Source organism: Erwinia sp. 009765445, from assembly GCF_058137865.1.
Genome location: NZ_JBYUWC010000014.1, coordinates 57,672 through 146,778 on the forward strand (window position 1 = coordinate 57,672; position 89,107 = coordinate 146,778).

The following is an 89,107-nucleotide window of genomic DNA, read 5'->3' on the forward strand; positions in this document are numbered from 1 at the left end:
ACCGATTCCGGATCTGCGGAAGTGGTTGAAGCTGTTGAGGCATTTATATTACTTCCCGGCAGGCTGACAGCCAGAGGCCGATTTTCAATGCCGGATTTGTCACCTCCCGTCAGCGGGTAGCAGAGAGGCTAAGGCGAGTTCTGGTCAGGAATTGATAAAGATTGTTATGGATATAATTGTATGAGTAAGCGCAAGAGAACAGGTTTGGCGGGCATTAGAAATTGGTTGTTAAGGGCCATATTCAGCGTTCTGGGACTCTGGGTGGCAGGAATTCTGCTTTTTTCCTTTTTGCCGGTCCCTTTTTCGGCGGTGATGGTCGAGCGCCAGCTGGGGGCCTGGTTTAGCGGCGATTTCAGCTACGTGGCCCATTCGGATTGGGTGGGGATGGACGATATTGCTCCCTGGATGCCTCTTGCGGTAATGGCTTCAGAAGATCAAAAGTTCCCAACCCATTGGGGATTTGACGTCCAGGCCATCCAGTCTGTGCTGGATAACGATGGTGGTAAAATACGCGGTGCCTCGACGTTGTCGCAGCAGACCGCCAAAAACATGTTCTTATGGGATGGCCGCAGCTGGATACGTAAAGGGCTTGAGGCGGGTCTGACTGTGGGGATTGAAACGGTGTGGACCAAGCGCCGGATCCTGACGGTCTACCTGAATGTGGCAGAATTTGGTGAGGGAGTGTTCGGAGTGGAAGAGGCTTCCCAACGCTATTTTCACAAGTCAGCCAGCCGTCTGACCATGTCTGAAGCCGCGCTACTGGCAGCGGTGTTGCCCAACCCGATCCGCTTCAGGGCTGATGCACCTTCTGGTTATATTCGCCAGCGACAGCAGTGGATCTTAAGGCAAATGCGTCAGCTTGGCGGCGAGGGATTTCTGAGGGAATATAAGCTGCAATAACGGGATGGCAGGCCAGGAGAGATTAGCAGGGCTTCTGGCCTTAATTTTATTAATCTTCATCAAAGCCGGCGTTAAACAGCTCAATAACCGCCGTTAAGGCTTTTTCTTCTTCCGGCCCGGTAGCTTCAATTTCAATGTGGCCGCCCTTGGCTGAGTCGAGCATCAGCAGAGCGATCACGCTGCTGGCCTCCGCCTCGGTACCGCTTTCATTGCGTAACAGCACTTCCGCATCAAAGCTCTGCACCAGTTCAAAAAGCTTCATTGCCGGGCGGGCATGCATTCCCAGCTTATTTTTAATCTCAACGGTTTGCCTGACTGTCATGATTTGCGTTTTTCCAGCGTACGATGGCGGGACTGAACGTTTTTACCGCGCGAACGAAAATACTCGGCCAGCTGTTCGGCGATATAAACAGAGCGATGCTTACCACCGGTACAGCCTATGGCGACGGTGAGATAGCTGCGGTTATTGGTTTCCAGCATTGGCAGCCACAATTCGAGGTAGCTGCGGGTCTGATAGATAAAATTGTGTACTTCGGTATGACGGTCGAGGAAGGCCGCGACTGGCCGATCAAGACCGGTCATTGGGCGCAGCTTCGGGTCCCAGTGTGGGTTCGGCAGAAAACGAACGTCGAATACATAGTCTGCATCGATGGGAATACCGTGCTTGAAGCCGAAGGACTCAAAGACCATAGTCAGCTCACGTTCACGCTTGCCTAACAGGCGCGTGCGCAGCATTTCAGCCAGCTCGTGGACGGACATCTCGGAAGTATCAACAATCAGATCGGCCCTGGAGCGCAGAGGCTCCAGCAGGTCATTTTCTTCATCAATGGCGCTTTCCAGCGACAGATTTTTACTTGAAAGAGGGTGCAGACGACGGGTGTCGCTGTAGCGGCGGATCAACGTATTGCGATCGGCATCCAGGAACAGCAGCTGCGGAGAAAAACTGTCGGGCAGGCTGGTCAGGGCTTTTTCGAACACTTCCGGCGATTCCGGCATATTCCTGACGTCAATACTGACCGCCGCAGACATATTGCGATCGGACAGGGAATTTGCCAGTTCGGGCAGCAGCACCACGGGAAGGTTATCCACGCAGTAAAAGCCCATATCTTCAAGTGCCCGTAATGCCACGGACTTACCAGAACCGGAACGACCGCTGACGATCATCAGCACCATGACTTAATCTCCTGATTTTTCCTGCTCTGTCGGGCTTTCCGCCATGATTTCAAACAGCTCTTCATCGCTTTGTGCAGCCCGCAGCCGACGGCAGACGGTTTTATCAGCAAGGCGTTTTGCTACCAGTGACAGGGTATGCAGATGCGTCTTGCACTGGTCTGCGGGGACCAGCAACGCAAACAGCAGGTCCACCGGCTGATTATCAATGGCATCGAAGGCGATGGGCTGGTCGAGGCGGATAAAAACGCCCACCGCGCGCAGCGTATCTTCAACCAGCTTACCGTGGGGGATGGCGATACCGTTGCCGATACCGGTACTGCCCATCCGCTCGCGGGTCAGGATCGCTTCGAAGATAGTCTGGTGCGGGAGGTTCAGCTGTTTGGCTGCCAACTCGCTAATAATTTCCAGCGCCCGCTTTTTACTCTGGCAATGTACGCCGCTGCGGGTGCAGGACAGACTCAGTACCGAGCTCAGTTCCAGTGTTAAGTCATTGTTCATCATAGTTTCACTTACGTGTTCACTTCCGCCTGGTAAGATGGCTGACTTCTGTGGTTCCGGTTCAACCCGGTCAGCTGCACATGCCTTATTGATTAACGGCCCGTACCCCAGTAACAGAGTACGAGCCGGAACCTCTTACGTCACCTTCAATCTCACATGAGGGTGACGCAAAAATAATCAATGCCTGGGTGAAATTTAGTGCTGCTTCAGCTTGTCTTTGTGTTTATTAAGTTGGCGTGTCAGCTTGTCTATCAGGCCGTCAATCGCCGCGTACATATCTTTCTCTTCCGAGGTGGCATGCAACTCACCGCCGTTCACATGCAGGGTTGCGTCGGCAACCTGAGTGACTTTTTCAACCTTGAGAACAATATAAACCTGATTAATCCGGTCAAAATATTGCTCCAGTTTGGCGAACTTAGCCGTGACAAATTCACGTAATGGCTTAGTGATCTCTACGTTTAGCCCAGTAATATTGAGTTGCATACGGTCTTCCTTATCTGTTCGTTCAGACCAGCTGTTTGCGCTGGTTTGAGGGCGGGATGGATAAAGACTCTCGGTACTTTGCGACGGTGCGGCGTGCCACCATGATCCCCTGATCGGAGAGCAGGGTGGTCAGCTTGCTGTCACTAAGAGGTTTGGCGGGATTCTCCGCCGAGATTAATTTTTTCACCAGTGCACGGATGGCAGTGGAGGAAGCCTCGCCGCCGCCTTCGGTATTGACGTGGCTGGAGAAAAAATACTTCAATTCAAAAATGCCGCGCGGGCTGTGCAGGTATTTTTGCGTGGTGACGCGGGAGATTGTTGACTCATGCATATCCACGGCGGTGGCAATGTCTGCCAGCACCATTGGTCGCATAAACTCTTCTCCCTGCTCAAAGAATGCCTGCTGCTGATCGACGATGCAGCGTGTCACCTTCAGCAGTGTATCGTTGCGGCTTTCCAGGCTTTTAATCAGCCATTTCGCTTCCTGCAGGTTGCTGCGGATAAACTGGTTATCGCTGTCATTGCGGGTGGAGCCCCCCAGCGAAGCGTAGTGCTGGTTGATCTTCAGCCGGGGAACACTGTCGGCGTTGAGATCGACCGTCCAGCGTGTACCGATCTTGCGCACCAGCACGTCAGGAATAACATACTCAGGTTCAGTGGTGTTGATCGACTGCCCCGGACGGGGATCCAGTGACTGGATCAGCTGCATAGCGTTTTTCAGCACGTCCTCTTTCAGACGGGTTACACGCATTAAGCTGCGGAAATCGTGGTTGGCCAGCAAATCCAGATGCTCGCTGACAATCAGGCGAGCCTCTTTGAGGAAGGGCAGTTCCGGCGCGAATTGAGAAAGCTGTACCAGCAGGCAGTCCCGCAGGTCGCGGGCGCAGACGCCGACCGGATCAAAACGCTGTACGCGCTTCAATACAGCTTCTATTTCATCCAGCGACAGCTCATCGTTACCGATGCTCTCCAGAATCTCATCCAGTGACACGGTCAGATAGCCGGTATCATCCACGGCATCAACAATGGAGGTGGCAATGGCGCGGTCAGTGTCGGTAAACGGCGTCAGTTCGACCTGCCACATCAGATAATCCTGCAGCGTCTGAGTGGTTTCTCCCTGATAAACGGGAAGTTCGTCATCGTGATAATCGGTACCGGTTCCTGACGGAGTTCCTGCGGTGTAGATCTCATCCCAGGTTGCATCCAGCGGCAGCTCTTCCGGCATATCCTTTTGTTCTAACGCCTCACGGGTATCAAGCGCTTCTTTTTCCTGATACTCCCGCGAGTCCACTTCCTCATGAATATCGGTTTGTTCAAGCAACGGGTTGCTTTCCAGCGCCAGCTGAATTTCCTGCTGTAGTTCAAGCGTAGAGAGTTGCAGCAGACGAATGGCCTGCTGCAATTGTGGCGTCATGGCAAGCTGTTGGCTAAGCCTGAGTTGCAAACCTTGCTTCATATTCAGGATACAAATTCCTCAAAAATCTTACCTGGTTTGAACACCTTATCAGAGTCTGAACTCTTCGCCCAAGTAGACTCGCTTAACTTGTTCATCTTCCAGAATTTGCTCCGGCGAACCGTGAGCAATCAGATGCCCCTGGCTGACAATGTAAGCCCGCTCACAAACCGCCAGCGTTTCACGCACGTTGTGGTCGGTGATCAATACGCCCAGCCCGCTGTCGCGCAGGTGTTCAATAATCTTTTTGATATCGATAACGGAAATCGGATCAACACCGGCAAAGGGTTCATCCAGCAGGATAAATTTCGGATTGGCTGCCAGTGCACGGGCGATCTCCACGCGGCGACGTTCACCGCCCGATAGCGCCTGACCCATGCTGTTGCGCAGGTGTTCGATGTGGAACTCATTCATCAGCTCGTTAGCGCGATCCTCACGCTGTTCCGTGGTCAGATCGTCACGGATCTGCAGAACGGCCATCAGGTTATCGTAAACGCTCAGGCGACGAAAAATAGAGGCTTCCTGCGGCAGATAGCCAATACCCCGGCGGGCGCGGGCATGCAGTGGCAGAATACTGATGTCATCATCATCAATGATGATGCGGCCTGCATCACGAGGCACTATGCCCACGACCATGTAGAAGGTGGTGGTTTTACCCGCCCCGTTAGGGCCCAGCAGGCCAACAATCTCGCCGGATTTCACCTGCAAGCTGACATCTTCGACTACGCGGCGGCCCTTATAGGCCTTCGCCAGGTTTTCTGCAATTAAAGTCGCCATAACTGATTATTTACTCTTATTCTGTCCGGTTGACTGGGTGCCTTTGTCCTGCAGCTGCGAAGGAACCAGTACGGTGGTGACTCGCTTGCCGGTATTGCCATAGGCCTGCATTTTCTGCTCTTTCACCAGATAGGTGATGCGGTCGCCCTTCACATTGCTGTCCAGCTGCTCAAGATAGGCATTGCCAGTCAGCTCAACAAAATCTTTCGCCAGCTCATAGTGCATCTTAAGAGCATGGCCTTTCACCGGCTTACCGTTGTCCTGCATCTGGTAGAATGTGGCAGGGGTGCCGTAAGCATCAACAATTGTTTTATTACTGTCGCCGCCGGGGCGGGTTACCACCACTTTATCGGCGGTGATTTTGATCGAACCCTGAGTAACGATGACGTTGCCAGTGAAGGTCGCCACGTTGCCCTGCATATCCAGAGCCTGATTTTCAGAGTCCACGTTGACCGGTTTGTCCGAGTCGCCCGTCAGGGCGAAGGCTGGCAGGCTGGCAGCCAGCAGCAGGCCGAGCGTCAGAAACTTAAGGTTGTTTCGCATTTTGAATTTCATAGGAGGTTTTGACCTTTTCAATCAACTCGGCAGTTTTCTTCCGTAAATTCCCACGCATCTTCATGCCGGTAGAGTTAAAGCTACTGCCATAAAGTGTCACCTGGTCGTCTGAAGTGACATCCTGTGTGACGAGGTTTACTACGGCGTTATCGGTTTTAATTCTTTGAAGTTGAGCATCCTGCGTCAGGCTGTTGACCTCCACATGGCCGTACAGGTACAGCATGCGATCGTTCGTCAGCTTAGCTTTGTCCGCCCGCACCGACCAGGTGGGAATTTTATTCTCATCGTAGGTGGTCATGATCGGGTTATCGAACCAGCTCACCGCATCGGCGGAAAAATAGGTCACCTTATCGGAAACGAGTTTGTAACTCAGGGCACCCTGCGGGTTATACACCACCGTATTGGAAGACTGGCTGGTGTAGGTGGGTTCCTGAGCGTTTCCTGCCGCCGGGGTGCTATTGTCGTCATTGCCGGCCAGGTTCCAGCCGATAAGCACAATGGCGGCCAGGGCCAGCAACAGCGTAATCCAACGCCTTGTTTTACTCATACAGACTGCCCTTTGGCCTCATCAAACTTATCCTGTGCGATCAAAATCAGGTCGCAAATTTCGCGTACCGCTCCGCGGCCGCCTGCAATCCGGGTTACATAGTCAGCGCGAGGGATCAGCACCGGATGGGCGTCCGCCACGGTGACGCTCAGTCCAACCTCTGCCATGACCGGCCAGTCGATCAGATCATCGCCAATATAAGCGACCTGGTCCGGCTGAAGCGACAGTTTATCCAGAAGTTCGCGGAAGGCCAAAATCTTATCAGACTGGTCCTGGTAAAGATGTGTAATGCCCAGTGTTGCGCAGCGGTCCTCCAGCAGCTTTGCTTTGCGGCCGGTGATAATAGCGACTTCCACGTCTGAGGTCAGCAGGCAGCGTATCCCATAGCCATCACGGACGTTAAAGGCCTTGAGCTCTTCACCATTATTCCCCTGATAAATCACGCCATCGGACATCACGCCGTCAACATCACAAATCAGTAGCTTTATCTGGCGCGCGCGCGTCATAACATCCTGGCTAACCTTGCCATAACAAGTTTCAATCATGCTTGCGGCTGTGCTCATTCATCTTATCCCTTGTTAAACCACACCGGCACGCAGCATGTCGTGCATGTGCACCACGCCCAGCAGCAGATCGCCGTCGGCTACCATTACGGCAGTAATATTCCTGCTCTGCATCAGATTCAGAGCATCCACCGCTAAGGTATTGGGACGCACCCGAATCCCGCCAGAGGTCATCACGCTGGCGATGCTGGCGTGCTGAATATCAATCCCCATATCGAAGACCCGACGCAGGTCACCATCGGTGAAGATACCTTCAATTTTCATCAAATCGTTGCAGATAACCGTCATACCCATATTTTTACGGGTGATTTCCAGCAGAGCATCACGCAGTGAAGCATCACGGCTGACGTGAGGAATTTCATCTCCGCTGTGCATAATATCATTGACGGTCAGCAGCAGCTTACGACCCAGTGCGCCGCCCGGATGGGACAGGGCAAAGTCTTCAGCGGTGAATCCGCGGGCTTTCAGCAGGGCCACTGCCAGTGCATCGCCCATCACCAGCGTGGCGGTGGTGCTGGAGGTCGGCGCCAGGCCCAGCGGGCAGGCTTCCTGCGGTACTTTAACACACAGATGGATATCGGCAGCACGACCCATTGCGCTCTCCGGGCGACTGGTCATGCAAATCAGCGAAACATGCAGGCGTTTCAGCACCGGAATCAGTGCCAGAATCTCGGAAGATTCGCCGGAGTTGGAGATAGCTATCACGATATCCCCCGCGCCGACCATACCCAGGTCACCGTGGCTGGCTTCCGCCGGGTGAACAAAAAATGCCGGGGTACCGGTGCTGGCGAAGGTCGCTGCCATTTTTTTGCCAATGTGGCCCGACTTGCCCATGCCCATCACCACCACTTTACCCATGCAGCTGTAAATGCGCTTACAGGCCTCGGTAAAGTCGTCGTTAATATACTGGTCGAGCTGCTCGAGGCCCTGACGTTCAATAGCCAGAACATCTTTTCCCGCCTGCTGAAAATCGAAGCCGGGTTCGGGGGTACGAGGTGTCATAATTTCCAATCCTTTTACCAGAGGGTGGTCGAGGGCAGCCAGTACAGCACCGCAACCCAGGCTACAAAGCCGCACAGCAGCAGGGTGCCCGCCACTCGCCCGATACAACGACTGCGCTGCAGGCAGATAAGCGTAAACAGTGCGCTGACGCCCAGCATGACCCAGTAGTCACGGGCGAAGGCGTGCATATCAACACTGCCAGGGTGGATTAGCGCCGGAACGCCAAGTACGATGGCAATATTGTAGATGTTAGATCCAATCAGGTTGCCGACGGCGATATCATCTTCACCTTTTAGCGCTCCGGCAATCACCGTGGCCAGTTCAGGCAGGCTGGTGCCCACCGAGATAATTGTCAGGCCGATAACCAGTTCGCTGATGCCAAAGAAGTCCGCAATTACCGTGGCATTGTCGATCACCATCCGGGTCGACATCGGCAGAATAATCAGCGCAACGGCCAGCCATAAAAATGCCACGGTGTTGCCCGCATCGTCCCGTGGCAGCTCAGCCAGCTGTTCGCGGGTCAGAGAATCGTTGTTATCGCGTTCCGCCTTACGGGCGATTTTTGTGATAAACAGCAGATAAGCCGCCGCAATGGCGATCAGCGCCAGCCCGTCGCCGCGGCTGAGAGTATTATCAAACAGCATCACGCCGCACAAGAGAGTGACCAGTAACATCAGAGGAAGTTCGCGACGGATTAAATTCGAATGAACGGTAAGGGGATGAAGCAGAGCTGCGCCACCAAGGATTAACAGGATATTGGTGATATTCGACCCCAACGCAGTACCGACGGCGATATCCATCTGGCCGTGGGTGGCTGCCGAGAAAGAGACAATCAGTTCCGGGAGCGAGGTGCCTATACCCACAACCGTCATACCAATGATCAGCGGGGGAACTCCCATCGCGCGGCTGAGAATGGCTGCGCTGAAAACCAGACGATCTGCACCATATACCAGCAGGACCAAACCGATAATCAATAGTGCTATAGCTACGAGCATGAAATGTCCTTTGATCGGGTATAATCGTCGGCTCGTCTTGCGCGACGTGTAAAGCAAGGGCTAAAGATAATCCGCTGATTTTGACGGTCTGAAAGCAAAAAGTAAAACTTATGCCAACTTTAGCCACGTCTTCGAGGTAAGTTTCTGTAAAAGTGTTCTGTCTGATGGGTTATACGCTACCATCGGAGGTAAATTATATGCCTGAAAAAGAGGATAAGAGGTAACTATGAGCCAGACGGAAACGAATTTGGTGGATGTCCGGGGTGTCAGCTTTGCCCGCGGGAATCGGCCGGTTTTCGATAACATCTCGCTTACGGTGCCCAGAGGGAAAGTCACAGCCATTATGGGTCCTTCAGGCATTGGTAAAACCACATTATTACGCTTGATTGGAGGCCAGTTGCGCCCTGACAGGGGTGAAATCTGGTTTAATGGCGAAAATATTCCCAGCCTGTCGCGTTCCAGGCTGTATGAAGCTCGCAAAAAAATGAGCATGCTTTTTCAGTCAGGTGCGCTGTTTACTGACCTCAATGTCTTTGATAACGTCGCCTGGCCGCTGCGCGAGCATACGCAACTGCCACCCCAACTGTTACACAGTACGGTGATGATGAAGCTGGAGGCGGTGGGATTACGCGGCGCAGCGTTGCTGAAACCGTCTGAGCTGTCTGGTGGTATGGCTCGCCGCGCTGCGTTGGCAAGGGCAATCGCCTTAGAGCCTGACCTGATCATGTTCGATGAACCGTTTGTCGGCCAGGACCCGATCACTATGGGGGTGCTGGTTAAACTCATTGATGAGCTGAATCACTCTCTCGGCATGACCTGCATTGTGGTTTCACACGATGTGCCTGAAGTGCTGAGTATCGCTGACTATGCGTATATTATTGCTGGTCAGAAAGTGATAGCCCAGGGAACGGCGACAGCGCTGCGTGAGGATGAGGATGCCCGCGTGCGCCAGTTTATTGATGGCATTGCGGACGGCCCGGTGCCGTTTCGCTTCCCCGCAGGGGATTATCTGCAAGACTTAACCGGCTCAGGGAGTTAACAAACTGATGTTTTTACGAGCACTGGCGTCCATGGGGCGTCAGGGAATCAATACCTGCGCTACGTTTGGCCGTGCCGGGCTGATGCTCTTTCATGCACTGGTCGGCGTGCCGCGTTTTCGCAAGCATGCGCCGCTGGTGGTGAAACAGCTGTACAGCATCGGCGTTATGTCGCTATTGATCATTATGGTTTCCGGGTTATTTATCGGCATGGTACTGGGGCTGCAGGGCTATCTGGTACTGAACACCTATGGCGCTGACAGCAGCCTGGGCATGCTGGTGGCGCTTTCACTGCTGCGTGAGCTGGGTCCGGTGGTCACCGCGCTGCTGTTCGCTGGCCGGGCAGGATCGGCGTTGACCGCTGAGATCGGCCTGATGAAGGCGACAGAGCAGCTCTCCAGCATGGAGATGATGGCTGTCGATCCGCTGCGCAGAATTATCTCTCCACGCTTTTGGGCCGGTTTTATCAGCATGCCTCTGCTGACGCTGATCTTTGTGGCCGTTGGCATTATGGGCGGGGCAATTGTTGGGGTGAGCTGGAAGGGCATCGATACCGGTTTCTTCTGGTCTGCAATGCAGAATGCGGTCGATGTGCGCACTGATATCGTCAACTGCGTAATTAAAAGTGCCGTTTTCGCCTTCACGGTGACCTGGATTGCCCTCTTTAATGGCTATGACGCGATTCCGACGTCGGAAGGTATCAGCCGGGCCACGACACGTACTGTGGTACATGCTTCTCTGGCGGTACTCGGTTTAGATTTTGTGCTGACAGCACTGATGTTTGGGAACTGATGCAATGCAAACGAAAAAAAGCGAAATTTGGGTAGGAGTCTTTTTACTGTTGGCGCTGTGCGCTGCACTGTTCCTCTGCCTGCGGGTGGCCGATCTGAAGTCTCTGGGCAGTGAACCGACCTGGCGGCTCACTGCCACTTTCGACAATATTGGCGGACTGAAAACCGGCTCGCCGGTCAAGATTGGCGGCGTGGTGATTGGCCGTGTTACCGACATTGAGCTGGACAGCAAAACGTATTCCCCACGAGTCTCGATGGACATCAATGATAAGTATAATCAGCTGCCAGACACCAGTTCCCTGGCGGTGAGAACTTCAGGACTGCTGGGTGAGCAGTACCTGGCGCTGAACGTTGGCTTTGACGATCCGGAGATGGGAACGTCTATGCTTAAGGACGGCAGTACCATACAGGACACCAAGTCCGCTATGGTACTGGAAGATTTGATCGGCCAGTTCCTGTACAAAAGCGGCAACGGTAATGACAATAAAAATGCTCAATCGGCGGCACCGGAAGCAAACGGGCAACCCGCGCCGGCAGCTCACGACTAATCCACAAGAGGGTAAGTAATGTTTAAACGTTTCCTGATGATGGCAATGCTGATAATTGCTCCGCTAGCGGCCAACGCAGCCGCCGATAAAACCAATCCGTATCAGATGATGAACGAGGCGGCGGCTAAAACTTTCACCCGTCTGAAAAACGAGCAGCCAAAGATCAAGCAGGATCCAAACTACCTGCGCCAGATTGTCCGCGAGGAACTGCTGCCGTATGTACAGATCAAATATGCGGGCGCTTTAGTGCTGGGTCGATACTATCGTGAAGCGACACCTGCGCAGCGTGAGGCATACTTTAACGCCTTTGGCGACTACCTGGCACAAGCTTACGGCCAGGCGTTGGCGCTATACCACGGCCAGACCTACCAGATTGCTCCTGAGCAGCCGTATGCCGATGCCAATATCATCGCCATTCGTGTGAGCATCATCGATCCGAACGGTCGTCCTCCCGTCCGGCTGGACTTTCAGTGGCGCAAAAACAGCCGCAGCGGTGACTGGCAGGCCTATGACATGATTGCTGAGGGCGTCAGCATGATCACTACCAAACAGAATGAGTGGGCCGATGTGCTGCGTCAGAAAGGCGTTGATGGCCTGACTGAACTGCTGAAGTCTTACGCCAGTCAGCCCATCACGCTGGACAAGCAGCAGTAATGAGCGAGCAACTGAACTGGCGTGTAGAGGCTAACCAGCTGCACCTTTCCGGAGAGCTGGAGAGAGAAACGTTACTGGCGTTATGGGAGCAGCGTGGATCCGTGATGGAACAGATCGATACTATTGATGTTTCCGCGCTGGAAAGGGTGGATTCAGCCGGCCTGGCTTTGCTGGTTCACCTGCGGCAGATTGCCCTGCAACAGGGGAAAAACCTGCAGTTTACCGGGATCACCGAGAAACTGCGCACGCTGATTTCTCTGTATAACCTGCAGCAAATCATTGTCTCCCGCACCTGATAAGCGTGTGGCAGGCTGACTAAAAAAAGCCCCTGCTTCGGCCGGGGCTTTTTTTGCTTGTTTAAGATAGCGGCACTTTCCACTAAGATGTGTGCCTGTTAATCCTCAACTGAATTTAGATGCCTCATGGAAACTAGTGAAATTCAATCCGTGCTGATGGGCGCGTTACCTCTGCAGGAAGTCCACGTGACTGGCGATGGCAGCCACTTCCAGGTTATCGCCGTTGGCGAGCTGTTTGGTGAGCTGAGCCGTGTGAAGAAGCAGCAGACGGTCTATGCACCGCTGATGGCCTATATTGCTGATAACCGCATCCACGCGGTATCAATCAAAACTTATACCCCCGAAGAGTGGGCGCGGGACCGTAAGCTTAACGGTTTTTAAGCTGTTCGCTGTTCATCGCGGCCTGGCCGCAGTGAAGCGGGCAGGAATTTATGTCTGATTAAAGAGAGCTGGTGCAATGGATAAATTTCGTGTGCAGGGTCCAACCCGTTTAAGCGGGGAAGTTACAATTTCCGGCGCTAAAAACGCTGCGCTGCCGATCCTGTTCGCTGCTCTGCTGGCGGAAGAACCTGTAGAGATTCAGAATGTCCCGAAACTCAAGGACATCGATACCACCATGAAGTTGCTCAGCCAACTGGGCGTAAAGGCAGAACGTAACGGTTCTGTGCATCTGGATGCCAGTGACGTCAATATTTACTGTGCGCCTTATGAGCTGGTGAAAACCATGCGTGCTTCCATTTGGGCGCTTGGCCCGCTGGTGGCTCGTTTTGGCCAGGGCCAGGTTTCGCTGCCGGGCGGCTGTGCAATTGGCGCCCGTCCGGTTGATTTGCATATCACCGGGCTGGAGCAGTTGGGTGCAGAAATCAAACTGGAAGAGGGCTACGTTAAAGCTTCCGTAGATGGTCGTCTGAAGGGCGCGCATATCGTGATGGATAAGGTCAGCGTTGGCGCGACCGTTACCATCATGAGCGCAGCGACACTGGCAACCGGTATCACCGTGATTGAAAATGCCGCGCGTGAGCCTGAGATTGTGGATACGGCGAATTTCCTGAATACGCTGGGTGCGAAAATCTGCGGAGCGGGCAGCGATCGCATCACCATCGAAGGCGTTGAGCGCCTGGGTGGCGGCGTGTACCGCGTACTGCCTGATCGTATTGAAACCGGCACCTTCCTGATTGCAGCCGCGATTTCAGGCGGCAAAGTGCTGTGTAAGGCTACCCAGCCCGATACGCTGGATGCCGTTCTGTCGAAGCTGCGTGAAGCAGGTGCAGATATCGAGCTGGGGCCGGACTGGATCAGCCTGGATATGCACGGTAAACGTCCGAAGGCAGTTAACTTCCGTACTGCGCCTCACCCTGGCTTCCCGACAGATATGCAGGCGCAGTTCAGCCTGCTGAACCTGGTGGCCGAAGGGACCGGTGTGATTACCGAAACCATCTTCGAAAACCGTTTCATGCATATTCCTGAGTTAATCCGCATGGGCGCTCATGCCGAGATCGAGAGCAACACTGCGATCTGCCATGGCGTGGAGAAACTGTCTGGTGCACAGGTGATGGCAACCGATCTGCGTGCTTCGGCCAGTCTGGTGCTGGCAGGATGTATCGCTGAAGGCACGACAATTGTCGATCGTATCTACCATATCGACCGTGGTTATGAGCACATCGAAGACAAACTTAAGGCACTGGGTGCCAACATTGAGCGAGTCAGCGGCGAGGCGTAACTTCCTCGGGCAGTAAGAAAGGCCGGCAGAGTCGACTCTGCCGGCCTTTTTTTAAGCTCTAATGAGCTTCTTACGGTCTATCAGGCTGTGATTAACAGGATCGAAATACCGGCTTGGCCAGATTTCTGAAGGGTGAACCATCAATGCGTCAGCGATGAGCCACTCCCCCTTTGGCCAGGGCCGGAACAGTGCGTTAGCCAGGGTTGAAGAGCTCAATCCTGCCTCACGCGACACGGCAGCAAGTGTCGTGCCCTGTTTACGCAAGCCTGCAATAATATCGGCATTATGCCAATCGTTTTTCTTTTTATGCATGTGCTGGTCCTCCATGGTGCACGGAGCTGTTTATAACAATTTGTGGCTACATTACTCCAATAATTTCCCGTAATTTCTCAAAGTAGTGCGAATTTTTGCGTTGTATTACACAAAAAGTTGAAAAACACTGAGCGTATTTTCATCGTGAAAGGGGAAGGGAGAGGGAAAAGCAAAATAAAGCGCGGAGAATCCGCGCCAGGTAAAATCAGAATTCGCGTTGAACTGACATGTGTGCCAGAGCTTCCAGCGCGCTGCGCCAGGGAGATTCTGGTAAGGCTTTCAGAGCCGCGATGGCTTTATCGGCTTCCTGCTCTGCGGCCTGACGGGTCCATTCCAGCGAGCCACACTGATGCATCGCTTCAAGAACAGGTTCCAGCAGATGGCGACCATTTCCCTGCTCAATCGCACCACGGATCATCGCTGACTGTTCAGCTGTGCCGTTACGCATAGCGTGCAGCAGCGGTAACGTTGGCTTTCCTTCGCTCAGGTCATCGCCAACGTTTTTGCCCAGGGTTTTGCCATCGGCGCTGTAGTCCAGCAAATCATCGATTAACTGGAATGCGGTGCCAATAAATCGGCCATAGTCCTGCAACGCCTTTTCCTGCTCTGGCGTAGCTGAGGCGAGGATAGCGGATGATTGTGCCGCAGCTTCAAACAGACGCGCCGTCTTGCTGTAAATCACCCGCATATAGCTTTCTTCGGTGATATCTGGATCGTTACAGTTCATCAACTGCAACACTTCTCCTTCCGCAATCACATTTACCGCTTCAGACATCAGCGCCAGCACGCGCAGCGAGCCAAGGCTGGTCATCATCTGGAAGGCGCGGGTATAAATGAAATCGCCGACCAGCACGCTGGCGGCATTGCCGAAGGCGGCATTAGCAGTGGCTTTGCCCCGTCGCATATCGGATTCATCAACCACATCGTCATGAAGCAGGGTGGCCGTATGGATGAATTCGATCAGGGCTGCGACGGTAACATGTTGTTTACCAGAGTAGTTTACCGCACGGGCAGCCAGCACGGCGATCATCGGACGGATGCGTTTGCCCCCGCCGCTAATGATGTAGTAACCCAACTGATTGATGAGGGAAACCTCAGAGTTCAGCTGTTCCAGGATCGTTGCATTGACGTCCGCCATATCCTGCGCGGTGAGTTCGTTTATCTGTTCTAAGTTCATCAGTCTGTTCAGCTATTGCTCAGTATGCTGCTATGATAAGCGTCTTTACCCGTGCCTGCGGCATGTAATGTATAACAGATTGTACTTGAAAAACGCGACCGTGAAACGTTTGCATTCGCTTTGCGTTTTTTTTCTGCAATACCCCGCAACAGACACTTGTCATTGCCTGGGATTTTGCGTAGAATTCGCGCCCTATTGTGAATATTTATAGCGCAGCCTGAAACCAAGACGGCAAGCGCGAGAGCGGAGTTTTATATGTACGCGGTTTTCCAAAGTGGTGGTAAACAACACCGAGTAAGCGAAGGTCAGACCGTTCGCCTGGAAAAGCTGGACATCGCAACCGGCGAAACGATTGAATTCGACCAGGTTCTGATGATTGCCAACGGTGAAGAAGTGACTATCGGCGCGCCTTTAGTTTCAGGTGGCGTGATCAAAGCAGAAATCGTTGCTCACGGTCGTGGCGAGAAAATTAAGATTGTTAAGTTTCGTCGTCGTAAACACTACCGTAAGCAGCAGGGTCACCGTCAGTGGTTCACTGATGTGAAGATCACTGGCATCAGCGCCTAAGAGGAGATCTGACAAATGGCACACAAAAAAGCTGGCGGCTCCACTCGAAATGGTCGCGATTCCAATGCAAAACGTCTCGGCGTTAAGCGTTTCGGCGGCGAAGCCGTACTGGCAGGTAGCATCATCGTTCGACAGCGTGGCACCAAGTTCCACGCGGGTACCAACGTAGGCTGCGGCCGTGACCACACTCTGTTTGCAACTGCAGACGGCAAGGTCAAATTCGAAGTTAAAGGCCCGAACAACCGTAAATACATCAGCATCGTTGCTGAGTAAGGTTTTCGTGCCTGAAGGCGGTACCTGATACCGCTTTCAGCAGCGAATCAAAAAGCCCCGCTATGATTGCGGGGCTTTTTACATTCTGCATTTCAATCCACAAGCAGAGTCTGTGCCTGTGGGTTCACAGCAAAAGTCTTTTTGCTGTACACTTTATATTCAGCTGCACGATGTCCTGAGGTGAATCCTCCCGGACCAATGTCACTCAACGGTGCGGGCGAATGATTTACGGAGAAGTAACATGAAGTTTGTTGATGAAGCGACAATCCTCGTTTCTGCGGGCGATGGCGGCAATGGCTGCGTCAGCTTCCGCCGTGAGAAATATATTCCCAGAGGCGGACCGGATGGCGGCGACGGTGGTGATGGCGGCGATGTTTACATGCAGGCCGATGAAAACCTGAATACCCTGATCGACTACCGCTTTGAAAAATCTTTCCGTGCCGAGCGTGGACAAAACGGCCAGAGCCGTGATTGTACCGGTAAGCGCGGGCAGGATATCGTAATTAAAGTGCCGGTCGGCACCCGAATTATCGATCAGGGCACCGGAGAAACGCTGGGTGACATGATGACCCACGGTCAGGTGCAGATGGTCGCTAAAGGCGGCTGGCACGGCCTGGGCAACACCCGCTTCAAATCTTCCGTTAACCGTACTCCGCGCCAGAAAACCATGGGTACGCCGGGTGAAAAACGCGATTTGCAACTGGAGCTGATGCTGCTGGCTGACGTCGGGATGCTGGGGCTGCCTAACGCCGGGAAATCGACCTTTATCCGCGCCGTTTCTGCTGCCAAGCCAAAAGTGGCTGACTATCCGTTTACCACACTGGTGCCAAGCCTTGGCGTGGTACGAATGGACAGCGAGCAGAGCTTCGTGGTGGCCGACATCCCCGGTCTGATCGAAGGCGCTTCTGATGGTGCGGGTCTGGGTATTCGCTTCCTTAAACATCTCGAACGCTGCCGCGTACTGTTGCACACTATCGATCTGGCTCCCATTGATGAGTCCGATCCGGTAGAAAATGCCCGTATCATTCTCGGCGAGCTGGAAAAGTACAGCGAGAAGCTGTTCAACAAGCCGCGCTGGCTGGTGTTCAACAAAGTTGACCTGCTGGATCAGGAAGAGGCGGAATCCCGTGCCAAAGCCATTGCGGAAGCGCTGGGCTGGACGGATAAATACTATCTGATCTCTGCCGCCAATCGCGTTGGCGTGACGCCACTGTGCTGGGATGTAATGTCCTTCATTAACGCCAATCCGAAAGAGGCGGAAGAAGAACAGAAGCAGCCTGAGAAAGTGGAGTTCATGTGGGATGACTACCATCGCCAGCAGCTGGAAGAAGCTGCCGAGCCGGTGGAAGAAGATGATGACTGGGATGACGACTGGGATGATGAAGACGACGAAGGCGTCGAAATTATCTATCAACGTTAATCTTCTGAAGGGACACATTGGTGTCCCTTTTTACTTTTGTGTCTGCGTGACCCCGCCACTGATCAAGCCTCTTTCCGAAGCAAATACCGCTTTCAAACAATAAAGATAATCATTATCATTCTCTCTTCTACGGATCAGCCCGGCTGCTCCCCTTTCGCTGAAAGAGCCAATCAAAATGAGACTTGCTGTTTTACGCTTATCTTCGCTGTTGCTGTGCGCCCTGATCCTCTCCCCACCCGGCCGTGCTGCCGATGGCTGGCCACGTTCGGTGCCTGGCCATGAGGGGCCGCTGGTTCTGCAACATCAGCCTCAACGTATCGTATCAACCAGCGTCACGCTGACCGGTTCGCTACTGGCGATTGGTGCGCCGGTTGTTGCCAGCGCCGCCACCATGCCGGGGCAGCGCTTCGCCGATAAGCAGGGTTTCTTCCGCCAATGGGGGGATATTGCCGTGCAGCAAGGCGTGAAGCGGCTCTATTCCGGTGAACCGAATCTGGAGACTATTGCGGCTGAAAAACCCGATCTGATTGTGGTCAGCGCCACCGGCAATGATTCCGCCATCGCGTTTTACGATCGTCTTTCGGTTATCGCACCGACGCTGGTCATCAACTATGACGACAAGAGCTGGCAGCAGGTTGAGCGGGAGCTTGCTCAGGCCACGGGCAATGAAGCCGGAGCTGAGCGTTCCATTCAGTCTTACGCGCAGCGCGAGGCGGAAGTGAAAGCGAAGCTGGCACTGCCGCCACAGCCGGTCTCCGCGCTGGTTTATAATCCTCATGCTCATATTGTTAACCTGTGGACCGGGGAATCAGCGCAGGGCAAGATGCTGGTGTCGCTGGGTTTTACGCTGGCCACACCGCCTGAAACGATTCTACGCGGAAGCCAGCGCCTGAAGCGTAAAGACATTATCCCACTCAGCGGCGAGACGCTGGCTACCGGAATCACCGGAAGGTCGGTGCTGATGTTCGCTACCGATGATTCGGGCAACGCGGCATTACTGTCCGAACCTCTGGTTGCGGGATCTGGGGCGATTCGCGCCGGTCACGTCTGGACTCTGGGTTACGACAGCTTCCGTCTTGATTACTACAGTGCCAATCATCTGCTGACCCGCCTTGAGCAGCTGTTCAGTAAATCCTGATTACTGGCCCGGCAGTTGCTTAAGCTGACGGGCACTTTTCTCTTCTCTCCGCCGGATCTGATTGATTAATCATCTGTCGTAACCACTACAAATAAAAGGCATTTCAATGAGAATACGATGAATAATCGAATTGATAATTGTTTTTATTTGCAATAATGTATTTCCGCCCATTTACTTTATAACTTGCCCCGAAAATACGGGTGGGGCGGATCTGCAGGGAATCAGACCTTTGAAAAAATTATCGCGTTTATCTTTAGCTATCTTTATTGAACTTGGGATGGTGACAACGGTGATGGCTGCCGATGCTGACACTGCGGGTACGCTGGTGGTGACTGCCGCACAGCAGAATCTTCAGGCTCCGGGCGTTTCGACCATCACCGCTGACGAAATCAAAAAACGTCCTCCTGCCCGTGATCTGTCTGAAATTATTCGCACCATGCCGGGCGTTAACCTGACCGGCAACTCGACCAGCGGGCAGCGTGGCAATAACCGTCAGATCGACATTCGCGGAATGGGGCCGGAAAACACCCTGATCCTGATTGATGGTATGCCGGTCTCCAGCCGTAACTCTGTCCGTCTGGGCTGGCGTGGTGAGCGTGATACCCGTGGTGATACTGACTGGGTGCCGCCAGAGATGGTTGATCATATTGAAGTGATTAGGGGACCTGCTGCGGCCCGTTATGGCAACGGTGCTGCGGGTGGCGTGGTGAACATCATCACCAAACAGACCACCAATGAATGGCACGGTTCGTGGAATACCTACCTGAACATGCCGGAGCATAAAGAAGAAGGGGCGACCAAACGCACCAACTTCTCGCTCAACGGGCCACTAGGAGACGCTTTCAGCTTTCAGCTGTATGGCAACCTCAGCAAAACTCAGGCTGATGCGCAATACATCAACGAAGGGCATCAGTCGCTGAGAACGGGAACTTATGCTGATACCGTTCCCGCCGGGCGTGAAGGTGTGGAGAATAAGGATATTCACGGCAAACTGCGCTGGGAATTTGCTCCGCGCCAGGCGCTGGAATTCACTGCGGGTTACAGCCGTCAGGGCAATCTCTATGCAGGCGATACGCAAAATACCAACACCAGTACGTTGGTGAAAGATAGCTACGGGAAAGAGACTAACCGTCTGTACCGTCAGAACTTTGCCGTTAACTGGACCGGTGTCTGGGATAACGGAGTCAGTACCCGCAGCTATGCGCAGTATGAAAAAACCCGTAATACACGAATGGATGAAGGGTTGGCCGGGGGAACCGAAGGTATCTTCTCCGATGACGGCTTTTCCACTATCCAGCTTGATGATGTTTTGCTGCACAGCGAAATCAGTGTGCCTTTTGAATTGCTGGTCAATCAGACTGCGACCTTTGGTACCGAATGGAACCAGCAGCGCATGAAGGATGGCGCTTCCAATACTCAGGCCCTGTCCGGCGGTGGTATTGACGGAATCGACACCACCAACCGTAGCCCGTACTCCTCGGCAGAAATTTTCTCGCTGTTTGCGGAAGACAATATGGAGCTGACCGACAGCACCATGCTGGTTCCGGGTCTGCGCTTCGACCATCACAGCATTGTGGGCAACAACTGGAGCCCCTCTCTGAACCTGTCGCAGGTGCTGGCCGATGATTTCACTCTCAAGCTGGGGATTGCCAGAGCCTATAAAGCGCCAAGCCTGTACCAGACCAACCCGAACTACGTGCTGTACAGCAAGGGCCAGGGATGCGCGGCCAGTGCCGCAGGATGCTATCTGATTGGCAATGAAGATCTTAAACCTGAGACCTCCATTAACAAGGAGGTGGGCATTGAATATAAACATGATGACTATCAGGCTGGCCTGACCTGGTTCCGCAATGATTACCGTAACAAAATTGAGTCTGGCTATCTGCCGACCGGCGTTTCAACCACCGGCACCACGGATATCTATAAATGGGAAAACGTGCCGAAAGCCGTGGTTGAAGGACTGGAAGGGACGGTGAATTTCCCGGTGACGAAGGCCGTAACCTGGAATAACAACCTGACTTATATGCTGCAGAGTAAGAATAAAACCACCGGCGACCGTTTGTCAGTGATCCCGCAATACACACTGAACTCCACGCTGGCATGGCAGGCAACAGAGGATTTATCGTTGCAAACCACCTTCACCTGGTACGGCTGTCAGACGCCGAAGAAGTATAACTACAAGGGAGAGGCGGTGACCGGTACGGAGAAATCAACGGTCAGCCCTTATTCCATTCTGGGCCTGAGTGGTACCTATGATGTCAATAAATATGCCAGCGTCACGCTGGGGGTGGATAATCTGTTTGATAAGCGTCACTTCCGTGAGGGTAATGCGCAGACGACCGGCAATGCCACGACCAATGCTTACATGTACGGGGCTGGTGCGAACACTTACAACGAAGCCGGACGCACCTGGTATGTGAGTGTGAATACACATTTCTGATGGCAACAGCGGCGGGCGAATGGACTCGCCCGGTCAGTTCAGTTTGGCTGGCAGCCAGCAGATGGCATTCAGCCCACTTCGGTCCTGTCGGTTGGTTAAGCGCAGTTCGCCATGGTGGATTTGAGTAATTCGCTGAACGATATTCAGGCCCAAACCGCTGCCGCCATAACGTTGATCCATGCGGCGGAAAGCTTTGGTCAGATCCTGCGATGCAGAAGGATCGATACCGGGGCCTTCATCCCGGACGGTAAAGCTGCTGCCGTTCTCTTCTTTCTGCACGATCAGGGTGATATGGCTGCCTTCGGGGCTGTATCTGGAGGCGTTCTCCAGCAGATTGCGCAGCATAAGACGCAGCAGAACTGCATCACCCTGAACCTCCAGCGTATCGTCACCCGCCAGCTCAAGGGTCTGATTACGTAGCGTCAGCATTTCGACCATCTCCAGCTGCAGCGGTTCGAACACCTGATTCCAGTTCACCACCTGATAGTGTCCGCTTGCCAGCGCCTGACCGGCACGCGACAGCATCAGCAACTGCTCGATGACGTGCATCAACTGGTCAATGCGCTGAACCAGCATCGGCCCCTGAGAGACTCCCTGTTGCTCAAGCAGTTCGAGGTGCAGACGCAACCCGGCGAGTGGCGTTCGCAATTCGTGCGCGGCATCTGCAGTGAACAGTCTTTCCTGCTGTAGCGTGTGATCCAGCCTGCTTAACAGCTGATTCATTGCGCCGGTGACGGCAGCGATCTCGTCCATATCGGAGAAATGCGGCAGGGGAGAGAGGTTATCCGCTGAACGTTCTGAAAGGCTTTTCTGTAACGAGCGCAGAGGACGAATAATCCAGCTGATTGCCCAGAACGACAGCAGCAGGGTAAAGCAGACCATCACGATGGATGGCAGCAGCAGTGAGGCAATCGCTTCGCGAATTTCGCCTTCAACACGTTCATTACGGGCATGAGCGGACAGTGTTTCGTTGACCAGAAAACCAATCTGCTCGCGACTTTCATGCCACAGCCAGGCGGCGCTCATCAGCTGACAGGTCAGAAGAATAAGCGCCAGCATAATCAGCAAACGCCGACGCATACTGTTCAAGATCGTTCTTCCAGACGGTAGCCCACGCCACGCACGGTTTTGATCCGATCTTTGCCCAGCTTACGGCGCAGATTATGAATATGGACTTCCAGCGTGTTGGAGCCGGTATCGTCCTGCCAGCTGTAAAGATCCTGTTGCAGTGTTTCCCGGTGCACCGTCTGGCCAATACGCATCAACAGGCGCGTAAGCAGAGCAAACTCTTTCGGTGTGATTTCTACCGGCTGATCGTCAAGGGAGACCTGCTGCGAGGAGAGATTCAGGGAGATGTCGTCATGCTGCAGCAGATTATCGCTACGTCCCTGATAACGCCTGATCAAAGCCCGTACGCGAGCCTTCAGCTCAACCAGAGCAAAAGGCTTCACAAGATAATCATCGGCCCCGGCATCCAGTCCTTCCACCCGATCCTCCAGTGCGTCACGGGCCGTGAGGATTAGCACGGGCAAATCGATATGCTCTTTACGCCACTGACGCAGCAGATCCCCGCCGTCACGATCGGGCAAGCCCAGATCCAGCACGATCAGACTGTATTGCCCGCTCTGCAGCAGGGCACAGGCTTCTGACCCTTTTGTGGCCGAGTCCACGGCGTAACCCTCACTGGTCAGCGCCTGAACCAGTCCGCCCAGCAGAAGGGCATCATCTTCAACAATCAGTAGTTTCATTATCTTTAGTTGTTTTGGTAAACATCCTTATAGAGTCGGCTTTCAAAGCGCACCAGAGGAATTCTGCGCTGTTTCTGATCCTGCGGCGGTACGGCATAGCCAGAAAGAAACTGGACGAAGGCCACGCGCTGACCGCTGGCAGTAGTCATAAAACCGGCGAGGTTATACACGCCCTGCAGCGATCCGGTTTTGGCCGAAACCTTGCCGTCAACGCCTGCTTCATGAAGACCACCGCGATAGCGTAGCGTTCCGTCATAGCCAGCTAGTGGCAACATGGAAATAAAGTTCAGCTGTTGATCATTTTGTGCAATATATTGCAACACCTGCATCATAGTAGCAGGGGAAATCAGATCGTGGCGCGACAGCCCGGATCCATCCATCTGAATGCTGTTGCCGAGATCGATATTGGCTTTCTGCCGCAGGATTTGACGCACGGCATCGGAACCGGCACGCCATGTACCCGGCACGCCGAAGCGTTCATGGCCAATGGTACGGAAAACGGTATCGGCGATCATGTTGTCCGACTTTTTCAGCATAATTTTCAGCAGGTCATGCAATGGAGCAGACTGAGTTTCTGCCAGCGCGGTGGCTGGTTGCGTAGGTTGTGTCTGGCGAAGCAGGTGACCTGAATAATCGATCCCCGCCTCCTGCAGTTCAGCTTTCAGCAGCGCACCGGCATAACTGGCACCATCCTGAATGGCAAAGGCCAGCGGCAGCGGTTCAGCGCGCTGGGTCATGCAACCTGTCAGCGTAAAGCGGTTCAACTCGCCCGGCACCACGTCCAGTTCACAGTATTGAGCATCAGACGAGCCACGAGCCAGCGTACGCACTTCGCTGAACATATTGACCGGATAGTAAGATGCCACGCGGATAAAGGCTTTATCGCCTGGATTCGGCGCGCTATAGAGCGAGACCGAGAAGCAATTACGATCAACGATTGCCGCGCCCGGAGGTGCACTGAAGCACTGTGTCAGATCGTTCCACGGCCAGCCCGGGGCCTTATCGTGACTGGCAAACACGGAAGTATCGATAACCAGGTTGCCCTGAATATGCTGCACGCCCTGTTTTTTCAGCGTCGCCACCATGTTGCGCAGATCCTGTCGGGTCAACGTGGGATCGCCGCCAAACCGCGCCACAAGATCACCCTTCAGCGTACCGCCGCTGAGGGTTCCTTTACTTTCCAACTGGGTATGAAAACGGAAGTCCGGCCCCAGCTGCAAAAGAGCGGCCAGTGCGGTAAGCAGTTTCATGGTACTGGCAGGAAGCGCCATCTGTTTACTGTGGTAGTCAATAGAAGGCGCGCTTGCGCCTGTTTTCTGTACAATCAGCGCCAGATTCGCGCCATCAGGTAAATACTGGGTGTAGTCTTCAACCGGGGTAGCGTGGGCATTCAGCATAAATGCGCAGGTTAAGCCGGTAACAATTCGTGAAAATCGCATAATCTCGCGTTTACTGACAGGTGATGTTGTCATACTACGGTGCATCAAGGTGGAAAGTAAACGATGACCCATAAGGAACTCTGCGGTAAAATACGTATCAAAATGCAAACCTCCAGCCCCTGGGGCATACCTCCGGGGCTGGTTTCTTTCGTTTGTAATTCAGTGGCAAGCGCCGCAGAACGCTTTTTCTGCATCAACCTGTCAGGATGACGAAATTTTGTACAGGACAGATTTTACGAGGTATTGAGATGAATCAGATTCCGATGACGTTAAGGGGCGCAGAAAGACTGCGCGAAGAGCTCGAAGAGCTGAAAACCATTAAACGCCCCAGAATTATTGCCTCAATTGCTGAAGCGCGTGAGCACGGCGACTTAAAAGAAAACGCAGAGTATCACGCTGCGCGCGAAGAGCAGGGCTTCTGTGAAGGACGAATCCAGGAAATCGAAGCCAAGCTGTCAAATGCTCAGGTGATCGACGTGACTAAAATGAACGCTAACGGTCGTATCATTTTCGGTTCTACCGTCACCGTGCTGAATCTGGATACGGACGAAGAGTCGACCTATCGCATCGTGGGTGATGACGAAGCCGACTTTAAGCAGAATCTGATCTCAGTGAACTCGCCAATGGCCCGTGGCCTGATCGGTAAAGAAGTGGATGATGTTACCGTGATTAAAACGCCGGGCGGCGATGTGGAATATGAAATTCTGAAAATTGAATACCTCTGACGGGTGTTGCTTCAACCTTACAGAGTGTAAAGAAAGGAAAAAGGCCGCATAGCGGCCTTTTATCAACATCAGGAGCGTGGCACCTTCTCTGGCTAAGTTGCCGGTATGTGCCAGATCTTCAACGTGGAAGAGCGATCTTACGTTCCTTCGTTGGACGGTACAGCACCAGCGTCTTGCCGATGACCTGCACATTTGCAGCCTTGGTTTCACGCACGATAGCTTCGACAACCAGGGTTTTCGTCTCACGGTCTTCCGTGGCGATTTTCACCTTGATGAGCTCGTGGTGCTCCAGTGCCTGTTCAATTTCGGCCAGCACCCCTTCGGTCAGGCCGTTGTTGCCCAGCATAACCACTGGCTTCAGCGGATGGGCCAGCCCTTTCAGGTGCTGTTTTTGTTTGGTACTCAGATTCATCGTATTTTTTACTTACATTGGGATTGAAAACGGGTCATTCTACCGCCATCTCTGGTGTATCACCAAATCGGCATGCTGATTTGCGCGGTTTATTTATCGCATACTTTGAATCATAGTTGGAAATTGTATGACTGGTAAAAAGCGTTCGGCCAGTTCCAGCCGCTGGCTGCAGGAACACTTTAGCGATAAATATGTGCTACAGGCACAGAAAAAAGGGCTGCGCTCGCGCGCCTGGTTTAAACTTGATGAAATACAGCAAGGTGACAAGCTGTTTAAGCCGGGGATGACGGTAGTCGACCTTGGCGCAGCACCGGGTGGCTGGTCTCAGTATGTTGTTACTCAGATTGGCAATAAAGGTCGCGTGATCGCCTGTGATATCCTGCCGATGGATCCTATCGTTGGTGTCGATTTCCTTCAGGGAGATTTTCGTGATGAACTGGTGCTGAAAGCCTTGATGGACCGCGTTGGTGATGCAAAAGTACAGGTTGTCATGTCCGATATGGCGCCCAACATGACCGGCACGCCTGCGGTAGACATTCCAAGATCAATGTATCTGGTTGAGCTTGCGCTAGAAATGTGTCGGGATGTTCTGGCACCTGGCGGTAGTTTTTTAGTGAAAGTGTTTCAGGGAGATGGCTTTGAAGATTACCTCCGGGAAATTCGCTCCCTGTTTACGAAAGTGAAAATTCGTAAGCCGGACGCTTCACGTTCTCGTTCGCGTGAAGTGTACATTGTAGCGACAGGGCGCAAACTATAGTACCCTACGCTGTCTGTTAACACAGTTGTAATAAGAGGTTAATCCCTTGAGTGACATGGCGAAAAACCTGATTCTCTGGTTAGTCATCGCAGTCGTGCTGATGTCTGTCTTCCAGAGCTTTGGGCCCAGCGAGTCGAATGGCCGTAGGGTTGACTACTCAACCTTCCTGTCGGAAGTGAACCAGGATCAGGTCCGCGAGGCACGTATTAACGGGCGTGAGATCAACGTTGTCAGAAAAGACAGCAACAAATACACAACCTACATCCCCGTCAACGATCCTAAGTTGCTCGATAACCTGTTGACTAAAAACGTGAAAGTAGTTGGCGAACCGCCTGAAGAACCGAGCCTGCTGGCGTCGATCTTCATCTCCTGGTTTCCTATGCTGTTACTTATTGGTGTCTGGATTTTCTTCATGCGCCAGATGCAGGGCGGGGGCGGCAAAGGCGCGATGTCCTTTGGTAAAAGCAAAGCTCGCATGCTGACAGAAGATCAGATCAAAACCACCTTTGCTGACGTGGCCGGTTGCGACGAAGCGAAAGAGGAAGTGGGTGAGCTGGTTGAATACCTGCGCGAGCCAAGCCGCTTCCAGAAACTGGGTGGTAAAATTCCGAAAGGCGTACTGATGGTCGGTCCTCCGGGTACCGGTAAAACGCTGCTGGCGAAAGCCATCGCAGGCGAAGCAAAAGTGCCTTTCTTCACCATCTCCGGTTCCGACTTCGTGGAAATGTTCGTTGGTGTGGGTGCATCCCGCGTCCGTGACATGTTCGAGCAGGCTAAAAAAGCGGCTCCCTGCATCATCTTTATCGATGAGATCGATGCGGTAGGCCGTCAGCGTGGCGCTGGCTTAGGCGGTGGTCACGATGAGCGTGAGCAGACCCTTAACCAGATGCTGGTTGAGATGGACGGCTTTGAAGGCAATGAAGGTATCATCGTGATTGCCGCAACTAACCGTCCGGACGTTCTTGACCCTGCGCTGCTGCGTCCGGGCCGTTTCGACCGTCAGGTTGTGGTCGGTCTGCCAGATGTCCGTGGTCGTGAGCAAATTCTGAAAGTGCATATGCGTCGTGTGCCGCTGGCAACCGATATTGATGCAGCAATCATTGCACGTGGTACTCCGGGCTTCTCCGGTGCTGACCTGGCGAACCTGGTGAACGAAGCGGCACTGTTTGCTGCTCGTGGCAACAAACGTGTCGTGTCGATGGTTGAGTTCGAGAAAGCGAAAGACAAAATCATGATGGGTGCAGAACGTCGCTCCATGGTGATGACCGAATCGCAGAAAGAGTCCACCGCGTACCATGAAGCAGGCCACGCCATTATTGGTCGTCTGGTTCCGGAACACGATCCGGTGCACAAAGTAACGATTATTCCTCGCGGCCGTGCCCTGGGCGTGACGTTCTTCCTGCCGGAAGGTGATGCAATCAGCGCCAGCCGTCAGAAACTGGAAAGTCAGATCTCCACCCTTTACGGCGGTCGTCTGGCTGAAGAGATCATTTACGGCGTTGAGCATGTTTCTACTGGTGCCTCAAATGACATCAAAGTAGCGACCTCAATAGCACGTAACATGGTGACGCAATGGGGCTTCTCAGAGAAACTTGGCCCGCTGCTGTATGCGGAAGAAGAGGGCGAGGTATTCCTCGGCCGCTCCGTAGCAAAAGCGAAGCACATGTCTGATGAAACTGCCCGCATCATCGATCAGGAAGTGAAGTCATTAGTGGAAGGTAACTACCAGCGTGCACGTCGCATCCTGAACGAAAATATGGACATCCTTCACGCAATGAAAGACGCGCTGATGAAGTATGAAACCATTGATGCGCCGCAGATCGATGACCTGATGGCACGCCGTGAAGTGCGTCCGCCAGCAGGTTGGGAAGATCCGGGCACCAACAATTCTGACAGCAACGGTACGCCAAAGGCACCGCGTCCGGTTGATGAACCGCGCACGCCAAACCCTGGTAATACCATGTCTGAGCAACTGGGCGACAAATAAGCCGTCCTGCTATCGCTCCCCTGAACCCCGGCGCTGACCGGGGTTTTTTATATCCCCACAATGCAAAACCCGTCAGGAGAACCGCAGAGATGAAGCTTTACGCCAGAGATTCCGTGCTTGATTTATCACATCCCCACGTAATGGGGATTCTGAATGTGACGCCGGATTCCTTTTCAGATGGCGGTAAGCATAACGATCTGATTCAGGCTCTCACTCACGCTAATGAGATGATCAATGCCGGTGCTACCATCATTGATATCGGCGGAGAATCAACCCGTCCGGGTGCTGATGAGGTCAGCGTGGAGCAGGAGCTCGAGCGGGTGATCCCTGTGGTGGAGGCGATTTCTCAGCGTTTTGAAGTGTGGATTTCGGTCGACACCTCAAAACCTGAGGTGATCCATGAATCGGCGAATGCCGGTGCGCATCTGATCAATGATATTCGCTCTCTGCAGGTGCCTGGTGCTCTGGAAGCCGCTGCGGGCACCGGCCTGCCAGTCTGCCTTATGCACATGCAAGGAGAGCCGCGTACCATGCAGCAGTCGCCAAAATATAAGCACTTCCTGCAGGACGTGGACGCCTTTTTTGTTGAGCAGATTGCCCGCTGCGAAGCTGCCGGGATTAAAAAAGAGCAGTTGCTGCTCGACCCGGGATTCGGTTTCGGTAAGAATCTCGCTCATAATTACCAGCTGCTGGCCCATCTGGCCGATTTCCACCACTTTGGTCTGCCGCTGCTGGTGGGGATGTCACGCAAAAGTATGATTGGCCAGCTGCTGAACGTCGGGCCGTCGCAGCGCCTGACCGGCAGTCTCGCTTGTGCGGTGATCGCCGCCATGCAGGGCGCGCATATCCTGCGCGTTCATGATGTTAAAGAAACCGTCGAGGCGATGCGCGTCGTCGAAGCAACACTGTCAGCGAAGGAAGAGTAACGCTATGAGCAACCGTAAATATTTTGGTACCGATGGCATCCGCGGCAAAGTAGGCGAATCGCCAATTACCCCTGACTTCGTGCTGAAGCTGGGCTGGGCGGCGGGTAAGGTACTGGCAAGAAACGGCTCAAAGAAAATTATCATTGGTAAGGACACGCGCATTTCAGGATACATGCTGGAATCGGCGCTGGAAGCTGGTCTGGCCGCTGCCGGATTATCAGCCGCTTTTACCGGTCCGATGCCGACTCCGGCCATTGCCTATCTGACCCGTACCTTCCGTGCTGAAGCGGGGATAGTTATCTCTGCCTCGCATAACCCGTTTGACGACAACGGCATCAAATTCTTCTCTGTAGAAGGCACCAAGTTGCCTGACGATGTGGAAGAAGCCATTGAAGCGGAGATGGAAAAGCCGATTACCTGCGTGGAATCTGCTGAACTGGGCCGCGCCAGCCGTATTGTTGATGCTGCTGGCCGCTACATTGAATTTTGTAAAGGGACGTTCCCCAGTGAGCTGAGCCTGAACGGCCTGAAAATTGTGGTCGACTGTGCCAACGGCGCAACCTACCACATCGCGCCAAATGTTCTGCGCGAGTTAGGCGCAACTGTCATCACTCTCGGCGTGCAGCCAGATGGTATGAACATCAACAAAGAGTGTGGTGCCACGGACGTTCGTCAGCTTCAGGAACGTGTTCTGGCGGAGAAAGCTGATATTGGTCTGGCCTACGACGGTGACGGCGATCGTATCATGATGGTGGACCACCTCGGCTACAAGGTGGATGGCGATCAGATCCTCTACATCATTGCTCGCGAAGGTCTGCGTCAGGGCCAGCTGCGCGGTGGCGTGGTCGGAACGCTGATGAGCAATATGGGTCTTGAACTGGCTCTGAAACAGTTGGGCATTCCTTTCGCCCGTGCCAAAGTTGGTGACCGCTACGTACTGGAGAAGCTGCAGGAAAAGGGCTGGCGTCTGGGGGCGGAAAACTCCGGCCATGTGATCCTGCTCGATAAAACCACCACTGGTGACGGCATTGTTGCCGGTTTGCAGGTACTCACTGCTATGGTGCGCAATCACATGAGTCTGCACGATCTTTGTAGCGGTATGAAACTGCTGCCGCAGATCCTGGTTAACGTTCGTTACAGCGGTGAAACCGATCCGTTGAAAGACGATCAGGTGAAAACGGTCACGGCAGAAGTGGAAAAAGAGCTGCATGGCCGTGGCCGGGTATTGTTACGCAAATCCGGTACTGAACCGCTGATCCGCGTGATGGTGGAAGGCGAAGACGAAGAACAGGTCACTTCGCTGGCGCACCGCATTGCCGATGCGGTGAAGGCGGTTTAAGCGATCCCAGAACAGAACAATAATGGGTGATGTGCGGCTCTGGTGAGTTAAGCGGATGGACGATCATCACACCGTGTGTGCAGGGATGCACTTAACTGATCGTTCTGATTGTCTGATTTAACGACGTTTTTTGGGGCTTCGCAGTGGCTTTTGCCGTTTTTTTCCGCAATCAGTAACGGGGCGGTAAATTGCCCTTGCGTGGACAGGCTGCTTTGGTTAGTATTCACACCCGCTTCTGATGGGTAGTGACGACGCTATCTCTGTAACTGGCTTGAAGCTTTTGATGTGCGGTTACCGCGCAAGGAACAGGTTGAATTATGTACGAAGCTCTTTTGGTAGTTTTCCTTATTGTGGCAATCGGCCTTGTGGGTCTGATCATGCTGCAGCAAGGTAAAGGCGCTGATATGGGCGCGTCATTTGGTGCTGGCTCCTCGGCAACGCTGTTTGGTTCTAACGGTTCAGGTAATTTCATGACCCGTATGACTGCAGTGCTGGCGACGTTGTTCTTCATCATCAGCTTGATCCTGGGCAACCTGAACAGCAACAAGACCCAGAAAGGAAGTGAGTGGGAAAACCTGACTCAGCCTGCGCAGTCTCAGCAGCAGAGCCAGCCAGCTAAACCGGCTACGCCGGGCAGCGATATCCCGCAGTAAGCAGTAAAAAGTCGTAGTGTTTCATTGTTTCAGAAATAAAAAAGTCGCATCTTTAGTGCCGTGGTGGTGGAATTGGTAGACACGCTACCTTGAGGTGGTAGTGCCCGCATGGGCTTACGGGTTCAAGTCCCGTCCTCGGTACCAAATCTCAGTTTTGCTTGCATTTTATGCAAGATCGGCGTAGTATTTGCCACGTTTTCGGACGCGGGGTGGAGCAGCCTGGTAGCTCGTCGGGCTCATAACCCGAAGGTCGTCGGTTCAAATCCGGCCCCCGCAACCACTTTCCCTTAGAGTTCTTTTTCAAATATACTGTATGCATCGACGGCGCATTATCAGCAGATTTTGAAAAAAATTCTTATGGATTGTGCCGAACCGCCATTTATGGCGTACAGGGTCCAGTCGCATAAAGCCCCGATTTTTCGGGGTTTTTTGTTATCAGGAAACAGCATGCTGGGCTATTAAGCCCTTTTTTTATGTCTTGGGGGTGGGCTTGTCCACATTAGAGCAAAAATTAACAGAGCTGATTTCAGCACCGGTAGAAGCGCTAGGCTACGAACTGGTTGGTATTGAGTTTGTACGCGGTCGCACATCCACGTTGCGCATCTATATTGATAGTGAAGATGGCATCACTGTTGACGATTGTGCTGATGTCAGCCACCAGGTAAGCGCAGTGTTTGACGTTGAAGATCCAATCACTGTGGCTTATAACCTTGAAGTCTCCTCACCAGGCCTTGAGCGCCCACTCTTCACCGCAGAGCATTACGCACGATTTACCGGCGAAGAAGTGAGTCTGGTGCTGCGTATGGCCGTACAGAACCGCCGCAAATGGCAGGGAATCATTAAATCTGTAGAAGGTGAGATGATCACTGTTGCCGTTGAGGGTAACAACGAAGTGTTCGCGCTGAGCAACATCCAGAAGGCGAACCTGGTTCCCCACTTTTAAAAGTCCGGATTGAGGCATACCAGGATGAACAAAGAAATCTTAGCTGTAGTCGAGGCCGTATCTAACGAGAAATCCCTCCCACGCGAGAAGATTTTCGAGGCGCTGGAGAGCGCACTGGCAACGGCTACCAAGAAAAAGTACGAGCAGGAAATCGACGTCCGTGTCAGCATCGACCGTAAAAGCGGTGACTTTGATACGTTCCGCCGTTGGGTCATTGTGGATGAAGTCACAATGCCAACTCGCGAGATCACTCTGGATGCTGCGCAGTTCGAAGACGCATCGCTGAATCTGGGTGAATTCGTTGAAGATCAAATCGAATCCGTGACCTTTGACCGTATCACTACTCAGACGGCAAAACAGGTTATCGTTCAAAAAGTGCGTGAAGCTGAACGTGCGATGGTCGTTGACCAGTTCCGTGAGCAGGAAGGTGAGATCATCACCGGTGTCGTGAAGAAAGTGAACCGCGACAATATCTCTCTGGATCTGGGCAACAACGCCGAGGCTGTCATCATTCGTGAAGATATGCTGCCGCGTGAAAACTTCCGTCCGGGTGACCGTATTCGCGGCGTTCTGTACGCCGTTCGCCCTGAAGCACGCGGTGCTCAACTGTTTGTCAGCCGTTCCCGGCCGGAAATGCTGATCGAACTGTTCCGCATTGAAGTGCCGGAAATCGGCGAAGAAGTAATTGAAATTAAAGCCGCTGCGCGCGATCCTGGCTCCCGTGCCAAGATTGCAGTGAAAACCAACGACAAGCGTATCGACCCGGTCGGTGCTTGCGTGGGTATGCGTGGTGCGCGTGTTCAGGCGGTATCCAGCGAGCTGGGTGGCGAGCGTATTGACATCGTGCTGTGGGATGATAATCCAGCGCAGTTCGTGATCAATGCCATGGCCCCGGCGGATGTCGCCTCTATCGTGGTTGATGAAGATAATCACACCATGGATATCGCTGTTGAAGCCGGAAATCTGGCTCAGGCGATCGGCCGTAATGGCCAAAACGTGCGTCTGGCTTCACAGCTGAGCGGCTGGGAGCTGAACGTCATGACAGTCGACGATCTGCAGGCTAAACACCAGGCTGAAGCCCATGCTGCCATCGGCGTCTTTACCAAACATCTCGACATTGACGAAGACTTTGCCACCGTACTGGTTGAAGAGGGCTTCTCTTCGCTGGAAGAGCTGGCTTACGTTCCGATCAACGAGCTGCTGGAAATCGACGGTCTGGATGAAGAAACAGTAGAAGCGCTGCGCGATCGTGCGAAAAATGCGTTAACCACCCTTGCTCTGGAAAAAGCAGAGAGTCAGGGCGTAAACCCGCCAGCAGAAGATTTGCTGAATCTGGAAGGTCTGGATCGTGACCTGGCGTTTAAGCTGGCTGCGATTGGCGTTTGCACGCTGGAAGATCTTGCCGAGCAGGGTGTTGACGACCTGACAGATATTGAAGGCCTTAACGACGAACAGGCCGGTGAGCTGATTATGGCTGCCCGAAATATCTGCTGGTTCGGCGACGACGCGTAATAAACTGTAGCAGGAAGGAACAGCATGACAGATGTAACCGTAAAATCGCTGGCCGCAGAGATTCAGACCCCGGTAGAACGCCTGGTACAGCAATTTGCTGATGCAGGGATCCGCAAGTCTGAAACTGACTCTGTGACGCAGCAGGAAAAAGAGACGCTCCTTACCCATTTGAATCGCGATCAAAACGGCGGTTCTGGTAAACTGACTCTGCAGCGCAAAACGCGCAGCACCTTGAATATTCCTGGCACCGGGGGTAAAAGTAAATCGGTGCAAATTGAAGTCCGCAAAAAACGCACCTATGTAAAAGGCGATCCTGCAGAAGCTGAACAGGCTGAAGCAGAAGCGCAGGCACAGCGTGAAGCGGAAGAACTGGCTCGTCGCGAGGCTGAAGAAAAAGCCCAGCGCGAAGCTCAAGAGAAAGCGAAGCGTGAAGCCGAGGAGCAGGCTAAACGTGAGGCAGCTGATAAAGCCAAACGTGAAGCAGCGGAAAAAGATAAAGTGAGCAATCAACATACCGACGAAATGACCCGGGCAACTCAATCCGATAAAGCCCGCCGGGAAGCTGAAGCTGCAGAGCTGAAGCGTAAAGCCGAAGAAGAAGCGCGTCGTAAGATCGAAGAAGAAGCGAAGCGCGTAGCGGAAGAAGCTCGTAAAATGGCGGAAGAGAAAGGCTCTGAGTGGGCGGAAGCGGAGAAAGAAGTGGAAGATACTTCTGACTACCACGTGACCACCTCCACGCATGCTCGTGCTGCTGAAGACGAAAACGATGCGCAGGTCGAAGGCGATCGTCGTTCCCGTGCAGCTCGCCCGGCTAAAGCCCCACAGCGTAAGAAAGGTAACAAGCATTCTGAAGCAAAAACCGACCGTGAAGAAGCGCGTGCGCAATTCCGGGGCGGTAAAGGCGGCAAGCGTAAGCCAAGCACACTGCAGCAGGGCTTTAACAAGCCAGCGCAGGCTGTTAACCGTGACGTGATCATCGGTGAGACCATCACCGTTGCTGAACTCGCTAACAAAATGGCAGTGAAAGGTTCCCAGGTCATCAAAGTGATGATGAAAATGGGCGCCATGGCCACCATCAACCAGGTTATCGATCAGGAAACTGCCCAGTTGGTCGCGGAAGAGATGGGTCACAAAGTGACTCTGCGCCGTGAGAACGAGCTGGAAGAAGCGGTAATGAGCGATCGTGATACCGATGCAGCAATGGAATCCCGTGCGCCGGTCGTGACCATCATGGGCCACGTTGACCACGGTAAAACCTCTCTGCTGGATTACATTCGCTCCACCAAAGTCGCCTCTGGCGAAGCGGGCGGTATTACTCAGCACATCGGTGCTTACCACGTTGAAACTGACAACGGTATGGTCACCTTCCTGGATACCCCGGGCCACGCCGCGTTTACCGCAATGCGTGCTCGTGGTGCTCAGGCAACGGATATCGTTATCCTGGTTGTGGCTGCCGATGACGGCGTGATGCCACAGACTATCGAAGCTATCCAGCATGCTAAAGCGGCGAAAGTGCCGGTTGTGGTTGCTGTGAACAAGGTTGATAAGCCAGAAGCCGATCCGGACCGTGTTAAGAACGAACTCACCCAGTACGGGATCATCCCGGAAGAGTGGGGCGGCGAGAACATGTTTGTTAACGTGTCTGCCAAAGCTGGTACCGGTATTGATGACCTGCTGAACGCCATCCTGCTGCAGGCTGAAGTTCTGGAACTGACTGCAGTGCGTCAGGGTATGGCAAGCGGCGTGGTAATCGAATCCTTCCTGGATAAAGGTCGTGGTCCGGTTGCTACCGTACTGGTACGTGAAGGTACGCTGAACAAAGGTGATATCGTACTTTGCGGCTTTGAATACGGCCGTGTGCGTGCGATGCGTGATGAGCTGGGTCGTGAAGTGCTGGAAGCGGGTCCTTCCATTCCAGTGGAAATCCTCGGCCTGTCAGGTGTGCCTGCTGCCGGTGATGAAGCGACCGTGGTTCGTGACGAGAAGAAAGCCCGTGAAGTTGCACTGTATCGTCAGGGTAAATTCCGTGAAGTTAAGCTGGCTCGTCAGCAGAAATCTAAGCTGGAAAACATGTTTGCCAACATGACCGAAGGCGAAGTTTCCGAACTGAACATCGTGCTGAAAGCCGACGTACAGGGTTCTGTCGAAGCGATTTCCGACTCTCTGATGAAGCTGTCTACCGACGAAGTAAAAGTCAAAATCGTGGGCTCTGGTGTAGGTGGTATCACCGAAACCGACGCTACGCTGGCTGCAGCTTCCAACGCGATTCTGGTTGGCTTCAACGTGCGTGCTGATGCTTCTGCCCGCCGCGTGATTGATTCAGAAAGCCTGGATCTGCGTTACTACTCCGTCATCTATAATCTGATTGACGAAGTTAAGCAGGCGATGAGCGGTATGCTGGCGCCTGAGTACAAGCATCAGATCACCGGTCTGGCTGAAGTGCGTGACGTGTTCAAATCACCGAAATTTGGCGCTATCGCAGGCTGTATGGTGACGGAAGGCAACATCAAACGTCACAACCCAATCCGCGTACTGCGCGACAACGTGGTTATCTATGAAGGAGAGCTGGAATCCCTGCGCCGCTTCAAGGATGACGTTAACGAAGTCCGTAACGGTATGGAATGTGGTATTGGCGTGAAGAACTACAACGATGTGCGTGTTGGCGACATGATCGAAGTGTTCGAGATTATCGAGATCCAGCGTACCATCGCTTAACGGTCGCCTGAAAAAGTGACTTATTTGGGAGGCCACTGCGCCTCCCGAATTATTTGGAGAGAATTATTATGGCGAAAGAATTTGGTCGCCCACAGCGTGTCTCCCAGGAACTGCAGAAAGAGATCGCGATTATTTTACAGCGTGAGATCAAAGACCCCCGTCTGGGTATGATGGTTACCGTCTCCGGCGTTGATGTCTCACGTGACCTGGCCTATGCCAAAGTGTTTGTTACCTTTCTCAATGATAAAGACGAAGACGCTATCAAAGCTGGCTTGCGCGCGCTGGGTGATGCCTCTGGCTACATCCGTACGCTGCTGGGCAAAGCGATGCGTCTGCGTATCGTGCCAGAGCTGACCTTCTTTTACGATAACTCGCTGGTTGAAGGGATGCGTATGTCTAACCTTGTCACTAACGTGGTCAGAAACGATGCTGAGCGTCGTGGTCCCACGGAAGAAGACAAGGAGGACTGATGAGCCGTCCTCGTCGTCGCGGACGCGACGTCCACGGTGTGCTGCTGCTGGATAAACCTCAGGGACTCTCTTCCAACGATGCGCTGCAGAAGGTCAAACGGCTGTTCATGGCGAATCGTGCGGGACATACGGGGGCGCTCGATCCTCTGGCGACCGGCATGCTGCCGATTTGCTTGGGTGAAGCCACCAAGTTCTCACAGTACCTGCTGGACTCCGACAAGCGCTACCGTGTGATTGCCCGTCTGGGGCAGCGCACCGATACTTCTGATGCCGATGGCCAGATTATCAGCGAGCGACCAGTCAGTTTCACGCAGGAACAGCTTGAAGATGCACTCGACAGCTTCCGTGGGGAAACCCGGCAGGTGCCGTCGATGTATTCGGCGCTCAAGTATCAGGGGCGCAAGCTGTATGAATACGCCCGTGAAGGGATCGAAGTCCCGCGCGAAGCGCGCAGCATCGTGGTTTACGAGCTGAAGTTTATCCGCTGGGAAGAGAATGAACTGGAGCTGGAAATCCATTGCTCTAAAGGCACCTATATCCGTACCATTACGGACGATCTGGGCGAAATGCTGGGTTGCGGTGCGCATGTGATTTATCTGCGCCGTCTGCAGGTAGCCACTTATCCCATTGCCAGCATGGTGACTCTTGAGCAGCTTGCCGCGTTGAACGAAGAAGCGTTAAGAACGGAGCGCTCGCCAGCAGATTTACTCGACCCATTGTTGATGCCGATGGACAGCCCGGCAGCCGCTTACCCGGAAGTGAATCTGCTGAGCGTGGTAGCTGCTTACTTCAGGCAGGGCCAGCCGGTGCAGGCTGCGAATGTCCCGGCTGAAGGCCTGGTGCGCGTCACCGAAGGGGCTGAGCGGAAGTTTATCGGGATGGCAGAGATTGCCGAAGATGGCCGGGTCGCACCGCGTCGTCTGGTTGTAGAATATTCCGACTAGTCATTTGCGTAAGCGAGTGGCTAAGAGTAGAATAGTGCGGCTTTACCATTGGGTTGCTGAATTAGAGATCGGCACCTGTACATTTATCATTTAATTTGGAGTTGTATCATGTCTCTAAGTGTTGAAACTAAAGCGCAGATCGTTTCTGAATACGGCCGTGACGCTAACGACAGTGGTTCTACCGAAGTTCAGGTTGCTCTGCTGACCGCACAGATTAACCATCTGCAGGGTCACTTCTCTGAGCACAAAAAAGACCACCACAGCCGTCGCGGTCTGCTGCGTATGGTTTCCCAGCGTCGTAAGCTGCTGGATTACCTGAAGCGTAAAGATGTTGCACGTTACACCAGCCTGATCGAGCGTCTGGGTCTGCGTCGCTAAGTCTTAAGAATCTGCCCGCCATTCAGTGCATTCTGAGATTAAAAACGGCAAAAAGGCAGATTCGTGCGAGTTTCGCTAAAAAGGGGCCTTTATGGCCCCCTTTTTTCAGGCAAGCGGCAGCAATTCAGGCCAAACTATTGTATTGTTGCTGAGTGTGATCTTCAGTTGCAGAGATTCGCGCGGCTAATGAGAGGCTTTGTCCCGGACGGGGATTAAGGGTTGTCATTAGTCGCGAGGATGCAGATGAGGATTTAAAAATCCACGGCAGGGTCAGTGCCTTGCCATGACGTTAAGGACAAAATTTTGCTGAACCCGATCGTACGCAAATTCCAATATGGTCAGCATACCGTTACCCTTGAGACCGGTATGATGGCTCGCCAGGCAACGGCAGCCGTAATGGTTAGCATGGACGACACAGCCGTGTTCGTGACCGTTGTAGGCCAGAAAAAATCCAAGCCAGGTCAGGACTTTTTCCCGCTGACCGTTAACTATCAGGAGCGTACCTACGCTGCTGGTCGTATCCCGGGCAGCTTTTTCCGTCGTGAAGGCCGTCCGAGTGAAGGCGAGACCCTGACCTCACGTCTGATTGACCGTCCAATCCGCCCACTGTTCCCTGAAGGGTTTGTTAACGAAGTCCAGGTCATTGCGACTGTGGTTTCCGTTAACCCACAGGTTAACCCGGACATCGTCGCAATGATCGGTGCCTCTGCGGCTCTGAGCCTGTCCGGTCTGCCTTTCAATGGTCCTATAGGTGCGGCGCGCGTTGGCTACCTCAACGATCAGTACGTTCTTAACCCAACTGCCGATGAGCTGAAAGAGAGCAAACTGGATCTGGTGGTTGCCGGTACTCAGGGCGCGGTACTGATGGTTGAATCAGAAGCTGAGCTGCTGAGCGAAGACCAGATGCTGGGTGCCGTGGTCTTTGGCCACGACCAGCAGCAGATCGTAATCGATAACATCAATGCTCTGGTTGCCGAAGCGGGTAAACCGCGTTGGGACTGGCAGCCTGAAGCTGTAAACGAAGCGCTATATTCACGTATCGCTGCGCTGGCTGAAGCTCGTCTGAGCGACGCTTACCGCATCACCGATAAACAAGAGCGTTATGCTCAGGTTGACGTGATCAAATCTGAAGCCAAAGCAGCCCTGCTGGCTGAAGATGAAAGCCTGGACGAAGGCGAGATCAGCGACATCCTGCACGCGCTGGAAAAAGATGTTGTGCGTAGCCGCATCCTGCGTGGCGAGCCGCGTATCGATGGTCGCGAAAAAGACATGATCCGTGGTCTGGACGTGCGCACTGGCGTTCTGCCACGTACTCACGGCTCCGCGCTGTTTACCCGTGGTGAAACTCAGGCGCTGGTAACCGCGACTCTGGGTACAGCCCGTGATGCGCAGAATCTGGATGAGCTGATGGGCGAACGTACCGACAGCTTCCTGTTCCACTACAACTTCCCTCCATACTCCGTCGGTGAGACCGGTATGGTGGGTTCGCCTAAGCGTCGTGAAATTGGTCACGGCCGTCTGGCGAAACGCGGCGTGCTGGCCGTCATGCCGAAAGGCGATGCGTTCCCATACACCGTGCGTGTGGTGTCTGAAATCACCGAATCCAATGGTTCCTCTTCTATGGCTTCCGTCTGCGGTGCTTCTCTGGCGCTGATGGACGCAGGCGTACCGATCAAAGCGGCCGTAGCCGGTATCGCGATGGGTCTGGTAAAAGAAGGCGATAACTTTGTGGTGCTCTCAGACATCCTGGGCGACGAAGACCACCTGGGCGACATGGACTTCAAAGTAGCCGGTAGCCGTGAAGGTATCACCGCGCTGCAGATGGACATTAAAATCGAAGGTATCACCCGCGAAATCATGCAGGTGGCTCTGAACCAGGCTAAGGGTGCGCGTCTGCACATTCTGGGCGTAATGGAACAGGCTATCAGCACCCCACGTGGTGATATTTCTGAATTTGCTCCGCGCATTCACACTATCAAGATCAGCCCGGACAAAATCAAAGACGTTATCGGTAAAGGCGGTTCTGTTATTCGCGCGCTGACCGAAGAAACCGGCACCACCATCGAAATTGAAGATGACGGTACGGTGAAAATTGCTGCGACCGACGGTGATAAAGCGAAATACGCTATCCGTCGTATCGAAGAGATCACTGCAGAAATCGAAGTGGGCCGTATCTACAACGGTAAAGTGACCCGCATCGTTGACTTCGGTGCCTTCGTGGCAATCGGCGGCGGTAAAGAAGGTCTGGTGCACATTTCTCAAATCGCTGACAAGCGCGTAGAGAAAGTGACCGACTATCTGCAGATGGGCCAGGAAGTGCCTGTGAAGGTACTGGAAGTTGATCGCCAGGGGCGCGTGCGTCTGAGCATCAAAGAAGCGACCGAGCAGGCTGCAGAGCCTGAAGTGGCAGCTGCGCCGAACCCAGAAGCAGAATAAGTCAGACCATTGAGCTCTCCATGCACTGTCATGGAGAGCTGTTTCATCGCGAGGGCAGGACGACACCTTGTGCACGGCAGGCGGATGAATGGATTTCATCCTATTGTTTGTATTCGGGAGTGGGAAATGAAGCCTTTTTTGCGCTGGTGTTTCGTTGCGACAGCTATAACGCTGGCAGGATGCAGCAACTCGGATTGGCGTAAGAACGAGGTTCTGGCTGTTCCGCTGCAGCCGACGTTGCAACAGGAAGTCATCCTGGCGCGCATGGAACAAATTCTTGCCAGTCGGGCCCTGACCGATGATGAACGCGCACAGCTGTTATATGAGCGCGGAGTGTTGTATGATAGTTTAGGTTTGAGAGCACTGGCGCGAAATGATTTTTCACAAGCGCTGTCTGTCAGACCAGATATGCCTGAAGTATTCAATTACTTAGGCATATATCTGACGCAGGCAGGTAATTTTGATGCTGCCTATGAAGCGTTCGATTCTGTACTTGAGCTTGATCCAACTTACAATTATGCGCATTTAAATCGCGGTATCGCCCTGTACTACGGCGGAAGGTTTAAATTAGCGCAAGATGATCTGCTGGCGTTTTATCAAGACGATCCTAACGATCCTTTCCGTAGCTTGTGGCTGTATCTCGATGAACGAGAGATGAACGCCGACAAGGCCAAAGTAGCGCTTCAACAGCGTTATGATAAAGCGGTCAGAGACCAATGGGGATGGAATATTGTCGAGTTCTACCTGGGCAACATCAGCGAAAGCAAGCTGATGGACCGTCTCAAGGCGGACGCAACGGATAACACCTCGCTCGCTGAACATCTCAGTGAAACCAACTTCTATTTAGGTAAGCACTACCTAAGTCTGGGGGAGAAGGACAACGCAGAAGCGTTGTTCAAGCTGACGGTTGCCAACAATGTACACAACTTTGTTGAGCACCGATATGCATTGTTGGAGCTGGCGCTACTCGGCCAGACACAAGACGATTTATCAGAATCTGACCAGCAATAGCTGACGAACTTTTATTGCCCGAATTTTCGAAATGTCATCATCTTCGCGGATGAGGGCTTTTTTGTTCGTCGAAACCACTAATTTGAGCCGGTTCACACTTTTTGATGAAAATGACTGAATATTTTCACGACGAGTTATGTAGACTGGCCGCCGCAATCTAAGAGGCACGTGTACTACATGACTAATACTGAAACCACTTTTGCTGACCTTGGTCTGAATGAAGCTATCCTTGAATCACTGAACGGCATGGGCTACGTCAAGCCATCTCCGATCCAGGCAGAGTGTATTCCTCACCTGCTGGCGGGCCGCGACGTGCTGGGTATGGCACAGACCGGGAGCGGTAAAACTGCAGCGTTCTCGCTGCCCCTGCTGAATAACATTGATAGCAACCTGAAAGCACCACAGATCCTGGTGCTGGCACCAACCCGTGAGTTGGCGGTTCAGGTTGCCGAAGCCGTAACCGAATTCTCTAAACACATGCGCGGTCTTAACGTAGTGGCCCTTTACGGCGGCCAGCGTTACGACGTACAGCTGCGCGCACTGCGTCAGGGTCCACAGGTTGTTGTGGGTACGCCTGGTCGCCTGCTTGACCACCTGAAACGCGGCACGTTAGACCTCTCTAACCTGCGCGGTCTGGTGCTGGACGAAGCTGATGAAATGCTGCGTATGGGCTTCATCGAAGACGTTGAAACCATCATGGCTCAGATCCCGGACGGTCATCAGACCGCACTGTTCTCTGCCACTATGCCAGAAGCGATTCGTCGTATTACCAAACGCTTTATGAAAGATCCTCAGGAAGTGCGTATTCAGTCAAGCCTGACTACCCGTCCTGATATCAGCCAGAGCTACTGGACTGCTTACGGTCGTAAGACTGATGCACTGGTTCGTTTCCTGGAAGCGGAAGATTTTGATGCGGCGATTATCTTCGTTCGTACCAAAAATGCGACCCTGGAAGTGGCTGAAGCGCTGGAGCGCAGCGGTTACAACAGTGCTGCCCTGAACGGTGACATGAATCAGGCGCTGCGTGAGCAGACTCTGGAGCGCCTGAAAGATGGCCGCCTGGATATTCTGATCGCCACTGACGTTGCGGCCCGTGGTCTGGACGTTGAGCGCATCAGCCTGGTGGTAAACTTCGACATTCCTATGGATGCTGAATCTTACGTTCACCGTATCGGCCGTACCGGTCGTGCTGGTCGTGCCGGTCGCGCACTGCTGTTCGTTGAGAACCGCGAGCGTCGCCTGCTGCGTAACATCGAACGCACCATGAAGCTGACGATTCCAGAAGTTGAACTGCCAAACGCAGAACTGCTGGGTCAGCGTCGTCTGGCTAAGTTCGCGGCTAAAGTTCAGCAGCAGCTGGAAAGCAGCGATCTGGACCAGTACCGCGCACTGCTGAGCAAAATGCAGCCGGAAGAAGAGCTGGATATGGAAACGCTGGCTGCAGCTCTGCTGAAAATGGCACAGGGCGAACGTCCTCTGATCGTTCCGGCCGATCCGGCTCCACGTCCACGCCGCGAGTTCAAAGAGCGTGACGACCGCCGTGGTGACCGTCCGGACCGTGGTCCTCGCGAAAGCCGTGATGGCGATCGTCCACGTCGTGAGCGTCGTGACGTTGGCGATATGGAAGTTTACCGCATTGAAGTGGGTCGCGATGACGGCGTTGAAGTTCGCCACATTGTCGGTGCAATTGCTAATGAAGGTGATATCAGCAGCCGTTACATCGGTAACATCAAGCTTTTCGGGACTCACTCCACCATCGAACTGCCAAAAGGCATGCCGGGTGACATTCTGCAGCACTTCACCCGCACGCGCATTCTGAACAAGCCGATGAATATGCAGTTGATTGGTGATGCGCAGCCTCGCAGCAACGATCGTGGCGGCGAACGTCGTAGTGGTCCTGGTGCTGGTCGCGGTGGTTTCGGCGGCGGTCGTGAAGGTGGCCGTTCTGAAGGCGGGCGTCGTTTCAGCAATGACCGTGGCGGCGAGCGTCGTAGCGGTGGTTTCAGCCGTGACGGTGGCAACCGTGGCCCACGTCGTGAAGACGGTGCCGCACCAACCCGTCGTCGTGATGTATAACCACTGACTGATGCATAAAAAAACCAGCCTTCGGGCTGGTTTTTTTATTCCTGCAATTTGCGTCAGAGCGAGTTATTCGCTTCCATCGCCAGAGCAAACGAGTGTTGGCGGGCCTGCTGATCGAAGATCTGTCCGTTGACCATAATTTCGTCTGCCTGAGTTTCACGGATCAGCGAGGCCAGGCCGTGACGGACCTTATCCAGATCGCCCACCAGAGACATGCTCAGCGCCTGCTGAACGCCATACTGTTCGGATGGCGACCAGAAGTTATCCATATTTTCCACCGGAGCCGGTAGCGGGCCTGGCTTGCCGCGACGCAGATTCACAAACTGCTGCTGCATTGAGGTGAACAGGAATTTTGCATCCCGCTCGCTGTCGGCGGCCACCACGTTCACGCAGACCATTGCATACGGCTTTTCGAGTCTGGCTGACGGCTTAAAGTTCTCACGGTACAGATGCAGGGCCTGGAACAACATATCCGGTGCGAAATGCGAGGCAAAGGCAAACGGCAGGCCGAGCTGTGCAGAAAGCTGAGCGCTGTACAGACTGGAACCCAGTAGCCAGACAGGAATTTTCAACCCCAGTCCTGGCACCGGCTGGACAGCAGGCTGCGAGCCTTCTCCGGCATCAAACCAGTCAATCATCTCCTGCACATCTGCCGGAAAATTGTCGATATGTCCGCCCATATGGCGACGTAATGCCATCATCGTGCGCTGATCGGAACCCGGTGCGCGACCCAGACCCATATCGATACGCCCCGGGTAAAGAGATTCCAGCGTGCCGAACTGCTCGGCAATCACCAGCGGAGAGTGGTTTGGCAGCATCACGCCACCGGAACCCAGGCGCAGGGTAGTGGTATTGGCAGCCAGATAGCCGATCAGCACCGAGGTCGCCGCGCTGGCAATCCCGGTCATATTATGGTGCTCAGCCAGCCAGTAGCGGTTAAAGCCGAGTTTCTCAGATTGCTGTGCCAGCGCCAGTGAAGCGTGGAAAGCCTCACGCGCGCTGGCACCCTGTGGAATAGGGGCCAGATCGAGGACCGACAGAGGGACGTTTTTTTTATCAGACATAATCGCTCACTTATTCGGAAGGAATTCGCGCCAGTACAACTACACAGCCTAAGCGATTACAGGTTAACAAGATTGGCAATTTACAGCACTTTTTGATTTTAAATTTATCACGGCAGGGTCAGGCAGAAAGCGGGCCGCAGCCCGCTTCAGCTTCAGTTTCAGTCGACCAGCTCCAGTCCGGGGACCTGACGCCAGTAGCCATTGCACTGCTGATGGGCGATAAGAGGAAGGGGGGCTTTACCCGTTTCATTATCGCGGAAGGCATCAATCAGCGGCAGGGTCTCGGTACCCTGCGGCGAGAAGCGAACGATATCCACCAGCCCCTGCATGGAGATCAGGTCGTTACCCAGGTTATAGCAGTAGCCGCTCATGGTCTGAATACCGTTCAGCACGAACACCTGCTGATCTTCCTGCGAGCGCAGGCTTCTGCCGTGCGGAAAGTTAATGCAGCAGGTCTGGCAGTCATCCTTACCGCGATTCTCTGCCCTTGCGGTAAAGCAACGGGCCGAGAGCGCCAGCGGCAGATAGCCGTAACTCAGTACTTCCACCTCAAACTGCCCGCGAATTTTCAGCTCATCACACTGGGTTAGCATATTGGAGAGCCAGTCGCGCGACAGCTCAACCGGCATACACCAGCGCACCATGCCCATTTTCAGCAGCATTTTCAGCGTGACGGCGTTATAACAGTTCAGCGCATGACCGGCGACAAATGGCAGCCCTGCTTCGGCCGCCATATTGATGGTCCCCATATCATTGGCTTCAATCAGGAACTCCCCGTTATTGACATAGCGTTTCAGCTCGGTCAGCTCGGAAGGTGACTGCACCAGCGCCAGGGTGCTCAGCACCACCTGCTTGCCTGCGGCAGCCAGATCTTTCGCCATCGCCATCCAGTCTGCGACTTTAGTGGCGCGGCGTTTGCTGCAAACTGCTTCACCCAGATAGATAATGTCAGCGTGGCTGCCTGCCGCCGCCTGGTAAAATTCCTGCAGGGTCTCTTTTGGCCAGTACCAGAGCACCGGGCCTACTGAATATTTCATCGTCATTCCTACTGCCATTCACGGTGGTACGCACCCAGCGTGGTCTGCGTGCCTTCACTCAGTGCGCTCAGCGCGTTCATCCAACTTTGTTGGGCAACAAACTCGCCAGGATTAGCCATACAGCGGTCAATAGCCTGGCGCCAGATGCGGGCAACCTGGCCCACATAGGCCGGGCTGCGCTGGCGGCCTTCAATTTTCACTGAGGCGATGTTTGCCGCCAGTAATTCTGGCAGCAGCTCCAGCGTATTCAGGCTGGTTGGTTCTTCCAGCGCGTGGTAACGCTGATCTTCCACTTTATAACGGCCCTTGCACAGCGTCGGATAACCCGCGTTCTCATTGGCGTCATAGCGATCGATCAGCACCTCGTTCAGCCGCGATTCCAGGCCGTTTCCGGTCTGCTGCCAGCGCACGAAACGGGCTGGGGAGCAGGCACCCACGGTATTGGGGGATTCACCGGTCAGATAAGAGGAGAGGTAGCAGCGGCCTTCGGCCATGATACACAGACTGCCGAAAGCAAAGACTTCCAGCGGCACGGTGGAGGCGCGGGAAAGCTGTTTTACCTGATGGATCGACAGCACGCGCGGCAGGACCACCCGGGCAACATCAAAATTACGTTGGTAAAACTTCACCGCTTCGGCATTGGTCGCCGATGCCTGCACGGAGACGTGGCGCTCGATATGCGGATAGCGGTTTGCCGCGTATTCCAGCATCGCAATATCGGCCAGGATTAGCGCATCAACACCAGCCGCAGCGGCCATATCTACTGCCCGCTCCCAGCGCTGGTAGCCATCCGGGTGGGCAAAAGTGTTGATCGCAACATGCAGTTTACGTCTATGCTGATGAACGTAGCGGGCCGCTTCTTCCAGCCGTTTTTCGGTAAAATTCAGACCGGCAAAGTGGCGGGCGTTGGTGTCATCTTTCAGACCGATATACACAGCGTCTGCACCATTTTCGATTGCCGCCTTAAGCGCAGGCAGGTTGCCTGCAGGACAAAGCAGTTCCATATAACGATTTCCGGATAAACAGGGAATGGTCGAGTGTAGACAGGCTGGCGATGACAATTTTTGATTTAAGGCAGCTAATGGCGTATTGATGGGGAACGAATTCGCTGACAAAACGCCAGGGTTTGCACATTTTGTTGATCCAGACGCCTGATGTGATTTATCGATATGGCAAAATAGCCGAAATTTATTCGTAAGGAGTAAGAATAGTGTTGAACCTGTTACGTGCCCGGTTAGTCCGTAAAGGCCCGCAATATTTGCGTTTCCCACTGCAGTTTGCTCCCTTTGCCGTCAAAAAACATGTCCTGCAACAGCTACTGAGCTGGCAATTTCATCATGCTTTGGCTGAAGGTGAGTTAAACTTTCTGCAGGGTCGCTGGTTAGGCATTGAGATCCGGGACCTGGGGCTGCGCTGGTCAACGACCATTGAGCAGGGAAAATTACGGGTGGAAGATCGTGCTGAGGCGGATGTCTGGTTCCGCGGTGATGCTAACGATCTTCTGCTGGTGGCTGCCCGCAGGCTCGATCCCGATACCCTGTTCTTCCAGCGTCGTCTGGTAATCGAAGGTGACACGGAACTGGGGCTTGAAGTGAAAAATCTGATGGATGCCATTGAGCTTGAATTTATACCGACGCCGCTGCGCATCGGACTTATGCAACTGGCTGACCTCGTTGAGGCAGGACTGACTGAGGACGCGACTTCCCCGAGGGATCGCGCAGGTGCATCATGTTAATTCGGACGGAAATCGGGGTGGATGCCGCCAGCATCGACGGCTTGCTGCGTCGCAGCTTTGAGACGTCAGCAGAGGCAGAACTGGTTCAGCAGCTGCGTGAAGACGGGTTGCTGACGCTGGGCGTGGTCGCCACCGATGATGAAGGTCAAGTGCTGGGCTATGCCGCATTCAGTCCTGTAACCCTGAACGGTAAAGATAATCAATGGGTTGGTCTTGCGCCGCTGGCCGTGGATGAGAGCTTTCGCGGGCAAGAGCTGGGTAAGCAGCTGATCTATGAAGGCCTGGATACGCTGAACGAGTTTGGCTATGCTGCTGTGGTGGTGCTGGGCGATCCTGCTTACTACGGCCGCTACGGTTTCGAACCGGCTGCCCGCCATCAGCTTCGTTGCCGCTGGCCGGGTACGGAAGCTGCCTTTCAGGTCTATAAACTGGCAGACGATGCGTTTGCCGGCACTGAAGGCCACATCGAGTATTCAGCGCCTTTTAACCGTTTTTAAGTGCGCTGAGCCACAGGCTGAGCGAGACGGGCTGGTGGGCAACCAGCCTGATCTTATCATGGCGCTTTAGCTGCTTGACCTGATACTCCAGCTTCGATGCGCTGGAGCGATCGCCAGCCTCACAGTGAAACAATAACTCCAGCGGACCCTTGCCGCGCAGGGCTTTGGCCCCTTTTCCAGCCTGATGCTGGGCGAAGCGTCGTGCCACATCATTGGTAATACCGGTATAAAGCACGCCACGGGCAGTGCGCAAAATATAAAGACGCCAGGGCGTCGCGTCGCTGTTGTTCATCCATCCTGCCTGCGTCGATTAAGTCTTTGCAATTGTACCAGCAGAGAGCCCGTCCCTTTACATTTTGTCCAACTGCCGGAAAATGGCTAAACCAGTTTGTTCCAGGGAGGTTCCCATGTCCGATTCTCAGCCACTTCAGGTTATCTCGCGCTATCTGCAAAAGCAGCATGTTCTCTCGATATGCGGCGGTGATCCGGTGTGGTGCGCCAACTGCTACTACATCTTTGATCCAACGAAAACGGCTTTCTGGATTATGACTGAGCAGGACACGCGGCACGGCATCAATTTTGTCAGCCATACGCAGGTCGCCGGCACCGTGAATGGGCAGCCTAAAACCGTGCTGCTGATCAAAGGAGTGCAGTATTCCGGCAGGGTCAGATTGCTGGAAGGAGAGGAGAAAGCTGAGGTGCGTAAGGCCTACGTGAAGCGTTTTCCGGTGGCGCTGAAGGTGTCCGCGCCGTTGTGGGAGATCCAGTTGGATGAGCTGAAGATGACCGATAATGCGCTGGGCTTTGGCAAAAAGCTGCACTGGAAGCGTGAAGAGTAAACGCAGAAGTGGCGATAAAGAGAAGCGGCCAGGCGAACCTGGCCGTGGGCATCAGACAATTTCAAGAATACGCAGAGATTCTCGGTTAAAGGCGGGCAGATCCTCCGGTGTTCTGCTGGTCACCAGCCTGTCGTTATCCACTACCACTTCTTTGTCGTAAAAGTCCGCACCGGCATTTTTCAGGTCAATGGCGATAGGCTTGACCGCAGTCATTTTACGGCCGCGCACCGCATTGGCGCTGATTAACAGCTGCGGGCCATGGCAGATGGCAAACACTGGCTTGCCCAGTGCGACGAAGTTTTTGGTGAAATCCACAAAGCGATCGTCACCGCGCAGGCTGTCTGGTGAGTGGCCGCCGGGGAGCAGCAGGGCGTCAAACTCGGCCGCATGAACATCATCGATATCCCTGTCGATTTTCACTTTCGCCTTTCCCTGTTTACCGGTGACGGTGATACCGGCTTTTTTCTCGATAGTCACCACTTCGTGACCCGCTTTTCGGTAAGCTTCAGCAGGAGAAGTAAATTCTGAGTCTTCAAATTCATCGGTAATCAGGACCGCAATCTTCTTGCTCATCTTTTCCTCCATTTAATATGTCGTGTAACTGGTTTAAGTGTGGTTGGTGATCCTGGAAAATCAAGTTTTCCTGATGGGATGAACTGTATCTTGCTGATTATGCTTAACGTTCATCCGCATGATGATCACCTGGTGCCTTCGTATTTAAAAAATGGCTGACTGCTGAATCGGAATCCAGATCAATTTGTGACGATTTTTTTGTGGATATGATGCTCAGGTCGGGCGTTGCCCGCAGTTATCCGGAGCCTTTAGCATGTCACAACTCTCTTCATCCCGTGTTGGCAGCCCTGCATTTGCCTGGTGGAAACCGCTGTTGTTTCTGCTGGTGGTGGTTTTTGGCCTGTGGTACGTCAAATGGCACCCCTATTACCTGAAGGCTTTCACCGCAGCCGATACTCACAGCATCGGCAAATCAATCCTGGCTGATACCAGCGGCCATCCTCTGCAGGCGGCCTGGGACTATGCGCTGATCTATTTCCTGGCGGTGTGGAAAGCGGCGGTACTTGGCGTGGTGCTGGGTTCGCTGGTGCAGGTGCTGATCCCAAAAAAATGGCTGCAACGCACGCTTGGGCAGCCACGTTTTAAGGGAACGCTGATTGGTGCACTGTTCTCATTGCCGGGCATGATGTGTACCTGCTGCGCGGCACCCGTTGCCGCCGGAATGAGAAAGTCTTCGGCCACGGTGGGCGCGACTCTGGCATTCTGGCTGGGGAACCCGGTGCTGAATCCGGCCACGCTGATTTTTATGGGCTTTGTGCTTGGCTGGCAGTTTGCTGCCATCCGGTTGGTGGCTGGCGTGCTGATGGTGCTGGGGATTGCGCTGCTGGTGCAGAAGCTGACGCCGGAGCAGCCTGTGGCAAACGTATTGCCAATCAGAACGCCAGAGGATAAACCGTTCCTGCGCCGCTGGTTTAGTGCGCTTTGGACGCTGTTCTGGAACACCATTCCGCTTTATATCGTGGCCGTGCTGTTGCTTGGCGCAGCCCGCGTCTGGCTGTTTCCGCATGCCGATGGCCTGGTCAGCAATTCGCTGTTCTGGGTGATTGCAATGGCCGTCGCGGGTTGCCTGTTTGTGATCCCTACGGCCGCTGAGATCCCCATTGTTCAGACGATGATGATGGCTGGAATGGGCGTGGCACCGGGACTGGCGTTGCTGATGACGCTGCCCGCGGTCAGCGTGCCTTCACTACTGATGCTGCACGGTGCGCTTCCGGCCCGCTCGCTGTGGCTGACCGGTGCGCTGGTGACGCTGAGTGGGGTGATTGTGGGTGCTGCAGGACTGCTGCTAACGTAAATAATGAATAACCTGGTTACTGCTGCCGCGCCACAGCAGCGCCGGATCTCTTAATTCCTGCTCGAACTTGCCGTCGACCAGCACGTTAATCTGCTCCACCACGCGCTGCTGCTCCTGGCTCAGTTCCCCCAGCAGGTAGCCCGTCCACAGCCAGATATCTTTCCCCACGCAGTCACGGCGCACACGCTTAACCAGCCTCAGAACATCCGCCACGTTGGCCGGATGCAGCGGATCGCCACCTGACAGCGACAGCCCCCGGCGGGGAATGCGCGTATCGTTAAGGTCGGCGATCAGCTGCTCTTCCTGCTGCACGGTGAAAGGGCAGCCTGAGTTCAGTCGCCAGGTGCTCTTGTTATAGCACCCGACGCACTGATGCTCGCAGCCTGCCACAAACAGCGTACATCGGGTACCCGGCCCGTTAACGATATCGACCGGATAATACTGATGAATATTCATCCCAGTAGCCCGGTCGCCATATGCTTGACGCGCCGCTTCACCTCTTCCTGCTTACCGGCGTTGAACGGACGGGCATCCGGACTGCCCAGATAGCCGCAAACCCGGCGGGTAACCGACACCCGCGAAGGCTCATGATTGCCGCATTTCGGGCAGGTGAAGCCTTTGCTGGTACAGGAGAACTCGCCGGTGTAGCCGCACTCGTAGCACTCATCAATCGGCGTATTGGTGCCGTAATAAGGCACGCGGCTGTAGCTGTAATCCCAGACATCTTCAAGCGCTTTCAGGTTGTGCTGGATGTTGGGGTATTCGCCGTAACAGATGAAGCCGCCGTTGGCGATCGGAGGATAGGCTGCCTCGAAGTCGATTTTGTCGTACGGGTTGACCTTCTTCTCCACGTCGAGGTGGAAGCTGTTGGTGTAGTAGCCTTTATCGGTGACGCCGTTGATTACGCCAAACTCGGCGGCATCCAGCCGGCAGAAGCGGTCACAGAGGTTTTCGCTCGGCGTGCTGTAGAGACTGAAGCCGTAACCGGTCTCCTCTTTCCACTCATCCACCGCCTGGCGCAGGCGTCCGACAATTGCCACCGCTTTTTCGCGCAGCTGTTCATCGTCATACAGATGTGTTTTGCTGCCGGTCAGGGCATTGATCGTTTCATGAATGCCGATATAACCCAGTGAAATGGACGCGCGGCCATGCTTAAAGATCTCCGCCACGTTATCGTCCGCTTTCAGCCGAACGCCACAGGCTCCTTCCATATAGAGGATCGGCGCAACGCGGGCCTTGATATTTTCCAGGCGGGCGATGCGGGTCATCAGCGCCTTCTTCGCCAGCAGCAGACGCTGGTCGAGCAGGTTCCAGAACGCTGCCTCATTTCCCCCGGCATCCAGCGCGATACGCGGCAGGTTAAGGCTGATTACGCCGATGTTGTTGCGGCCTTCGTGAACCAGCTTACCGTCTTCCTCCCACGTGCCAAGGAAGCTGCGGCAACCCATTGGCGTCTTGAATGAACCGGTGACTTTCACCACCTGCTCATAATTGAGGATATCGGGATACATCCTTTTGCTGGCGCACTCTAACGCCAGCTGCTTGATGTCGTAGTTGCTGTCGGCAGGTGAGCGGTTCAGCCCTTCTTTGATGGCGAAAACCAGCTTCGGGAATACCGCTGTTTTATGATTTTTTCCCAGACCGGCAATGCGGTTGCGCAGGATGGATTGCTGCACCAGGCGGGCAGGCCAGCTGGTTCCCAGTCCGAAACCAAAGGTGACGAACGGCGTCTGACCATTAGCGGTATGCAGCGTGTTGACTTCATACTCCAGCGACTGGAAGGCATCAAAGCACTCTTTTTCGGTACTGGCGTGGGCATAAGCTTCCGCATCGGCAATCTGCCATTTCAGCGCGGTTTTACGGTGTTTCTCCAGGCTCGCTTCAACAAACGGGGCCAGCACTTCATCGATACGGTTGATGGTGGTGCCACCGTATATGTGGCTGGCGACCTGAGCGATAATCTGTGCGGTGACGGCAGTCGCTGTCGAGATGGATTTCGGCGGCTCGATCTCCGCGTTACCCATCTTAAAGCCCTGGGTCAGCATCCCTTTCAGGTCGATCAGCATGCAGTTAAACATCGGGAAGAACGGCGAGTAATCGAGGTCGTGGTAATGGATCTCACCCCGCTCATGCGCCCTCACCACATCGCGCGGTAAAATGTGCTGGGTGGCGTAGTGCCTGGCGACAATGCCCGCCAGCAGGTCGCGCTGGGTTGGGATCACCTTGCTGTCTTTGTTGGCGTTCTCATTCAGCAGGGCCGGGTTGGTCTGCTCCACCAGCCCACGGATCTCTTTATTCAGCTTGCCACGCAGCTCACGGGCCACGTCGCGGTCGTGGCGGTATTCGATATAGGTACGGGCCAGTTCAGGATAGCGTCCGGCCATCAGGGCGTTTTCCACTGCTTTCTGCACATCGTGGATGTCGACGCGCTCCTGCATTTGCAGCTGCTGGCAAATCTGACTGGTCACCAGCGTGCAGTAATTGTCGTCCTCAATTTCTGCCGCGCGGGCTGCGCCTTTAATCGCATCAAGAATACGCGCTTCATCGAATGCGACCCTGCAGCCGTCCCGCTTAATTACCATCGATACCATCACCGTTCCCCCGCCGCTGTAACTATATGTAGAATGTGACAGGCATAGTAAACGCTATATATGGTGTTTTCGCCTGATATAACTGCGAGTTTCTTGATGTGGAACAAAGATTGAAAAATGGTGGCGTAAAGTTAAACACTTAGCCCTGGAGGAAATTTACCAGGCTTAAACCGGGCAATAATCTGAACGTAACACGATCGGCTCAGCCTGCCGGAGAGACCTTTTTGGCGGCCAATCGGTGTCACAAGGTTGCATTCATAGCCCCGGAATTCATATTATTGCCTGTTATGCGGAGCACTTATGCCTTTGCCCAGTCCATTCCGGGATACAGTCTGATGCCTTCTGTGACGTACAATGAAAAACAGGTTAGCCGTTGGATCGGTGCGCGCACCGTCGCCAGAGCAGAAGGGCTGGTCGATAAGGTGCAGAATATCCAATGGCAAAACAACCTGTTAACGGGTGAAGTCCCCGGAAGAAAAATCGAGCCCTTCCAGGTGATGGTGCATTTCAGCCTGCCACAGGGCAAGCTGCATGCCAGCGGGGAGTGTACCTGCCCGGTCAAAAACAACTGTCGCCATGTGGCGGCAGTGATGCTGGCTAATTTGCGCCAGCAGCCTCATGCTGCCCGACTGGAGCCGGTTCCGGAAAATATCTCTGTCGAACCGGTGCCTACATTACGGCTTGAGTCCCGCGCGAAGTTTGTCAGCGGTTTTGGTCGCTATGGCCACCGTCAAAAGCGGCTGGACTTCGCTGCCGTCCATTTCGATTATGCCGGAGTGCGGGTTGCGGCAGGAAGCAGCGGCGACAGCTTCACCGATCTTCACGGCGCACTGTTCCATGTTGAGCGACAGAAAGAGCACGAGCAGAACTGGCTGCGTGAGATCAACGCTGCCGGATTGCTGACTATCCCTGCAGGTCATATCTACACCCCGGCATCGGCTCCGCTACCGCCTTCTATTTTTGCTCCTGAATCGCCGACCCAGTGGCGCGATTTTATCCGCGTGAAGCTGCCTGAGCTGCGACGGCGCGGCTGGAAAGTCAGCATGGACGATGACTTCACCTGGAACGTCACCGACATTGAAAGCATCGACGGCCGTGCAGTGCAGGGCGGAGATGGCTGGTTCAACCTTGAAATGGAAGTCAGTATTGGCCGCCGTCAGGTCAGCCTGCAACCGCTGCTGGCCGGGCTGTTCCAGAAAGACCGGCGCTGGCTGTCCGGCGATCTCTCCAGCATCCCGGATAATGAAGTCGTGGAGCTGCGCAGCGATCGCAATGAGCGGCTGCATATCACTGCCGATCGCCTGAAACCGGTCGTGGGAAGCCTGGCCGATGTGTTTGCTCAAAGTGTCAGCGCACCTTTGCGGATTGCGCCTTATGAAGCGGGCAGGCTGACGGCATTGAGCGACACCGGTCGCTGGCAGTTTCAGGGCGAGAGCGGCGTATACCAGCTTGCCGAGCGGCTGCGCTCCAGCGAAGGCATCCAGCCTGTCGAACCGCCAGCCGGATTGCAGGCCCAACTGCGTGACTACCAGCAGCAGGGGCTGAACTGGATGCAGTTCCTCCGGGCACAAGATCTCTCCGGCGTGCTGGCTGATGACATGGGGCTGGGGAAAACTATCCAGACTCTGGCGCACTTGCTGCTGGAGAAAGAAGACGGCAGGCTTACCCGTCCGGCGCTGATAGTGGTGCCAACCACGCTGGTCTATAACTGGACTCAGGAAGCGAGCCGGTTTGCCCCGGGTCTGAAAGTGCTGGCCCTGACCGGCCCGCAACGCAAAGATTTCTATGACGATATCGGCCAGTATGATGTGGTGCTGACCACTTATTCCCTGCTGTGGCGCGACCAGCCGCAGCTGCTGGGCTACAGCTATCACCTGTTGATCCTCGACGAGGCGCAGTATGTTAAAAACAGCGCTTCCCGCGCCGCCTCCGTGATCCGCTCACTCAAAGCCCGTCACCGCCTGTGCCTGACCGGAACGCCGCTGGAAAACCACCTCGGCGAGCTGTGGTCGCAGTTTGACTTCCTGCTGCCGGGCTTCCTGGGCAGTGAGAAACAGTTCACTCAGGAGTGGCGTATTCCGATTGAACGCAACGGCGACCGTGTCCGCCGTGAGCTGCTGGCCCGCCGCGTACGGCCTTTTATGCTGCGGCGGCGTAAGCAGGAAGTGGCAAAAGAGCTGCCGCCGAAGAACACCATTGTCCGCTCGGTGGCGCTGGAAGGCTCCCAACGGGAGCTGTACGAATCGGTCCGCAGTGCCATGCAGGATCGCGTGCGGCTGGCGGTGGAGCAGCAGGGGGCCGGGCGCAGCCATCTGCTGGTGCTGGATGCGTTGCTGAAGCTGCGGCAAATCTGCTGCGATCCCCGGCTGGTAAAAACCGACAAAGCGGCCAAAGTGAAACATTCTGCCAAGCTGGCTCTGCTGCGGGAAATGCTCAGTGATTTGCTGGCAGAAGATCGTCATATCCTGATCTTCTCCCAGTTCACCACCATGCTGACGTTGATTGCCAAAGAGCTGCAAAAGGCGCGTATCCCGTTTGTCACTCTGACCGGCAGCACTCGCGACCGTACCGAGCCGGTGCGACGTTTTCAGAATGGCGAGGTGCCGGTATTCCTGATCAGCCTGAAAGCGGGCGGGGTTGGCCTGAACCTGACGGCGGCGGACACGGTGATCCACTACGATCCCTGGTGGAACCCGGCAGCCGAAAATCAGGCCACGGACCGCGCTTACCGACTTGGGCAGGATAAGCCGGTCATTGTGTATAAACTGATTGCGGCTGGCAGCATTGAAGAGAAGATTGTCGCGCTGCAGGAGCAGAAGGCTGAGCTGGCAGGCGGCATTCTGGAGGATGAACTGAGTGAACCCACCCAGTTCAGCAGCGATGATCTGGCCGCACTGTTCGGTCCGATGTGACACCCCTCAGCGTTTCTGGTACCACCACACTGCTTCCCAGGGCCGCAGCATCACTTCTCCCGGCGTTACGTGCGTGTCGGGGTAGTTACTGATCAGCACCTCCCAGTGGCCGCTGTAAGCGGGCGGATGCCACACCTGGGTCTCCGGGCTGAAATTGGTCGCCACCACTAACGTTTCATTCTCATAGCGGCGGCAGTAGCACCACAGATAAGCGTGATCCGGTAGCAGGTCGAGATAATCTCCCCACGTCAATATTGGATAGCTTTTACGCAGCTGGATCAGTTGCTGATAGGTGTAAAACACCGAATTCAGATCGGCCAGTGCGGCGTCAGCATTAATCGTCTCCATGTTGTCACACATCCCAATCCACGGCGTGCCAGTAGTGAAACCGCCGTTCTCTCCGGCATTCCAAGGGATCGGTGTGCGGCCATTATCGCGGGACTTACTGGCGAGGATCGCCAGCAGATTGTCGCTGTCCCGCCCCTGCGAGCGCAGCTCGGCATACATGTTGTGGCTTTCGATATCCCGGTAGTCGAGGATACGGGTGAAGTGCGGGTTGGTCATTCCCAGCTCCTCTCCCTGGAAAATGTAAGGTGTGCCCTGCATGCCGTGCAGCACCATCGCCAGCATTTTCGCTGACTGCACCCGGTACTGGCCTTCATCTCCCCAACGTGAAACCACTCTTGGCTGATCGTGATTACACCAGAACAGCGCGTTCCAGGCCTGGTTATGCATTCCCTGCTGCCAGTGGGTGAAAATTGCCTTCTGAGCCACCAGATCCAGTGGCGTCAGCGTCCATTTCTGGCCGTTATAAAAATCCACCTCAACATGATCGAAGCTGAACACCATCGACAGCTCTTCGCCCTCCAGTGCGCCGTAGCGCTGGCAATGTTCCAGCGTGGCGGAGGACATTTCTCCCACTGTCATCAGCTCGCGCGGACGGAAAACATCGCGGCTCATCTCCTGCATATATTCGTGGATGCGTGGACCGTCAGTATACAGCCGCAGTCCGTCGCCACCGGGATCGTCCGGGAAATCCTGATGCTTGGAGACCAGGTTCACTACGTCCAGCCGCAGGCCGTCGATGCCGCGATCCGCCCAGAAGTTGACGATCTGCTTCAGCTCGGCGCGCAGGTTCTCGTTTTCCCAGTTCAGCTCCGCCTGTTCCTGCGCCCACAGGTGCATATAGTACTGCCCGCTCTCCGGATGCCAGCGCCAGGCGCTGCCGCCAAACTTCGACAGCCAGTTATTTGGCGGTTCACCGGGCGTTCCGTCACGCCAGATGTAGTAGGAGCGATAGGGGCTTTCGCGATCCAGCGCCTCGTGGAACCAGTGGTGCTGGGTAGAGCTGTGGTTAAACACCATGTCGAGAATTAACCGCATCCCACGCCGGTGAGTCTCTTCCACCAGATTATCGAAGTCGTTCAGCGTGCCAAAGATGGGATCGATGGCGATGTAGTTCGCCACGTCGTAGCCATTATCCACCTGCGGAGAAATATAGAAAGGCGTCAGCCAGATAGCATCTATCCCCAGCTCTTTTAAGTAGTCGAGGCGCTGGATCACTCCGGCAAGATCGCCCGTTCCACTGCCGGTCGTGTCCTGAAAGCTCTTGGGATAAATTTGATAGATAACGCCGTTCTGCCACCACGGTGGAATTTTAGTCATTGCTCAATCCTGATTCTCAGGTGAAAAGGTCCGTGCGCTGCGATAAGACTCTGACTTTTTTCTTCTTCCCTAAGGTTAGCTATTAACTGGAAAGGTGAAATACCCTGGGTGGCCCGGAAAGCGAAAAAAATTGTCAATGCGGAAAGGTCATGTCAGTGCAGGCCTGCCGTTCAGAGGAGGTCGGTGAAAAAAGTGAATGGAATCCTTACGATAAACTCGTCACAAATTATTACCCTGCGGACGTGGATGGCTGGATGCAACTTGATGTGTCTTACGAATTATGTTTTATGAGTATTTTGCCATTTTTGGCCGTCACGCTTCTGGAGAGTCACCCGTGTCCGATTCACTGCGCTTTTCTCTGCTTGCCACCACCCTGTTCGCTTCTTTTTACAGCTTTGCCACTCCGGCGGGTAATCTGCCGCTGATGCCCTGGCCGCAGCAGGTTGAACAACCTGCCAGCGGAGGCAGCCTGGTGCTGAATAATCGTTTTTCTGTTCAGGTGGAAGGGGACGATCTGCCAGAGGCGTTGCAGCGCTGGCGGCAGCGGATTGGCCTGCAAACCGGCTGGCAGATGATGCCGCAGACCACCGTGCCGGAGCAGCCAACCCTGCTGATTAAGATTGCGAAAAAGGTGGATGCTATCCCGCAGCCGGACAGCGATGAAAGCTACAGCCTGAATGTTGGCAGCCGTGGCATTGAACTGGATGCGGCCACACGGTTTGGCGCGATGCGGGGGATGGAAACGCTATTGCAACTGGTGGAGAACACCGGTAAAGACAGTGAGATCCCTTATGTTGAGATCCACGACAGCCCCCGCTTTCCGTGGCGTGGGATCCTGATCGACTCCGTGCGTCACTTTATGCCGCTCGATACGATCAGACGACAGATCGACGGGATCGCCGCCGCGCGCATGAATGTTTTCCACTGGCATCTGACCGACGATCAGGGCTGGCGCTTTGCCTCCAGCCACTTCCCGCAGCTGCAGGAGAAGGCCAGTGACGGCCTGTTTTATACTCGCGAACAGATGAAAGGGATTGTGCAGTACGCAGCCGATCGCGGCGTGCGCGTGGTGCCGGAGATCGATTTTCCCGGTCACGCAACGGCGCTGGCTGTCGCCATGCCTGAGCTTATCAGCGCGCCCGGGCCTTATCAGATCGAGAGAGGGTGGGGAGTGTTCAAACCGTTGCTCGATCCCAGCAATGAAAAGGCCTACGAGTTTATCGACACGCTGATCGGCGAGGTGACCGAAATCTTCCCGGATCCGTGGATCCATATTGGTGGTGATGAAGTGGATGCCACACAGTGGAAGGCGTCGCAGAAGATCCAGCAGTTTATGCAGCAGAAAGGGCTGAAGGATGAATATGCGTTGCAGGCTTACTTCAACCAGCGGCTGGAGAAGATCCTTGAAAAGCATCAGCGCAAAATGGTCGGCTGGGATGAAATTACTCATCCGGATCTGCCGCACAATATCCTGATCCAGTCCTGGCAGGGTCAGGATGTGCTGGGCGAAGTGACCAAAGATAATTATCGCGGCATTCTCTCGGCCGGTTTTTATCTCGATCAGGTTCAGCCTTCTTCCTATCACTACCGCAATGAAGTTTATCCTGTCGGCCTGAACGGTGAAGACCTGCTGAAAGAGGGCGAGGTGGCTCAGAGCTGGCAGTTCACCATGCCGCGCCTGAAAGGCAACGCGGTGAAGGGCAGCTTTACGCTGATTAACCGTAATAACCACTGGCGCGGCTTTATTGACTTTGCCGGAAAATCACGGCGGATGGTGCATGACATCAGCTGGCTGGCACCAAACCGCATCACCTTCAGCGTGGATACCTGGATGGGCAAGTTCAGCCCGGTGATCACGCTCACGGGTGAGGAGCTGACGGGCTACATGCTGGTGGGCAACGTTCGCTATCCGGCCAGCGGCAGCAAGCTGCAGGGCGTACCGGTGGGCATTCAGCCCAGCGTGCCGGACGAAAAACAGATGAAGGATAACCTGCTGGGCGGCGAAGCGGCTCTGTGGGCGGAAATCGTTAACCCGCAGGTGATTGATGTCCGCTTGTGGCCACGCGCTTTTGTGGTGGCCGAGCGTCTGTGGTCGGCGAAGGATGTGACCGATAAGGGCAATATGTACCGGCGTCTGGCTGCGGTGGATCGCTGGTCGACCGTCTCTGTTGGTCTGCAGCAGCATGCCCAGACGCAAACGCAAATGATCCGTCTGGCAAACAGCAGCGACATTGTGCCACTGCAAATCTTCGCTGAAGCGCTGGAACCGGCACAGTATTACACCCGGCAACACCTTAAATTCCAGGCCGGACATTACGATCTGAATGAGCCGCTGAATCGCCTGGCTGATGTGTTGCCTGCCGAGAGCGATAAAGTGCGTGAGCTGAGTCAGCAGGTGGATGCGCTGATTACCCACCACAAAGATCGCCAGGCGTTGCAGGCTGTCCGGCATCAGCTGATGCTGTGGCAGCAAAACATCCCGGCAGTGATGCCGTTGCTGGAGCAAAGCTATCAGCTGAAGCCGCTGGTGTCGGTGGCTGAGCAGGTTCGGGAAATCAGCACCATCGGGCTTTCGCTGGTGGATGCGATAGAAAACGACCGGGCATTTGGCTCACATGACGTGGCGAGAATGCAGGAGAAGCTGGATAAGGCGGCGGTAACGCAGGATGAGGTGGTGATTGCACTGGTCTCACCGGTGGAGAAACTGCTGCGGTCAGGACAGTAGTGATAGCCTCTCCCGCAGGCGGGAGAGGAACCGGCCTTAGCGACGAACGGCAATCGCTTCGATTTCGATTTTCACATCTTTCGGCAGGCGCGCCACTTCCACGCAGGAGCGCGCAGGGAAGCTGGCGTTGTGCTCGGTAAAGAATGCTTCATAAGCGGCGTTCACCGTGGCGAAATCGTTCAGGTCCTTCACGAACACGGTGGTTTTGGCGATATCGCCCACTTTCAGTCCGGCTGCTTCCACAATCGCTTTCACGTTGGCGAGAGACTGACGGGCCTGGGCGGTCACATCTTCGGCCACTGCGCCTGTTTTAGGATCGACCGGGATCTGGCCGGAAGTGATGATCATGCTGCCAAGATCGACGCCCTGTACGTAAGGACCGATGGCGGCTGGTGCGTTTTCGGTGCTGATTTCGCGATACATAATTTCTCCATGTTAACGGGGTGCAACGGCCCATTATAGGCCGCTGAGTCCTGATTACCAGCTTGCCAGTACCACGTGATGGGCAAACTCTTTCTCACAGTATTTGCACTTTAAGTGCACGTCATTATTACGCTTTTTCACCGCGAAGCTGGAGTTCACCGGCTCGCTGCGGCTGATGCAGTTGCTGTTTGGACATGTCAGCACGCGCTCGATATTGTCCGGCAGCGTCGGGGCAATTTTGCCCACCACATCGTAATTATCAATGCGGTTAACCGTGGCGTGCGGGGCATAGACCGCCAGCTGATTGATCTGATCGTCAGTCAGAAAGGTGTTTTCAATCTTGATCAGATCCTTGCGTCCCAGCTCGCCGGAAGGCAGGTTCAGGCCGATGGTGATGCGCTGATCGGTTTCCGTCAGGCGAAACAGCGACAGCAGCTTAAAGCCAATCTGTGCCGGGATGTGGTCGATAACCGTGCCGCGTTTAATCGCTTCTACCTGCAGTTTATTGTCTTGAGTCATCGTCAGTTCCTCTACAGATCCATTTCGCTGAGTACCAGTGCCAGAATTGCCTGGCGCGCATAGATGCCGTTACCGGCCTGCTGGAAGTACCAGGCGTACGGCGTTTTATCGACGTCGGGGGTGATTTCATCGATACGTGGCAGCGGGTGCAGCACCTTCATGGTTTCGCGGGCACCCTCAAGGTCGGCCGCTCGCAGAATAAATTGCGCCTTCACATTGGCGTATTCGGACGGGTCCAGACGCTCTTTCTGTACGCGGGTCATGTACAGAATATCCACCTGTGGGATCACCTCTTCGATGCTGTCGTGACGGCTCCAGGCAATGCCTTTTTCGTCCAGCATATCGGTGATGTAGGCAGGCATTGCAAGCGCATCCGGAGCGATAAACATAAAGCGGTTGCCGTCGAACTTCGCCAGCGCCTGCGCCAGAGAGTGCACGGTACGGCCATATTTCAGATCACCGACCATGGCGATATTCAGGTTGCTCAGGCGGCCCTGGGTTTCGCGGAAGGTGAACAGATCGAGCAGGGTCTGAGTGGGATGCTGGTTAGCCCCGTCACCGGCGTTAAAGATTGGCACATCGGTGGAGAATTCCGTCGCCAGTCGCGCAGCTCCTTCCTGTGGATGGCGCATGACGATGGCATCCACATAGGTGCTGATCACCGAGATGGTGTCTGCCAGCGTTTCGCCTTTCTTGCCCAGAGAAGTGTTGCTGCCGTCTGCAAAACCCACCACGGAAGCCCCGAGGCGATGCATCGCCGTTTCGAAGGACAGTCGGGTTCGCGTTGAGGCTTCAAAGAAGCAGCTGGCCACCACGATGTGTTTTAACAGCTCCGGCTGCGGATTGGCTTTCAGGCTGGCGGCAGTGTTCAGCACCAGCTCCAGCTCCGCACGATCGAGATCGTTAATCGAAATAATATGTTTTTTATACAGCGGGTTCGCCATCTTCTCTCTCCTCAGCCCCGTGACTTGCAAACGGACAAAAAAAAAGCCCCTCATTGAGGGGCTTTTTTTTATGATCGGTGACGCCAGGTAAGGAAAAACGGTGCTGCCCGCCTGCGTTGAGGCGCGTCTGGACGACAATGTCAGCAGTGTTTAACAACATACTTCCTCCCGGCAAACGGGGGGGATTATACGCATTTACTGGCCTGCGGCAAGGAAAAATCACCCGCAGAGTAATCGTTTGCCGGCCGTTAATCAGACAGCTTTGCCAGCGTTGCCACCATCACCGCTTTAATGGTGTGCATGCGGTTTTCAGCCTGATCGAACACCACGCTGTGTGTGGATTCGAACACTTCATCCGTCACTTCCATGCCGCCATGCAGATCGTATTGTTCGGCCATCTGATGGCCCAGCGTGGTCTGCTCGTCATGGAATGCCGGCAGGCAGTGCAGGAATTTAACCTGCGGGTTGCCGGTCAGTTCAAGCATCGCGCTGTTCACCTGGTAAGGACGCAGCAGGGCAATACGTTCCTGCCAGACTTCCTTCGGTTCGCCCATCGACACCCAGACATCGGTATAAATGAAATCAGCCCCGTTCACGCCTTCGGCAATATCTTCGGTCAGGGTAATTTTGCCACCGGTTTTCTCCGCCGCCAGACGACATTCGGCAACCAGCTCCGCGTCCGGCCAGCAGCCTTTCGGCGCAACCAGGCGCAGATCGAGGCCAACCAGCGCGGCGGCTTCCATCATAGTGTTGCCCATGTTGTTGTGCGCGTCGCCCACATAGGCAAACGTCATCTCGCTGAAGGCTTTCTCCGGCAGATGCTCCTGCATGGTCAGCAGATCGGCCAGCAGCTGGGTAGGGTGAAACTCATTGGTCAGGCCGTTCCACACCGGTACACCGGCGTGTTCCGCCAGTGACTCAACCAGCACCTGCCCGTGACCGCGATACTGAATACCGTCATACATCCGGCCCAGCACCCGCGCGGTATCTTTCATCGACTCTTTATGGCCAATCTGGCTGCCGCTCGGGCCGAGATAGGTGACGTTAGCGCCCTGATCGTATGCGGCAACTTCGAAAGAGCATCGGGTACGGGTCGAGTCTTTTTCGAAGATGAGCGCGATGTTCTTGCCTTTCAGGTGCTGAATTTCCTCGCCATTTTTTTTATTAGTCTTGAGCGTGGCGGCCAGCGCCAGCAAAGCAGTGATTTCTGCGGGGGTAAAATCGATCAGCCTGAGAAAGTGGCGTTGATGTAACTGACTCATAAAGCACTCCGGGTGGGTTATTTTTGAATTAAAATTCAATTTAACCGTATGAATATGCATTTTCAACCCCGACGCACAGAAACTTTTGTATAAAGGTAGTGACGGGAAGGGCACTGTGGGAAAATAGCGTCCAGAGATGCCACACACAGAGGAACGGATCATGGCAAATGAAGCATTGCTGGAAGAGCAGCGTGAAGAGACGCGGCTGATTATTGAAGAGCTGTTGGATGATGGCAGTGACCCGGACGCGCTCTATACCATCGAACACCACCTCTCCTGCGACAGTTTCGACGCGCTGGAAAAGGCGGCGGTAGAAGCGTTCAAAATGGGTTACGAAGTGACCGAGCCGGAAGAGCTGGAGCTGGAAGATGGCAGCAAAGTGATGTGCTGCGACATTCTTAGCGAAGCGGCGCTGAACGCCGAGCTGATCGACGCGCAGGTTGAGCAACTGGTCGATCTGGCTGGCAAGTTCAACGTCGATTACGACGGTTGGGGTACTTATTTCGAAGATCCGGATGCCGAAGATGAAGACGAAGACGGCGAGTACATCGACGAAGAGGATGATGGCACCCGCCATTAATCGTTGCTGAGCGACCCAGGGGGCGGAATTTTTCCGCCCGTGTCGGTGGAAATCCTTCCGTCCGGCTCCTTATTTGCCCAAAATTTTACTCTTTTTTCCTCTTTCTACGGATTGCCTGACCGCATGAATACCGATCTTCTTCTCGCACCCGTTCACTCTTTTCTGCATTGCCGCACGCCTCAGGCGTGGATCGACGAGGCCCGCAAGCCGGAAAATCTGCCATTGCTGCTGACGGATCATCTGGTCTGTGAGCTGAAAGCGGCCCAGACCGCCATGTGGCTGATCCGCAAATACGTGGCGGAGAAAGAGAGCGGTGATGCGTTGCTGGCGTGGCTGAAGCCGTGGGTGCAGTTTATTCACAGCAAGAATGCCGACCTGACTTTTCTGGAGCAGCATAAAGGGCTGTCGAAAGCGGTGATCGGCCGGGCTGATGTGGAGTATGGCGACGCGCTGGTGGATAAAATGGTGCTGCTGATCAAAGAAGAGCTGCACCACTTTTATCAGGTGCTGGAGATTATGCAGGCGCGTAACATCCCCTATATCAAAATTACCGCCAGTCGTTATGCCAAAGGGCTGCTGCGTGAGGTGACTACCCACGAGCCGCAAACGCTGGTGGATAAGCTGATTTGTGGTGCCTACATTGAGGCTCGCTCCTGTGAGCGTTTTGCCAGCCTGGCGCCTTGTCTGGATGACGAACTGGCCTCCTTTTACCTTTCGCTGCTGCGTTCCGAGGCCCGCCACTATCAGGATTATCTGGCTCTGGCCGCACAGGTTGCTCCGGGGGATATTGCCCATCGGGTGAGGAAAATTGGTGAGACGGAAGCGAAGTTGATCTCTGAGCCGGATAATGAGCTGCGCTTTCACAGCGGTGTTCCGGCGTGGTGAGTTCTTCTTAATTTTTCTGTTTTAGTGTTATTAAAAAGAGTAACACTTCACCTTCCAGTTAACATTAATTCTATTTTCTAAACGCACATTATTTAATTTGCGCAGCGGATCACAATTGTCAAATATGGCTTTTGTGCCTGAATCTGCATTGTGTATATTTCTGACTGAACATCAGGATTGTTACCTCGGGCAAAACCTGATCCACAAAACTTAGTTATCTGACTGAGTTTTTGGATCGGTTTTTTTTGTATTAAAAAAAGTCCCGTTCCGCTATGCCATTAAAGAGTCCCGTAGACAATCTTCTTTAAGAATTATGCTCTGCACTCCTGACGTGCATTGCTGCTTTTTTTACAGGGAATACTCAATGAAAAATAGGATCGTTTTATTTATTACGTTCTCAATATTTCTCTCAGGAATGCCCGCCTGGGCGGTTAATTTATCCACTGGCAAATCTCAGGAAGTTAATGCGTTTTTTAATAATACGCATCTGGATCTGAGCCTGCGTAATCACTGGAAATACCTGAAGGAAAATGAGGCGCAGCCCACCACGGTGCATAATGCCTGGGGCCAGGCGGCGAATGTGAATCTGCAATCCGGTTATCTGTGGAATGTGATTGGCTTTGATGCCACCTACACTCGGGCAGTCCGGTTGGGGGCGAGTGATTATTTCTCCACTCGTGGCCTGCTGTATAACCAGGGCGAGGGCATGGACAAAAAGAATGCCCATGGCTTCAGCAAATTCGGCCAGCGCTACGTCAAAGTGAAGCTGGGGGATCAAACGCTGGGCATGCAGGCGAAAGCAGGCTGGCAGGAGCTGAAAAACTTCGGTGTTCTGACCCTGACTAACCGTTTATCGCGTAACAGTTACTCCGGCTACAGTGGCACCTTTAACTGGCAGGATCTCCGGCTGGATGCGGCTTATGTGACGCGGGCCATCCGCCATGACTCGCCGGAAAATCTGCATCTGCAGACGAATGACAAGCGGAACATTGAGTCAATTTTCACCAGTGGCGTGTTCTACAAAGGCCTGGACGGTCAGTTCGTTTACGGCTATGGCGAGGCAAAGGATTATCTCCGTCGGCAGCTGATTGAAACGGGTTACCAACTGGCCCCGGAATGGCGTATATCTTCACAGATCCATGGCAGCCAGGCGCTGGAAAAGTATAAATCCATGGCGGCCAGTAAAAGAGAGTTCGATCATGATGCCTGGCATTACGTGGGGGAAGCCCGCTGGCAGAATAATGGCTGGACGCAGCGAATGGCGCTGGCCTGGACTTCGGCTGCAAAGAAAAATGCCGTAGGCTATTATGCCAGACCCATTACCAAAAATACCCGGGGACGGTTTAATGCCATGACCTCGGCCGGTAAAGATTATATGCGTGACAAAGAACTGGCGCTCGTCTCTTATACCGAATATGAAATTACCAAAGGGCTGGCCAGCGGAATTCAGCTCAATTATGGGCAGTTTAATTATAAAAATAATACAGTTCGCTCCGGAGAAGTGACCTGGCTTAATCGCTGGCAGCCTTCCCATCCCAGCCTGAAAAATCTTTCTGTTGCTGCTCAGCTTGGCTATGGCTGGTCTTATAAAAATAATAAGGAAACGCCGCTGCTGAATGCAGAGGGGAAATATATGCGATCGCCCAGCCTTTCCTCCGAGGTGACCATTGATTATAAATTTGGTTTGTTCAATTAAAAAGTAACCCCTGGCCGGGGTGGGACCGCTTGTTATCGGGCCGACTGGTGGCCTGCGCCAGGTGCAGAACGGTTTATAGCGTCCGCAACATGGTCACTTCGCAATCCACGTGCCCGGTGCAGCCCATCGGGCCGTCGATATGTTCAAAGCCCAGATGCTCATACAGACGAATGGCGCGGGTCAGTGAGGCGGTCGTTTCAAGGTAGCAGCGTTTGAAGCCACGCTCGCGGGCGAAGTCCATCGCCTGCATTGCCAGCTCTCTCGCCATTCCCATGCCACGGATGGCAGGCATAAAGTACATCTTCTGCAGCTCACAGATATCCTCTTCGCTGCACAGTAGCGGGGCCACGCCGCCGCCGCCAACGATCACCCCATCCAGTTCCACCACCCAGTAAGCGCTGTCTGGCTCGCTGTAGAGTTCGAACAGATGATCGAGGTTGGGATCGGCTACGGTAAAGCCTTTATCCGCAGTCAGGCCAAACTCAGCGGAAACCTCGCGGATCACTCTGGCGATATGCGGGTTATCAGCGGATTGTACCGGGCGTACCCGCAAAGATGTTTCTGTGATGTTTGTCATAGCTGTGCCGTTTTAGTCTGCCTGGAAAGCAGTGTAATAACATTGTGCGCGTGGGGATGCAATCTTCCACTGTTCAGGCCATTAACTATTGCAATCCGGTGATAAAAAAAGGCCCGGCGAGAAGCTCTCAGCCGGGCCTTGTTGCGTGGTGATGACTGCTTACAGTGCTTTGATCACCGCCTGCTGTTCAATCAGTTTCACTTTTGCCTGTTCGAACCCGGCCATGCGCTCACGCTCTTTCGCCACTACGGCTTCTGGCGCGCGGGAAACAAAACCTTCGTTAGACAGCTTGCTTTCGATCTTACCGATTTCCACTTCCAGCTTCGCCACTTCCTTCGCCAGACGCTCCAGCTCGGCAGACTTATCCACCAGGTCGGCCATCGGGATCAGCAGCTCGGCACCGTCGATAATCTTGGTGACGGAAACCGGACCTTTGTCGTCCGCAGCCAGACAGGTGATGCTCTCCAGGCGGGCCAGCGATTTGAGGAAGCTGTGGTTGTCGTTCACACGACGCACCACTTCCGAACTTGCGCCACGCAGCAGCACATCCAGCGGTTTGGCAGGAGAAAGGTTCATCTCCGCGCGGATGTTACGCACGGCAACGATAGCCTGCTTCAGCCACTCGGTATCGCTGAGCGCTGCTTCATCCACTTTCGCGGTTTCATAAGCTGGCATCGGCTGCAGCATGATGGTGTCGTCAGTGATGCCTTTTAACACTTTAACGCGCTGCCAGATGGTTTCCGTGATAAACGGAATGATCGGATGCGCCAGGCGCAGCAGAGCTTCCAGCACTTCAACCAGCGTGTTGCGAGTGCCGCGCAGCTCCGCTTCGGATCCGCCGTTCATCACCGGCTTGGCCAGCTCCAGGTACCAGTCGCAGAACTGATTCCAGGTGAACTCATACAGAATGTTGGCGGCAATATCGAAACGATAGCTGTCCAGCGCTTCACGCCAGGCTTTCACCGTCTGGTTGAACTCGGCACGGATCCAGCGATCGGCCAGTGACAGCACCATTTCGCCGCCGTTCTGTCCGCAATCCTGGTCTTCGGTGTTCATCAGCACAAAGCGGCTGGCGTTCCACAGCTTGTTACAGAAGTTGCGGTAACCTTCCAGGCGCTTCATGTCCCAGTTGATGTCGCGGCCGGTCGAGGCCAGTGCCGCCAGCGTAAAGCGCAGCGCATCGGTGCCGTGCGGCTCAATACCGTTCGGGAACTGTTTCTCGGTACGCTTGCGGATTTTCTCCGCCAGCTGTGGTTGCATCATGTTGCCGGTGCGTTTCTCCAGCAGGTCTTCCAGTGAGATGCCGTCCACCATATCCAGCGGATCGATGACGTTACCTTTCGATTTCGACATCTTCTGGCCTTCCTCATCGCGGATCAGGCCGGTCATATAGACGGTCTTGAACGGCACCTGAGGCTTGCCGTCTTCATCCTTGATGAAGTGCATGGTCAGCATGATCATGCGGGCAATCCAGAAGAAGATGATGTCGAAGCCACTCACCAGCACGCTGGTCGGGTGGAAGGTGCTCAGATCCGGCGTTTTTTCTGGCCAGCCCAGCGTGGAGAAAGTCCACAGACCTGAGGAGAACCAGGTGTCCAGCACGTCTTCGTCCTGGTTCAGCACCACACCGGCAGCCAGGTTATTCTCGGCACGCACTTCTTCTTCGGTACGGCCAACGTAGACGTTGCCTTCGGCATCGTACCAGGCCGGGATACGGTGACCCCACCACAGCTGGCGGGAAATACACCAGTCCTGAATATCACGCATCCAGGAGAAGTACATGTTTTCGTACTGCTTCGGCACAAACTGGATATCGCCCTGCTCAACGGCTTCCACCGCCACTTTGGCCAGCGGAGCGGTACGCACGTACCACTGGTCGGTCAGCATTGGCTCGATAACCACACCGCCACGGTCGCCGTAAGGCACGGTCAGGTCGTGTGGCTTCACTTCTTCCAGCAGGCCCAGCGCATCGACTGCAGCCACGATAGCTTTACGCGCAGCGAAGCGCTCCAGATTCTGGAACTCCGCCGGGATTGCCGCATCGTAAACGTCAGACTCTTCGCCGTTGCAGTCATAAACCTGCGCCAGGTCGCGGATGTCACCGTCGAAGGTCAGAATATTGATCATCGGCAATTTGTGACGACGGCCGACTTCATAGTCGTTGAAGTCATGCGCCGGAGTGATTTTCACGCAGCCGGTGCCTTTCTCCATATCCGCGTGTTCGTCGCCGACGATCGGAATGCGGCGGTCAACAAATGGCAGAACAACGAACTTGCCAATCAGGTCTTTGTAACGCGGATCTTCCGGGTTGACGGCCACGCCGGTATCACCGAGCACGGTTTCCGGACGGGTGGTCGCCACCACCAGGTAATCTTTGCCATCGGCAGTTTTAGCGCTGTCGGCCAGCGGATAGCGGATGTGCCACATTGAGCCTTTGGACTCGCGGTTTTCCACTTCCAGATCGGAGATGGCGGTGCGCAGTTTAGGATCCCAGTTCACCAGGCGCTTGCCACGGTAAATCAGGTTCTCTTTGTACAGGCGCACAAACACTTCTTTTACCGCATTGGAGAGGCCTTCATCCATGGTGAAGCGCTCACGCTCCCAGTCCACGGAGTTGCCCAGACGACGCATCTGGCGGGTAATGGTGCCGCCGGATTCCGCCTTCCATTGCCAGATTTTTTCGATAAACGCATCGCGGCCGTAGTCCTTGCGTGTTTTGCCTTCTTCGGCGGCAATTTTGCGTTCGACCACCATCTGGGTGGCGATACCCGCATGGTCAGTTCCCGCCTGCCACAGGGTGTTTTTTCCCTGCATGCGCTGGTAACGGATCATGGTGTCCATGATGGTCTGCTGGAAGGCGTGACCCATATGCAAGCTGCCGGTGACGTTCGGCGGCGGGATCATGATGCAGAAGCTTTCCTGGCTGGTGTCGCCATTTGGCTTGAAGTAGCCCTGCTGCTCCCAGTGCTCGTAAAGCGGCTGCTCGATATCTTGCGGGTTATATGTCTTTTCCATGTCTGCTATGTCGTTGGGGGCGTCGGCGTTGCCGTATTCAAGTGGAATCCAACGCTGCGATACGCTTTATAGCGGTCGCGCGCCAGCTGTTTCAAAGATTCTTCATAAGGCACGAAGTCTATCACTTCATGGAAAGCGGTGGCAAAATCTGCAAACTGCGGCAGCAGGCTGATCAGCAAATCTCGCGGAGCATTGCCCCTGCGCTGCGGCCAGGCCAGCTCGACCGGCGCACCGTATTTTGGCCCTTCGCCTGCCAGATTGTGCGGCACAAAAGCACTGGCAGGCCGCTGCCATAAGGCTTCATCCAGGCGGACAGCCTGCGCTTCATCTTCGCAGGCTATCAGCACTCGCTTCCCCTCGCGCCAGCGCGCTTCTGCCAGGTCGCACACCAGCGCCTCAAGGGCGCTGATGCCGTCAACCGGAGTGTCGGTTTCCAGCAGATAGAAGGTGGCGTTTTTCATCGGTTAATCGTCGCCGTTCAGACCGGCACGGTTCAGCAGGAACTGTGACAGCAGGGCAACCGGACGCCCGGTGGCGCCTTTGGCCTTGCCGGAACGCCAGGCGGTACCGGCAATATCCAGATGCGCCCAGTTATACTTACGGGCAAAGCGCGCCAGGAAGCAGGCTGCGGTAATCGCACCGCCAGGACGGCCGCCAATGTTCGCCATATCGGCAAAATTAGAGTCCAGCTGCTCCTGATACTCATCCGCCATCGGCAGACGCCACGCGCGGTCACCCGCCTGCTCAGACGCGCCAATCAGCTCGTGCGCCAGTGGGTTATGGTTCGACATCAGTCCGCTGATGTGATGGCCCAGCGCAATCACGCAGGCACCGGTCAGGGTGGCGATATCGATCACCACGTCCGGATCGAAACGCTCCACGTAGGTCAGGGCATCACACAGCACCAGACGGCCTTCCGCATCGGTATTCAGCACTTCAACGGTCTGTCCGGACATGGTGGTCAGCACATCGCCTGGACGGTAAGCGCGGCCACCCGGCATGTTCTCACAACCCGCCAGCACGCCAACCACGTTCAGTGGCAGGTTCAGCTCGGCGACCATGCGCATCACGCCATAGACAGAAGCAGCACCGCACATATCGTATTTCATCTCGTCCATGGCTTCGCCAGGCTTGAGAGAGATACCACCGGTGTCAAAAGTGACGCCCTTACCGACCAGCACAATAGGCTTGCTCCCGGCGTCCGGGTCACCTTTATATTCAATCACCGACATCAGCGATTCGTTCTGCGATCCCTGGCCGACGGCCAGGTAGGCATTCATGCCCAGCTCTTTCATCTGCTGCTCGCCAATCACGCGGGTGGTGATGTTCTTGCTGTAGGCATCCGCCAGCTGACGAGCCTGGGAAGCCAGATAGGCGGCGTTACAGATGTTTGGTGGCATATTGCCCAAATCTTTCGCGGCTTTGACCCCTGCGGCCACGGCCAGACCGTGCTGGATAGCACGTTCACCGCTGGTCAGTTCACGGCGGGTCGGCACGTTGAACACCATCTTACGCAGCGGACGGCGCGGTTCGATTTTGTTGCTTTTCAGCTGATCGAAGCTGTAAAGGGTCTCTTTTGAGGTTTCCACTGCCTGGCGAACTTTCCAGTAAGTGTTACGACCTTTTACATGCAGTTCGGTCAGGAAGCAGACGGCTTCCATTGAGCCGGTATCATTAAGGGTGTTGATGGTTTTTTGGATGACCTGCTTATACTGACGTTCATCCAGCTCACGCTCTTTTCCGCATCCGATGAGCAAAATACGCTCAGAGAGGATATTTGGCACATGATGCAGCAGCAAAGTCTGCCCGACCTTGCCTTCCAGTTCGCCGCGGCGCAGCAGGGCGCTGATGTAGCCATCGCTGATTTTATCCAGCTGTTCAGCAATCGGTGACAGCCTGCGCGGTTCAAACACGCCAACCACGATACAGGCACTGCGCTGTTTTTCCGGGCTACCGCTTTTTACACTGAACTCCATGCACTCTCCTGAATCTTAAAGACAACGGCGCTTGCTGCGGCTAGAATGTAGCGCTTATTGACCGCATAATGCCGGGGCAACACGCCGTTAGCGTAATGATAACGGGCGTCAGATTTCGTTTTGGTGATGTCCTGAAACAGGGATTAAAAATTTTTTTGCATCACCAGAACGCGATTGTTGTCATACTAGTTTAGCTATGACGAGGGCCATTGATGAGAAAAAATGGCGTATAAGCGATGAAACTAGCGATTTTCCTGCAAAAAGACAAGTTTTCACAGGCGTACTCAGCGTGATCATCATTAGATATCTGGTTAGGGAAACGCTCAAAAGCCAGCTGGCAATCCTCTTTATCCTGCTACTGATCTTCTTTTGTCAGAAGTTAGTCAGGATTTTAGGTGCCGCGGCGGATGGCGAAATTCCAACAAATTTAGTACTGACATTATTGGGCCTGGGCATTTCAGAGATGGCGCAGCTAATTCTGCCACTCAGCCTGTTTTTAGCGATTTTGATGACCCTCGGCCGCCTGTACACCGAGAGTGAAATCACCGTGATGCATGCCTGCGGCTTAAGTAAAGCCGTACTGGTGAAAGCGGCGATGGTGCTGATGCTGTTTACTGCCGTGGTGGCGGCGGCTAACGTCGCCTGGCTGGGGCCGTGGTCGGCGCGTTACCAGAACGAGGTGACGAAAAACGCCAAGGCCAATCCGGGCGCAGCGGCGCTGGCGGCGGGGCAGTTCCAGCAGTCTGGCGACGGTCAGTCGGTGATGTTTATTGAAAACGTTAAGGGCAACAATTTCGGCAATGTCTTCCTGGCGCAGCTGCGGCCGAAGGGCAATGCCCGCCCGTCGGTGGTGCTGGCAGATAAAGGCCATATGACCCAGCGTGCGGACGGTTCTCAGATCGTGACCCTGGATAAGGGAACTCGCTTTGAGGGGACGGCAATGCTGCGCGACTTCCGCATTACCGACTTCGAGAACTATCAGGCGATTATCGGCCATCAGGAAGTGGTGCTGGATCCGAACGACGCCGAGCAAATGAATTTCAGTTCACTGATGCACTCCAAAAAGCCGGACTTTGCCAGCGAGTTGCACTGGCGCTTTACGCTGGTGTTCTCAGTGCTGGTGATGGCGCTGATGGTCGTGCCGCTGAGCGTGGTCAACCCACGTCAGGGCCGCGTGCTGTCGATGCTGCCCGCTATGCTGCTTTATCTGGTCTTCTTCCTGCTGCAAAGCTCGCTGCGCTCCAGTGGTTCGAAAGGTCGCCTCGATCCGGCTATCTGGATGTGGGTGGTGAACATTGGGTATCTGGCGCTGGCGGTGATACTTAACCTGTGGGATACGGTGCCGGTGAGGCGTATTCGCGCCCGCTTTACACGCGGAGGATCCGTCTGATGTTTGGCGTACTCGACAGATACATCGGTAAAACTATCTTTAACACCATCATGGCGACGCTGTTCATGCTGGTGTCGCTGTCCGGCATTATCAAGTTTGTCGACCAGCTGCGTAAAACCGGCCAGGGTGAATACACCGCGCTGGGTGCCGGGTTGTACACCATCCTTAGCGTGCCAAAAGATATCGAGATCTTCTTCCCGATGGCGGCGCTGTTAGGCGCTCTGCTGGGGCTGGGTGCTCTGGCGCAGCGCAGCGAGCTGGTGGTGATGCAGGCTTCCGGCTTCACCCGTATGCAGATTGCTGCCTCGGTGATGAAAACCGCGATCCCGCTGGTGCTACTGACTATGGCCATCGGCGAGTTTGTGGCGCCGCAGGGCGAGCAGATGGCGCGTAACTATCGTGCCCAGCAGCTGGTTGGCGGTTCGCTGCTCTCTACACAGAACGGCTTGTGGGCGAAGGACGGCGATAACTTTATCTTTATCGAGCGGCTGAAAGACAACAGCGAGCTGGGCGGTATCAGCATCTACAGCTTCAATAAAGAGCGCCGTTTACAGTCCGTGCGTTATGCTGCTTCGGCTACCTACAATGCTGAAAAGAAAGAGTGGGATTTGTCAGAAGTGGATCAGTCTGACCTGACCGACCCCAAACAGGTTTCTGGCAGCCAGATGCTGACCGGCGAATGGAAAACCACGCTGACGCCGGACAAGCTTGGCGTGGTGGCGCTGGACCCGGACGCGCTGTCGATCAGCGGCCTGTATAACTACACCAAATATCTCAAGCAGAGTGGGCAGGTTTCTGGCCGCTATCAGCTGAACATGTGGAGCAAAATCTTCCAGCCGCTGTCGGTGGCGGTGATGATGCTGATGGCGCTGTCGTTTATCTTCGGGCCGCTGCGCAGCGTGTCGATGGGGATGAGGGTGGTGACCGGGATCAGCTTTGGCTTCCTGTTCTACGTGCTTGATCAGATCTTTGGCCCGTTGAGCCTGGTTTATAATATTCCGCCGGTACTGGGTGCGTTACTGCCAAGCGCCGCGTTCTTTGCTATCAGCGTCTATATGCTGCTGAAGCGGAGATAAGCGCTGGAGTATGCAATCTGTTGATGAAGCAATAATGAACATCAGGTTTCTGCAGCTGTAGCGGCGTGAGTTTCAGGCCAATAAAAGACCCCGCCATCTGGCGGGGTCTTTGTTTTTACAGGGTGTTGATCAGAAGTGGTAGTTAACACCTGCGATGCCGCTGTAGTCGGTGCGGAAAGTGCCGCCAAAGCTGCTTCTGGCTTTCACCTCCAGCGACCATTTATCCACTATCTTACCTTCGGCTCCCACATGCACGCGGTAACGGTTATCCGATAACGAACCGAATTTACGGCGGGACTGGCTGTCTGACAGCGTCAGGCTGGAACCGGCTTTGCCCGGTGAATACTGATATTCAATACCCGCCGTCACCATCACATCAGGATTGCTGCTCCACAGGCCACGCTTCTTCACTTCCATACCGGCGGTGGCGAAGTAAGGCGTACTGGAGCTGAGGTCAACCTGTGCGCTGTCGCTCTTCAGCCCGAAGCCAGACAGGTAGCCGCCACTCAGGCCAACGTACGGTGAGATAAACAGCGAGCCGCGATCGGCAGTGAACTGATAGCCGCTTTTAACACTTCCGGCCAGGATATGGCTGTTCGCTTTACCGTGGTGAATGTCCAACACCGGATCGAAAGTCAGATCCTGGCTGAGGTGCATATAGCGGGCGGCGGCATCAACAAACCAGCCTGCCGGGAATGACCAGGAGTAGTCAGCGCCCACGCTCGCCAGGTGGTGAGTTTCCTGCCCGTTACCTTTGGTGGTGCCCTGGGTGTATCCGGCATTGAAGCCGAACATCTGCTGCCCCTGCACTGCGTCCCAGCCGAGGTTCAGAGACTGCTGGTTCACCTCAAACCCTTCGAAACTCCCTTTATTCTGCTCGATCGATACCCACTCACCGTTTTTCTCCGGTGCGTTGCGCAGCAGTGAAGCACGGCCATGCAGCTGGCTCATCGCTTCGCTGAAGACATACTGGCGGGAGGCCAGCAACGCGCGAGTGTCGCGGATCAGCGGTTTGTTGTCCTCGATGGTAAACCAGCCCGAAGGTTTGCCACTGGTCGGGTCAACCGGCGTTTCAGGTTTTGCTGCTTCTTCTGGCGTTGCTGCTTCAGCCTGAGTCTCAGGTTCAACTGGTGTTTCCGGCGTTGCAGGGACTTCAGGTTCAGCTGGCGTCTCAGGCTCTGTTGGTGTTGCCGGATCTGCAGGCGTATCAGGTTCCGCAGGGAGTTCTGGTTCGGCCCCGGCGTTATGAGCCAGCACCCATTGCACGCGATCGTCTTTTTCAATCACCTGGTAGTCCGGGGTATACAGGCTGAAGCCCCGCGCAACCGACGGCACGGTAAAGTAATCGTGAGCAGTACCGGCAGGCGCATCAAGCAGCACAATGTCATTCAGCAGCTTTACTGATTCATCAGCAGCGGTCAGTACGCTGATATCCAGAGTGTTGCTGCTGCCTGTCGCCGAGTTCTTGATCGTCACTTTGTCACCCAGTTCGCTCGCCGGAGAGGCGGCCAGGCTGATACTCAGCCCTGTGGCATCCAGCGAGTCGACAGTGAACTGAGTGGGGGACCAGGTTGTGCCTTCAGCCGCCAGTAAAGAAATACCGGAACCAGAAAGTGCTTTTAAAGAACTGACGCTGCTGTTGCCGGTAAGCTGCCAGTACGCGCCGGAATCCATGGTCATGGTGCTGGTGGTCAAAGTGTTGATTGAGCCGTCGTAATTTACTTTACCCAGATACAGGCTGGCATTATCACCCAGCGTAATATCGCCGGAAACGGTGCTGGCAGCCAGCGCGGCAAGTTCAGTTGCACTGCGTACTGGCTGGCTGCAGTTAGTGGTATCGGTGTTAATTACCGCATAACAGCGCCAGATTTTCTCAGCATCTGAAGCGCTGGAGTTATAGCCCAGCATCACACGCGAGGAGTCTTCTGCGGTGATATCCGCCTGAACCTGAGCGTATTCGCCGACCTGCAGAGTGCTGCCTGATCCTGTTGAAATCTGGTTTGCACTGAACACTGCCGTTGCCCAGTCGTCATTAATGATTACGCCCTTAGCGTGAGGGATCGGCTGGCCCGAGAGTAAAACCGTTCCCTGCGATACATTGAGATTGCCATTCAGGTTCATTCCCCCGGTTAACGCGGTCATGGCCGCGGAGCCCGCAGCATTCACATTGACGTTCAGCACGCCGCTGCTGTCGCTGTCACCCAAAAAGCCGCGAAACACTGTCTTGTTCAGTTGTGCCAGACGATAATCGATTGCCGCATCAGCATCAGTACCTAAATAGGTCCAGGTCGCGGTGCTGCTTTTATCAGTAGGAAATACCAGTAGGAAGACTTGTTGAGCTGAAAATACTCTGTGTTTTTGGTATAGGGGTTGGGATAAATAGAAATCGACCCAACGGTTCCCTTCGGGTTGCTCCCGCTGAATTTCTGGAACGGCACGTCTGCGCTGCTGTAACCAGTCAGATTCAGCGTAGCGGCTGTCGCCGTATTGTGGTTAACCAACATGGCACCGCTGTCGGAGTGATTGATCTGTTTAAATGATAAGTCATTACCATTGAGATCGAGCTTGCCGCCCCGGTAACCAAAGAAGATATTCCCGGTGGCAACCTGATCAGCATCGTTCAGGATAACTGTCGGACGACCGCTGACTAAGGTCACTGAAGAGAAAGCCTGTTTATTGCCATCAGCGTCGGCTTGCTGGTCCAGTACCACTGTGCCGTCACCGGTATTCAGGCTGCCCTGATTGATCCCGCGGGCATTAATCTGCAGCGTGCCTTCTCCGATTTTATGTAGCGCATCATCTGCCAGACCGTTGACCTGCCACAGAACGGTCTTGTCCGCATCGACTTCAATACCGCCACCCACCCAGGTACTGTTGGCTCCGTCGGCTGATTTCACCTGATAATTATTTGAGAACTGCAGTTTTCCTGCGCCCATGTTCACGGCGTCGGTCAGGATTATCTGACCGCCGTCGCCGTTAAATCTCAGATCTTTGGTGGCATCCAGTTCTTCACTGGAGGCTGCAGAAGGAGCGGAGTTTTTATAATTCTCTGCTAACCCCTGCCAGGACCATGATGTTTCTCCCTGCAAAACAGACGTTGGAGACCATTGCAATTCTCCTTTCTCTGCACTGTCGGTGACATCGGCAGAGGTATTCGCTGCCAAAATATTAGCTATGTAGTTGTCAGGAATATATTCAGCCCCGGAAACTTTTCGGTAGATACCATTATTTGAAATCGAAGCATGATGAACGCCAACGATTTTCCATTTCTGATCCATTTCGTCCCAGGCGAATACAGGGCTGCCACTGTCACCTCCCATAGTGCCGATGGAAAGTGGCGAGGTCAGCAGGTCGTCCGGGCCGTAATTCTGATAGCGGAGCGTGCCGGAAGCAAAGTTAATCCCTGCTGCGTTAATTGTTCCTCCCGTCTTCCATTCATAGGCCCCGGCCAGCGTGATCTCCTCTGTGAGGGCATCATTCACCTGGCTTTGCGTACCTGCGCCCACGCGAACATAAGCGCTGTAACGGGAAATATCGCCTTTTCTGATCTCCGTTTTATTGACCGATGCAGCCGGGACGGCATCAGTGACCACTTTACTCAGGCGGGGAAGATGAAAATCAATGTCTGAAATAGTGGAGTCATTGCGGTTAATCAGTTTATAAGTGGCGGCATATTTAGCTCCGTTGCCAAAACTTACGCTTTGATAACCTGTATTATGTCGTACGCTTGCAACGTAGGAGGGTGAGACCAGCGTGGAGTATCCCCCCGTCACCACCATGCCAAAATCCGGCATTGAAAAATTCAGGTAACCGGAAAGAGAACCATCGGTTTTGTAAACCGGGATTTGTTCTGCACCAACGGTATATTTCCCAAGGTTTTCAGCGTAATCCCGGTAGTCCTGAACCGAAATGTCATGACGCATAATACCGGCGTAAGACGTCGCGCAGACAAAAACAGTGCAATAGCACACAGCCGTTTTCTTTCTCATAATAGTCTTCCCTAACAATCATTCCATTTTTGCTGTGTAAGTTGAAATTATGTCTTAAAATTCACTGTTATTAACAATTTATAGCCATTAATAGCGTGCATTAAAATCGATTTTGGTCGTGCTGTAAATGCAATTATTGGAATTTCAGAAGGTGTAATATCCGCGGCATTTATTCGTTATTTCTTAAATATGTCAGAGAAATATTTTTCCAGAGTTCCCTGCCGGCATGTAAACCAATGTTGTTACGATTAAGAGGACTGAGTTACCTGAGTTATGGCGACTTGTGCGGATTTATGATAACCCATTACTTTAGCGACAGAGGTGGTATTGCCGTTTGGTTGTGATTATCACTGGTACTAAAAATATCTGTTGTGCTCTTTTTTTTTATAATAATTTAACATTATAATTTTGTTTCTTTACTGATTGCATTGATAAAATTCAGCCAGTCAGGCTGCCTCTGTAATAATTATTTTATTTATTACAGGATTAACTGGTGTTTAAATTTAACAAAGTGATCCAGATTTAAAATCATTGCCACATTAATAATTCATGCTCTGCCTTAAATTATTTGCTGAAAATTAGGTATTTTATCAGTCTGGTCTATGCTTAGTTAATCGACGTCATATACATGATTTGATTTTTTCCGCAGAAATTACGTTAAGCGCACCGCTTAAGGAGCCGCTATGGCAGGCAAAAACCAGTTGCCTGGATCACAAAATGTTAGTGAGCACTTGCTACCTGTTATGGAAGAGCGTGCCAGCATTTCTTCTGAGCGCATAGTGGACAGTCGCATACGCATAGTACGGTCAACCGCCTCTGCTGAGCAGTTGCTGGAAACGGAGCTGGCAAGGGAAGAAGTCAGTATTGAGCATATTGCCAGAAATCAACTGGTTGACAATGATTACAACGCTGAAGTGCGTTACGAAGGCGATAATTTAATTATCCCGGTCATTGAGGAACAGGTTGAAATAATCCGGCGTAAGGTTCTGAAAGAAGAAATTTATATTCGTAAGATCCGAAAAAGTGAACCTTTTCAACAAACGGTCACATTGCGCAGTCAGGAGGTCAATATCAGCAGAGAGAAAACCAAACCTTAAACCCTGTTAAGAGGAATCAGTTATGTCACATGAAAAAATTGTCACTGCCTTCAGAGAGGAACAGCAGGCCCAGGTGGCAAAAGAGAAACTGATCGCAGAAGGTATTGCCGAAAAAAATATCGATATCATTGCCGGTAACAGACTGCAGGTGGAAGATAAAGAGATCCGCCATCCCAGCTTCTGGCAGAGGATATTTGGCGATGACGTGGACGATAATTATGCCAGTGAATACAACAGGGCGCTGCAAACAGGCGGTGTTCTGCTGACCGTACGCGCCTCGAAAGAAGAAGCGGGTAATATCGAGATGTTGCTGAATGAGTACTCCAGTGATTACTCGACCTATGCACCAGGCTCAGCAGATCGCGATTTTATGGGTGAAACCGACGACAGATTTGGCTCACAGGAACCGCTGCTTAACGAAGCCGCTCCGCTGATGCCTGAAGCTGCGCCGGATGAAACGCTGCCGGTGAGGGATGAACTGGTCGAAATGGATGCTGAGAGGATCCCGGCAGGAACCGATCGTGAAGCGCTGAAACTGGCTGAAGAACAAATTGAGATAGGGAAGCGTCAGGTCAGTGATGGTGTGGTTCGCCTGCGTCGTTATACCGTTGAAGATCCGGTGGCTGAGGATATCTCGCTGTACGATCAGCATGCTGAAGTCTTCCGCAATGCCGTCGATGAACCAGCCTATCTGAACGATGTGGACTGGTCAGAGAAAACTATCGAGGTGGAAGAGTCGCATGAAGTCCCAACGGTAAATAAAACTGCCCACATCAAAGAAGAAGTGGGTGTGCGTGCAGAAGGTAACGAGCGGGTAGAAACCGTAAAAGACAGCGTCCGCCGTCAGGAAGTGAAAGTTGAGAAAGATGGCGTGTTCACCAAAGAAGACGATCTGGCGCATCACGATCATTAACACGCCAGAACAGGCTATCCCGCACGGGTCCATTCGATCAATGCGGGAAGCTGCGAAAGCAGATATAAAATCAGGCCGATAACGCCGCCCACCACCGTGCCGTTGATGCGGATGCGCTGTAAATCCTTACCGATATTCAGCTCAACCTGATGCGACATATCCCGCGCGTCCCAGCTTTTCACCGTATCGCTGATATGGCGACTGAGGAAAGCTGAGAACTCAGGCGCGGCGCTGGTGGCGGCTTCTTCCATATGCTGGTTCAGCGATGCCCGTAGCTGCGCATCCTGCATCAGTGTTTCCCCCAGCCACAGCCCGGCCTCGCTCACCTTCGCGTGCAGCACCGAATCTTGCTTATCCAGATCCTCTTTTAACCAGCCGCGCAGATCGCCCCACAGCTGGCTGATATAGGTGTTCAGCGCTTCATCCTGCTTGAGATAATCTTTAATCTCTTCCGCCTTCAGCTGCATCTCCGGATCTTCCCGCAACCTGCCGATCAGCCGCTGTACCGCACGGTTAAAGCCCTGCCGCAGCTCGTGCGTGCCATCCTGCTCAATATCGTTAAGAATCGACTTCACCGCATTCGCTGCCAGTTCGGCGCTCTTGTCACCGACCCATTCGGTTGGCAGCATTTTCTCTTTGATCGGATGCTCGCGCTTCAGCCAGCGGATCACCTGCTGGGCGATAAACTCGTGAGTGCCGGGTTTATTCACCAGGTGCAGCAGCTGGCTGATGGCGTCATCCAGCAGCGCCTGATGACGGTTATTTTTGGTCAGGCTCTCCAGCACCATCGCCGCCGACTGCGACAGATCGACCTTATCAATGGCTTTATGAATGGCTCGACGCATAAAGGCCTGGATACGCTGGTCATCGGCCAGATCCAGAAAACCACGAACGATCTTCAGCAGATAGCCGCTGAGCTTTGCCGCATTGATCGGCATGCTCAGCCAGTTGGCAATGATCTGCGCCGGATCGTGGCGGCGGATCAGCGTCAGCAGGGATTCGGTGTTAAGAAATTTATCCTGCACGAACAGCGCCAGGTTATCGGCGATGCGATCCTTGTTGCGGGGAATGATCGCCGTATGGCGACCAACCAGCGGGATCGGCACGCGACGAAACAGGGCGCTGACTGCAAACCAGTCAGCCAGCGCGCCAACCATCGAGGCTTCTGAGACGGCCTTCAGGCCGTTAACCCAGATGCTGGAGGGGAACCACAGGGGGTAAAGTATGGTGGCGATAAACAGCGCCGCCGCGCCGCAAAGCAGCAGCAGCGGCAGGCGTTTGGCCTTTAACAGTTCAGTTTCTTTATCCATCCTGTCAGTGTAGTTCCTTCCGTCGGGCCTGTAATCAACGGGTTAGCGCCTGCGGCCGCCCATAATGCTGCCGAGCACGCCACGGATAATCTGGTTAGTGATCTGCCGCGCCGCGCTTTTTGCCACGCTCTGTACCACACCGTCGCGTTTGCCGCCCCGAGGCCCGGTGGTACCCAACAGAATATCCTTCAGCCCGCCGAGAATACCGTCATCCACCGCGACTTTATCGCCTTTAACCGGCGGCGCGTTGGCCTCTTCAGCGGCTCCCCGCAGGCCTTTGCTCAGCATTTCAAAGGCAGATTCGCGATCAACTGCCTCTTCATACTTGCCGGAGAGCGGAGAGTGATTGATCAGGCCGTTACGCTCGTCGTCCGTTACCGGCCCCATGCGTGAGCCGGGCGCAATCACCATGGCGCGCTCTACCACTGACGGGCTGCCTTTCTCATCAAGGAAGGAGATCAGCGCTTCGCCGGTACCCAGTTCCTGAATGGCGGTGACGGTATCGAACGCCGGATTGGCGCGCATGGTTTGCGCCGCCACTTTCACCGCTTTCTGATCCTTCGGCGTGAAGGCGCGCAGCGCATGCTGCACGCGGTTACCTAACTGACCAAGCACCGAGTCCGGGATATCGGCGGGATTCTGCGAGACAAAGTAAACGCCGACGGCTTTGGAACGGATCAGGCGGATAACCTGCTCGATTTTATCCAGCAGCACCTGTGGCGCGTCGCTGAACAGCAGGTGCGCTTCATCGAAGAAGAACACCAGTTTAGGCTTCTCCAGATCGCCCGCTTCCGGCAGGTGCTCATACAGTTCAGAGAGCATCCACAGCAGGCTGGTGGCATAGAGCATCGGCGTCTGGTAGAGCTTCTCCGCCGCGAGGATGTTGATCACTCCTTTGCCGTCGCTGTCGGTGCGCATCCAGTCTTTGATATCCAGCATCGGCTCGCCAAAGAAATATTCGGCCCCTTGCTGCTCCAGCGACAGCAGGCCGCGCTGGATAGCCCCGACCGAGGCGCTGTTGATATTGCCGTACTGGGTCTGGAAGGATTTGGCGTTGTCGCCGATATACTGCGTCATGGCGCGCAGATCTTTGAAGTCCAGCAGCAGCAGGCCCTGGTCGTCGGCCACGCGGAAGATAATCTGCAGCACGCCGCTCTGCACTTCATTCAGGTTCAGCAGGCGGGCCAGCAGCAGCGGACCCAGGTCTGAAACAGTTGCGCGAATGGGATGGCCTTTTTCACCGAAGATATCCCACAGCACCACCGGATTGCCCTGCGGCGACCAGTCGGTGACGCCAATCTTCGCCAGCCGGGCAAGCAGCTTCTCTGATGAGGCGCCTTCTTTGGCTATGCCGGTCAGATCGCCTTTCACATCGGCCATAAACACCGGCACGCCGATACTGGAAAAACTCTCTGCCAGCTTCTGCAGCGTGACGGTTTTGCCGGTCCCGGTGGCACCGGTAATCAGGCCGTGACGGTTGGCCATGCCAGGCAGGAGGTGCAGCGCGATATCGGTGGTCTGGGCAATCAGCAGCGGCTCGGTCATGTTTCGTATCCCTGTCAGTCGGTGAAAAATTCAGTCGAAAACGTCCTGTAAGATTAGCAGCCCCTGCCTTCGCTCTGCGAGGCGGCTTTGCTATTTTCAGAATGCTGTGGCTCTGTGAAATAAAAAACGAGCCACTGTGGCAGTGGCTCGCGGGAAGGACGGTGAGGGGACAGCCTCACCATTCAGAGAGAACAGTTAAGAGATAAACTGTTTGCCCTGTTTCAGGACCAGGTCACAGGCTTTGGTCTTGACCTTTTTGCCCAGCGCGGTATCGCCCAGGCTCTTCAGGTTCACCTGCTGGTTGTTGCCGGTGTTCAGCAAGCCCATCAGGCCCTGTTTGTAATCGGTGGTTTCCTGCGCCTTCTGCGTATCGGCGAGGCCCAGTTTGCTCATCAGCTGATCTTTGACCGAGTCGGCGTTGTTATCGACCACGTTGTTCTGCACGCAGTACTGCAACACACCGGCAGCATTGGTCATGCTGTTAGAGCTGAGCGACTGATTGCCGCCGTTCAGCAGGCCAGTCAGCGCGCTCATTGAGTTGCCGGTCTGGGCGGTTGAAGCGGATCCGGAATTACTGCTGAGCGAATTGGCCGCGCTACTCAGCTGATCCTGCCAGCTGGCCGCAGAGGCCGCGCCAGCGAACAGGGAAGAAGAAACCGTTAAAGCCAAAATCATCTTGGATGCTGCTTTCATTTTTATACCCTTTCTAAGTTACCCGGCACAGCGCACTCAGTCGCTGCGCGCCGATCTCCACACTCGGACTACGTGATAGCGGGGGAGTTCCATCGAGTGATAGTCAGGAGGGGTGCGTTTGGGATTAATCCGAGTGGGTTGGCTTCTCTGTTCTCTCTTTTAGCAAGGCTTCTGCAGACGCGGAATCGAGGAGCGGCATGCAGGGAAAGGGGACATTATAGATCTCTTCCGCGCCGGAGAACTGAATAAAATGGATTGAAAGAGAACATTCCGGCGCACTGATTTTTCTCTCGCGCAGCGCCATCTGCATAATACGTTCGATATATTTGGGGATAATTTCACTATTACCGGCGTCCACTATCCAGGATTTACCCGGCTCGATAAGTTGGTGGTCGTGGTCAGACTGAAGGTAGTAAGTCGCCTCGTTACCATTTTTCAGCCTGCTGTTAAGTTCGATGCCGGTGAGCACCGCAGCACGGTTGCCAGAATTCGAGAGCATCAGGCTGATTTTATAATCATCGCCGCCAATCACCGAAAAATGAAGATCGGCGGTTTGCGCCTGGAAGAGTGAGTAGACGGAGGGCACCGCCCAGATGGAGAGCAGTGTCAGGACAAAAGCGGCCACCGTCGAACCCAGACCAAGGAAGCGTCGCCAGTCCTGATGACTGCTGCAATGGTGACATTTCACCGCGCCGTCAGGAATGGGCTGTTTGCATTCCCGGCACACCCTGGCAGAAACCGTATGAGGACAGGCGTCAGACAAAAGAAGCTCTCCGATGAAACGTGTGGGTGATGAAGACAGGTCGTTCAGGCGATAAGGATAATGGATGCATGGCGACGGGGATACCGATCAGCAGGGAGATTACGGGGATTTTACGCAACGACTGGCGAGACAGGTGACGTTTTTTTCAGCACTCGCACCACCGCCAGCGGATAGGGGTTGCGGAAACAGGGGGTAACGGTATAATCCCCAACGTTTTCCGCATACCCTTCAGTGCCGAAGTGGCGAAATCGGTAGACGCAGTTGATTCAAAATCAACCGTAGAAATACGTGCCGGTTCGAGTCCGGCCTTCGGCACCATATGCAAAAACTAAGTCACCTGAAGGTGGCTTTTTTTGTGCCTGAAATCAGCCAGATACTCTAAATTTTGTTCGTTTCTTGTTCTCATAATATCTGCTGGCATCTGTTGGTATATCGCATACTGCGGGATACTGATTCGTATATCGGAAGTTCGACTTTGAGCGATATACGCACCCTTGGTGGACATTAAGGGTCAGGAAGAAAATTGCTTTAAGGCGAAGTATCACTGACGTTGTTGATTGGAGCGGAAAATCATCTGGCAGTTTAGAATGTGCCAAGAGTGGACAATGAAAACATCAGGGAAGCACCAATTCATAAGGTACAGGGCTTTGTTTAATAAATCGGGTTTAGATAAAACTACCCCCTATCACCCTATCACCCTATCACCCTATCACCCTATCACCCTATCACCCTAGCCTGTTCATCCAACCAGAATGTCAGTGAACGCCAATGGATAAGAGCCTTGTTGTAGGCTTTCCAGTTAGTGATTTTGAACTTTTGTTTTGCCACGGGGTACCACTACAGGGTCAGGAATGTGGTGATCTGATCCTGATTACGACCAAAAGTTCGATTTATTCAACAACGCCAAGGCACAGGTGAAGTTTTAGAACTAGAACTTGACTAAACTTGACTATGGAATATACTTCTGACATGCAAAAAAGACTAAATACTCATAAAACACAGCAAGCGATCACTATGGCAGGCTTGAATCAGACTGCTGTAGCTGATGCTTTAGGTGTCACCAAAGAGGCTGTTTCACAGTGGCTTCTGCACAAGTCTTTTCCTCGCCCAAATAAGCTCCTTCAACTTGGCAGATTATTGAACCTTTCTTTCGATGATTTAGTTATCAAAGAAGACCCGCATGCTCCAAAAGTTGCATTTCGCAAAATGCGTGGTACTAAGACGAAAGATCATCATATTGAAAAGGCTCAGGAAATTGGACGTTTTCTACGTCATCTTGTGCCTTACTTGCCGTTTGACACATTTGAAATGCCACCAGTGCTGAAGTCGCCAAATTGTGGATATGACTATCTTCGCACTGTAACTACTAAAGTCAGGGAAGATATAATCCTTGGTCCAGTAGAGTGTGTGGATTTTACACACCTGATTCGTCGCTTTAGCGAGTTACAAGCTGTAGTTGTTCCGGTGATGTGGGGGGCAAAGCAGCGCCACGAAAATGCAATTCATATACACCTTCCGGATTCAGGAAGTACATGGGTTTATCTGAATTTGGATACCAATATCCACGATTTTAAATTCTGGATGGCTCACGAGCTTGGTCATTGCTTATCCCCAAGTTTAGAAGGTGATGAAGCTGAAGACTTTGCGGACTCCTTTGCCGCAAGCCTGCTCTACCCGCATGAGTTAGCAGCAGAGGCTTATGTTTCGATTAGTTCACAATCCTCTCCCTCTGCTAAAATCAACCATATTATCGATCTGGCAGAAAAGTTAACGATCTCCCCTTGGACAGTCTTTGGGCAAGTTAACAAATATGCAGAATTTACAGGAAAGCCTGAAATTCAACTCAGCAAGGCAGTTTTCCCAGGGGCTGTGACCAATTTTAATAAGAGATTTAAAAATCTCAGCGAAGCTCTTTTCAGCGATTCTGAACTTGATCAATATGGTAAGCCAAGTGCTCGTGACTATATTGAGAAAACTGAACGTGCTTTCGACACTTCATTTTTCGACTTGCTCCGTAAATATTTAAATGAGCAAGATAAAGGTCCTGGATATGTTCAAACCGTGCTGGATATGTCACGACTTGATGCACAGAGTATCTACGCTGAGTTGACCTGATGCCTCAAACGAAAATTCTTGTTGATACAAATGCATACTTAAGGTTGGCCAAATCCATCCGACCTTTACTGTTCGTGCCCTTTGGTGATGACGAGTATTGTTTGTATATACTTCCTGAGCTTAATGAAGAGCTAACAGCACGAAAATTACAAAGCAAATTCCCTTGGGTAGATGAAGATGAATTTGCTGAAAATCGCATGCACTTTCCTAATATTGCGAGAAAGCAAAAAAAAACTATCCATCAAACATTTGAATACGTTTGGGATCATGTGCAAACGGAGTTGCCAGGCCCATCTAGGGTAGATGCTTTATATATTGCTTATGCGCTGGAGCTTGGCGCGCCAGTTGTGACCGATGACCAAGATATGACTAAATTGGCTGAGGTTTTTGAAGCGCAAGTTATGCCTACCTTGGAACTACTCAAGATTATGTTGGATTCTGGTCATACTGATATGAAAACTATCAGGGGCATTGTTGAGTATTGGGAATACTTTGCAGACATACCAGCAAACTTCAAAACGGATTATCAACGTATATTCGGTGAGTAATAAAAAATAGCATCTTTCCGGAGTATATAAACCTGAATCATAGTTTTTTGATAAACCACTTAAATAAAATATCCGTAATGAATCATTACAAGTAACATAGAATATCATTTTAATAATTCCCAAAATTATTTTTCCAAGTGAGACGTTGAATAGAAAAATCGCCTCAAATTAGATTAAGTATTCAATAAGTTGATCTTAAGGTTAAATTTCTGTTTTTCTGTGCAGGGATATGATGACTAAGGTCGATGTAAGGTGTCCATTTTGTGGGAAAACTAACCCCGTGAAAAAATACGGTTATGGCAGGGGCAAGCATCAACGTACCGCTGTCAGGCTTGTTGTTGCACCTTCCTACTGAATTGAGCGAGAGAACCTGACGTTACGTAACCGTCTTAAACGACTCTATTGGAAAACATTGATATATTCAAAGTCACCAAAAATCTGCGGCAGGATCATTAGCACCTTCACGGAACGAGAGTATTACGTTTGATCCGGAACAACTCATTGAATACATGCCCCTTCTAAGAGTGCTTAAATGACTTATTAATGGCAGACAAATGACGTGCAAATGAAGCTCCAATGGTTATTATCCTGATTCAAATTGTCGCAGGATTTTTGTTAAAGAAACTTCATACACCTCAAGACATACAAAAAAATGCATCGCCTCAAGGCTCACTCGATAAGGTTTTCACCATCAATAACGCTATGCGTTATATAAGGACTAGGCTGGGAGGCGTTGTACGGCAAGGGTTGAGAGGGAAAATGCGCAACTTAATCGATGCAACGTTGATTTTGCCATAACTTTTTATTAACTTAAAAGTATGAAGCCGTCCTTAGGGGCTGTCAGGGCTGAAACTGACAAATTACAACATCTCTGATGGCAAAGCCTGGCCGACAACAGGCAATAATGATTTAATGGCAAAACCTGGCCAGAACAGGTATCAAATCTATGGCTTTCCTAACTTTTCAGTAAGTTATGAATGTATGCCTAGACTGGCCCCATAGATCACCAGACACTTCGCCTCTCTTAAAATAAGAGGTAGTCTTAGAACTATGTTTAACACCA

85 protein-coding genes, 3 tRNA genes and 3 pseudogenes are annotated in these 89,107 nt (G+C 53.7%); 50 read left to right on the forward strand and 41 right to left on the reverse strand.

The annotated features are described in order from the left end of the window. The first annotated feature begins 180 nt into the window (after positions 1 to 180). The gene (gene mtgA / locus AC3Y5R_RS16145) at positions 181 to 900 is read left to right on the forward strand and encodes a monofunctional biosynthetic peptidoglycan transglycosylase (protein WP_489922176.1); all 720 of its coding nucleotides are present in this window, start codon (positions 181 to 183) and stop codon (positions 898 to 900) included. Positions 901 to 949: 49 nt separating this feature from the next. On the opposite strand, the gene npr is transcribed toward mtgA, so the two are convergent. The 11 genes from npr to AC3Y5R_RS16200 all read right to left on the reverse strand — a co-directional run bounded on the left by npr (position 950) and on the right by AC3Y5R_RS16200 (position 8,946). Continuing rightward, positions 950 to 1,222 (reverse strand): PTS phosphocarrier protein NPr, encoded by a 273-nt coding sequence (npr, locus tag AC3Y5R_RS16150; protein ID WP_158782055.1) that lies wholly within the window; start codon positions 1,220 to 1,222, stop codon positions 950 to 952. Further along, positions 1,219 to 2,073, reverse strand: a complete 855-nt coding sequence (gene rapZ, locus AC3Y5R_RS16155; protein ID WP_158782056.1) for an RNase adapter RapZ — start codon at positions 2,071 to 2,073, stop codon at positions 1,219 to 1,221. Before rapZ ends, npr begins: the two co-directional genes overlap by 4 nt. Before the next feature lie 3 nt (positions 2,074 to 2,076). Next, positions 2,077 to 2,571 carry a PTS IIA-like nitrogen regulatory protein PtsN gene (gene ptsN, locus AC3Y5R_RS16160; RefSeq protein WP_489922237.1) on the reverse strand — a complete coding sequence of 165 codons (495 nt, stop codon included), beginning with the start codon at positions 2,569 to 2,571 and terminating at the stop codon, positions 2,077 to 2,079. A 195-nt stretch (positions 2,572 to 2,766) separates the two neighbouring features. Next, positions 2,767 to 3,054 carry a ribosome hibernation promoting factor gene (gene hpf, locus AC3Y5R_RS16165; RefSeq protein WP_489922177.1) on the reverse strand — a complete coding sequence of 96 codons (288 nt, stop codon included), beginning with the start codon at positions 3,052 to 3,054 and terminating at the stop codon, positions 2,767 to 2,769. Positions 3,055 to 3,076: 22 nt separating this feature from the next. After that, positions 3,077 to 4,510, reverse strand: a complete 1,434-nt coding sequence (rpoN, locus tag AC3Y5R_RS16170; protein ID WP_489922178.1) for an RNA polymerase factor sigma-54 — start codon at positions 4,508 to 4,510, stop codon at positions 3,077 to 3,079. A gap of 48 nt (positions 4,511 to 4,558) precedes the next feature. Then, complete coding sequence (gene lptB, locus AC3Y5R_RS16175) at positions 4,559 to 5,284, reverse strand: LPS export ABC transporter ATP-binding protein (RefSeq protein ID WP_489922179.1); 726 nt, start codon at positions 5,282 to 5,284, stop codon at positions 4,559 to 4,561. 6 nt (positions 5,285 to 5,290) lie between these two features. Next, positions 5,291 to 5,839, reverse strand: a complete 549-nt coding sequence (lptA, locus tag AC3Y5R_RS16180; protein ID WP_489922180.1) for a lipopolysaccharide ABC transporter substrate-binding protein LptA — start codon at positions 5,837 to 5,839, stop codon at positions 5,291 to 5,293. After that, positions 5,811 to 6,386: an LPS export ABC transporter periplasmic protein LptC gene (gene lptC / locus AC3Y5R_RS16185; RefSeq protein WP_489922181.1), complete on the reverse strand. Its 576-nt coding sequence runs from the start codon at positions 6,384 to 6,386 to the stop codon at positions 5,811 to 5,813. Before lptC ends, lptA begins: the two co-directional genes overlap by 29 nt. Next, on the reverse strand, positions 6,383 to 6,949 hold the full coding sequence (gene kdsC / locus AC3Y5R_RS16190; protein ID WP_489922182.1) for a 3-deoxy-manno-octulosonate-8-phosphatase KdsC: 567 nt from the start codon (positions 6,947 to 6,949) through the stop codon (positions 6,383 to 6,385). Before kdsC ends, lptC begins: the two co-directional genes overlap by 4 nt. 15 nt (positions 6,950 to 6,964) lie before the next feature. Next, positions 6,965 to 7,951 (reverse strand): arabinose-5-phosphate isomerase KdsD, encoded by a 987-nt coding sequence (gene kdsD, locus AC3Y5R_RS16195; RefSeq protein ID WP_489922183.1) that lies wholly within the window; start codon positions 7,949 to 7,951, stop codon positions 6,965 to 6,967. A gap of 14 nt (positions 7,952 to 7,965) precedes the next feature. Beyond that, positions 7,966 to 8,946, reverse strand: coding sequence for a calcium/sodium antiporter (locus AC3Y5R_RS16200; protein ID WP_489922184.1), 981 nt, complete (start codon positions 8,944 to 8,946; stop codon positions 7,966 to 7,968). 226 nt (positions 8,947 to 9,172) lie between these two features. Between AC3Y5R_RS16200 and mlaF the strand changes: the two genes are divergently transcribed. From mlaF to murA, 7 genes are all read left to right on the forward strand, one after another. Continuing rightward, positions 9,173 to 9,985, forward strand: coding sequence for a phospholipid ABC transporter ATP-binding protein MlaF (mlaF, locus tag AC3Y5R_RS16205; RefSeq protein WP_158782066.1), 813 nt, complete (start codon positions 9,173 to 9,175; stop codon positions 9,983 to 9,985). Positions 9,986 to 9,992: 7 nt separating this feature from the next. Beyond that, on the forward strand, positions 9,993 to 10,775 hold the full coding sequence (mlaE, locus tag AC3Y5R_RS16210) for a lipid asymmetry maintenance ABC transporter permease subunit MlaE (protein WP_158782067.1): 783 nt from the start codon (positions 9,993 to 9,995) through the stop codon (positions 10,773 to 10,775). A 4-nt stretch (positions 10,776 to 10,779) separates the two neighbouring features. Next, a complete protein-coding gene (mlaD, locus tag AC3Y5R_RS16215; protein WP_489922185.1) occupies positions 10,780 to 11,322 on the forward strand; it encodes an outer membrane lipid asymmetry maintenance protein MlaD in 543 nt (180 codons plus the stop codon). 18 nt (positions 11,323 to 11,340) lie between these two features. Next, positions 11,341 to 11,976: a phospholipid-binding protein MlaC gene (mlaC, locus tag AC3Y5R_RS16220; protein ID WP_158782069.1), complete on the forward strand. Its 636-nt coding sequence runs from the start codon at positions 11,341 to 11,343 to the stop codon at positions 11,974 to 11,976. Continuing rightward, complete coding sequence (mlaB, locus tag AC3Y5R_RS16225) at positions 11,976 to 12,272, forward strand: lipid asymmetry maintenance protein MlaB (protein ID WP_489922186.1); 297 nt, start codon at positions 11,976 to 11,978, stop codon at positions 12,270 to 12,272. The genes mlaC and mlaB overlap by 1 nt, the downstream gene beginning before the upstream one ends. 126 nt (positions 12,273 to 12,398) lie before the next feature. Continuing rightward, on the forward strand, positions 12,399 to 12,653 hold the full coding sequence (ibaG, locus tag AC3Y5R_RS16230; RefSeq protein ID WP_158782071.1) for a BolA family iron metabolism protein IbaG: 255 nt from the start codon (positions 12,399 to 12,401) through the stop codon (positions 12,651 to 12,653). 76 nt (positions 12,654 to 12,729) lie between these two features. Beyond that, positions 12,730 to 13,992 (forward strand): UDP-N-acetylglucosamine 1-carboxyvinyltransferase, encoded by a 1,263-nt coding sequence (murA, locus tag AC3Y5R_RS16235; RefSeq protein ID WP_489922187.1) that lies wholly within the window; start codon positions 12,730 to 12,732, stop codon positions 13,990 to 13,992. A 51-nt stretch (positions 13,993 to 14,043) separates the two neighbouring features. Here the strand turns inward: murA and AC3Y5R_RS16240 are convergent, their stop codons facing one another. Both AC3Y5R_RS16240 and ispB read right to left on the reverse strand, forming a co-directional pair. Further along, the gene (locus tag AC3Y5R_RS16240) at positions 14,044 to 14,304 is read right to left on the reverse strand and encodes a helix-turn-helix domain-containing protein (RefSeq protein ID WP_158782073.1); all 261 of its coding nucleotides are present in this window, start codon (positions 14,302 to 14,304) and stop codon (positions 14,044 to 14,046) included. A gap of 205 nt (positions 14,305 to 14,509) precedes the next feature. Continuing rightward, entirely contained in the window at positions 14,510 to 15,481 is a 972-nt protein-coding gene (gene ispB / locus AC3Y5R_RS16245) for an octaprenyl diphosphate synthase (RefSeq protein ID WP_158782074.1), read from the reverse strand. A 255-nt stretch (positions 15,482 to 15,736) separates the two neighbouring features. On the opposite strand from ispB, the gene rplU reads away from it, so the two are divergent. From rplU to AC3Y5R_RS16270, 5 genes are all read left to right on the forward strand, one after another. Then, positions 15,737 to 16,048 carry a 50S ribosomal protein L21 gene (gene rplU, locus AC3Y5R_RS16250; protein ID WP_067427523.1) on the forward strand — a complete coding sequence of 104 codons (312 nt, stop codon included), beginning with the start codon at positions 15,737 to 15,739 and terminating at the stop codon, positions 16,046 to 16,048. A gap of 15 nt (positions 16,049 to 16,063) precedes the next feature. Continuing rightward, positions 16,064 to 16,321 (forward strand): 50S ribosomal protein L27, encoded by a 258-nt coding sequence (gene rpmA / locus AC3Y5R_RS16255; RefSeq protein ID WP_034890467.1) that lies wholly within the window; start codon positions 16,064 to 16,066, stop codon positions 16,319 to 16,321. 241 nt (positions 16,322 to 16,562) lie between these two features. Then, positions 16,563 to 17,741, forward strand: coding sequence for an Obg family GTPase CgtA (gene cgtA, locus AC3Y5R_RS16260; RefSeq protein ID WP_158782075.1), 1,179 nt, complete (start codon positions 16,563 to 16,565; stop codon positions 17,739 to 17,741). A 175-nt stretch (positions 17,742 to 17,916) separates the two neighbouring features. Then, on the forward strand, positions 17,917 to 18,879 hold the full coding sequence (gene fepB / locus AC3Y5R_RS16265) for a Fe2+-enterobactin ABC transporter substrate-binding protein (protein WP_489922188.1): 963 nt from the start codon (positions 17,917 to 17,919) through the stop codon (positions 18,877 to 18,879). A 277-nt stretch (positions 18,880 to 19,156) separates the two neighbouring features. Next, positions 19,157 to 21,319, forward strand: coding sequence for a TonB-dependent siderophore receptor (locus AC3Y5R_RS16270; protein ID WP_489922238.1), 2,163 nt, complete (start codon positions 19,157 to 19,159; stop codon positions 21,317 to 21,319). Positions 21,320 to 21,352: 33 nt separating this feature from the next. Here AC3Y5R_RS16270 and pmrB read toward each other — a convergent pair whose 3' ends face one another. From pmrB to dacB, 3 genes are read right to left on the reverse strand one after another with little or no spacing between them, the layout of a single operon-like run. After that, on the reverse strand, positions 21,353 to 22,408 hold the full coding sequence (gene pmrB, locus AC3Y5R_RS16275) for a two-component system sensor histidine kinase PmrB (RefSeq protein ID WP_489922189.1): 1,056 nt from the start codon (positions 22,406 to 22,408) through the stop codon (positions 21,353 to 21,355). After that, a complete protein-coding gene (gene pmrA / locus AC3Y5R_RS16280; protein ID WP_489922190.1) occupies positions 22,405 to 23,067 on the reverse strand; it encodes a two-component system response regulator PmrA in 663 nt (220 codons plus the stop codon). Before pmrA ends, pmrB begins: the two co-directional genes overlap by 4 nt. 5 nt (positions 23,068 to 23,072) lie before the next feature. Then, positions 23,073 to 24,506, reverse strand: coding sequence for a serine-type D-Ala-D-Ala carboxypeptidase (gene dacB, locus AC3Y5R_RS16285; protein WP_489922239.1), 1,434 nt, complete (start codon positions 24,504 to 24,506; stop codon positions 23,073 to 23,075). Between the two features lie 248 nt (positions 24,507 to 24,754). Between dacB and greA the strand changes: the two genes are divergently transcribed. Continuing rightward, positions 24,755 to 25,231, forward strand: a complete 477-nt coding sequence (gene greA, locus AC3Y5R_RS16290; protein ID WP_489922191.1) for a transcription elongation factor GreA — start codon at positions 24,755 to 24,757, stop codon at positions 25,229 to 25,231. Positions 25,232 to 25,349: 118 nt separating this feature from the next. Here greA and yhbY read toward each other — a convergent pair whose 3' ends face one another. Beyond that, positions 25,350 to 25,643 carry a ribosome assembly RNA-binding protein YhbY gene (gene yhbY / locus AC3Y5R_RS16295; protein WP_125287107.1) on the reverse strand — a complete coding sequence of 98 codons (294 nt, stop codon included), beginning with the start codon at positions 25,641 to 25,643 and terminating at the stop codon, positions 25,350 to 25,352. A gap of 127 nt (positions 25,644 to 25,770) precedes the next feature. Here yhbY and rlmE point away from each other — a divergent pair, with 127 nt between their 5' ends. From rlmE to AC3Y5R_RS16380, 17 genes are all read left to right on the forward strand, one after another. Then, a complete protein-coding gene (gene rlmE / locus AC3Y5R_RS16300; protein WP_158782081.1) occupies positions 25,771 to 26,400 on the forward strand; it encodes a 23S rRNA (uridine(2552)-2'-O)-methyltransferase RlmE in 630 nt (209 codons plus the stop codon). A 55-nt stretch (positions 26,401 to 26,455) separates the two neighbouring features. Then, positions 26,456 to 28,387, forward strand: coding sequence for an ATP-dependent zinc metalloprotease FtsH (ftsH, locus tag AC3Y5R_RS16305; protein WP_489922192.1), 1,932 nt, complete (start codon positions 26,456 to 26,458; stop codon positions 28,385 to 28,387). 89 nt (positions 28,388 to 28,476) lie between these two features. Continuing rightward, positions 28,477 to 29,313 (forward strand): dihydropteroate synthase, encoded by an 837-nt coding sequence (folP, locus tag AC3Y5R_RS16310; RefSeq protein ID WP_489922193.1) that lies wholly within the window; start codon positions 28,477 to 28,479, stop codon positions 29,311 to 29,313. 4 nt (positions 29,314 to 29,317) lie between these two features. Further along, positions 29,318 to 30,652 (forward strand): phosphoglucosamine mutase, encoded by a 1,335-nt coding sequence (glmM, locus tag AC3Y5R_RS16315; RefSeq protein ID WP_489922194.1) that lies wholly within the window; start codon positions 29,318 to 29,320, stop codon positions 30,650 to 30,652. Positions 30,653 to 30,969: 317 nt separating this feature from the next. Next, positions 30,970 to 31,305, forward strand: coding sequence for a preprotein translocase subunit SecG (secG, locus tag AC3Y5R_RS16320; protein ID WP_158782085.1), 336 nt, complete (start codon positions 30,970 to 30,972; stop codon positions 31,303 to 31,305). 57 nt (positions 31,306 to 31,362) lie between these two features. Continuing rightward, positions 31,363 to 31,449, forward strand: a tRNA-Leu gene (locus AC3Y5R_RS16325). Between the two features lie 59 nt (positions 31,450 to 31,508). Continuing rightward, positions 31,509 to 31,585, forward strand: a tRNA-Met gene (locus AC3Y5R_RS16330). A gap of 210 nt (positions 31,586 to 31,795) precedes the next feature. Next, positions 31,796 to 32,248, forward strand: coding sequence for a ribosome maturation factor RimP (gene rimP / locus AC3Y5R_RS16335; RefSeq protein WP_489922195.1), 453 nt, complete (start codon positions 31,796 to 31,798; stop codon positions 32,246 to 32,248). A 24-nt stretch (positions 32,249 to 32,272) separates the two neighbouring features. Beyond that, positions 32,273 to 33,760, forward strand: coding sequence for a transcription termination factor NusA (nusA, locus tag AC3Y5R_RS16340; protein ID WP_489922196.1), 1,488 nt, complete (start codon positions 32,273 to 32,275; stop codon positions 33,758 to 33,760). 24 nt (positions 33,761 to 33,784) lie between these two features. After that, complete coding sequence (infB, locus tag AC3Y5R_RS16345; protein ID WP_489922197.1) at positions 33,785 to 36,475, forward strand: translation initiation factor IF-2; 2,691 nt, start codon at positions 33,785 to 33,787, stop codon at positions 36,473 to 36,475. A gap of 68 nt (positions 36,476 to 36,543) precedes the next feature. After that, positions 36,544 to 36,945 (forward strand): 30S ribosome-binding factor RbfA, encoded by a 402-nt coding sequence (rbfA, locus tag AC3Y5R_RS16350; RefSeq protein WP_158782089.1) that lies wholly within the window; start codon positions 36,544 to 36,546, stop codon positions 36,943 to 36,945. After that, a complete protein-coding gene (gene truB, locus AC3Y5R_RS16355; RefSeq protein ID WP_489922198.1) occupies positions 36,945 to 37,889 on the forward strand; it encodes a tRNA pseudouridine(55) synthase TruB in 945 nt (314 codons plus the stop codon). Before rbfA ends, truB begins: the two co-directional genes overlap by 1 nt. Positions 37,890 to 37,997: 108 nt before the next feature. Then, positions 37,998 to 38,267, forward strand: a complete 270-nt coding sequence (gene rpsO / locus AC3Y5R_RS16360; RefSeq protein WP_489922199.1) for a 30S ribosomal protein S15 — start codon at positions 37,998 to 38,000, stop codon at positions 38,265 to 38,267. A 303-nt stretch (positions 38,268 to 38,570) separates the two neighbouring features. Continuing rightward, a complete protein-coding gene (pnp, locus tag AC3Y5R_RS16365; protein WP_489922200.1) occupies positions 38,571 to 40,703 on the forward strand; it encodes a polyribonucleotide nucleotidyltransferase in 2,133 nt (710 codons plus the stop codon). Between the two features lie 126 nt (positions 40,704 to 40,829). After that, on the forward strand, positions 40,830 to 41,714 hold the full coding sequence (gene nlpI, locus AC3Y5R_RS16370; RefSeq protein WP_158782093.1) for a lipoprotein NlpI: 885 nt from the start codon (positions 40,830 to 40,832) through the stop codon (positions 41,712 to 41,714). 104 nt (positions 41,715 to 41,818) lie between these two features. Beyond that, a complete protein-coding gene (gene yrbN, locus AC3Y5R_RS16375; protein ID WP_173636089.1) occupies positions 41,819 to 41,875 on the forward strand; it encodes a protein YrbN in 57 nt (18 codons plus the stop codon). 16 nt (positions 41,876 to 41,891) lie between these two features. Beyond that, positions 41,892 to 43,790 carry a DEAD/DEAH family ATP-dependent RNA helicase gene (locus AC3Y5R_RS16380; protein WP_489922201.1) on the forward strand — a complete coding sequence of 633 codons (1,899 nt, stop codon included), beginning with the start codon at positions 41,892 to 41,894 and terminating at the stop codon, positions 43,788 to 43,790. Between the two features lie 62 nt (positions 43,791 to 43,852). On the opposite strand, the gene AC3Y5R_RS16385 is transcribed toward AC3Y5R_RS16380, so the two are convergent. From AC3Y5R_RS16385 to ubiU, 3 genes are all read right to left on the reverse strand, one after another. Continuing rightward, positions 43,853 to 44,860, reverse strand: a complete 1,008-nt coding sequence (locus AC3Y5R_RS16385; RefSeq protein WP_489922202.1) for a luciferase-like monooxygenase — start codon at positions 44,858 to 44,860, stop codon at positions 43,853 to 43,855. A gap of 158 nt (positions 44,861 to 45,018) precedes the next feature. Further along, the gene (locus AC3Y5R_RS16390; protein ID WP_489922203.1) at positions 45,019 to 45,897 is read right to left on the reverse strand and encodes a U32 family peptidase; all 879 of its coding nucleotides are present in this window, start codon (positions 45,895 to 45,897) and stop codon (positions 45,019 to 45,021) included. An 8-nt stretch (positions 45,898 to 45,905) separates the two neighbouring features. Continuing rightward, the gene (gene ubiU, locus AC3Y5R_RS16395) at positions 45,906 to 46,901 is read right to left on the reverse strand and encodes a ubiquinone anaerobic biosynthesis protein UbiU (RefSeq protein ID WP_489922204.1); all 996 of its coding nucleotides are present in this window, start codon (positions 46,899 to 46,901) and stop codon (positions 45,906 to 45,908) included. A 206-nt stretch (positions 46,902 to 47,107) separates the two neighbouring features. Between ubiU and ubiT the strand changes: the two genes are divergently transcribed. Both ubiT and AC3Y5R_RS16405 read left to right on the forward strand, forming a co-directional pair. Further along, positions 47,108 to 47,632, forward strand: coding sequence for a ubiquinone anaerobic biosynthesis accessory factor UbiT (gene ubiT, locus AC3Y5R_RS16400; RefSeq protein ID WP_489922205.1), 525 nt, complete (start codon positions 47,108 to 47,110; stop codon positions 47,630 to 47,632). Continuing rightward, on the forward strand, positions 47,626 to 48,129 hold the full coding sequence (locus AC3Y5R_RS16405; RefSeq protein WP_489922206.1) for a GNAT family N-acetyltransferase: 504 nt from the start codon (positions 47,626 to 47,628) through the stop codon (positions 48,127 to 48,129). The genes ubiT and AC3Y5R_RS16405 overlap by 7 nt, the downstream gene beginning before the upstream one ends. Here AC3Y5R_RS16405 and AC3Y5R_RS16410 read toward each other — a convergent pair. After that, positions 48,116 to 48,421 (reverse strand): GIY-YIG nuclease family protein, encoded by a 306-nt coding sequence (locus tag AC3Y5R_RS16410; RefSeq protein WP_489922207.1) that lies wholly within the window; start codon positions 48,419 to 48,421, stop codon positions 48,116 to 48,118. The genes AC3Y5R_RS16405 and AC3Y5R_RS16410 overlap by 14 nt on opposite strands. Before the next feature lie 115 nt (positions 48,422 to 48,536). Here AC3Y5R_RS16410 and AC3Y5R_RS16415 point away from each other — a divergent pair, with 115 nt between their 5' ends. Next, on the forward strand, positions 48,537 to 48,968 hold the full coding sequence (locus AC3Y5R_RS16415; RefSeq protein WP_489922208.1) for a YhbP family protein: 432 nt from the start codon (positions 48,537 to 48,539) through the stop codon (positions 48,966 to 48,968). 51 nt (positions 48,969 to 49,019) lie between these two features. Here the strand turns inward: AC3Y5R_RS16415 and AC3Y5R_RS16420 are convergent, their stop codons facing one another. Beyond that, positions 49,020 to 49,541: a type 1 glutamine amidotransferase domain-containing protein gene (locus tag AC3Y5R_RS16420; RefSeq protein ID WP_489922209.1), complete on the reverse strand. Its 522-nt coding sequence runs from the start codon at positions 49,539 to 49,541 to the stop codon at positions 49,020 to 49,022. A gap of 253 nt (positions 49,542 to 49,794) precedes the next feature. Between AC3Y5R_RS16420 and AC3Y5R_RS16425 the strand changes: the two genes are divergently transcribed. Further along, entirely contained in the window at positions 49,795 to 50,835 is a 1,041-nt protein-coding gene (locus AC3Y5R_RS16425; RefSeq protein ID WP_489922210.1) for a permease, read from the forward strand. On the opposite strand, the gene nrdG is transcribed toward AC3Y5R_RS16425, so the two are convergent. Together nrdG and nrdD are read right to left on the reverse strand one after the other, a co-directional pair. Then, entirely contained in the window at positions 50,827 to 51,291 is a 465-nt protein-coding gene (nrdG, locus tag AC3Y5R_RS16430; RefSeq protein ID WP_489922211.1) for an anaerobic ribonucleoside-triphosphate reductase-activating protein, read from the reverse strand. The genes AC3Y5R_RS16425 and nrdG overlap by 9 nt on opposite strands. Continuing rightward, a complete protein-coding gene (gene nrdD / locus AC3Y5R_RS16435; RefSeq protein WP_489922212.1) occupies positions 51,288 to 53,426 on the reverse strand; it encodes an anaerobic ribonucleoside-triphosphate reductase in 2,139 nt (712 codons plus the stop codon). Before nrdD ends, nrdG begins: the two co-directional genes overlap by 4 nt. Positions 53,427 to 53,761: 335 nt before the next feature. Between nrdD and AC3Y5R_RS16440 the strand changes: the two genes are divergently transcribed. Further along, positions 53,762 to 56,338: a DEAD/DEAH box helicase gene (locus AC3Y5R_RS16440; protein WP_489922213.1), complete on the forward strand. Its 2,577-nt coding sequence runs from the start codon at positions 53,762 to 53,764 to the stop codon at positions 56,336 to 56,338. Between the two features lie 6 nt (positions 56,339 to 56,344). Here the strand turns inward: AC3Y5R_RS16440 and treC are convergent, their stop codons facing one another. Continuing rightward, positions 56,345 to 58,003, reverse strand: a complete 1,659-nt coding sequence (treC, locus tag AC3Y5R_RS16445) for an alpha,alpha-phosphotrehalase (RefSeq protein WP_489922214.1) — start codon at positions 58,001 to 58,003, stop codon at positions 56,345 to 56,347. Between the two features lie 334 nt (positions 58,004 to 58,337). Between treC and AC3Y5R_RS16450 the strand changes: the two genes are divergently transcribed. Beyond that, complete coding sequence (locus tag AC3Y5R_RS16450; RefSeq protein ID WP_489922215.1) at positions 58,338 to 60,728, forward strand: beta-N-acetylhexosaminidase; 2,391 nt, start codon at positions 58,338 to 58,340, stop codon at positions 60,726 to 60,728. A 36-nt stretch (positions 60,729 to 60,764) separates the two neighbouring features. Here the strand turns inward: AC3Y5R_RS16450 and ridA are convergent, their stop codons facing one another. From ridA to argF, 5 genes are all read right to left on the reverse strand, one after another. Beyond that, on the reverse strand, positions 60,765 to 61,151 hold the full coding sequence (gene ridA / locus AC3Y5R_RS16455; protein WP_489922216.1) for a 2-iminobutanoate/2-iminopropanoate deaminase: 387 nt from the start codon (positions 61,149 to 61,151) through the stop codon (positions 60,765 to 60,767). Between the two features lie 54 nt (positions 61,152 to 61,205). Then, positions 61,206 to 61,670: an aspartate carbamoyltransferase regulatory subunit gene (gene pyrI, locus AC3Y5R_RS16460; protein ID WP_158782110.1), complete on the reverse strand. Its 465-nt coding sequence runs from the start codon at positions 61,668 to 61,670 to the stop codon at positions 61,206 to 61,208. A gap of 11 nt (positions 61,671 to 61,681) precedes the next feature. Beyond that, positions 61,682 to 62,614 (reverse strand): aspartate carbamoyltransferase, encoded by a 933-nt coding sequence (pyrB, locus tag AC3Y5R_RS16465; protein WP_489922217.1) that lies wholly within the window; start codon positions 62,612 to 62,614, stop codon positions 61,682 to 61,684. After that, a complete protein-coding gene (locus tag AC3Y5R_RS16470) occupies positions 62,595 to 62,774 on the reverse strand; it encodes a hypothetical protein (protein WP_489922218.1) in 180 nt (59 codons plus the stop codon). The genes pyrB and AC3Y5R_RS16470 overlap by 20 nt, the downstream gene beginning before the upstream one ends. A gap of 88 nt (positions 62,775 to 62,862) precedes the next feature. Next, positions 62,863 to 63,876, reverse strand: coding sequence for an ornithine carbamoyltransferase (argF, locus tag AC3Y5R_RS16475; RefSeq protein ID WP_489922219.1), 1,014 nt, complete (start codon positions 63,874 to 63,876; stop codon positions 62,863 to 62,865). 160 nt (positions 63,877 to 64,036) lie between these two features. Between argF and rraB the strand changes: the two genes are divergently transcribed. The 3 genes from rraB (at position 64,037) to AC3Y5R_RS16490 (ending at position 67,037) form a co-directional block, all read left to right on the forward strand. Beyond that, entirely contained in the window at positions 64,037 to 64,456 is a 420-nt protein-coding gene (gene rraB, locus AC3Y5R_RS16480; RefSeq protein WP_158782114.1) for a ribonuclease E inhibitor RraB, read from the forward strand. A 123-nt stretch (positions 64,457 to 64,579) separates the two neighbouring features. Then, a complete protein-coding gene (miaE, locus tag AC3Y5R_RS16485) occupies positions 64,580 to 65,341 on the forward strand; it encodes a tRNA isopentenyl-2-thiomethyl-A-37 hydroxylase MiaE (RefSeq protein WP_489922220.1) in 762 nt (253 codons plus the stop codon). Positions 65,342 to 65,705: 364 nt separating this feature from the next. Beyond that, complete coding sequence (locus tag AC3Y5R_RS16490; protein ID WP_489922221.1) at positions 65,706 to 67,037, forward strand: hypothetical protein; 1,332 nt, start codon at positions 65,706 to 65,708, stop codon at positions 67,035 to 67,037. A gap of 73 nt (positions 67,038 to 67,110) precedes the next feature. Here the strand turns inward: AC3Y5R_RS16490 and AC3Y5R_RS16495 are convergent, their stop codons facing one another. The 4 genes from AC3Y5R_RS16495 to pepA form a co-directional block, all read right to left on the reverse strand. Further along, complete coding sequence (locus tag AC3Y5R_RS16495; protein ID WP_489922222.1) at positions 67,111 to 67,614, reverse strand: GNAT family N-acetyltransferase; 504 nt, start codon at positions 67,612 to 67,614, stop codon at positions 67,111 to 67,113. 159 nt (positions 67,615 to 67,773) lie between these two features. Beyond that, positions 67,774 to 70,629 (reverse strand): valine--tRNA ligase, encoded by a 2,856-nt coding sequence (locus AC3Y5R_RS16500; protein ID WP_489922223.1) that lies wholly within the window; start codon positions 70,627 to 70,629, stop codon positions 67,774 to 67,776. A 5-nt stretch (positions 70,630 to 70,634) separates the two neighbouring features. Then, on the reverse strand, positions 70,635 to 71,090 hold the full coding sequence (locus AC3Y5R_RS16505; RefSeq protein ID WP_489922224.1) for a DNA polymerase III subunit chi: 456 nt from the start codon (positions 71,088 to 71,090) through the stop codon (positions 70,635 to 70,637). 3 nt (positions 71,091 to 71,093) lie between these two features. Beyond that, a complete protein-coding gene (gene pepA, locus AC3Y5R_RS16510; RefSeq protein WP_158782121.1) occupies positions 71,094 to 72,605 on the reverse strand; it encodes a leucyl aminopeptidase in 1,512 nt (503 codons plus the stop codon). A 289-nt stretch (positions 72,606 to 72,894) separates the two neighbouring features. On the opposite strand from pepA, the gene lptF reads away from it, so the two are divergent. Both lptF and lptG read left to right on the forward strand, forming a co-directional pair. Next, a complete protein-coding gene (gene lptF / locus AC3Y5R_RS16515; protein WP_489922225.1) occupies positions 72,895 to 73,995 on the forward strand; it encodes an LPS export ABC transporter permease LptF in 1,101 nt (366 codons plus the stop codon). Continuing rightward, a complete protein-coding gene (gene lptG / locus AC3Y5R_RS16520; protein WP_489922226.1) occupies positions 73,995 to 75,071 on the forward strand; it encodes an LPS export ABC transporter permease LptG in 1,077 nt (358 codons plus the stop codon). Before lptF ends, lptG begins: the two co-directional genes overlap by 1 nt. Before the next feature lie 129 nt (positions 75,072 to 75,200). Here the strand turns inward: lptG and AC3Y5R_RS16525 are convergent, their stop codons facing one another. Together AC3Y5R_RS16525 and AC3Y5R_RS16530 are read right to left on the reverse strand one after the other, a co-directional pair. Further along, positions 75,201 to 77,291: an autotransporter outer membrane beta-barrel domain-containing protein gene (locus AC3Y5R_RS16525; protein WP_489922227.1), complete on the reverse strand. Its 2,091-nt coding sequence runs from the start codon at positions 77,289 to 77,291 to the stop codon at positions 75,201 to 75,203. A gap of 53 nt (positions 77,292 to 77,344) precedes the next feature. Beyond that, a complete protein-coding gene (locus tag AC3Y5R_RS16530; RefSeq protein ID WP_489922228.1) occupies positions 77,345 to 79,060 on the reverse strand; it encodes a S6 family peptidase in 1,716 nt (571 codons plus the stop codon). A 683-nt stretch (positions 79,061 to 79,743) separates the two neighbouring features. On the opposite strand from AC3Y5R_RS16530, the gene AC3Y5R_RS16535 reads away from it, so the two are divergent. Together AC3Y5R_RS16535 and AC3Y5R_RS16540 are read left to right on the forward strand one after the other, a co-directional pair. Then, complete coding sequence (locus AC3Y5R_RS16535) at positions 79,744 to 80,157, forward strand: DUF2382 domain-containing protein (protein WP_489922229.1); 414 nt, start codon at positions 79,744 to 79,746, stop codon at positions 80,155 to 80,157. Positions 80,158 to 80,179: 22 nt separating this feature from the next. Continuing rightward, the gene (locus AC3Y5R_RS16540) at positions 80,180 to 81,070 is read left to right on the forward strand and encodes a YsnF/AvaK domain-containing protein (RefSeq protein ID WP_489922230.1); all 891 of its coding nucleotides are present in this window, start codon (positions 80,180 to 80,182) and stop codon (positions 81,068 to 81,070) included. 14 nt (positions 81,071 to 81,084) lie between these two features. Here the strand turns inward: AC3Y5R_RS16540 and AC3Y5R_RS16545 are convergent, their stop codons facing one another. From AC3Y5R_RS16545 to AC3Y5R_RS16560, 4 genes are all read right to left on the reverse strand, one after another. Further along, a complete protein-coding gene (locus AC3Y5R_RS16545) occupies positions 81,085 to 82,380 on the reverse strand; it encodes a DUF445 domain-containing protein (RefSeq protein ID WP_489922231.1) in 1,296 nt (431 codons plus the stop codon). A 42-nt stretch (positions 82,381 to 82,422) separates the two neighbouring features. Further along, entirely contained in the window at positions 82,423 to 83,925 is a 1,503-nt protein-coding gene (locus AC3Y5R_RS16550) for a helicase HerA-like C-terminal domain-containing protein (RefSeq protein WP_489922232.1), read from the reverse strand. Positions 83,926 to 84,120: 195 nt separating this feature from the next. Next, the gene (locus AC3Y5R_RS16555; protein WP_489922233.1) at positions 84,121 to 84,618 is read right to left on the reverse strand and encodes a YjjA family protein; all 498 of its coding nucleotides are present in this window, start codon (positions 84,616 to 84,618) and stop codon (positions 84,121 to 84,123) included. A gap of 124 nt (positions 84,619 to 84,742) precedes the next feature. Continuing rightward, the gene (locus tag AC3Y5R_RS16560) at positions 84,743 to 85,381 is read right to left on the reverse strand and encodes a hypothetical protein (RefSeq protein WP_489922234.1); all 639 of its coding nucleotides are present in this window, start codon (positions 85,379 to 85,381) and stop codon (positions 84,743 to 84,745) included. A gap of 233 nt (positions 85,382 to 85,614) precedes the next feature. Between AC3Y5R_RS16560 and AC3Y5R_RS16565 the strand changes: the two genes are divergently transcribed. After that, positions 85,615 to 85,699: transfer RNA gene (locus AC3Y5R_RS16565), tRNA-Leu, on the forward strand. Positions 85,700 to 86,113: 414 nt separating this feature from the next. Here AC3Y5R_RS16565 and AC3Y5R_RS16570 read toward each other — a convergent pair. Further along, positions 86,114 to 86,209 (reverse strand): annotated as a pseudogene (locus tag AC3Y5R_RS16570) (IS5/IS1182 family transposase); the annotation flags it as partial. Positions 86,210 to 86,350: 141 nt separating this feature from the next. Between AC3Y5R_RS16570 and AC3Y5R_RS16575 the strand changes: the two are divergent. From AC3Y5R_RS16575 to AC3Y5R_RS16595, 5 genes and pseudogenes are all read left to right on the forward strand, one after another. Further along, positions 86,351 to 87,496: an XRE family transcriptional regulator gene (locus tag AC3Y5R_RS16575; RefSeq protein ID WP_064377799.1), complete on the forward strand. Its 1,146-nt coding sequence runs from the start codon at positions 86,351 to 86,353 to the stop codon at positions 87,494 to 87,496. Then, positions 87,496 to 88,044 (forward strand): PIN domain-containing protein, encoded by a 549-nt coding sequence (locus AC3Y5R_RS16580; protein WP_064377800.1) that lies wholly within the window; start codon positions 87,496 to 87,498, stop codon positions 88,042 to 88,044. Before AC3Y5R_RS16575 ends, AC3Y5R_RS16580 begins: the two co-directional genes overlap by 1 nt. A 232-nt stretch (positions 88,045 to 88,276) precedes the next feature. Then, a pseudogene (locus AC3Y5R_RS16585) lies at positions 88,277 to 88,398 on the forward strand (IS1 family transposase); the annotation flags it as partial. Between the two features lies 1 nt (position 88,399). After that, positions 88,400 to 88,531: pseudogene (locus tag AC3Y5R_RS16590) on the forward strand (IS1 family transposase); the annotation flags it as partial. Positions 88,532 to 88,620: 89 nt separating this feature from the next. Beyond that, on the forward strand, positions 88,621 to 88,842 hold the full coding sequence (locus AC3Y5R_RS16595; protein ID WP_064377801.1) for a hypothetical protein: 222 nt from the start codon (positions 88,621 to 88,623) through the stop codon (positions 88,840 to 88,842). Positions 88,843 to 89,107: the final 265 nt, after the last annotated feature.

Excerpts from the sequence above, each read along its gene's own strand:
- mtgA (WP_489922176.1), top strand. The coding sequence starts at position 181 with ATGAGTAAGCGCAAGAGAACAGGTTTGGCGGGCATTAGAAATTGGTTG.
- npr (WP_158782055.1), bottom strand. The coding sequence starts at position 1,222 with ATGACAGTCAGGCAAACCGTTGAGATTAAAAATAAGCTGGGAATGCAT.
- rapZ (WP_158782056.1), bottom strand. The coding sequence starts at position 2,073 with ATGGTGCTGATGATCGTCAGCGGTCGTTCCGGTTCTGGTAAGTCCGTG.
- ptsN (WP_489922237.1), bottom strand. The coding sequence starts at position 2,571 with ATGAACAATGACTTAACACTGGAACTGAGCTCGGTACTGAGTCTGTCC.
- hpf (WP_489922177.1), bottom strand. The coding sequence starts at position 3,054 with ATGCAACTCAATATTACTGGGCTAAACGTAGAGATCACTAAGCCATTA.
- rpoN (WP_489922178.1), bottom strand. The coding sequence starts at position 4,510 with ATGAAGCAAGGTTTGCAACTCAGGCTTAGCCAACAGCTTGCCATGACG.
- lptB (WP_489922179.1), bottom strand. The coding sequence starts at position 5,284 with ATGGCGACTTTAATTGCAGAAAACCTGGCGAAGGCCTATAAGGGCCGC.
- lptA (WP_489922180.1), bottom strand. The coding sequence starts at position 5,839 with ATGAAATTCAAAATGCGAAACAACCTTAAGTTTCTGACGCTCGGCCTG.
- lptC (WP_489922181.1), bottom strand. The coding sequence starts at position 6,386 with ATGAGTAAAACAAGGCGTTGGATTACGCTGTTGCTGGCCCTGGCCGCC.
- kdsC (WP_489922182.1), bottom strand. The coding sequence starts at position 6,949 with ATGAGCACAGCCGCAAGCATGATTGAAACTTGTTATGGCAAGGTTAGC.
- kdsD (WP_489922183.1), bottom strand. The coding sequence starts at position 7,951 with ATGACACCTCGTACCCCCGAACCCGGCTTCGATTTTCAGCAGGCGGGA.
- AC3Y5R_RS16200 (WP_489922184.1), bottom strand. The coding sequence starts at position 8,946 with ATGCTCGTAGCTATAGCACTATTGATTATCGGTTTGGTCCTGCTGGTA.
- mlaF (WP_158782066.1), top strand. The coding sequence starts at position 9,173 with ATGAGCCAGACGGAAACGAATTTGGTGGATGTCCGGGGTGTCAGCTTT.
- mlaE (WP_158782067.1), top strand. The coding sequence starts at position 9,993 with ATGTTTTTACGAGCACTGGCGTCCATGGGGCGTCAGGGAATCAATACC.
- mlaD (WP_489922185.1), top strand. The coding sequence starts at position 10,780 with ATGCAAACGAAAAAAAGCGAAATTTGGGTAGGAGTCTTTTTACTGTTG.
- mlaC (WP_158782069.1), top strand. The coding sequence starts at position 11,341 with ATGTTTAAACGTTTCCTGATGATGGCAATGCTGATAATTGCTCCGCTA.
- mlaB (WP_489922186.1), top strand. The coding sequence starts at position 11,976 with ATGAGCGAGCAACTGAACTGGCGTGTAGAGGCTAACCAGCTGCACCTT.
- ibaG (WP_158782071.1), top strand. The coding sequence starts at position 12,399 with ATGGAAACTAGTGAAATTCAATCCGTGCTGATGGGCGCGTTACCTCTG.
- murA (WP_489922187.1), top strand. The coding sequence starts at position 12,730 with ATGGATAAATTTCGTGTGCAGGGTCCAACCCGTTTAAGCGGGGAAGTT.
- AC3Y5R_RS16240 (WP_158782073.1), bottom strand. The coding sequence starts at position 14,304 with ATGCATAAAAAGAAAAACGATTGGCATAATGCCGATATTATTGCAGGC.
- ispB (WP_158782074.1), bottom strand. The coding sequence starts at position 15,481 with ATGAACTTAGAACAGATAAACGAACTCACCGCGCAGGATATGGCGGAC.
- rplU (WP_067427523.1), top strand. The coding sequence starts at position 15,737 with ATGTACGCGGTTTTCCAAAGTGGTGGTAAACAACACCGAGTAAGCGAA.
- rpmA (WP_034890467.1), top strand. The coding sequence starts at position 16,064 with ATGGCACACAAAAAAGCTGGCGGCTCCACTCGAAATGGTCGCGATTCC.
- cgtA (WP_158782075.1), top strand. The coding sequence starts at position 16,563 with ATGAAGTTTGTTGATGAAGCGACAATCCTCGTTTCTGCGGGCGATGGC.
- fepB (WP_489922188.1), top strand. The coding sequence starts at position 17,917 with ATGAGACTTGCTGTTTTACGCTTATCTTCGCTGTTGCTGTGCGCCCTG.
- AC3Y5R_RS16270 (WP_489922238.1), top strand. The coding sequence starts at position 19,157 with ATGGTGACAACGGTGATGGCTGCCGATGCTGACACTGCGGGTACGCTG.
- pmrA (WP_489922190.1), bottom strand. The coding sequence starts at position 23,067 with ATGAAACTACTGATTGTTGAAGATGATGCCCTTCTGCTGGGCGGACTG.
- dacB (WP_489922239.1), bottom strand. The coding sequence starts at position 24,506 with ATGCGATTTTCACGAATTGTTACCGGCTTAACCTGCGCATTTATGCTG.
- greA (WP_489922191.1), top strand. The coding sequence starts at position 24,755 with ATGAATCAGATTCCGATGACGTTAAGGGGCGCAGAAAGACTGCGCGAA.
- yhbY (WP_125287107.1), bottom strand. The coding sequence starts at position 25,643 with ATGAATCTGAGTACCAAACAAAAACAGCACCTGAAAGGGCTGGCCCAT.
- rlmE (WP_158782081.1), top strand. The coding sequence starts at position 25,771 with ATGACTGGTAAAAAGCGTTCGGCCAGTTCCAGCCGCTGGCTGCAGGAA.
- ftsH (WP_489922192.1), top strand. The coding sequence starts at position 26,456 with ATGGCGAAAAACCTGATTCTCTGGTTAGTCATCGCAGTCGTGCTGATG.
- folP (WP_489922193.1), top strand. The coding sequence starts at position 28,477 with ATGAAGCTTTACGCCAGAGATTCCGTGCTTGATTTATCACATCCCCAC.
- glmM (WP_489922194.1), top strand. The coding sequence starts at position 29,318 with ATGAGCAACCGTAAATATTTTGGTACCGATGGCATCCGCGGCAAAGTA.
- secG (WP_158782085.1), top strand. The coding sequence starts at position 30,970 with ATGTACGAAGCTCTTTTGGTAGTTTTCCTTATTGTGGCAATCGGCCTT.
- nusA (WP_489922196.1), top strand. The coding sequence starts at position 32,273 with ATGAACAAAGAAATCTTAGCTGTAGTCGAGGCCGTATCTAACGAGAAA.
- infB (WP_489922197.1), top strand. The coding sequence starts at position 33,785 with ATGACAGATGTAACCGTAAAATCGCTGGCCGCAGAGATTCAGACCCCG.
- rbfA (WP_158782089.1), top strand. The coding sequence starts at position 36,544 with ATGGCGAAAGAATTTGGTCGCCCACAGCGTGTCTCCCAGGAACTGCAG.
- truB (WP_489922198.1), top strand. The coding sequence starts at position 36,945 with ATGAGCCGTCCTCGTCGTCGCGGACGCGACGTCCACGGTGTGCTGCTG.
- rpsO (WP_489922199.1), top strand. The coding sequence starts at position 37,998 with ATGTCTCTAAGTGTTGAAACTAAAGCGCAGATCGTTTCTGAATACGGC.
- nlpI (WP_158782093.1), top strand. The coding sequence starts at position 40,830 with ATGAAGCCTTTTTTGCGCTGGTGTTTCGTTGCGACAGCTATAACGCTG.
- AC3Y5R_RS16380 (WP_489922201.1), top strand. The coding sequence starts at position 41,892 with ATGACTAATACTGAAACCACTTTTGCTGACCTTGGTCTGAATGAAGCT.
- AC3Y5R_RS16385 (WP_489922202.1), bottom strand. The coding sequence starts at position 44,860 with ATGTCTGATAAAAAAAACGTCCCTCTGTCGGTCCTCGATCTGGCCCCT.
- AC3Y5R_RS16390 (WP_489922203.1), bottom strand. The coding sequence starts at position 45,897 with ATGAAATATTCAGTAGGCCCGGTGCTCTGGTACTGGCCAAAAGAGACC.
- ubiU (WP_489922204.1), bottom strand. The coding sequence starts at position 46,901 with ATGGAACTGCTTTGTCCTGCAGGCAACCTGCCTGCGCTTAAGGCGGCA.
- AC3Y5R_RS16405 (WP_489922206.1), top strand. The coding sequence starts at position 47,626 with ATGTTAATTCGGACGGAAATCGGGGTGGATGCCGCCAGCATCGACGGC.
- AC3Y5R_RS16410 (WP_489922207.1), bottom strand. The coding sequence starts at position 48,421 with ATGAACAACAGCGACGCGACGCCCTGGCGTCTTTATATTTTGCGCACT.
- AC3Y5R_RS16415 (WP_489922208.1), top strand. The coding sequence starts at position 48,537 with ATGTCCGATTCTCAGCCACTTCAGGTTATCTCGCGCTATCTGCAAAAG.
- AC3Y5R_RS16420 (WP_489922209.1), bottom strand. The coding sequence starts at position 49,541 with ATGAGCAAGAAGATTGCGGTCCTGATTACCGATGAATTTGAAGACTCA.
- AC3Y5R_RS16425 (WP_489922210.1), top strand. The coding sequence starts at position 49,795 with ATGTCACAACTCTCTTCATCCCGTGTTGGCAGCCCTGCATTTGCCTGG.
- nrdG (WP_489922211.1), bottom strand. The coding sequence starts at position 51,291 with ATGAATATTCATCAGTATTATCCGGTCGATATCGTTAACGGGCCGGGT.
- nrdD (WP_489922212.1), bottom strand. The coding sequence starts at position 53,426 with ATGGTATCGATGGTAATTAAGCGGGACGGCTGCAGGGTCGCATTCGAT.
- AC3Y5R_RS16440 (WP_489922213.1), top strand. The coding sequence starts at position 53,762 with ATGCCTTCTGTGACGTACAATGAAAAACAGGTTAGCCGTTGGATCGGT.
- treC (WP_489922214.1), bottom strand. The coding sequence starts at position 58,003 with ATGACTAAAATTCCACCGTGGTGGCAGAACGGCGTTATCTATCAAATT.
- ridA (WP_489922216.1), bottom strand. The coding sequence starts at position 61,151 with ATGTATCGCGAAATCAGCACCGAAAACGCACCAGCCGCCATCGGTCCT.
- pyrI (WP_158782110.1), bottom strand. The coding sequence starts at position 61,670 with ATGACTCAAGACAATAAACTGCAGGTAGAAGCGATTAAACGCGGCACG.
- pyrB (WP_489922217.1), bottom strand. The coding sequence starts at position 62,614 with ATGGCGAACCCGCTGTATAAAAAACATATTATTTCGATTAACGATCTC.
- AC3Y5R_RS16470 (WP_489922218.1), bottom strand. The coding sequence starts at position 62,774 with ATGTTGTTAAACACTGCTGACATTGTCGTCCAGACGCGCCTCAACGCA.
- argF (WP_489922219.1), bottom strand. The coding sequence starts at position 63,876 with ATGAGTCAGTTACATCAACGCCACTTTCTCAGGCTGATCGATTTTACC.
- rraB (WP_158782114.1), top strand. The coding sequence starts at position 64,037 with ATGGCAAATGAAGCATTGCTGGAAGAGCAGCGTGAAGAGACGCGGCTG.
- miaE (WP_489922220.1), top strand. The coding sequence starts at position 64,580 with ATGAATACCGATCTTCTTCTCGCACCCGTTCACTCTTTTCTGCATTGC.
- AC3Y5R_RS16490 (WP_489922221.1), top strand. The coding sequence starts at position 65,706 with ATGAAAAATAGGATCGTTTTATTTATTACGTTCTCAATATTTCTCTCA.
- AC3Y5R_RS16495 (WP_489922222.1), bottom strand. The coding sequence starts at position 67,614 with ATGACAAACATCACAGAAACATCTTTGCGGGTACGCCCGGTACAATCC.
- AC3Y5R_RS16500 (WP_489922223.1), bottom strand. The coding sequence starts at position 70,629 with ATGGAAAAGACATATAACCCGCAAGATATCGAGCAGCCGCTTTACGAG.
- AC3Y5R_RS16505 (WP_489922224.1), bottom strand. The coding sequence starts at position 71,090 with ATGAAAAACGCCACCTTCTATCTGCTGGAAACCGACACTCCGGTTGAC.
- pepA (WP_158782121.1), bottom strand. The coding sequence starts at position 72,605 with ATGGAGTTCAGTGTAAAAAGCGGTAGCCCGGAAAAACAGCGCAGTGCC.
- lptG (WP_489922226.1), top strand. The coding sequence starts at position 73,995 with ATGTTTGGCGTACTCGACAGATACATCGGTAAAACTATCTTTAACACC.
- AC3Y5R_RS16530 (WP_489922228.1), bottom strand. The coding sequence starts at position 79,060 with ATGAGAAAGAAAACGGCTGTGTGCTATTGCACTGTTTTTGTCTGCGCG.
- AC3Y5R_RS16535 (WP_489922229.1), top strand. The coding sequence starts at position 79,744 with ATGGCAGGCAAAAACCAGTTGCCTGGATCACAAAATGTTAGTGAGCAC.
- AC3Y5R_RS16540 (WP_489922230.1), top strand. The coding sequence starts at position 80,180 with ATGTCACATGAAAAAATTGTCACTGCCTTCAGAGAGGAACAGCAGGCC.
- AC3Y5R_RS16545 (WP_489922231.1), bottom strand. The coding sequence starts at position 82,380 with ATGGATAAAGAAACTGAACTGTTAAAGGCCAAACGCCTGCCGCTGCTG.
- AC3Y5R_RS16550 (WP_489922232.1), bottom strand. The coding sequence starts at position 83,925 with ATGACCGAGCCGCTGCTGATTGCCCAGACCACCGATATCGCGCTGCAC.
- AC3Y5R_RS16555 (WP_489922233.1), bottom strand. The coding sequence starts at position 84,618 with ATGAAAGCAGCATCCAAGATGATTTTGGCTTTAACGGTTTCTTCTTCC.
- AC3Y5R_RS16575 (WP_064377799.1), top strand. The coding sequence starts at position 86,351 with ATGCAAAAAAGACTAAATACTCATAAAACACAGCAAGCGATCACTATG.
- AC3Y5R_RS16580 (WP_064377800.1), top strand. The coding sequence starts at position 87,496 with ATGCCTCAAACGAAAATTCTTGTTGATACAAATGCATACTTAAGGTTG.
- AC3Y5R_RS16595 (WP_064377801.1), top strand. The coding sequence starts at position 88,621 with ATGGTTATTATCCTGATTCAAATTGTCGCAGGATTTTTGTTAAAGAAA.